At 64.5% G+C, this 110,318-nt stretch carries 119 protein-coding genes, 1 tRNA gene and 3 pseudogenes (2 of these 123 cut by a window edge); 34 read left to right on the top strand and 89 right to left on the bottom strand.

Features of this window, described 5'->3' with window-relative positions; genetic code table 11:
* On the bottom strand, positions 1–240 hold the 5' portion of the coding sequence (locus AC6CR5_RS00855; RefSeq protein WP_498085199.1) for a protein adenylyltransferase SelO. Its footprint begins 1,248 nt before the window's first position; 240 of the gene's 1,488 nt are visible here — the first part of the coding sequence; the start codon lies at positions 238–240; the stop codon falls past the left edge of the window.
* On the bottom strand, positions 237–608 hold the full coding sequence (locus tag AC6CR5_RS00850; protein ID WP_020926996.1) for a DUF2069 domain-containing protein: 372 nt from the start codon (positions 606–608) through the stop codon (positions 237–239). The genes AC6CR5_RS00855 and AC6CR5_RS00850 overlap by 4 nt, the downstream gene beginning before the upstream one ends.
* Before the next feature lie 17 nt (positions 609–625).
* On the opposite strand from AC6CR5_RS00850, the gene AC6CR5_RS00845 reads away from it, so the two are divergent.
* A complete protein-coding gene (locus AC6CR5_RS00845; RefSeq protein ID WP_006387929.1) occupies positions 626–1,939 on the top strand; it encodes a YihY family inner membrane protein in 1,314 nt (437 codons plus the stop codon).
* Positions 1,940–1,971: 32 nt separating this feature from the next.
* On the top strand, positions 1,972–2,430 hold the full coding sequence (locus AC6CR5_RS00840; RefSeq protein ID WP_006387928.1) for a CBS domain-containing protein: 459 nt from the start codon (positions 1,972–1,974) through the stop codon (positions 2,428–2,430).
* 121 nt (positions 2,431–2,551) lie between these two features.
* On the opposite strand, the gene dusA is transcribed toward AC6CR5_RS00840, so the two are convergent.
* On the bottom strand, positions 2,552–3,571 hold the full coding sequence (dusA, locus tag AC6CR5_RS00835) for a tRNA dihydrouridine(20/20a) synthase DusA (protein ID WP_076472353.1): 1,020 nt from the start codon (positions 3,569–3,571) through the stop codon (positions 2,552–2,554).
* Between the two features lie 185 nt (positions 3,572–3,756).
* Between dusA and AC6CR5_RS00830 the strand changes: the two genes are divergently transcribed.
* On the top strand, positions 3,757–4,725 hold the full coding sequence (locus AC6CR5_RS00830) for a homoserine kinase (protein ID WP_026383443.1): 969 nt from the start codon (positions 3,757–3,759) through the stop codon (positions 4,723–4,725).
* A gap of 64 nt (positions 4,726–4,789) precedes the next feature.
* Positions 4,790–5,593 carry a BPSS1780 family membrane protein gene (locus tag AC6CR5_RS00825; RefSeq protein ID WP_020926992.1) on the top strand — a complete coding sequence of 268 codons (804 nt, stop codon included), beginning with the start codon at positions 4,790–4,792 and terminating at the stop codon, positions 5,591–5,593.
* A 6-nt stretch (positions 5,594–5,599) separates the two neighbouring features.
* Here AC6CR5_RS00825 and AC6CR5_RS00820 read toward each other — a convergent pair.
* The 10 genes and pseudogenes from AC6CR5_RS00820 to AC6CR5_RS00775 all read right to left on the bottom strand — a co-directional run.
* Positions 5,600–5,764 (bottom strand): annotated as a pseudogene (locus tag AC6CR5_RS00820) (DUF192 domain-containing protein); the annotation flags it as partial.
* Between the two features lie 65 nt (positions 5,765–5,829).
* A complete protein-coding gene (locus AC6CR5_RS00815; protein WP_223821381.1) occupies positions 5,830–6,525 on the bottom strand; it encodes a type II secretion system F family protein in 696 nt (231 codons plus the stop codon).
* A 286-nt stretch (positions 6,526–6,811) separates the two neighbouring features.
* Complete coding sequence (locus tag AC6CR5_RS00810; protein ID WP_054472398.1) at positions 6,812–7,657, bottom strand: type II secretion system F family protein; 846 nt, start codon at positions 7,655–7,657, stop codon at positions 6,812–6,814.
* Complete coding sequence (locus AC6CR5_RS00805; protein WP_047993411.1) at positions 7,654–9,312, bottom strand: TadA family conjugal transfer-associated ATPase; 1,659 nt, start codon at positions 9,310–9,312, stop codon at positions 7,654–7,656. Before AC6CR5_RS00805 ends, AC6CR5_RS00810 begins: the two co-directional genes overlap by 4 nt.
* A gap of 4 nt (positions 9,313–9,316) precedes the next feature.
* Positions 9,317–10,678, bottom strand: coding sequence for a type II and III secretion system protein family protein (locus tag AC6CR5_RS00800; RefSeq protein ID WP_498085198.1), 1,362 nt, complete (start codon positions 10,676–10,678; stop codon positions 9,317–9,319).
* Positions 10,675–11,574, bottom strand: coding sequence for a Flp pilus assembly protein CpaB (cpaB, locus tag AC6CR5_RS00795; protein WP_498085197.1), 900 nt, complete (start codon positions 11,572–11,574; stop codon positions 10,675–10,677). The genes AC6CR5_RS00800 and cpaB overlap by 4 nt, the downstream gene beginning before the upstream one ends.
* Entirely contained in the window at positions 11,514–12,266 is a 753-nt protein-coding gene (locus tag AC6CR5_RS00790; protein WP_498085196.1) for a hypothetical protein, read from the bottom strand. The genes cpaB and AC6CR5_RS00790 overlap by 61 nt, the downstream gene beginning before the upstream one ends.
* Positions 12,263–12,838 carry a pilus assembly protein gene (locus AC6CR5_RS00785; protein WP_235442408.1) on the bottom strand — a complete coding sequence of 192 codons (576 nt, stop codon included), beginning with the start codon at positions 12,836–12,838 and terminating at the stop codon, positions 12,263–12,265. The genes AC6CR5_RS00790 and AC6CR5_RS00785 overlap by 4 nt, the downstream gene beginning before the upstream one ends.
* 32 nt (positions 12,839–12,870) lie before the next feature.
* Positions 12,871–14,235, bottom strand: coding sequence for a pilus assembly protein TadG-related protein (locus AC6CR5_RS00780; RefSeq protein ID WP_498085195.1), 1,365 nt, complete (start codon positions 14,233–14,235; stop codon positions 12,871–12,873).
* Positions 14,232–14,462: a hypothetical protein gene (locus AC6CR5_RS00775; protein ID WP_150100165.1), complete on the bottom strand. Its 231-nt coding sequence runs from the start codon at positions 14,460–14,462 to the stop codon at positions 14,232–14,234. Before AC6CR5_RS00775 ends, AC6CR5_RS00780 begins: the two co-directional genes overlap by 4 nt.
* Positions 14,463–14,752: 290 nt before the next feature.
* Here AC6CR5_RS00775 and AC6CR5_RS00770 point away from each other — a divergent pair, with 290 nt between their 5' ends.
* Both AC6CR5_RS00770 and AC6CR5_RS00765 read left to right on the top strand, forming a co-directional pair.
* On the top strand, positions 14,753–16,273 hold the full coding sequence (locus tag AC6CR5_RS00770; RefSeq protein WP_175146746.1) for an AAA family ATPase: 1,521 nt from the start codon (positions 14,753–14,755) through the stop codon (positions 16,271–16,273).
* 76 nt (positions 16,274–16,349) lie between these two features.
* Positions 16,350–17,016 (top strand): annotated as a pseudogene (locus AC6CR5_RS00765) (SOS response-associated peptidase).
* Between the two features lie 3 nt (positions 17,017–17,019).
* On the opposite strand, the gene AC6CR5_RS00760 reads toward AC6CR5_RS00765, so the two are convergent.
* Entirely contained in the window at positions 17,020–17,208 is a 189-nt protein-coding gene (locus tag AC6CR5_RS00760) for a hypothetical protein (protein WP_498085194.1), read from the bottom strand.
* Positions 17,209–17,289: 81 nt separating this feature from the next.
* On the opposite strand from AC6CR5_RS00760, the gene AC6CR5_RS00755 reads away from it, so the two are divergent.
* Positions 17,290–17,622 carry a hypothetical protein gene (locus AC6CR5_RS00755; protein ID WP_241083091.1) on the top strand — a complete coding sequence of 111 codons (333 nt, stop codon included), beginning with the start codon at positions 17,290–17,292 and terminating at the stop codon, positions 17,620–17,622.
* 179 nt (positions 17,623–17,801) lie between these two features.
* On the opposite strand, the gene AC6CR5_RS00750 is transcribed toward AC6CR5_RS00755, so the two are convergent.
* Together AC6CR5_RS00750 and AC6CR5_RS00745 are read right to left on the bottom strand one after the other, a co-directional pair.
* Positions 17,802–18,359: a hypothetical protein gene (locus AC6CR5_RS00750; protein WP_241083092.1), complete on the bottom strand. Its 558-nt coding sequence runs from the start codon at positions 18,357–18,359 to the stop codon at positions 17,802–17,804.
* A 10-nt stretch (positions 18,360–18,369) separates the two neighbouring features.
* Positions 18,370–19,395 carry a hypothetical protein gene (locus AC6CR5_RS00745; protein ID WP_498085193.1) on the bottom strand — a complete coding sequence of 342 codons (1,026 nt, stop codon included), beginning with the start codon at positions 19,393–19,395 and terminating at the stop codon, positions 18,370–18,372.
* A gap of 312 nt (positions 19,396–19,707) precedes the next feature.
* Here AC6CR5_RS00745 and AC6CR5_RS00740 point away from each other — a divergent pair, with 312 nt between their 5' ends.
* Positions 19,708–19,884 (top strand): hypothetical protein, encoded by a 177-nt coding sequence (locus tag AC6CR5_RS00740; protein ID WP_241074820.1) that lies wholly within the window; start codon positions 19,708–19,710, stop codon positions 19,882–19,884.
* Positions 19,885–20,381: 497 nt separating this feature from the next.
* On the opposite strand, the gene AC6CR5_RS00735 is transcribed toward AC6CR5_RS00740, so the two are convergent.
* Positions 20,382–21,146, bottom strand: coding sequence for a BRO-N domain-containing protein (locus AC6CR5_RS00735; protein ID WP_498085192.1), 765 nt, complete (start codon positions 21,144–21,146; stop codon positions 20,382–20,384).
* A gap of 144 nt (positions 21,147–21,290) precedes the next feature.
* Between AC6CR5_RS00735 and AC6CR5_RS00730 the strand changes: the two are divergent.
* Positions 21,291–21,488, top strand: a pseudogene (locus tag AC6CR5_RS00730) (helix-turn-helix domain-containing protein); the annotation flags it as partial.
* A 42-nt stretch (positions 21,489–21,530) separates the two neighbouring features.
* Positions 21,531–22,025, top strand: a complete 495-nt coding sequence (locus AC6CR5_RS00725) for a hypothetical protein (RefSeq protein ID WP_498085763.1) — start codon at positions 21,531–21,533, stop codon at positions 22,023–22,025.
* Between the two features lie 787 nt (positions 22,026–22,812).
* On the opposite strand, the gene AC6CR5_RS00720 is transcribed toward AC6CR5_RS00725, so the two are convergent.
* The 29 genes from AC6CR5_RS00720 to AC6CR5_RS00580 all read right to left on the bottom strand — a co-directional run bounded on the left by AC6CR5_RS00720 (position 22,813) and on the right by AC6CR5_RS00580 (position 45,741).
* The gene (locus tag AC6CR5_RS00720) at positions 22,813–23,079 is read right to left on the bottom strand and encodes a hypothetical protein (RefSeq protein WP_498085191.1); all 267 of its coding nucleotides are present in this window, start codon (positions 23,077–23,079) and stop codon (positions 22,813–22,815) included.
* A gap of 2 nt (positions 23,080–23,081) precedes the next feature.
* Positions 23,082–23,573 carry a hypothetical protein gene (locus tag AC6CR5_RS00715; protein WP_498085190.1) on the bottom strand — a complete coding sequence of 164 codons (492 nt, stop codon included), beginning with the start codon at positions 23,571–23,573 and terminating at the stop codon, positions 23,082–23,084.
* A gap of 2 nt (positions 23,574–23,575) precedes the next feature.
* Positions 23,576–24,019, bottom strand: a complete 444-nt coding sequence (locus AC6CR5_RS00710) for a hypothetical protein (protein WP_054446237.1) — start codon at positions 24,017–24,019, stop codon at positions 23,576–23,578.
* Between the two features lie 98 nt (positions 24,020–24,117).
* Positions 24,118–24,564: a phage tail assembly chaperone gene (locus tag AC6CR5_RS00705; protein ID WP_054446236.1), complete on the bottom strand. Its 447-nt coding sequence runs from the start codon at positions 24,562–24,564 to the stop codon at positions 24,118–24,120.
* 2 nt (positions 24,565–24,566) lie between these two features.
* Positions 24,567–25,871 carry a gp53-like domain-containing protein gene (locus AC6CR5_RS00700; protein WP_498085189.1) on the bottom strand — a complete coding sequence of 435 codons (1,305 nt, stop codon included), beginning with the start codon at positions 25,869–25,871 and terminating at the stop codon, positions 24,567–24,569.
* Entirely contained in the window at positions 25,871–26,536 is a 666-nt protein-coding gene (locus AC6CR5_RS00695; RefSeq protein ID WP_498085188.1) for a baseplate wedge 1 family protein, read from the bottom strand. Before AC6CR5_RS00695 ends, AC6CR5_RS00700 begins: the two co-directional genes overlap by 1 nt.
* Positions 26,536–27,987: a hypothetical protein gene (locus AC6CR5_RS00690; RefSeq protein ID WP_498085187.1), complete on the bottom strand. Its 1,452-nt coding sequence runs from the start codon at positions 27,985–27,987 to the stop codon at positions 26,536–26,538. Before AC6CR5_RS00690 ends, AC6CR5_RS00695 begins: the two co-directional genes overlap by 1 nt.
* A 21-nt stretch (positions 27,988–28,008) precedes the next feature.
* Positions 28,009–28,377 carry a contractile injection system sheath initiator gene (locus AC6CR5_RS00685; protein ID WP_498085186.1) on the bottom strand — a complete coding sequence of 123 codons (369 nt, stop codon included), beginning with the start codon at positions 28,375–28,377 and terminating at the stop codon, positions 28,009–28,011.
* On the bottom strand, positions 28,377–29,075 hold the full coding sequence (locus AC6CR5_RS00680) for a Gp138 family membrane-puncturing spike protein (RefSeq protein WP_498085185.1): 699 nt from the start codon (positions 29,073–29,075) through the stop codon (positions 28,377–28,379). Before AC6CR5_RS00680 ends, AC6CR5_RS00685 begins: the two co-directional genes overlap by 1 nt.
* The gene (locus AC6CR5_RS00675; protein ID WP_343718615.1) at positions 29,072–29,989 is read right to left on the bottom strand and encodes a phage protein; all 918 of its coding nucleotides are present in this window, start codon (positions 29,987–29,989) and stop codon (positions 29,072–29,074) included. The genes AC6CR5_RS00680 and AC6CR5_RS00675 overlap by 4 nt, the downstream gene beginning before the upstream one ends.
* On the bottom strand, positions 29,976–30,308 hold the full coding sequence (locus AC6CR5_RS00670; protein WP_498085184.1) for a phage baseplate plug family protein: 333 nt from the start codon (positions 30,306–30,308) through the stop codon (positions 29,976–29,978). Before AC6CR5_RS00670 ends, AC6CR5_RS00675 begins: the two co-directional genes overlap by 14 nt.
* Before the next feature lie 4 nt (positions 30,309–30,312).
* The gene (locus tag AC6CR5_RS00665; RefSeq protein ID WP_063584417.1) at positions 30,313–30,933 is read right to left on the bottom strand and encodes a phage baseplate protein; all 621 of its coding nucleotides are present in this window, start codon (positions 30,931–30,933) and stop codon (positions 30,313–30,315) included.
* A 13-nt stretch (positions 30,934–30,946) separates the two neighbouring features.
* Positions 30,947–33,409: a tape measure protein gene (locus AC6CR5_RS00660; RefSeq protein ID WP_498085183.1), complete on the bottom strand. Its 2,463-nt coding sequence runs from the start codon at positions 33,407–33,409 to the stop codon at positions 30,947–30,949.
* A gap of 142 nt (positions 33,410–33,551) precedes the next feature.
* Complete coding sequence (locus tag AC6CR5_RS00655; protein WP_498085182.1) at positions 33,552–34,061, bottom strand: phage tail assembly chaperone; 510 nt, start codon at positions 34,059–34,061, stop codon at positions 33,552–33,554.
* Complete coding sequence (locus AC6CR5_RS00650; protein ID WP_498085181.1) at positions 34,061–34,489, bottom strand: phage structural protein; 429 nt, start codon at positions 34,487–34,489, stop codon at positions 34,061–34,063. The genes AC6CR5_RS00655 and AC6CR5_RS00650 overlap by 1 nt, the downstream gene beginning before the upstream one ends.
* Before the next feature lie 15 nt (positions 34,490–34,504).
* Entirely contained in the window at positions 34,505–35,863 is a 1,359-nt protein-coding gene (locus AC6CR5_RS00645) for a DUF3383 family protein (protein ID WP_498085180.1), read from the bottom strand.
* 65 nt (positions 35,864–35,928) lie between these two features.
* A complete protein-coding gene (locus AC6CR5_RS00640) occupies positions 35,929–36,387 on the bottom strand; it encodes a phage neck terminator protein (RefSeq protein ID WP_498085179.1) in 459 nt (152 codons plus the stop codon).
* 127 nt (positions 36,388–36,514) lie between these two features.
* Positions 36,515–36,928 (bottom strand): hypothetical protein, encoded by a 414-nt coding sequence (locus tag AC6CR5_RS00635; RefSeq protein ID WP_498085178.1) that lies wholly within the window; start codon positions 36,926–36,928, stop codon positions 36,515–36,517.
* Between the two features lie 4 nt (positions 36,929–36,932).
* Positions 36,933–37,385, bottom strand: coding sequence for a hypothetical protein (locus AC6CR5_RS00630; protein ID WP_498085177.1), 453 nt, complete (start codon positions 37,383–37,385; stop codon positions 36,933–36,935).
* Positions 37,375–37,749 (bottom strand): DUF4054 domain-containing protein, encoded by a 375-nt coding sequence (locus AC6CR5_RS00625; protein ID WP_498085176.1) that lies wholly within the window; start codon positions 37,747–37,749, stop codon positions 37,375–37,377. The genes AC6CR5_RS00630 and AC6CR5_RS00625 overlap by 11 nt, the downstream gene beginning before the upstream one ends.
* Before the next feature lie 2 nt (positions 37,750–37,751).
* Complete coding sequence (locus AC6CR5_RS00620; RefSeq protein WP_498085175.1) at positions 37,752–38,138, bottom strand: hypothetical protein; 387 nt, start codon at positions 38,136–38,138, stop codon at positions 37,752–37,754.
* The gene (locus AC6CR5_RS00615; protein WP_498085174.1) at positions 38,138–39,097 is read right to left on the bottom strand and encodes a DUF2184 domain-containing protein; all 960 of its coding nucleotides are present in this window, start codon (positions 39,095–39,097) and stop codon (positions 38,138–38,140) included. Before AC6CR5_RS00615 ends, AC6CR5_RS00620 begins: the two co-directional genes overlap by 1 nt.
* 67 nt (positions 39,098–39,164) lie before the next feature.
* Positions 39,165–39,617 carry a structural cement protein Gp24 gene (locus AC6CR5_RS00610; protein ID WP_498085173.1) on the bottom strand — a complete coding sequence of 151 codons (453 nt, stop codon included), beginning with the start codon at positions 39,615–39,617 and terminating at the stop codon, positions 39,165–39,167.
* Complete coding sequence (locus AC6CR5_RS00605; protein ID WP_498085172.1) at positions 39,617–40,699, bottom strand: DUF2213 domain-containing protein; 1,083 nt, start codon at positions 40,697–40,699, stop codon at positions 39,617–39,619. The genes AC6CR5_RS00610 and AC6CR5_RS00605 overlap by 1 nt, the downstream gene beginning before the upstream one ends.
* A 10-nt stretch (positions 40,700–40,709) precedes the next feature.
* Positions 40,710–41,396, bottom strand: coding sequence for a phage head morphogenesis protein (locus AC6CR5_RS00600; protein ID WP_427200217.1), 687 nt, complete (start codon positions 41,394–41,396; stop codon positions 40,710–40,712).
* A gap of 94 nt (positions 41,397–41,490) precedes the next feature.
* Positions 41,491–42,774 carry a phage portal protein gene (locus AC6CR5_RS00595; protein ID WP_498085171.1) on the bottom strand — a complete coding sequence of 428 codons (1,284 nt, stop codon included), beginning with the start codon at positions 42,772–42,774 and terminating at the stop codon, positions 41,491–41,493.
* Complete coding sequence (terL, locus tag AC6CR5_RS00590; protein ID WP_498085170.1) at positions 42,771–44,354, bottom strand: phage terminase large subunit; 1,584 nt, start codon at positions 44,352–44,354, stop codon at positions 42,771–42,773. The genes AC6CR5_RS00595 and terL overlap by 4 nt, the downstream gene beginning before the upstream one ends.
* Entirely contained in the window at positions 44,305–44,778 is a 474-nt protein-coding gene (locus tag AC6CR5_RS00585; RefSeq protein ID WP_498085169.1) for a DUF2280 domain-containing protein, read from the bottom strand. Before AC6CR5_RS00585 ends, terL begins: the two co-directional genes overlap by 50 nt.
* A gap of 318 nt (positions 44,779–45,096) precedes the next feature.
* Positions 45,097–45,741, bottom strand: coding sequence for a putative metallopeptidase (locus tag AC6CR5_RS00580; RefSeq protein WP_498085168.1), 645 nt, complete (start codon positions 45,739–45,741; stop codon positions 45,097–45,099).
* 211 nt (positions 45,742–45,952) lie between these two features.
* Between AC6CR5_RS00580 and AC6CR5_RS00575 the strand changes: the two genes are divergently transcribed.
* From AC6CR5_RS00575 to AC6CR5_RS00565, 3 genes are all read left to right on the top strand, one after another.
* Positions 45,953–46,969: a putative phage abortive infection protein gene (locus tag AC6CR5_RS00575; protein ID WP_498085167.1), complete on the top strand. Its 1,017-nt coding sequence runs from the start codon at positions 45,953–45,955 to the stop codon at positions 46,967–46,969.
* A gap of 435 nt (positions 46,970–47,404) precedes the next feature.
* Positions 47,405–47,887, top strand: coding sequence for a hypothetical protein (locus AC6CR5_RS00570; RefSeq protein WP_498085166.1), 483 nt, complete (start codon positions 47,405–47,407; stop codon positions 47,885–47,887).
* Between the two features lie 72 nt (positions 47,888–47,959).
* Positions 47,960–48,634 (top strand): GIY-YIG nuclease family protein, encoded by a 675-nt coding sequence (locus AC6CR5_RS00565; RefSeq protein WP_498085165.1) that lies wholly within the window; start codon positions 47,960–47,962, stop codon positions 48,632–48,634.
* On the opposite strand, the gene AC6CR5_RS00560 is transcribed toward AC6CR5_RS00565, so the two are convergent.
* The 3 genes from AC6CR5_RS00560 to AC6CR5_RS00550 all read right to left on the bottom strand — a co-directional run bounded on the left by AC6CR5_RS00560 (position 48,631) and on the right by AC6CR5_RS00550 (position 50,918).
* Positions 48,631–49,191 carry a hypothetical protein gene (locus tag AC6CR5_RS00560; RefSeq protein ID WP_498085164.1) on the bottom strand — a complete coding sequence of 187 codons (561 nt, stop codon included), beginning with the start codon at positions 49,189–49,191 and terminating at the stop codon, positions 48,631–48,633. The two genes, AC6CR5_RS00565 and AC6CR5_RS00560, sit on opposite strands and share 4 nt — an antisense overlap.
* A gap of 141 nt (positions 49,192–49,332) precedes the next feature.
* Positions 49,333–49,812, bottom strand: a complete 480-nt coding sequence (locus AC6CR5_RS00555) for a hypothetical protein (protein ID WP_054446212.1) — start codon at positions 49,810–49,812, stop codon at positions 49,333–49,335.
* A complete protein-coding gene (locus tag AC6CR5_RS00550) occupies positions 49,809–50,918 on the bottom strand; it encodes a DUF1376 domain-containing protein (RefSeq protein WP_054446211.1) in 1,110 nt (369 codons plus the stop codon). The genes AC6CR5_RS00555 and AC6CR5_RS00550 overlap by 4 nt, the downstream gene beginning before the upstream one ends.
* A gap of 142 nt (positions 50,919–51,060) precedes the next feature.
* On the opposite strand from AC6CR5_RS00550, the gene AC6CR5_RS00545 reads away from it, so the two are divergent.
* From AC6CR5_RS00545 to AC6CR5_RS00535, 3 genes are all read left to right on the top strand, one after another.
* Complete coding sequence (locus tag AC6CR5_RS00545) at positions 51,061–52,044, top strand: HNH endonuclease (protein ID WP_498085163.1); 984 nt, start codon at positions 51,061–51,063, stop codon at positions 52,042–52,044.
* Positions 52,045–52,191: 147 nt separating this feature from the next.
* Positions 52,192–52,440 carry a hypothetical protein gene (locus tag AC6CR5_RS00540; protein ID WP_498085162.1) on the top strand — a complete coding sequence of 83 codons (249 nt, stop codon included), beginning with the start codon at positions 52,192–52,194 and terminating at the stop codon, positions 52,438–52,440.
* A 223-nt stretch (positions 52,441–52,663) separates the two neighbouring features.
* Positions 52,664–52,933 carry a hypothetical protein gene (locus AC6CR5_RS00535; RefSeq protein WP_498085161.1) on the top strand — a complete coding sequence of 90 codons (270 nt, stop codon included), beginning with the start codon at positions 52,664–52,666 and terminating at the stop codon, positions 52,931–52,933.
* On the opposite strand, the gene AC6CR5_RS00530 is transcribed toward AC6CR5_RS00535, so the two are convergent.
* Entirely contained in the window at positions 52,899–53,240 is a 342-nt protein-coding gene (locus AC6CR5_RS00530) for a hypothetical protein (RefSeq protein ID WP_498085160.1), read from the bottom strand. The genes AC6CR5_RS00535 and AC6CR5_RS00530 overlap by 35 nt on opposite strands.
* Positions 53,241–53,329: 89 nt before the next feature.
* Here AC6CR5_RS00530 and AC6CR5_RS00525 point away from each other — a divergent pair, with 89 nt between their 5' ends.
* The 15 genes from AC6CR5_RS00525 to AC6CR5_RS00455 all read left to right on the top strand — a co-directional run bounded on the left by AC6CR5_RS00525 (position 53,330) and on the right by AC6CR5_RS00455 (position 64,458).
* On the top strand, positions 53,330–53,671 hold the full coding sequence (locus tag AC6CR5_RS00525) for a hypothetical protein (protein WP_498085159.1): 342 nt from the start codon (positions 53,330–53,332) through the stop codon (positions 53,669–53,671).
* Between the two features lie 403 nt (positions 53,672–54,074).
* A complete protein-coding gene (locus tag AC6CR5_RS00520; protein ID WP_175189114.1) occupies positions 54,075–54,446 on the top strand; it encodes a helix-turn-helix domain-containing protein in 372 nt (123 codons plus the stop codon).
* Positions 54,447–54,601: 155 nt separating this feature from the next.
* Complete coding sequence (locus AC6CR5_RS00515; protein ID WP_238866446.1) at positions 54,602–54,808, top strand: hypothetical protein; 207 nt, start codon at positions 54,602–54,604, stop codon at positions 54,806–54,808.
* 35 nt (positions 54,809–54,843) lie between these two features.
* On the top strand, positions 54,844–55,191 hold the full coding sequence (locus AC6CR5_RS00510) for a hypothetical protein (protein ID WP_498085158.1): 348 nt from the start codon (positions 54,844–54,846) through the stop codon (positions 55,189–55,191).
* 1 nt (position 55,192) lies between these two features.
* A complete protein-coding gene (locus AC6CR5_RS00505; RefSeq protein WP_498085157.1) occupies positions 55,193–55,570 on the top strand; it encodes a hypothetical protein in 378 nt (125 codons plus the stop codon).
* A gap of 94 nt (positions 55,571–55,664) precedes the next feature.
* Positions 55,665–55,862 (top strand): hypothetical protein, encoded by a 198-nt coding sequence (locus AC6CR5_RS00500; RefSeq protein ID WP_498085156.1) that lies wholly within the window; start codon positions 55,665–55,667, stop codon positions 55,860–55,862.
* Positions 55,863–55,864: 2 nt separating this feature from the next.
* Positions 55,865–56,842 carry a YqaJ viral recombinase family nuclease gene (locus AC6CR5_RS00495; RefSeq protein WP_498085155.1) on the top strand — a complete coding sequence of 326 codons (978 nt, stop codon included), beginning with the start codon at positions 55,865–55,867 and terminating at the stop codon, positions 56,840–56,842.
* Positions 56,839–57,861: a recombinase RecT gene (locus AC6CR5_RS00490; RefSeq protein ID WP_498085154.1), complete on the top strand. Its 1,023-nt coding sequence runs from the start codon at positions 56,839–56,841 to the stop codon at positions 57,859–57,861. The genes AC6CR5_RS00495 and AC6CR5_RS00490 overlap by 4 nt, the downstream gene beginning before the upstream one ends.
* A gap of 117 nt (positions 57,862–57,978) precedes the next feature.
* The gene (locus AC6CR5_RS00485) at positions 57,979–58,320 is read left to right on the top strand and encodes a hypothetical protein (RefSeq protein ID WP_498085153.1); all 342 of its coding nucleotides are present in this window, start codon (positions 57,979–57,981) and stop codon (positions 58,318–58,320) included.
* 37 nt (positions 58,321–58,357) lie between these two features.
* Positions 58,358–59,152 carry a ParB/RepB/Spo0J family partition protein gene (locus tag AC6CR5_RS00480; RefSeq protein WP_498085152.1) on the top strand — a complete coding sequence of 265 codons (795 nt, stop codon included), beginning with the start codon at positions 58,358–58,360 and terminating at the stop codon, positions 59,150–59,152.
* Between the two features lie 1,002 nt (positions 59,153–60,154).
* Positions 60,155–60,583: a hypothetical protein gene (locus AC6CR5_RS00475; RefSeq protein ID WP_498085151.1), complete on the top strand. Its 429-nt coding sequence runs from the start codon at positions 60,155–60,157 to the stop codon at positions 60,581–60,583.
* Positions 60,556–60,786 (top strand): DUF4224 domain-containing protein, encoded by a 231-nt coding sequence (locus AC6CR5_RS00470; RefSeq protein WP_498085150.1) that lies wholly within the window; start codon positions 60,556–60,558, stop codon positions 60,784–60,786. Before AC6CR5_RS00475 ends, AC6CR5_RS00470 begins: the two co-directional genes overlap by 28 nt.
* A complete protein-coding gene (locus AC6CR5_RS00465; protein WP_498085149.1) occupies positions 60,752–61,681 on the top strand; it encodes a tyrosine-type recombinase/integrase in 930 nt (309 codons plus the stop codon). The genes AC6CR5_RS00470 and AC6CR5_RS00465 overlap by 35 nt, the downstream gene beginning before the upstream one ends.
* Positions 61,682–62,231: 550 nt before the next feature.
* Entirely contained in the window at positions 62,232–63,410 is a 1,179-nt protein-coding gene (locus AC6CR5_RS00460) for an acyltransferase family protein (RefSeq protein WP_498085148.1), read from the top strand.
* Positions 63,411–63,537: 127 nt separating this feature from the next.
* Positions 63,538–64,458: a glycosyltransferase family 9 protein gene (locus tag AC6CR5_RS00455; protein ID WP_006387914.1), complete on the top strand. Its 921-nt coding sequence runs from the start codon at positions 63,538–63,540 to the stop codon at positions 64,456–64,458.
* Positions 64,459–64,559: 101 nt separating this feature from the next.
* On the opposite strand, the gene AC6CR5_RS00450 is transcribed toward AC6CR5_RS00455, so the two are convergent.
* The 21 genes from AC6CR5_RS00450 to ndk form a co-directional block, all read right to left on the bottom strand.
* Complete coding sequence (locus AC6CR5_RS00450; protein WP_006387913.1) at positions 64,560–65,702, bottom strand: glycosyltransferase family 4 protein; 1,143 nt, start codon at positions 65,700–65,702, stop codon at positions 64,560–64,562.
* 765 nt (positions 65,703–66,467) lie between these two features.
* Positions 66,468–66,546: transfer RNA gene (locus AC6CR5_RS00445), tRNA-Ile, on the bottom strand.
* Positions 66,547–66,553: 7 nt separating this feature from the next.
* Positions 66,554–68,821: an RNA polymerase sigma factor RpoD gene (gene rpoD / locus AC6CR5_RS00440; protein WP_020926935.1), complete on the bottom strand. Its 2,268-nt coding sequence runs from the start codon at positions 68,819–68,821 to the stop codon at positions 66,554–66,556.
* A 756-nt stretch (positions 68,822–69,577) separates the two neighbouring features.
* A complete protein-coding gene (dnaG, locus tag AC6CR5_RS00435) occupies positions 69,578–71,641 on the bottom strand; it encodes a DNA primase (protein WP_053499128.1) in 2,064 nt (687 codons plus the stop codon).
* A 19-nt stretch (positions 71,642–71,660) separates the two neighbouring features.
* Positions 71,661–71,873 (bottom strand): 30S ribosomal protein S21, encoded by a 213-nt coding sequence (gene rpsU, locus AC6CR5_RS00430; RefSeq protein WP_006218592.1) that lies wholly within the window; start codon positions 71,871–71,873, stop codon positions 71,661–71,663.
* A gap of 484 nt (positions 71,874–72,357) precedes the next feature.
* Entirely contained in the window at positions 72,358–72,900 is a 543-nt protein-coding gene (locus tag AC6CR5_RS00425) for a phosphoribosyltransferase (protein WP_006387865.1), read from the bottom strand.
* Positions 72,901–72,983: 83 nt separating this feature from the next.
* A complete protein-coding gene (locus AC6CR5_RS00420) occupies positions 72,984–74,279 on the bottom strand; it encodes an adenylosuccinate synthase (protein WP_006387864.1) in 1,296 nt (431 codons plus the stop codon).
* Positions 74,280–74,355: 76 nt separating this feature from the next.
* Positions 74,356–75,513, bottom strand: coding sequence for an ATP phosphoribosyltransferase regulatory subunit (locus tag AC6CR5_RS00415; RefSeq protein ID WP_024068354.1), 1,158 nt, complete (start codon positions 75,511–75,513; stop codon positions 74,356–74,358).
* 257 nt (positions 75,514–75,770) lie between these two features.
* Positions 75,771–76,673, bottom strand: a complete 903-nt coding sequence (gene hflC, locus AC6CR5_RS00410; RefSeq protein ID WP_024068353.1) for a protease modulator HflC — start codon at positions 76,671–76,673, stop codon at positions 75,771–75,773.
* Between the two features lie 18 nt (positions 76,674–76,691).
* Positions 76,692–77,996 (bottom strand): FtsH protease activity modulator HflK, encoded by a 1,305-nt coding sequence (hflK, locus tag AC6CR5_RS00405; protein ID WP_024068352.1) that lies wholly within the window; start codon positions 77,994–77,996, stop codon positions 76,692–76,694.
* A complete protein-coding gene (hflX, locus tag AC6CR5_RS00400; RefSeq protein ID WP_006387860.1) occupies positions 77,962–79,068 on the bottom strand; it encodes a GTPase HflX in 1,107 nt (368 codons plus the stop codon). The genes hflK and hflX overlap by 35 nt, the downstream gene beginning before the upstream one ends.
* A gap of 84 nt (positions 79,069–79,152) precedes the next feature.
* On the bottom strand, positions 79,153–79,389 hold the full coding sequence (gene hfq / locus AC6CR5_RS00395) for an RNA chaperone Hfq (RefSeq protein ID WP_006218585.1): 237 nt from the start codon (positions 79,387–79,389) through the stop codon (positions 79,153–79,155).
* 161 nt (positions 79,390–79,550) lie between these two features.
* Positions 79,551–80,618: a histidinol-phosphate transaminase gene (gene hisC / locus AC6CR5_RS00390; protein WP_200221024.1), complete on the bottom strand. Its 1,068-nt coding sequence runs from the start codon at positions 80,616–80,618 to the stop codon at positions 79,551–79,553.
* 3 nt (positions 80,619–80,621) lie between these two features.
* Entirely contained in the window at positions 80,622–81,977 is a 1,356-nt protein-coding gene (der, locus tag AC6CR5_RS00385; protein WP_498085147.1) for a ribosome biogenesis GTPase Der, read from the bottom strand.
* 25 nt (positions 81,978–82,002) lie between these two features.
* Positions 82,003–83,163, bottom strand: coding sequence for an outer membrane protein assembly factor BamB (bamB, locus tag AC6CR5_RS00380; RefSeq protein WP_020926930.1), 1,161 nt, complete (start codon positions 83,161–83,163; stop codon positions 82,003–82,005).
* Positions 83,164–83,168: 5 nt separating this feature from the next.
* The gene (locus AC6CR5_RS00375) at positions 83,169–83,807 is read right to left on the bottom strand and encodes a YfgM family protein (protein WP_020926929.1); all 639 of its coding nucleotides are present in this window, start codon (positions 83,805–83,807) and stop codon (positions 83,169–83,171) included.
* Between the two features lies 1 nt (position 83,808).
* Positions 83,809–85,095, bottom strand: coding sequence for a histidine--tRNA ligase (gene hisS, locus AC6CR5_RS00370; RefSeq protein ID WP_026383459.1), 1,287 nt, complete (start codon positions 85,093–85,095; stop codon positions 83,809–83,811).
* Between the two features lie 56 nt (positions 85,096–85,151).
* Positions 85,152–86,438, bottom strand: coding sequence for a flavodoxin-dependent (E)-4-hydroxy-3-methylbut-2-enyl-diphosphate synthase (gene ispG / locus AC6CR5_RS00365; RefSeq protein WP_026383460.1), 1,287 nt, complete (start codon positions 86,436–86,438; stop codon positions 85,152–85,154).
* Between the two features lie 15 nt (positions 86,439–86,453).
* Entirely contained in the window at positions 86,454–86,954 is a 501-nt protein-coding gene (locus tag AC6CR5_RS00360; protein ID WP_006387853.1) for a helix-turn-helix domain-containing protein, read from the bottom strand.
* Positions 86,951–88,105 (bottom strand): dual-specificity RNA methyltransferase RlmN, encoded by a 1,155-nt coding sequence (rlmN, locus tag AC6CR5_RS00355; protein WP_006387852.1) that lies wholly within the window; start codon positions 88,103–88,105, stop codon positions 86,951–86,953. Before rlmN ends, AC6CR5_RS00360 begins: the two co-directional genes overlap by 4 nt.
* A 40-nt stretch (positions 88,106–88,145) precedes the next feature.
* Complete coding sequence (gene ndk, locus AC6CR5_RS00350; protein WP_006387851.1) at positions 88,146–88,571, bottom strand: nucleoside-diphosphate kinase; 426 nt, start codon at positions 88,569–88,571, stop codon at positions 88,146–88,148.
* Between the two features lie 412 nt (positions 88,572–88,983).
* Between ndk and AC6CR5_RS00345 the strand changes: the two genes are divergently transcribed.
* Positions 88,984–91,878, top strand: coding sequence for a valine--tRNA ligase (locus tag AC6CR5_RS00345; RefSeq protein ID WP_020926925.1), 2,895 nt, complete (start codon positions 88,984–88,986; stop codon positions 91,876–91,878).
* Positions 91,879–91,951: 73 nt separating this feature from the next.
* On the opposite strand, the gene AC6CR5_RS00340 is transcribed toward AC6CR5_RS00345, so the two are convergent.
* From AC6CR5_RS00340 to rpsP, 8 genes are all read right to left on the bottom strand, one after another.
* Positions 91,952–93,241, bottom strand: coding sequence for an NAD(P)/FAD-dependent oxidoreductase (locus AC6CR5_RS00340; protein ID WP_020926924.1), 1,290 nt, complete (start codon positions 93,239–93,241; stop codon positions 91,952–91,954).
* A 9-nt stretch (positions 93,242–93,250) separates the two neighbouring features.
* Positions 93,251–93,982, bottom strand: coding sequence for an amino acid ABC transporter ATP-binding protein (locus AC6CR5_RS00335; protein ID WP_006387847.1), 732 nt, complete (start codon positions 93,980–93,982; stop codon positions 93,251–93,253).
* On the bottom strand, positions 93,979–94,632 hold the full coding sequence (locus AC6CR5_RS00330) for an amino acid ABC transporter permease (protein ID WP_006387846.1): 654 nt from the start codon (positions 94,630–94,632) through the stop codon (positions 93,979–93,981). Before AC6CR5_RS00330 ends, AC6CR5_RS00335 begins: the two co-directional genes overlap by 4 nt.
* A 190-nt stretch (positions 94,633–94,822) precedes the next feature.
* The gene (locus AC6CR5_RS00325; RefSeq protein WP_006387845.1) at positions 94,823–95,575 is read right to left on the bottom strand and encodes an ABC transporter substrate-binding protein; all 753 of its coding nucleotides are present in this window, start codon (positions 95,573–95,575) and stop codon (positions 94,823–94,825) included.
* A gap of 90 nt (positions 95,576–95,665) precedes the next feature.
* Positions 95,666–96,343: a helix-turn-helix domain-containing protein gene (locus AC6CR5_RS00320; protein ID WP_006387844.1), complete on the bottom strand. Its 678-nt coding sequence runs from the start codon at positions 96,341–96,343 to the stop codon at positions 95,666–95,668.
* A 205-nt stretch (positions 96,344–96,548) separates the two neighbouring features.
* A complete protein-coding gene (gene trmD, locus AC6CR5_RS00315) occupies positions 96,549–97,367 on the bottom strand; it encodes a tRNA (guanosine(37)-N1)-methyltransferase TrmD (RefSeq protein ID WP_200221023.1) in 819 nt (272 codons plus the stop codon).
* Positions 97,367–97,987, bottom strand: coding sequence for a ribosome maturation factor RimM (rimM, locus tag AC6CR5_RS00310; RefSeq protein ID WP_200221022.1), 621 nt, complete (start codon positions 97,985–97,987; stop codon positions 97,367–97,369). Before rimM ends, trmD begins: the two co-directional genes overlap by 1 nt.
* Positions 97,988–98,054: 67 nt before the next feature.
* The gene (rpsP, locus tag AC6CR5_RS00305; protein WP_006387841.1) at positions 98,055–98,315 is read right to left on the bottom strand and encodes a 30S ribosomal protein S16; all 261 of its coding nucleotides are present in this window, start codon (positions 98,313–98,315) and stop codon (positions 98,055–98,057) included.
* A gap of 498 nt (positions 98,316–98,813) precedes the next feature.
* Here rpsP and AC6CR5_RS00300 point away from each other — a divergent pair, with 498 nt between their 5' ends.
* On the top strand, positions 98,814–99,395 hold the full coding sequence (locus AC6CR5_RS00300; RefSeq protein WP_020926920.1) for a hypothetical protein: 582 nt from the start codon (positions 98,814–98,816) through the stop codon (positions 99,393–99,395).
* A gap of 77 nt (positions 99,396–99,472) precedes the next feature.
* On the opposite strand, the gene AC6CR5_RS00295 is transcribed toward AC6CR5_RS00300, so the two are convergent.
* The 7 genes from AC6CR5_RS00295 to panD all read right to left on the bottom strand — a co-directional run bounded on the left by AC6CR5_RS00295 (position 99,473) and on the right by panD (position 107,346).
* Positions 99,473–99,742, bottom strand: coding sequence for a sulfurtransferase TusA family protein (locus AC6CR5_RS00295; protein WP_026383462.1), 270 nt, complete (start codon positions 99,740–99,742; stop codon positions 99,473–99,475).
* Positions 99,729–102,353: an alanine--tRNA ligase gene (gene alaS / locus AC6CR5_RS00290; protein WP_054514808.1), complete on the bottom strand. Its 2,625-nt coding sequence runs from the start codon at positions 102,351–102,353 to the stop codon at positions 99,729–99,731. The genes AC6CR5_RS00295 and alaS overlap by 14 nt, the downstream gene beginning before the upstream one ends.
* A gap of 33 nt (positions 102,354–102,386) precedes the next feature.
* Positions 102,387–102,839: a TrbG/VirB9 family P-type conjugative transfer protein gene (locus AC6CR5_RS00285; protein WP_006387837.1), complete on the bottom strand. Its 453-nt coding sequence runs from the start codon at positions 102,837–102,839 to the stop codon at positions 102,387–102,389.
* Positions 102,840–103,059: 220 nt separating this feature from the next.
* On the bottom strand, positions 103,060–104,400 hold the full coding sequence (locus tag AC6CR5_RS00280; protein ID WP_047993425.1) for an extracellular solute-binding protein: 1,341 nt from the start codon (positions 104,398–104,400) through the stop codon (positions 103,060–103,062).
* A gap of 4 nt (positions 104,401–104,404) precedes the next feature.
* A complete protein-coding gene (locus tag AC6CR5_RS00275; protein ID WP_047993426.1) occupies positions 104,405–105,661 on the bottom strand; it encodes a D-amino acid dehydrogenase in 1,257 nt (418 codons plus the stop codon).
* Between the two features lie 194 nt (positions 105,662–105,855).
* Positions 105,856–106,902, bottom strand: coding sequence for a CDP-6-deoxy-delta-3,4-glucoseen reductase (locus AC6CR5_RS00270; protein WP_498085146.1), 1,047 nt, complete (start codon positions 106,900–106,902; stop codon positions 105,856–105,858).
* Positions 106,903–106,977: 75 nt separating this feature from the next.
* On the bottom strand, positions 106,978–107,346 hold the full coding sequence (panD, locus tag AC6CR5_RS00265) for an aspartate 1-decarboxylase (RefSeq protein ID WP_006393954.1): 369 nt from the start codon (positions 107,344–107,346) through the stop codon (positions 106,978–106,980).
* A 267-nt stretch (positions 107,347–107,613) separates the two neighbouring features.
* Between panD and sugE the strand changes: the two genes are divergently transcribed.
* Complete coding sequence (gene sugE, locus AC6CR5_RS00260) at positions 107,614–107,931, top strand: quaternary ammonium compound efflux SMR transporter SugE (protein WP_006387832.1); 318 nt, start codon at positions 107,614–107,616, stop codon at positions 107,929–107,931.
* A 48-nt stretch (positions 107,932–107,979) separates the two neighbouring features.
* On the opposite strand, the gene AC6CR5_RS00255 is transcribed toward sugE, so the two are convergent.
* The 3 genes from AC6CR5_RS00255 to AC6CR5_RS00245 form a co-directional block, all read right to left on the bottom strand.
* A complete protein-coding gene (locus AC6CR5_RS00255; RefSeq protein ID WP_498085145.1) occupies positions 107,980–108,852 on the bottom strand; it encodes an MOSC domain-containing protein in 873 nt (290 codons plus the stop codon).
* A 218-nt stretch (positions 108,853–109,070) separates the two neighbouring features.
* A complete protein-coding gene (gene thpD / locus AC6CR5_RS00250; RefSeq protein ID WP_020926915.1) occupies positions 109,071–109,997 on the bottom strand; it encodes an ectoine hydroxylase in 927 nt (308 codons plus the stop codon).
* 15 nt (positions 109,998–110,012) lie between these two features.
* Positions 110,013–110,318 carry the 3' portion of an ectoine synthase gene (locus AC6CR5_RS00245; RefSeq protein WP_006387829.1) on the bottom strand. It continues 99 nt past the right edge of the window, so 306 of the gene's 405 nt are visible here — the last part of the coding sequence; the start codon falls outside the window, past its right edge — the gene reads right to left on this strand; it ends in the stop codon at positions 110,013–110,015.

Raw genomic sequence — 110,318 nt, 5'->3', positions numbered from 1 at the left:
GCTGTAGACCGCGGCCAGCGTATCGCCGCCGGGCAACGGCTCGGCGCCTGAAAACACCCGCAGGAATTCCGGCGTCCGCAGCGCCGACGGGTCCAGCCCGATCAATGCCGCCGCATCCGCATTGGCATGCAGCAGGCGCGGCTGGTTCAGCGGCTGAGGCGCCAGGCGGGTGTAGAACGCGGCGGGCAATGCGGCAAACGAGTTGACGGCCCGCAGGTCGGACAGGGAATGGACATTCACGCGCGTTGCCTCCTGGCGGCCCGCTTGGCCGGCCGCACATAGAAAATGGCGCTGAAGAAGAAAATCGTCGACAGCGCGATCTCGCCCCACGCCATCAGCACCGACAGCGGCGCCGGGTCCGACATGGCGCGCACCGCCCCCTCCATCAGGTACAGCAGCGACAACATCGCGGCCCACTGGTAGGTGTAGAGATTGCCGCGCACGATGCCGCGCAGCGGCAGCACCAGCGGTAAGGCCTTGAGCAGCATCCAGGAGCCCCCCGGGCGCAGCGGCGCCACCAGCGTCTCCCAGGTGACGCACAGCACGATCAGGGCGAACAGCGACACCGAGGCCGCCAGGCGCAAGCGAGGGTTGAGTTCAGGGTTCATGCTGCTATTATCGCCTGATGAACCGCCCCGCCGAGCCTGCCGCCGCCGCGCCGGCGGCCACCCAGCCCCTGCCCCCGCGCGCATCGTGGGCCGCGCGGGTCGGACGCGCTTTTGTCTTCACCGCGCAGCGCGCCGACGAGGAAAAGCTGCTGCAGGTCGCGTCCAGCCTCACCTTCACCACGGTGCTGGCAATCGTGCCGATGCTGGCCGTGGTGCTGTCGCTGTTCACCGCGTTCCCCGTATTCCAGGAATTCCGGGTCGCGCTCGAGGACTTCCTGACCAATAGCCTGATGCCACCGTCCGTCTCGGACAACATCATGGACTACCTGAACCAGTTCGCCCGCCAGGCCTCGCGCCTGACCGCGATCGGCGGCGGCTTCCTGCTGGTCACGTCGCTGCTGCTGATCATGACCATCGACAAGGCCTTCAACGACATCTGGCATGTCACGCGGCAGCGCCCGCTGCCGCAGCGCGCCCTGGTCTACTGGGCGGTCATCACCCTGGGCCCGGTGGTGGCCGGCGCCAGCCTGTGGGCCACGTCGTTCGTGGCCCGCGAATCGCTGGGGTTGGTGCGCGACGTGCCCGAAGTGGTCAGCGTCGCCATCTCGTTCATTCCGCTGGTATTGACCGGCCTGGGCTTTGCCGCCCTGTTCGTGGTGGTGCCGAACCGGCAGGTGCTGTGGCGCGACGCGCTCATCGGCGGCTGCGTCACCGCGGTCGCGCTGGAGGTCATGAAATCGGCGTTCGCCTACTATCTGACGCGCTTCCCCACCTATACCGTCATCTACGGCGCCTTCGCCACGCTGCCGATCTTCCTTTTGTGGATCTACCTGTCCTGGCTGGCGGTGCTGCTGGGCGCCACCCTGGCAGCCAGCGCGCCGCTCATCCGCCTGGGCCGCTGGGAGTTCAACCGCTACCCCGGCGCCCCGTTCGTCGACGCGCTCGATGTCCTGCGCGCGCTGCGCCGGGCGCAGTCCCTCACCCCGCCCGGCCTGCCCGCCAATGTGCTCGCCTCCCGCCTGAAACTGCACCAGGACGAGCTGAACGACGTCCTTGAAACGCTCGGCGACATGGGCCTGGCCACCCGCAGCCCAGACCATCTCTGGGTGCTGACCTGCGATGCCCGCGAGACGTCGCTGGCGCCGGTGGTCGACCGTTTCCTGCTGGATCGCGGTCAACCCCGGGTGCGCAACGACGCCGAAATCCTGCGGGTCGCCGCGGCGGTGATTTCCCGGGAAAATGCGCCCGTGCTGGAAGAACTCTGCAGAGAAGCGCAAAATACCGGAAATGACGTCGCCCCGGTATTGCAGCTGGAAGCGAACAAGAAATAGCAATCAGGGCGTCATGCGCCCAGGAGAAACCGATGTTGAAGGTCAGCGAAATTCTGCGCGTCAAGGGAGACACGCTTTACACCGCATCGCCGGACATGCCCGTGTCCCAGGCCGTGCAAACCATGAGCGAACAGGATATCGGCTCGCTCGTCATCATGGAATTCGGCACGCTGGTAGGCATGCTGACGTTCCGCGAGATCATCCGCCACATGCATGCGCACGGCGGCGCGGGCGAAACCACCATCCGTTCCATCATGGACGACGCGCCGGTCAGCGTATCGCCCAATACCAGCGCCGACGAAGTGCAGCGCCTGATGCTCGAAAAGCATGCGCGCTACATCCCCGTCATGGACGGCCCGACGCTGATGGGCGTGATTTCGTTCTACGACATGGCCCAGGCCATCGTGGCCGCACAGCAGTTCGAAAACAACATGCTCAAGGCCTATATCCGCGACTGGCCCGCGGAAAGCGCGGAATCGACCCAATCCTGAGCCATTGGCGGTTGCCTGGCGGCGGCCTGGTCCGCCGGCCTGCAGGGGATATCCGTAAAAACGCCCGGGCGGCCTCGCGGCCGTCCGGGCGTTTTTGCGTTCAGGCCGTTCCGATGGATGCTCAGGCGCTCGCGGGAGCGGCCGTCAACGAAGCGCCGTCGCGTTCGGGCGGCACATGCCGCTGGCTGCGCCAGGCGTCATAGATCAGCGCGGGGTCATTGGCGGCCAGCAGCGCCGGATCCGACAACATGCGGCGCCAGCGCCGCGCGCCCGACTGGCCGTTCACCAGTCCCAGCATCGGCCGGGTCATCACCCGCAGCGGCACGCCCTGCGCCACCTGGCGCGCGGCGTATTCCATCATCGCATCGACCACCTGGGCATCGCCGGGCAGGCGCACCGACGGCCACAATTGCAGCGACACTTCCGACAGCACCCGCGGCGTGTGCCAGGCCGCGCGGCCCAGCATGACGCCATCGAAGTCGGCCGCCGCGCGCACCGATTGCGCGGCATCGGCCAATCCGCCATTCAGCACGAACACGCAGTCCGGGAAATCCCGCTTGAGCTGGCTGACCACCTCATAGCGCAGCGGCGGGATCTCGCGGTTGTCCTTGGGCGACAGGCCCTTGAGGACCGCATTGCGCGCGTGGGCGATGAACACCCGGCAGCCGGTGTCGTAGATCTTGCCGACGAAGTCACGCACGAAGGCGTACGACTCGTCATAGTCCAGCCCCAGGCGATGCTTGACCGTCACCGGGATGTCGACCGCGTCCTGCATCGCCTTGATGCAATCGGCCACCAGGTCCGGCTCCGCCATCAGGCAGGCCCCGAATGCGCCCTTCTGCACCCGTTCCGACGGGCAGCCGCAGTTCAGGTTGATTTCGTCGTAACCCCATTGCTGTCCCAGCCTGGCCGACTGCGCCAGCGCGTCCGGTTCGCTGCCACCCAGCTGCAACGCGACAGGGTGCTCGGCTTCGTCGAAATCGAGATGGCGCGCCACGTTGCCATACAGCAGCGCGCCGGTGGTGATCATTTCTGTATACAGACGCGCGCGCGGCGCCAGCAGCCGGTGGAAATAGCGGCAATGCCGGTCGGTCACGTCGATCATCGGGGCGACGCACAGTCGCCAGTCGGGGGAGTCCAAGAATCACTCAGCAAAACAAGGGGATGCGGTATTTTACGGTGCTTGGCGCGATTCTGCCGGGCGGGTCCCGCGGGCGGGCCGCCAGACCCTGCCGGCCATGTGGTCTAAAATTGCGCCGCCGCCGCGTGCACGCATGTCCAGGCGTCCGTCACCCGCGTTCGTTAACCCCTATTTTCCTGACATCAATGGCCGTTTTCACCCCCGTATCCGACGACGACGCGCGCGCCCTGCTGGCGCATTTCGACCTGGGCGAGTTCGTCTCGCTACGAGGGATCACGGCGGGCATCGAAAACACCAATTACTTCCTGCACACCAGCCGTGGCGAGTACGTGCTGACGCTGTTCGAAGTGCTGACGCACGCGCAATTGCCGTTCTACATCGAGCTGATGTACCACCTGGCCAGCCGCGGCATTCCGGTGCCACAGCCGCAGACCCTGCGCGACGGCACCCGCCTGACCACACTGCACGGCAAGCCTTGCGCCATTGTCTCGCGCCTGCCCGGCGGCTACGAGCCTGCACCGGGCGCGGCCCATTGCGCCCTGGCCGGCGCCACGCTGGCCCGCGCCCATGTGGCGGCGCGCGACTTCCCGATCCAGCAACCCAACCTGCGCGGTCTTTCCTGGTGGATCGAGACGGCGCCCAAGGTCCTGCCCTTCCTGGATCCCGGCCAGGCGCAGTTGCTGCAATCGGAACTGGCCGCCCAGCAGGCCGCCGCGGCCGCCCCGTCCTGGCGGACGTTGCCCGCCGGCCCCGCCCATTGCGACCTGTTCCGCGACAACGTGCTGTTCGCCGGCACCTTCGAAAACCCGCTCATGGGCGGCATCATCGATTTCTATTTCGCGGGTTGCGACACCTGGCTGTTCGACGTTGCCGTCAGCGTCAACGACTGGTGCATCGAACGCGATACCGGTGAATTCATCCCCGAGCTGGTCGAATCCTGGCTGGACGCCTACGCCCGCGTGCGGCCATTCACCGACGCGGAACGTGAAGCCTGGCCGCTGATGCTGCGCGCCGCCGCCCTGCGCTTCTGGCTGTCGCGCCTGTACGACTTTTTCCTGCCGCGCCCGGCCCAGACGCTCAAGCCACACGACCCCCGACATTTCGAAAGAGTGTTGCAGGCGCGCCACCGCCCCGGCCTGCCGGTATTGCCGTAATCGTTACGCCCCCCATAATTGGGGGTAGCACGTCCCTTATTGAGAGATCACCCCCAAGAGAGCCATGCAAGCAGCATTCCTACCCGCGTCTTCCGGCTGGCAATGGGTTCGAGACGGCTTCCGTCTGTTCCGCAAGCAACCCCTGGCCATGTACACCTGGGCGCTGGTCAACAGCCTTCTGGTGATTTTCGCCTTCGCCGCGCAGATCGTCGGCCCGATCCTGTTCATTGCGCTGATGCCGTCGGTCACCCTGATGAGCCTGGCTGCCTGCAAGCACGTCGAGGCGGACCGCGTCATGCTGCCTTCGATGTGGGCCAAGCCCTTGAAGCAGCCCGGGGTGCTCCGCAAATTGTTCCTGATGGGCCTGCTGTATGCCGCCGTGAGCCTGACGGCCGGACTTGCCACGTTCCTGCCGTTCTCGTCGGCGTTCGCCGAAGGCATGCGCATCGCCTCCATCGAGAACAGCATGGAACCCATCCTGATGGCAATGCGCGCGCCGCTCATCATTTTCACGATCGTCTATATCGTGATCGCGGCGCTGTTCTGGTATGCGCCGGTCCTGGTGGCCTGGCACGGCCTGCGACTGACCCAGGCGCTGTTTTTCTCGGGCATCGCTTGCTGGCGTAACAAATGGGCCTTCCTGGTCTACGCGGCCACGTGGGTCCTGATCGCGCTGTTCCTGGACCTGTGCTCGGGGCTGCTGATCGCCATCGGGCTTTCGCCGCAACTGGCCAGCACCCTGCAGATCCCATTCACGATCGCCGCGGCAGGCGTGTTCTATTGCAGCTTCTATCCGTCGTACACCTCCGTGTTCGGCATCAATAGTCCCAGCCCGAATCTCGACAACGGCCACGGCGCCCAGGCATGACGCGATCCGGCGGGGCGGCAACGCCCTGCACACCTTCACCACGCGCCCGCCACGCGATACGAACGCCACGTCAATGGCGTGCCGCATGCCGAAGGTGTGCACCGCCCGGCAAGGGCGCAGCAGAATCCCCGATCTCGACCCTGGCGCTCGACGGCACAGCAACCCCCGCATCCGTCCCATCCAACCATTGACCCGCAGCAGCCTGAGCCGTGCCTGCGGCAAGCGTCGCCGGTCGTTCATCCCAGCCCCCTGGACAGCTGGACCGCGATGGGAAACGCCAGCACCAGGAACGTGCAGGGAAAAATGCAGCCGATCAACGGCAAAAGCATCTTGACCGGAGCCTGCATCGCGAGCCGCTCGGCTCGCATGTGACGCTCGCTGCGGCAATGGGCTGCCTGCGCCCGCAGCAAAGGCCCCAGGCTGATCCCCAGCGCGTCCGCGTGCGCCAGGGCCGTGGCCCAACGATGAACCAGCGGGCTGCCGCAACGATCCGCCATGGCCTGGATGGCCGCCCCCCGGGGGACTCCGGCACGGACCTGCGCCAGCGCGCCGGCCAACGCGTCACGCAACGGTCCGGATGGACCATTCGCGGCGGCCGCCTGCAACGCTGCATGTGCGCCGAGCCCCGCCTCGACGCACAGGGTCATCATGTCGAGCATGAACGGCAGGCCGCGTTCGATCCCACGGCGCCGTGCCACGCCCTGCGCCCGCAGCCATGCGAACGGCAGCAGCGCCGCCGTGAAAGCGACGGCCCCGCCCGCAATCGCCCAGGCCGGTCCGCTCGCCGCGAGCTGCATCGGCGTCCATGGCGTCTGTATCCCCTGCGGCTGCACCCCTATATCAGCCACCATGCCCGCCACCGGCTGCCGCAACAGGTAAGCCACCCCCAATAACCCGACACCGCCGATCGATGCGGCGACGCTCAGGGCCAAGACATGCCCCTCCCTGACTTGCGGCGGCAATCCCGCCCGCATCAGCGCCCCGCTCAGCCAAGCGCGCCAGCGCCTCGGGCAGAACCGGTCCAACGCCGGCGCGACACCCGTGAGCCAGGGCCAGGCCAGACGCCACCACCACGGCACGGCGCCGGGAATGGGAGCGAGGTCGGGATTCGGGCGGGGGCCGCCCCGCATGGCAGGACGCAGGACACGCCATGTCCCCCAGCCCGCTCCCAGCCCCGCCGTGATCATTCCAAAATACAGCCACATGGCGCCTCCCGCTTCAAATATCGATCCGGACGATGCGCCGGATCAGCAGCACCCCCGCGGTCTCGAGTCCGCCCAGCACGGCCAGCACCGTCCACCCGGCAGGCGTGTGCCAGAGCGGCATCATGATGTCCGGCTCGAGCCGATCCAGCACGATCAGCAGCAGCACCGGCAACGCGCCCACGATCCAGGCCTGCATGCGCCCCTGCGCGGTCAAGGTCCGCAGCCTGGCCTGCAACTGCAGCCTGGCAGACAATGTCTGCGCGATGCTGTCGAGCGCTTCGGCCAGGTTGCCACCGGTCTGCGCGGCGGTGCGCATGGCCGCCACCATGAGGGTTGTGGATTCGGCCGTCATTCTCGTGTTCAGGCGCGCCAGGGCCTCGTCCCACGGCACGCCCAGCCGCTGTTCCCGCAGCATCAAGCCAAACTCCTGTGCCAGCGGCGCCTCGCCCTGCGCCACCACTTGCCGCAAAGCGGGCATCAAGGCGACACCCGCCCGCAGGGCCGACGCCAGCATCAGCAAGGCCATGGGCAATTGCTGTTCGAAGCGCCGCACCCGCCGACGTCGCAACAGGCCCGCCAGCATGGCCGGCGCCCGCAATGCCGCCACGCCCGTTCCAACGGCGGCCATGCCGCTCGCCGTGAGCGCGAAGGCCGACATTGCCGCCAGCAGCGCCAACGTCACCGCGCAGGCCCAGAGCCGGGCGGGTTCGACGAACAGGAACAGTTCCGTGAACCGCAGGTCCGCATCCCGCGTGTAGCGCTCGCGGTAGCGCCGCAAGGCTGGCGCCAGCCGGCGCGCCGCCCACCACGCCAATGTCGTGACGCAGATCATCGCTCCCGCCGCCGCCAGCCACATCATGGCGAGGCCGCCAGGCCATCCGAGGCCGTGCCGGCCTGTCCGGCCGCAAACCAGGCCATATCCAAGCCCGCCCCCGCCTGCTGCCATTCCGGCGCAAAACTGGGTATCGTGCCGCAGCCGCTGAATCCGCCGGCGCGCTCGTGCCGGAATAGATCCTGCAGCTGAATCCGGCCGCTCTCCATGCCGGTGACTTCCGCGATCGAAAGCACCACCCGGCGTCCGTCGGGCTGGCGTGCCAGTTGCACGATGATGTCGATGCTCGCCGCGATCTGCTCACGCACCGCCGTCAATGGCAGATCCAGTCCCGCCATCAGGATCATCGATTCCAGGCGCGCCAGCGCGTCGCGCGACGAATTGGCGTGCAATGTGGTCAGGGAACCTTCGTGTCCGCTGTTCATGGCGGTCAGCATGTCGAACGCCTCTGCCCCGCGGCACTCACCCACCACGATCCGGTCCGGCCGCATCCGCAGGGCATTGCGAACCAATTCGCGGATATCGACGCGCCCCCGGCCCTCCTGATTGGGAGGACGGGCTTCCAGGGCCACCAGATGCGCGTGATTCAAACGCAGCTCGGCGGCGTCCTCGATGGTGACGACGCGCTCACCCTCGGGGATCTCGTTGGACAGGACGTTCAACAGCGTGGTCTTGCCAGAACCCGTGCCTCCCGAGACCAGCAGGTTCTTGCGCAGCCGCACGCAACGGGCCAGGAACCGCGCCATGGCATCGCTGAGCGCTCCCGCGGCAAGCAGCGCCGGCATGTCCGGCCGGCTGCGCGGAAACTTGCGAATGGTCAGGCTGGCACCCTTGAGCGCGACCGGAGGGATGACGGCATGCACCCGCGCCCCGTCGGGCAGCCGGGCATCCACCAGCGGCGAGCTTTCGTCTATGCGACGCCCCAGCGGCGTCACGATGCGCTCGATGACACGGCGCACGGACTGCTCGCCGGTAAACGCGGCCGCGTGACGCCAGAGCCGGCCCTCGCGCTCGACGTAGATCTCATCGTGCCGGTTGACCATGATCTCGGTGATGTCCGGCGCCGCCAGCAGAGGCTCCAGCGGCCCCAGCCCGACCGCCTCGTCCAGCACCTCGCGGCACAAGGCTGCCCGGTCCACCCCTGGCGCCGACACATCCTCATCGGCCACGATCTGTGCCAGCAGGCGCGCGGCTTCGGCGCGCAGCGTGGCGTCGCTCATGCCCGACACATCGCGACGGCGCAGGTCCAGCGCTCCCAGCAAGGCGGCATGCAGCCGGCGACGCAGGTCGAGCGACGGCAAGGAGGATCGTGTCGAATCCGGGATCCGGGCCGGCATCGACGGCAAGGGTGCAGGCGGATGAATCCGGGCGAGCGCGTGGCCGCGCGCGTCCGCCTTCACGAATTGCACCCGCAGGCGGCACGGCCCGATCAGGATTTCATCCTGCGGCAGTACCGGCGCATGGTGCGCCACGCGCAAGCCATTGACGAATACACCGCCCAGGGCGCCAAGGTCCTCGAGCACAACGGCCGAGGCCTCTTGCCGCAGCCGCGCGTGCTGCCGGCCCACTCGCCAGTTGGCGATGCGCACGCCGCAATGGGCGCCGCGGCCGATCAGCGCCGGAGCCGCGGCCCTGATCTTGCGCGTGGCACCGTCGTCAAAGGTCATGTCGATTTCAAGCATGGTGCTACTCCTGATTGGCCGGGGCCGGTTCGCGGGCGGTGCCGGCCCATTGCGAGCCCTCCCCCCCATGGATATTCCACCCCGCCATCACGGGAACCTCCGTGCCCAATCGTGACGGTTCGGGAAAGGCAGCGCGGATCACGTCGCGTCCACGCCGTACGCGATCCGTCATGGCTGGCTCGTTGCGCGATACGATCCGGGGCGTAACGAAAATGGCCAGCTCGGTCTCGCGCAACTGATAGCGTCGCGAGGCAAACAGGGCGCCAAGGATCGGAATGTCTTTCAAGCCGGGCAGGCCGCTGCTGTCGTCGGCGCGTTCGCGAGACAGGAATCCGCCGATGACCAATGTGTCGCCGGAGCGGACATTGAACTCGGTCGAGGCGCGGCGGGTCCGCAGCGCCGGTCCGCTCGCGCCGGTCAACGCCATGTCCACCGAGCTGGCTTCGACCTCGATCAGCGAACGGATGACGCCATTGCGATCGATGCGGGGAGTGATCCGCAGGGACACGCCATAGGGCTTGAACAAGGTGGTGGGATTGCCGCGCGAATCGGTGGAGACGTAAGGCACTTCGCCTCCCGCCAGGAACGTCGCGCTGGCGCCGCTGCGCGCCAGCAGTTGCGGCTGTGCCAGCATGACGGCCTCGCCGCTTTGCGCCAACGCGGCGATACGTGCCGACAACAGCGCATTCACGCCGAAATAGCCCGCGACCGACGACACCGGCGCGGGCGTGTCGATCACCGCCTCACCCGGTCGCGCCATCCGGCCCAGGGAACCGGCATCCCACGCCAATCCGGCGTTGACACCGCCTTGCGTCAGGCCGTCCCAACGCACGCCGATCTCGCGCAATCTGGAGCGCGGCATTTCCACCACCTGCACGTCCAGCTGCACCATGCTGTCCCACCCCACCCTGCCGGTGAAGTCCATGACCTCGGGGTAGTGTTCCGCCAGCGCCGCGATACGGGCGTGGTCGTCATCGGAAAGGTCATCCCCCTCGACGACGACACGGCCACCGATCAGGGAGCTGCGGGCCCCCGGGATGCGTGCCAGCAAGGCATCGACCTCGGCGCGCAGGCGCGTGACACCGGCCGCCGCGACATGCACGTCGTAGGCCTGCACGCCGCCATCGGCCCAGACCTGTATCGACGACACGCCCTCGGTGCGCGCAAAGACCACGACCTCGCGGCTGTCGGTGGCGATGGCACTGAGCACCTGGCTGTCGCCGATGGCCACGCGTGTCACTCCGGACTCCGCCAGCACGCGGCTTTCCCCCACCTGCATTTCGAGTGTCTGGCCTGCCGGCCAGGCCGATCTGGCGGCCAACCCAAGGCATAACGTGGCCAGGACCGCAAAGGATCTGATGTTCATGGATGCTCCGACTCAAAATCCGCCAAGACCGTGCCAGGCGCGCTTGCCGACAGACCTGGCCGGTCGCCATACAGAATGACCACGACCGGTTCGCGGGACGATTCGGGAGCCAGTCCGATCAACGACGCCAGGTCGCGGGGCGGGTCCTCCGGAATCCTGGCCGTATCGGCGCGATTGCGCACCAAGCCGGTCAGCGTACCGGCCCGCCGCGCTGCGAGATATCGCATTGCCTGGTTCGGCGTGGCGGCCAGCGTGACCTGCGCCGGACCGGTGCCGCCGCTGGCATCGGGCACGGCCAGGACGCGCACGCCCTGCAATAGCGGCGCGGTCACCTCGCGGCCCCGATGCGGGAACGAGACATAGATGTCGACGAGGTCCCCCGCCCGCAACAGATCCGCCACGGTTCCCAGATCGGAGACCGGAACCTGCAAGGCCCGCTGGCCGGGATCGAGCCGTGCCGCCAGTGCCGGCGGCGAAGCGCTGTCGGCGCGAGCCAGGCACCCGCTCAGCACCGGATCTCCCTGGGCCAGCGCCACCCCCAAGCGGGCCCCCAGGACGCTGTCGCCATCGCGTGGCTCGATGCTGGCGGCCGGGGCCCACTGCGCCGGGATGTCGCGTATCGCCAGATGCGCTGGCGTCAGCTCGGTGCCGGCCGGCAAATCGCGCGCCGCCACCAATCGACTGACCATGGCCTCGCGGTGCTCGCCCGCCAAGATATCGACCCGCTGCCGCACGTGTTCGCGAACCGCCCAGACCGCCACCAACCCGGCGGCGAGGGCCAACAAGGGAACCGCCATCTTGCGCAAGGCGCGCAACCCCCATCCGAGCAAGCGCATCATGGTGTCGATCTCCGGATCCAGATGCCACTTCCCGATTCGAGCGGCACCAATAGCCATTGCAGCCGTTCCTGTCGGCGCTGCCATGACTGCCAGCCGCCGTCTCCCGGCCCCGCTTCGATATCGCGCCAGCCGTCGCGCGCCAGGCCACGCCGCAGCAACGGCGCCAGGCGCGACGGCGACAGCTGGTACTGCCAGATGGATTCGGACAACACGCGATCCGCTTGGGCAACGGCGAAATCCAGCCGGAGCCGCGCCCCGGATGGCAGCCATGCGGGCGGCGGGGATGCCGACGTGGCAAAGGCCGACAGCGACGACATGCTGCCAACGCTGCGACCCGCGGTGGGACTGGTGAGCCGCAGCACCCAATAGGCCTCGCCAACGCGGCCCGACAGGATGGCGAACCCGGGCATGATCCGGAGATCTTCCAGCGCCGGCTGTTGCCGCGACAGGGCCTGGATCAGCGTCGCAACGTCGACCGGGGCGTCAAATACCCACACCTGTACCGGCATGCCGTGCAACCACATGCGCTCGGCCACGGATTCGACCCGCGAGCCAGGAGGAAAACGCAGGTCCGCCAAGGACACAGGCCCTGATGCCGACGGCAACGCGTTGGCCGGCGTCGTCGCCAGGGCCGCCGTCCCCAGCGCCAGGGCCAATGCAGCAAGGGCCGCCAACCCCGCCATGACGACCGTACGCGCGCGCCCACGGCGGACGCCGCGCCAAACGACGAAGTGGGCATGCGTGATCATTGGCCGGCCCTCGCGACGGGCAGCAGCCTGTCGGCCGGCACCACGTCCGCCCATGCGGACAGCCAGTCCAGCGCAAGCGGCGCCCGGCGCCATGGTGCATCGGTAGCGGCGGCCACCGGCCCGGCCGCGCGCGCGACAGCCTGTGAGCGATCAGCAAACTGTCTCCATGTCGTCGTCGCCGCCGCGATGCGACGGCCCGCGTCCGCGTCATTGGACGCATGCCCGGCCCCCAAGGCAACGCTTGTGCGGCGCTGCAGTGTCATGACGCTCCAGGGACCTGCACCGGTCACAGCGCCGCGGGCCGTCGCAGAAACCAGCCGCACCTCTCCGCCCAGCCACTCCGCTTGCGGCAGGGTGTGGTTGAAGCCATCCGCACCGGAATGCAATGGAACATGTTCCAGCTGCACCCGGAATCCGGATTGACCGGGATTCGGCGCGCCTGCCGCACTCGCCATCGCGGTCATGCGACTGGCCTGGAGCAGCATTTGCGCGGAAAACTGCAGCCGCCCCAACCAGCCGATTGCCAGGAGAACCAGGGCCAGCCCGGGCAGGACAAGCAGCGCTTCAGCCATGGCCTGGCCTTGCTGCCGGTGACGAGCGCTCATCATGGCGTAGCCCTGGCCAGCAGCGCTTCCGCGGTTGTCACCGGTGACAACCGCGCCTGCCAATACGGACGAAACAACGTGGCCAGCTCGGTGTACCCATCAGCACGAGCCTGTGGCCGCGCGAAGAACGTCTCGGCGGCGCTCGTGACCGTCAATGCCGCATCGGCGCCAGGCAGGAACAGACCGCCCATGATCGCCGTCTTTGGCGCCGTGTTGCGGTCCAGCTTGACCGCCACCGCAAACCGCAGCGGCGCCGTCTGGCAGCAGTGGGCCAGCTCGTAGTAATCCGGCAAACCCTGGCCAGGCCAGCGCTGGCCCTGCGCCACCGCGTAGGAATTGGCCAGCGGCGTGCCCGTGCCGTCATGCAGGTCCCATGTGGTGGACTGCCGTACCCAACGCCAGAAGTCCTGTGCAATGAAATCCGCCGGGGGATTCTCGACGTGCTCCAGGTCGGACGGAGCCCTGGAACCGTCGCCCAGCACCGCGCCCCAGCCCATCGCGTACTCACGCAGATAGCATCCCGCCCAACGGTTGAACCGCAGCGAATGGAACGACTGCGTATCCACCGCGCCCCAGCGTCCGTCCGCTCCCAACCAGGTCGCGCCCCGGCGGCGCAAGGTGTGGTGTCCTTGTGGACAATGCGCGACAGCCGGCACGGCGTTGCGGCGCGTACCCTCGCGGCGCCCGGCAAAGTCATAGCGCTGCACAGCCTGCTCGACAGCGGAACGCAAGCCAGCGTGGCCCATGGCATCGCGCCGCTCGAGGTAGCCCGGCCAGCCATCGCTGAGCATGCGAATGGATGGCACGGGCGCCGTGGGATGGTTGTCTTGCAGCACCAGCCGCATGAGGCGAGCGCGCGTGGCCGGAAGATCGGCCACGGCCGAGGCCATGCCGACCGCAAGCACCTGGTGCACGACACGATCGTGTTCGGCATAGGCTTGCGCCAACCCCGCGGCGGTGCCAGGCTCGGCGCGCGCCACGCGATAGGCCGCCGCCACGTCGCGACCGAACAGCGTGGCGAGCAGCCGCACCGGCGGGTTGTTGCGACGGCGCTGCCCGGCAAGCGTGCGCGTGAAGGCCATCGATGCCTCCAGGGTCACCAGGTGTGCCATCGCGACCTGGTGGGCGACCAGCGTGCGGTTTGCGTAGGCCAGCAGATTCAATCGGCGGGCTTGCGCGAGCGCGCCGCTATACGCGGCCGCGTCCGCCGCGTGCGTCAGGCGCATCCGCGCCTCGACCACGCGTCCCACGCCACGCAGCATTGCCAGCGACGCAACGGCCACGGCAAGCAGCAACAGACCCAGTACCAAAGCCTGGCCGCGCTGTGCCTCGGACTTCAGGCGGCCTTTTGACCGAGCATTCATTTGTCGCCCACGGCATTGCCGGTGAAGGACTTGAGCGTGCGCGTTGAGACCTGGCCCGCCGCCTTTTTGACCGCCGCGGCCGCCGCACGGGTTTGCACGCTGCCGTCTTCGCCCGCGAGTTCGCGCGCCATGGCCGCGGTCTGCGCCCGCACGACCTGACCAAAATGCTGATAGACCGCGATGGCGGCAATCGCCACCAGCGCCACGATCACGATGTATTCCGTCAGACTACATCGAACCGGAGATATGCCTTTGAAATTGAAAGGAAATTACCATCGACTTGTCTAAAACATGACGACCAACCTTCTTCTCTAATGCCCTGATTTATAGGGCCTTTGAGATTAGTTTTAGACACATAGGTACCGAAGCGGACGCCCTATGTTACGTAGGTACTCGTTTCACGAGCGCTAGGGCATTGATAAGAAGCCTGTACCAAGCTAGCACCGTGATCGTGTAAGGTACCATCGCACTGATTTTTGACATATATTGCTGCATCTAGCTACAACAGGATGCGCAAATGGCAGCCACGATTGTCATCAAGAATCTAAAGCACATAAGACAACTGGAGTTCTCGATTCCCGGTCCGGGCGTTCATTTGTTAACGGGTGCCAATGGATCGGGGAAGACTTCCCTCCTAGCGTGCTTACTCCGCATCGGCAAGCCAAATGCATTTCCGCTGCATTTCCGTCCATCGTCAATCTCCCCCCGTATCGATAACTTCGACGGAGCCGCCGTCACATACGCATGCGACGGTCGCCAGGTGACCTACACATATGGTGGTACCAGGTGGGTCCCCCGGCCCAAATCGGGTGGCGATGTACTCGACGCAATCGGGTTTTCCGGCGTGAACTATGTAGGCGCGACCGCCGAGCGGATAACACCTAGGCCTGAAGAGGTTCGTCCCAATAATGTTCAAGCGGCTCCACCAGAGATTATTGCCGCCGCCAACCGAATTTTCGGCACAAGTAAGTTTACGGAACTGCGCACAATAAACGTGACGCGCGGGGTACAAACACCAGTCTATTTACTTCAAAAAACAACGCCTCCCGGCGAGCGCACGCAATACTACACCGAACGTAATTTTAGTCTTGGGGAGCTGTGCGTAATAAAGCTGATCAAGAACCTGATGACATGGCCGGCCAACTCGCTGGTGCTGATTGACGAACTTGAAATTGCACTACACCCGCGAGCCCAAATTGAGCTACATGATTATCTTCAAGAAGTTGCTGAAGCGAGAAATCTGACTATCATTTTCTCAACTCATTCGGTCAGCCTAATAAAGAGCGCCCCGCGCAGCAACCTGATATTCCTTGAAGCCCGGGGGGATGAGATCATCAGGGGTTACAAGGGGTGCTTTCCCACGTACATCCTGGGAAGCCTTGCCCATACTGAGGAGAGGGTGCCAGATAAGATCATCTACGTTGAAGACGAGGCCGCCGAAGCGTTCACGAGCGTGTTGGTCGATCACTGCCTCGCACTCATCTATCCGCCGGATCGTCCCATTCCTCGCCCTAGTTTTAGGATTGTTCCTCTGGGGACATACGATTCTGTCCTACGCTTTGTGGCTCGACAAGGCGAAATACTGCCGCAAGCGACTCAAGCATATGCCCTGTTAGATCAAGATGTCCAAACAGAGGTCGTCCCTGACTGGCAAACCAGGCAAAACTATCCCCGCTTAGAAGCACTCGCGCAGTTGGGAAATCAAGTCAAGTATCTGCCGACCACACCCGAAGTCGGACTCATAGACTACCTGGTGAACGACCAGGCAAACGCGGAACGGGCCTTACGCATTGCCTTTAACGACCCTCAACTCACATTCCGCCGGCAAGAGCTAGGCCCTCAGTTAAATCCCGAAGAAGGCAAGATCCGCAGACAGGCCAAGGTGGCGGTCAGGGTTGTCGTCGATACGCTGGCCGCCCGCTATCCTGCGCTTGGCAAACCCATGATTCGACAACGTTTGTACAGCACGCTCGCGAAGCATTATTTCAATACCCGCACTGACGATATGATTGAGCTAGTTGCCTCGATGCTGAGCTGACGCAGTCCGTACGGCGCATAACAGACTAACCATATACTGGCTCATCCAATGGAAGGGTGTGATGTGGGAGGGTGCGATGTGCAGCCACTACCAGAGCCTGAAAGACGCCGAGCTGCTGCTCAAGAAGTTCGGCGCGCCCAACAAGCCGGCCAGCGGCAAGTACGACATGTGGCCACGCTACCCGGGCGTTTTCATCCGGCGGCCGGTCGAGCATGAGGCCGGAGATGGGGCAGTGCCGGACCGCGAGGCGGTTGTGGGGCGCTGGGAGGCTGATCAGCGCGATGACGAAGGCCGACGGCCTGGACAAGGCCGGCAAGCTGTCGACCATCAACGCCCGCAGCGAGACCGCAGCGAAGTCATTCACCTTCGGCAACGCCTGGCGCCGGGCCCAGCACTGCATCATCCCGGCCGACGCCATCTTCGAACCTGACTGGCGGTCGGGCGCCGCGTTGGCGACCCGCTTCACCCGGGCCGACGGCGCGCCGCTGGGCATCGCCGGCCTGTGGGACCGCTGGCGCGACGCCGCCGGCCAGCTGCAGGAGAGCTACACCATGCTCACCATCAACGCCGACCAGGATCCACTGTTCCGCGACTACCACTAGGCCGGCAAGGAGAAGCGGATGGTCGTCATCTTGCCCGAGGGCGCCTACGGCGACTGGCTCACCGCACCAGCGGATGCGACACGAGACTTCCTGGTGCCCTTTCCTGTGGACCGCCTCGTGGCCACGCCCATGGAGAAATAGGCGTCAGCCTTTCACCTTGTCGTAGAGCGTGATCGCGGCAGCCAGGGACGGCTCCATACCGTGGCGCGTGCTGTTTGCCGCCCAGACCTCGTACTGCCACCGGTTCTGCGCGAACACCCGGCAGATGGTCCAACCGCCAGGCCCTGCCCAGTAGTATTCGTCCCGCTGCTGCCAGTCCGTCACGTCCGCCATGTTCCGTCCCCTCACGGCCGAAATCGGGGCCTAATTGCGCCAATCTCAGACCAAATTATACTGTACAAACATACAGTATTTTTGAGCAAGACCGTGCAATTTCAGTGCAGCGTGCTACGCACACACCACCTCGGCGAACGCCGCCGCGACAACGATCCAGGCCAACCCGTCGTGGGCACGGTCCGGATGTACTCCATGCTTCACAAGGGCCTGAATCGGCACGTTCCGCGCATGACCATGGACGCGCTGGCAAAGTTCGGCGCCACTGTGCCCAGCGCCATCCCCGATCTCCTGGAACCCCAACTCCTTACCTTCGCCTCAGACCGAGGCATGATGGTGGTGGGGTTCGAGGAGATTGCCGGCGTGCGCTACTACCAGGGGTGGTGGATGCAATGGATCACCGAGCGACCCTGACGTCACCACGAGCCCAAGCGTCGTGATAGATTTATCACGCTCGCGACGCCCATGCCGGCCGCCGCAGAGCATTCGCCCCAATTCCCTCACGGGTTGGGGCGTTTTCGTCGGTGATGGCGATCAACGACCAATGGACTTGTGTCATTCACCGCACAATGTAACGGCCCAGCCTTTACGGCTTATGAACCTTTCCCATTGCTATCCGTCTTTTGCGCCAGTCCATCATACTGGTCGTGAACCGCTCTCACCGCCCGCCTTTCCGCCTCGTCGGTCAGAAGAAAGTCCACGGGCAGAATCGCTAGAACGACAATGGCGATCTGCCAAAGAGTTAGCACCATCAGCACGAGAAAAGTGCCGCGCCTCAACAACGCTGTGTATTCAATTGCGAAGGGAACCTGCTTAGCCAAAGGAGCAAGGACACCAACCGCGAGTATCACTATTAAGATAACCGCTGAACTAACAGCGGGCGTTAAGATCAGCCGCATATCCGGCGTTCCCGACGAAGAATCACTGGCCTGCTTTTTTCGTCGAAAAGTTAGCTTGAGCTGCTCAGGGTAGATAATTGCAAGCCAGGCCCCAACGACCGCAAAAATTATGGCAGACGTGTTCCGCAACGCCTCAAATAGCGGCCATTGAATGGAAAACGCGATTCTATCCCCCAAGTAGGCGGCAAGGAAGCAGAGCACCACAGCCGCTACGAGAAAGAACGCAAAGACTATACGTCTCCATACGCGCATTTGAAATCTCTCAACTCAATATGCTCAGTAAGTGGTGTCTGCGGGCTTCAATCTCGCGCTGCATGCTGCTCAACGAAATGACCCCAGCCGGCGAGATATCGAGGTTCATCTCAAAAGTCTCCCTAGCTTTGGCTTTGCTAACCCAATAGACCTTACCGGCTTCTCCTTTTAGGACGAATCCAAGATCCTCCCATCCCGCCACGTGCGCAACGGAAAGTTCCTCCTTGATCATGCTGTCAAGTTCCTGGACAGAAGGAGTGATCTCCAGTTCCACCTTTAACTTCTTTTCAGTGGTCACTTTGCGAGAAGAGCTTGCGCCTCTCAGGAATTTCAGCACCCCCTGATACGCTGCTTGATCCATTTGGCTGTTGACCATCAGGCGTCCTGTACGAATCACCCGTCCGATACTGGCGCAGTTTTTTTTAATGTGATCTATTGGGCCCTTTTTCACAAATTCGCTAGTACGAAATCTGGGGCGCAGGGCCAAAGCCTTTGAAGTCGGCTTCCCCGGGTCACGATAGCCCACCACCTCTCCGCTCGCCCCCAACACTGCAAACCGGCTCATCATTTCTAGGAACATCTCAACGTAGCCCCGCATTGCCGTCAGGCCCGTCAACGTCCCCTCCAGCTTGAGTGTGGCCAGCACGTTCAGAGAAGGCACAATCCAAAAGAAGGTCGCATACCCGGGAATACTATTGGGCGTCACACCATTGACGAAGACGGTGGGTTCATTGCCGACCACAGAGGCATCTGCCACCGATGCGATGCCCCCTTCACCTGCGGGCACCTCATTCCACGTCGCTACCATCACGCTATCCGTACCGCGGGAGATACCAAGTAAATACACGGCAAGAACATCCGAGTCCGGTAGCTGAGGCACCAACTTAGTCAAGGAAATCGGCTTACCTACGGACCATCTTTCGAGGTCTTCGAAAGTGGTGTCGAACCCTCCCAACGCAGATTTGTCCTTTCCCCACACATAATGCCCGCAGCGAACAATCGAATGGAACGTAACAACAACATTGTGCTTTGCCATATTCAACTCAGTTTGTGGTTTGTAACCTTATACAACAAACCACTCCAAGATGAATAGAGCCGAGCACTGACGGCAACCCCCCCGTTTCCTAAGAAGTCCCCGGTCAGCCCCTTTGGCAGTAGCGCTAGCGCAAGAGCAGTTGAATACTACAATGCCGTAATCAGGACTAGGCTTGGCGCGAGTCGCACACTAGATCTCACGCCGTCTAGATGCAAACGTCACCTCGAATTGCGCACTACAAAGAAGGCCGCTTGGTCCTAGATTGAGTGACGCCAAACGGAGGGGCGAGACACGAAGAGTAGTCTTAGTCGCATGCACCCCTGGCCCTTCGACACCATCACGCCCGAGCGCTGGGCGACCCTTCAGGACGAGGACAAGGCAATGATCGAGGCATTGACCGCCACATTCATTGCCGCGGTGGCGCGCCAGCGCCAAGTTGATACTCGCGCGCCTGCCTCCGATGACCGCCCCTACCCTGCCCGCCGGTGAGCTTTCTCGTACTCCGCGATCACGGCCACCGCGAAATTCAGCGATGCCTGCATCGAAGCCAACATCTGCCGCACGGCTTCAATAGGATCAGTCATTGATTGCGCAACCCGCTCTGCTGGTGCCGCGGCAGCAGGTTTACGGATCGAAGCTACCCCGCGGGGCAACCGTCCTCGCCGCGCCGAGTTCTTCACGGGCTGCAGGCCGGCGGTAGGTAGATAGGCAACCTCCGGCGCCTGGGACGCTTGAGCGAATTTTGAGTCGGTGCTAACTTCCATTTGTGATTCTTCCTTCCTACAGGGCTTGTCACAGACCTAACGCCTCGCTGGTTGCCGCCAGCGGGGCGTTTCCTATTGGGCCTGTCAGACCAGTATGCCTAACTGGTCGGCGGAGCCAAATTCTTTGTGCGACTTTTTGGTCTCTAACGAGACTGTTCTCATGAGCATCACCACCTTGGATGATGTAGATGTGCGGTGTGCTCACCACGGCCTGGCCGCGCCTCATGCGACATCCTCTTTCCTCAGCAGCGGCAGCACGGCCGACGACCACTTCACCTGCTGGATCGGCACGCCGGAACCATGCTTCTTGCCGGTGTCATAGATGCGTGCGAAAGATCGTCCGGCGTGCAGCGCCTCCCATTCGTCGCCGCGCTTGGCCTGCATCCCAGCCTCGGCCAGCAGCAGGTTCACCTTTCGGCCCGACAGGCCGCCCAGCATCTGGCCCAACTCCGTCGGCGTGAAAAAGAGCGCGTCCTGGTTTTCGGCTTCCAGATGGGTGTGCCCCAACTGTTGCAACAGGTTCACCTGAGTGGCGGACATGACCGCCTGGTTGGCTGCGATCGCGGCAGCGTTCTTGTCGCACCCCAACAACCGCGCCGCACGAAACAGCGGCGGGAAAGCTCGGGCGGCTTCGGTGACCAACCGAACGGGCGAAGCGGCGCGATAGCCTCCGGTCTTCCGGATCGAAGGCAAGACTTCGGACGTCACCCATTTCTTGAAACGTTTGGCCTCGGGCTTGGCGCTACTGAGGATTAGCGCGTACAGCCCAGATTCGTTGATGTGGTTCGATTGCTGCCGCCGCCCAAGTGCATCGATGACCTCGCGTTTTGCGAGGTCATCCTCTTCAACATGCTTGGCTAGCGCATCCCATGGGTTGGCATAGCCCAGGACGTCGCACACGTCCCCTGCATTGAACCACGGCTCATGGCCCTCCATCTGCACACGGATCTGGCGCGACTCGAAGTCGAATGGGATGACCTTGCTCATCGCTCAGCCTCCTGAGCATTTACCTGCATAGCTTGCCGCTCCTCGCCCATACGGTTAACCTCCGTCAATAGTGGTACATAACGCTCAAGTACCAGTACATATTCGTTCACAAAATTATCGCTGTCAACACAAACATGTACTTTTATGTACTCATCTAGCGACATAGGCCGCCGCATCCAGCATGCTCGCGCAGCCCTGGGATGGACGCAGACCCAGCTAGCAAAAGTCTGCGAAATCGCCCCGACTCAGTTCTCACGCTATGAGTCTGGTAGGGCCACGCCTCGCCCAGAGACGCTCTCCAAGATCGCCGCAGCACTCAACGTCACGATCGAATGGTTGGCTACGGGCGAGGGGCCGGTGCAGGGAGACAACCAACTCCCTCCTATGCCTGAAGGATTCGAATCGGTAAGTCTGACTCTTCCAGCAGACCTCGTTGCCCGTATGGAGGACAGCGCGCGGCAAAACGGCCTGACACTTGAGATGGAGTTGTTACGCCGGCTCGATGAGAAGAATGCGGCGGCAGCCTCTTTGGACAGCTTGGTGGAGCAAGTCCTTTTGAAACTTGTCGAACGGGCTGAGGCAGCCGAACGCGAACCCCCGGAACAACAGAGCGGTAGAGACAACAGCTTTCAGCTTGTACAAACCACTCGAGACGCCCTCCTCAAGCCGCTGCAAACCGTAGCTCATATAGCCGCCGAAGGCAGGCTGAGATCGAGAACTCCACAGATTCCTGGAGTGAACGCTCCTAAGGAGGGACTCGGCGGAGCACCGAAGACCGAAAAGCCTGAAAAGGCAAGGCCGGCTATTTCGAAGAAAAAAGTGGCGCAGAAGAAAGCCGCGCAGACCAGTCCAGAAGCCAGCAAAGATCAGGAGAACTGAACTCCCCTCGCCGAGACCTAGTCTCCATCGACACCAAAAGCAAAGCCGGCAAATTGCCGGCTTTTGTTATGCGCGCCACCTTCGCGGCGGCCTGCTCGGTGCCGCGCTACCAAAATCAGATACGTCTGCCCGGCGGTGTGGTGGGCAGCCCACGAAAACGTGATGGATGGCTTGGTCGTCGAGCCCCGTGCGATCGAGCGCGACCAGATGACGGCCGAGCTGCTGGAAGCGCCGCGGGAGTTACGTAGGTCCCCCAAACAAAAAACCCAAGGGGGGAACCCCTTGGGCTACACACCGCCTCGCGCAATGGTTGTTGCTACCTAAGCCCTAAACCCTTCCCTCGGCTAGCAACTCTCGTTGCGGTCAATGACGCGACTTACTGGGGGTGGGCGCATTCACCTTTACAAAGCTCCTCGACCTGACAGACGAATCTGACACGTGATTAAGCGACAGGATTCCAGTGAAAACGGACTCCCTGGGGATGCTAGATGGGACTGTCACAGCGAACATCGCTCGTGAATATCTCGGGCAGCGATCCCCACCCCAAATTCAAAGTGAGTTGCAAGTTTCTCTCCTTACATCCAAATTGAACGGGGGATACGAAAATTATCATCGCTTGCCTCGCCAATCAAGACCTGCAGCTAACATTCAAGGCTGCCGATGCCGGCGTAAGCATAGACGCTCGAAAGTCCCATTTGCCTGCAAAACTTGACGGCGTACGGATTCCGGTGTCTGTCCGACCTGCGCTCTCGAATCGAAATAAATCGGCCGTGCATGGTCACAATACTCAACGCCCACCCGGGCCGGGGCCGCGCACCCAGTCAGACTTGAGCCGATCAGAAACAGCATCATCGTCCATACGGGCAACTTCATCCTCCACATTCCGGACCTCCTGGCGAGCCTTCGCCGCCTGTTCGTTGACCTGTTCGTTGCGCTCCTGACGCTCATCTGCGCGGCCCGCGCTGCGCCCGCGCAGGTAGACCAGCGCCGCTGCGGCTACCGCCGCCAGCGCGGCGACCACATAGCCCCATATCCGTTGTACGAATGAAGGCATGGTCAGGCCTCCAGGGCAGCCATGGCCTGCGCATACAGTGCCGGCCAGGTCTTCGGATGCGGCTTTCCGGGGCGCCAGGTGCGCAGGTACAGCCCCCAGGCGGCCAGATCGTCGCCCACGGCTGGCAGCGCCTTCGCGTCCGTCCAAAGCAACAGCCGCGCCACACCGGCGGCCAGCACGTCGTCATATTCCAACGCCGCATAGATCGCATCAGGGTCGCACGCCACGCTACGGGCCTTGCACAGAGCCGCCAGGTGGCCCTTGCACGCTGGATGTAGGCATACGCCCCACACCCCGCCACGACTCGCACGCGAGCCCTTCTCGAATTGCCAGAAGCCCCTCGCCGGCCCGCCGATCTGGCGCCGATGCACGAAGCGGCTTTCCTGCAGGCCGATAGCCAGCAACATGACGCGCGCCGCCGGCGTGTCCATTCGAGCCGGTAGCAACGCCAGCGCCGGATTGATCGACCGTTCCACAACCTCTTTCAAGTCCATGCTCACCCCTCCCCGCCAGTCCGGCGCCAGGGCAGCAGCGCCAGCACCTCTTTCACCCACGCGACAACCCCGATCTCGCGAATGCGCGACATCCACTGCATATAGGCACCCAGCACCCACCAGGCCGGCAAGCCCGCGAGCAACATGCTCGGCCCGAGGACATAGAACCTGGCCAGCGCCAGGTCGTCACCGTCGGCACCGTGCCGGGCAAGCCAGGTCATGGCTTCCATCAGGCTGGGCTTCCAGGTGAGGACGGCAACGGCCAGCGCCGGCCCGAAAATGAACGAGCACGCCACCGTGCAGATCGAGCGCACGGTGAACTCCCTTGAGGTCTTGGGCGGCATGATCAGCAGCCCGAGGATGGCGGCCAGCGCGGCAGGCGCGCCGTAGGCCAGCGCCACTTTCACCGCGGCGCCGCCGCCGAAGCCAGCAGATGTGGGTTCCATGCAGAAATTCCTTTGATGGGGTCGCATTGCTGCCTCCCGGATGGACGAAAAAAAGACCGCCGAGGCGGTCTATGAGCGATGTGGATGCGGGCGCCTAGTTAGCGCTGGGACAACCAGGCCGGAGCCACAGGACGCAGATCTGTCGACGGGAAGCCTTCCGCCTCCGGCCACTCTCGCAGGGCGTGGCGATACACCTGCAGCTCCTGGTACTGCTCAGCGCTCAATGTGGTGCTAATCCCGTCCTCGAGCTCGTCTCGATGGCGCTGGACCAAGGCGTCGGTCGCATCCAACCGCGATCCACGCCAGGCGCGCTCAGTGGCGGCCAACTGTTCGGGTGGCGGCGGATCAGGCTCCTTCGTCATTGGACCGCCGTCGGGTCCAGCGCAGAAAACACGACCCTGTGTTTGCTCAGCAAACAGCTTTTCGTACTCTTCGACGCTGACAGGGATGCCGTCGTCGGGCCAGCCTTGCGGACTGGCCTCATACACGTCCCGCAAGGTATCCGGGTAGAACGCCAGGCGGCCGGGTGAAAAGTAGTAAGTCATCGTCATTTTCCCCAAACCTCCCAATACAGCATCACCGAGTTCCACGCGCCATTGCGAAGGTACGCGCCAGTCGTACTTGGATCGATCAAACCAACGCCGGCGTCGTCCAGCACATTAAATCGTCCGGCATGCGTAACAACCCCGCCAAGGCAGACACTCGGAAAAGGGATAGGAAATGTGACCCATGCTTCGCCGTCACCGACTCCGCGCGAGAGTCCCCACTGCCGGATGAATCCCGTATCGCCGCAGCGCCACCAGCCCGTCGCACCGAATTGGGCCGATGAACGCCCCCTGGTGGCGGCATATGCGTCTAGCGCAGCGCGCACGGAACCCGCAACATGAGCGGTAGTGGCGAGCCGGGTGCTGCTGTCCATCAGCGCCGGCGTCGGGGCGGTAGGCGTACCAGTGAATGCCGGGCTGTTCAGGTTGGCCAGCTTGAAGGGCTGTTTCCATACACCCCGGTCGCGCTCACGGATTTGCAGGATTCCGCTGCCAAGCGCGCAACCCATCTGAAAACCATTGGAGTCGTACAGCCTGTGGAGCAGGAAGCCAGACCCGAGCCAGTTTCTCGGACTCGGAACGCCCCTAGCTACATAGAATCCGGACTTGATATCTAGATCATCCAGGTCGGTCAGGCGATTGCTCACTTCGACAGCATTGTCCGTAGCCAGGCCATGTCGCGCCAAGGCCTCGATCGCGCGCTCGGGAATAAAAAGGTCTTCGCTCACCTGGTCCGGCGTCTTGGACATCATGGCACCCTTGCCATTCCCGACCAAGTAGTTGCCCGCGGGAATTTCATCCAAGCCAGTCCCGCCGTGCGTTGGAGGCAATACGCCCGTGGCCGCGCTCATGCTCAACCCGGTCACTTCCAGGGTGACGTCCGTGGACCCATCGAACAATTTGGCCCGAGCCGTCGCCCCGCCGCTGATGGAGATATTGCGCGGCGTTTCCCATTTGGCGGCCGCGCCCACCGTCATAGATGGGGCCCTTTCCGGCAGGCGCTCAACCGGCACGGTGCCAGCGGTCAGCCTCGAGGCATTCAAGTTCTGGAATGCGTACGAGATCGCGTCGCTGCCCGCCGCCGTGAGCTCCCGGCCGGTCAAGGTGGCCACGGCCTCCAGATGCCGGTAAACCCAGGTCAGCTTCTGATCCGTGAACTGCTGCACAGCATTGAATTGCTCCACCGTCGGCGGCAATGACCCGATGTAGGCCCACCCCGTGCTGTACTGGGTTGCCGAGATCCGGTCCGTGGTGCCGTTCTGCGCCCACGTTGCCTTGAAGAGCTGGAAGAAGTTGGTTTCAGCCATCAGTGAATTTCCCGCGCCAGCACGCCGGCGCCAAAACCGTAGAAGCCCTGCTCACGAAAGCCAAACGGCTTTTCCGTTGAGCCGGAGATAATTTGCACGCCCACGCCAGCGGCCGCCGGCACCCACTTGTAGGGATTGACCATCAGCGGGTCGTTCGGCCCCGGAATCCGACTGACCCAGATGCGGATCTTGGCGTTGCCCGCGTCCTGCACCACCACCCTGCTGACATCGAAGATCGGTTTGAGCGAGGCCATGATTTCGGGCGTCGTGCCGTGGCCGTTGTTCAAGGCGATCTTCCAATACAGCAGCTTTTGGTACTCAGCATCGAGCAGCCGGGTAGAGCCGGCCACCGGCCGCTCGTTGGCCCGGCGCAGTCGCACCTCACCAAAGCCGCCGACGTTTGGTTGCCCGGCAAAGCCGAAGAACCGCACATAGATCGCGTCATCGATAACGCGCGGCAGCCCGACGATTTCGCCAATGCCGTCGAGCTGCCGCCCCTCGGCCGTATCCAGCCAGCGCTGCTCGTACATGGAGAGCAAGGCGCCCTGCAGGCCGTCGGCCGGCTTCAGCAACGCCTTGACCAAGGCTTCAAGCCTCGGCTTGCCTTGAAACTGGCCCAGCCAGTGGGACCAGGCGATGCCTGGATGGTCTTGCTGCAGGTCCATCAGGTCACCTTGATGCGAGATTGGTCAAACACGGCCACCTGGGAATCCAGGATGTCGATGTTGGATGTGGTGTAGTCGGCCTGGCGGGGGACGAACGTGGGATCCGTGGAATAGGCCAGCCGCAGATCCACCGTGGCGATGCCCGGCGTGCGGTAGATCGCGCCGAAGAGCCGCTGGCGGATCACGTCGTCCCCGATCGAGAAACCATCCCCCGCCGCGGCGAGACTTGCCGTGATCGCGTCGAATCCATCCGGCGGGAACGCCTGTTCAGAGGGCGGCAGCAGCGTCACCGCGCACCACACCCAGACAAAGACCCGTTGCGGCCGGTCGAACTGGATGGGATGCCGAGCACCTTGCTTGTCGGTCACAACGACGCGTGTCGCCCCATGGGTATCAATGCCGCCCCCTTTGGTCCAGAAGATCGCCTGTGCGACTTCGTCGTCCAGACCGCCGTCCACGACCACATGGATGCAATGCGGCGGCCGGCCAGCCGCGTCAACGTCATCGCTGGTGTTCTGGAACACACGCAGCGCCCGCACGCCAGGCACTTGGTCTCGGATGTTTGGCGCGAGGCTTGGCAGGGTCGCCGCCCCCAGGCGGAACAAGCCGGTGGGATATCGCGCTCGCAGCGCGGCGTCATTCTCGGCCAAGCGACCCGGCGCGCCGGCCTGCAGGTTCTCTACCGCATCCCAACCATCCACGGCCGTCACGATGCCATTCAAGTCGCCCGGCGCGGCCGCTTCTTCCGACGGGTCGGCCGAGACGGCCAGCGCCGGCGAACCCAGGCGCACCAGGTCCAAGGTCGGTGACCAGGTGAAAGCGCGCGCAACCCGGCCATCGGTTCGCAGTCGAATAGCCGCGCCGTCGCTGGAAACTGCCAAGCCCGTGGACGCCAGTGCGGCCACCAGGCCGGCCAGGATCGCCGGCAGGTTGGTGGTGGCGCCGGAAGTGTAGGAATAGGCTTGGCCGTCGACGACGACCTCGTACAGCGACGCGGGCGTCACCACGGGTCGCAGCCACACGTCGGCAGCGGCAGCTTTGCGGATCTGCGCATCCCCGGCGAGCGCCCAGAGGTTCTGGCTGACCCGGTGGCGCACTAAGGCGCCGGCGGGAACGGCCGTCCCCTCGTTCCCATACAGGACGACATAGGCTCTCGCCTGCTGGTCAGGTTGGCGCGTCACCCCGGTGAAGGCGACCGCCCGATCCAGCGACACGCCGACGGCCGAGCCGGGATACATCGACAGGTAAACGCCCTCCATCTGCTCCCAGAGGGCCGCCGCTCGCTCGGCGAAGCTGTCGATCAGCAGGCCGATGACACTGTCTGGCCGCGTTTCGATGGCGTCGTTTACGCCTGCCGCCCTCAACCGGACGCGCAGGTCTTCGATGATTTCCTGCCGGATTTCAGGCAGGCGCATGCGGACGAACCCGTCCGGCGTGAGACCGTAGGCCATGGACTACTCAAGAAAATGGGTTCAGGGGCGATGCAGGTCGACTACCTGCGCAAGCAGGCCCGCCGATGTGTCGGCCTCGTAGGAGACGCGCAGAAGCCGCCGGCCGTGATCGATCTCCAGCCCCAGGCGCCGGACGCGGGACACACCAGGCACCTCACCGATCCGGGCGCGAAACGCAGCCTCGACCGCGGCTCGATTGGGAGCCTTCACCAGGACTTCCTCGAAGTACGGCACGCCGAAGCTGGTATCGAGGAACCACTCGCCCAGGAAAGCCAGCAGCGTCACCTTGATCTGTTGCGCCACCTTGGCGGCGCCGTCGATCAACGAAGCGCGGCCGACAAGGTCCAGCGCCAGGTCGTGGTTGTCGGACAGTGCAAGATCGATCGTCATCAAACAGGTTCCTCCGTCATTCCGCCCATGCCGTTGGGGTGCGCGTGCGTGGCGCCCACGTCCTTGCCGTCATGGGTAAGCCGGCCTCCCTCGAACGCCACACCGCCGCGGACGGTCATCGATGCACCACCCTCGCCTCCTTCACCGGACAGGCCCTGCGTGTACCGTAGCGGCCCGTTCACGGTCAGGGGCGTGTTGAAGGTCGTCTGTTCGGCCTGCACTATCCAGGACGCCACCACGAAGCTCAGTGCGCCGGCTGGCGACAGCTTCACCGAGGCCGGGCCGTACTGAATGCTCAGATTCTCGGTATCGGCCCTGGCGATTCCCGGCCGCACCACGGGGCTGGCGAACGCGTCCGACAGGTCGAACTGGCGGGGATCGTCGGGCGGCCCGTCGTCGCCGGCCAGCCAGTTTTCGATAGAACGGGCCGAAAACGACAGCGTGATTGGGTCGCCCGGCTTGAGCGGGACCGATATGAGCGCCTGCGCGCCGTTCACGTCCCCGGTGAACCACCTGACCGGCACCCGGACGATCTGAGGCGGTTTCAGGACTTCGCCGTTTGCCAGGCGCTTGGCCAGGGCCGGGCGCGCCGTCACCGTGACGCCGTCATAGGACACGACTTCCCCCGGCAGCGTCGTGTACACGTCCGCCAGCTCGGCGTCGATCAGGGCCCGCAGCCCTGCAATCGGGTTTTTCATGTCTTTCTCTTCTCACGATGCGGCAGATGCGGGTCGACCAACTGCAGCTCGGATTGCCAGTCGCCACTGGCGCTGTCGCCGTAGTGACGCACCGCCTCCACCCGCTGGAATGCCTGCACCGTGCGGCTCTCCAGTTTGACCAGGTCGCCAGGATTGATCGTAGGCAGCAACAACGAGGTCACGCGCCAGCCGTCGAGCTGCTGGCGGGCGCTGACCAGGCGCACGTCGTCGTTTGTCTGGCTGTCACGCACACGGGCTTTTTCCCTTGCCGCTTCGCGCGTGCGCTCCGGATAGCCGATGAGGCCGGTGTCGGCCGCCAGTACCACCGCCTTGCGACGGGTCGTCCCGCGCCGGCCCACAACCTGCAACTGCTGGTTCTGGATCGACCATTCCAGGCCGGTTCCCTGCGTCACTTTGTGCAGCGCGGTGCGGGCGGCTCCGTAGAACGAAAATCCCTGCTGCCACCGGCGGTCGGGCAGGTCGTCGGCCATCACCAGGGGCAATCCCATCTGGCGCGCCACATCCCGAATGATGGCGCTGGCCTGTGCGCCCGCCCCCAGGCCAATCGAGACGGCGGTGTCCCGCACCTCGGTGTAGCCGTCCTTCACGGCAAGTTCGGTCACCACATCCGGCAGTTCGTACCAGGTGTATGCGTAAACCACGCTGCCCGACGCCATCAACAGCGGCCCGCCCTCTTCCGCATAGCCGGCGTACAGCACGCAGCGCAAACCCGGCTCTTCCAGCGCCCGGCGAGTGTCCGCGGCGAGGTTGTAGATCCTGATCTTGTGGTCGTTGGGCTCTTCCTGGGCGTCCTTGCTGACTTCGAAGGTCACCCGAATGGGCTGCCGGATCTCCAGCCCCTTCTGGTTCGGCTTGCCCACCAGAAGCCGGTACACGCGATCAAACCGCGCCATGGGCCACCTCAGCCGCCTCGACGTACACCAGCGCCACCTTGCCGGTGGGCAAGGCCTCCCGGTCGATCGCATCGCGCCGGTCAGGCGCCAGCGCCACCAGCTCGCCGGCCGGCACCGCCAAGTGCCGATACATCGCCAGCAACGGCGTATCGGGCACAACGGCGATGCCGGCGACGATCACCTCGTTGTAGGCGTTCTCGATGGACAGCGTCCACCGCTCGGCCTCGCTGTTCCAGGACAGGCCCAGAAAGAACGTGGCGCCGTCCAGCTCCACCTCAGTGAGGCTGTCATTGGCGTCCAGGATCGGTATCTGCAGCATCGCGTCATTTCCCGAAGATGACCTGTTTGATTTTCCCGATGATCTGGCCGGTATCGCTCTTGAGCACCGACACTTCCTTGGGGGTCGCCTTGCCGGCGTTGGTCTTGGTGGCGCCCGCCTTGCCCTTCACGCCGCCCTTGACCTTTTCGGGCGGGATCACGGCCTGGCGCATCGCGACCTTGCGGATCTTGCGGAAGTCCGCGCTGATGCTGAACCGCTCGCCGTCCTCGTTGTTGCGGTCGATATCGCACCGCTCCATGACGAACCCGACATAGACATCCAAGCCGGTCACGACGGTCACTGGCAGCCGGTCTGCGTGGATCTTGCGCAACGCCTCTTTGGCCCCGATCAGCTTGGAGCGACCGCCTCCGCCATGGCCGCCAATGCGCGAAGCGATTGTCTTCATCCCGCCCAGCAACGAGGCTTCCGCCGCCGTCACCCAGCCTTCCAGGGTCAGCAGCTCCGATTCCTGCACGACGTGGTCGGTCACCGGCGGGCCGTCCTCGACCGGGTACTCGGTCGCCCGACTGTTGAGCGAGGTTCTCTCGCTGATCAGGGCATCCAGGGGCAGCACGCCGATGCTGCTGCCCCCGCCCCACCCGAACACCATCGACACGAAGCTCATCGCGGCTCTACCCCTACCTTGCGGCTTCTACGCCCGTATGAAAGTCCAGAAACTCTGCCAGGCGGTCAATGCTGCGCCGCTGGGTGTTGGCCAGGCCGCGCGCGGTCGCGCCAGCAACCGCGCCCGGATCAGCGCCAGGCGCATTGACCGTGGTTTCGTTGTGGATCTCTACGGTCATAGGGCCTCGCCCACCAGGCGCGCCGGCGCGCACGGCAGCACCGGCCGACACGAGCGGAACGCCCGTGCCGTTTGCAAACGCCTGCCAGACAGCCTTGTGGCCCAGCAGCTCCTTTGGGGCGGCCATGGCAGCCTTGTGGTCGTCGGTCAGCATGTCCCCCGGCAGCAGCCGCTCCAACCACTTCGCGGCCGCCTCGACCTTGTCGGTAATCCACTTGGTGATGGCGGCCCCGATCTCCTGGATCTTGGCGATCATGCGGCCGCCGATATCCTCGAAGAACTTCCACAAGCCGCTGAAGGCGTTGCGCCAATGCGCGATCGCGCCGTCCCAGTCGCCGATGAACAGGGCAACAACGCCCTTCACCAGCTCCACCCAGAACGTCCACAATGCGTCGATGTACTCGAGGACCGGCTCGAAGAAGGTCCCTTTGGCTTTGCTTCGCAGCCAGGTCCAGGCGTCACCCAGGGCCTTGTTGATCTGATCCCAGTACTTCCAGATCAGCCACAGGCTGCCGATGACGAGCGTCGCGATGCGGCCCCACGGCGTCATCACGAAGGCACGCCAGAGCATCGGCACCACCCGCGTCGCCAAGAACACGAACACATTGCGGACCACGCCCAGGACCCACAACAGCCCTCGGAAGATCTTCCATAGCCCATAGGCCATGATCAGGATCGTGCCAAGCCCCTTAAGCCAGGGCTTGAGGTCCTGACCAGCTCCTCCGAGCATGTCCTTGATCTGAATGAGGAAAGTCTTGACCGTCTCGATCTCGTCCTTCCACTCCTCCACCGGGCCGATCAGGTCGCCCAGCATCGAGTCACCGCCCCGATACCAAACGCCGATGTCGTCCATCAACAGGTAGATCGTGTACAGCAGCGCGGCCATGCGGAGCATCGGCACGAGCGCGCGGTTCCAGAGGGCGAGCATCCGTCGGGCGCCGGCGGGGCCGCGGCGTAGCGCCATGGCCGTATCCAGCCCGATCGCCGCGCGCGTGGCGGAGACCAGCGAACGGATGAGCCCGCCCGATTGCACCGTGGCCAGGCGAAGCCAAGCCCGCAGCTTCACCAAGCCCCAGGCGCCGCCGGTCAGGGCCAGCAGCCCAACCACCGTCTGAATGTGATCGGCCAGGAACTCAATGGCGCGGGTGACAGCCAGCACCGCCTGGCGCCCGAGCCAGGCCTGCCCCCAGAACCGCTGAAAGGCGTTGTTCCAGACCGTCATGGCGTCCGCCATAGTCACCGGCATGTCCTGCGCGTCGATGCGCATCTTCACCAGTTGCGACTGGAGCGCCGGCAGGAACCTGTCGCTGGTGAGGCGGCCGGCCTTTACCTGCTCGAGTAACTTGTCCGTGGTCAGGCCCAACCCATCCGCCAGCGCCACCTGCAGGCGAGGTGCCGCCCGCATCAGCGTGCTGTACTGGTGCATGGCCAGCTTGCCCTGCATGATGGCGGTGGTCAGCGAGGCGATGACCGATTCCTGGTCCTGCGCCTTGGTGCTGGACAGCGCCATCCCCAGCGCCAGGCCTTCCGTCACGTCCACCGTGTCCTGGGTGCTTTTGCCCAGGTCGGCCATGGTGCGGCGCGTGCGGACGAACAGCTCGGCGCTGGACTCGTACGATTTGTAGGTCAGGCGGGCCACGCGGGCCAGTTGTTGATCAACCTCCGTGTACTCCTGCGCCGAAGCGGTCGCCTGGCGCATGCGGGCCTCCATCTGGCCCCACGCATCGATGTCGCTGAAGATCCGCCGGACAACAGCCACGCCAAACACCGTGCCGACGATCTTGCGCAGGCCCGAGAAGGCGCCGGCCTGCTCCTTGAGTACGCGCACGCCCCGCCATTGCGCGCGGGTCGTTCTGTCCTGAGCCTGGCGCGCGTCCTGGATGCCCAGGCGAATGCCCTCCCAGGTGCCGATTCCGATTTCCCGAACCGTGTGCAGGCCGCTGCGCGCCTTGGCCATGAGGGTGCCGTAGGCGGCCTGAACCTGCCCAATCCGAGCTCGCGTATCCGCTACGTTGACCGGAAAGGCCGATGCCGCCCCAACGCCGGCCACAGCCACGGCCGCGCCACGAGGTGCGGACGGCAGACCTACGGACGTAGGCGTGCTGATGGCCGGCGTGGGTACGGCTGCGGGCCGCAGCGTAGCAGCCTGCCGCAAGCTCTCGCGCATGCGTTGCACGGCGGATTCTGTGACCCGTGCAATGGCGTTCTGGACATCCGCGTAGGCCTGCTGGTACCGCTGCAGACCCGAATCGTCCACCTCGTACCGCAGGAGGGTAACCAGCTCGCGAACTACATTCATCGGTCTTTCCTATTGGCGTGGGCCTGCTGGGCTTCCTGCGCGTCCATCAGGGCATTCAGCTTCAGGATGTCCAGCAGGTCCACATGCCCCTGGCGCACCGCGTCGAGGCTGACGTGGCCGGCCAGGATCGGCCGCCAGATGATCAGCTCTCGCTCAAAGTCGGGGCGGAAGACGCCGACAGATTCCCCAGCTTCCCGCGGGCCAGACCAAAGCGGCTGGCCCAGCGCGCCAAAGGGCCGGCGAAGTTGTGCATCAGGACGTGGTACATGAGTTCCAGGATTTCGGAGAAGTCCTGGAAGGCCAGCCCGCGGTGGGCATCGGTGAGCTTTTGCGGCTCGCGGCCCTCGAGCTCGAAGCTGACGTTGTCGGGGCCGACCAGCAGCCCATACCACTTCTGCAGCTCGTCGCCGCCCAGGCGGCTGGACAGGTGTCGCAGGGCTTGCATGACGGCCAGCTCGTCCCGCTGTATGGCCTCGCCAGCGCCAGCGGAGCCGTCGCCCGCCTGGCCACCCACGTCGGCGCCAAACAGCGAGCCAGCAGCCGGCAAGATTTCCTTCTGCAAATCGCCCAACAGCTTGAGCTGGGTGGATGCGTCGAACTTGAGGATATGAAAGGTGGTGGTCCCAATGGGAACCGACAGCGTACGGCTCATCAGCTATTGCCTCCGATGACGTTGATGGAAGGACCCGTTTCGATCACCCATTCACGGGTGCCGACCTTGGCGCCGTAGCCGGCTTCGGGGTTCTTGACGATCCAAGCGGAATCCGCGGCGTGCAACGACTTGCCCCGCAGGTCGGTCACGGCCACAGGCACGGCGCCGTCGCCGTCGGTGGCCTTGTCGGCCTGGTGCAAGGCCGACAGATGCGCGTTGCTGGCGCTGGTTTGCAACAGCGTCACGGTGATGCGCAGGCGTGTGTCGCGCGACATGGCGCGGGCCACCTCGCCATCGACGCCCGAAACGGAGGTAATTCCCTCGCCGATCTCGGCGACGGTGACAAAGGTGTCTTCGGCCAGGCCGCTGAGCGAGATCGCGCCCATTACGATCTTCACCCGGCTCGGGGCATAGCTTTTTACGGACATACTCAGGTGCTCCGCTTAGATTTGTTGATAGGTCAGGTTGCCCTTGATGTCGCCGACATGGATGGCGCCGGCCAGTCGAGCGCTGAACTTGAGGTCGCGCAGGACGCGATTGGCCTTGTCATTGGTGGGAATGTTCATCGACAGCGGCGCCGAGATCACAAAGCCCGGGATGATCTTGCCGGCGGCGTCGACCTCGTCGGGCGCCACCAGGCCGCGAGCCTGGGCAAGCATCAGAGCCTTGCGCACGCCGGCCACCAGAACCTGGATACCGTCGTCGGTGAACGGCACCTTGCCGGGTGCGTTGACGAGCTGGGTGGCCACCTCGATCTTGACCTGCTCGGCCAACCAGTCGCGGCCGCGGATGACGTCGATCCACTCGCCCGCGGCCACCTTGCCGTTCTGGGTCACGGCGAAGCTGCGCATCTGCTCGAAGGTGTTGGCGTTCTTGGCGTGCGCCGCCAGCGCCTGGCCCTCGGCCAGCCCGTCGTAGGTGATACCGGCCAGGCGCGCGTTGGCCCAGGTTTCCCCGCCCGGGTAGAACGTGAAGCGGTTGGCCGCCACCGCCGCATCCAGCGCCTCGCTGTCAGCCTTACCGTGAAACCAGACATGCGTGCGGAAATACTGCTTCTGCTGGCATTTCGAGGCCAGGTCGTCGTTGGCGGCCGCGTCGAGGATGCCGGCCTGGGCGCTGGAAACGCCAAACAGCCGTCCGTTCGATTCGACCCATTCGGCCGCGTCGAGGATATCCTCCTCATAGCGGCTGGCCAGGGCAACGCCATACCAATCGGCGTTCTCCTTGCTGCATGCCGTCAGCGCAGCCGTAGGCGTTTCCAGGCTGCGGGCAACATTCAAGAACAAATCGCCTTTAACCGAGACCGCCACGGCAAGGCCGGCTTGCTTGGCGGTGATGTAGATATCTGAGCCCACCGAGGTCGGCGACACCGGTGCGCCACTGTCGACGATGGCCTGGACCAGGCCGGCGGCTATGTCCGCCGGCGTGCTATCGGCCCGCCCCGTGAATCGGCACGCCACCAGCGGCAAGGGGCCACTCGAAACTGGCCAGGACAGCCTGATCACATAATCGCTGGCGCTTGCACGCGTAACCGCGACATGCGAGGTCTCGACGTGGCGCCGGCCGACGAAGACTCGCGGCACTGTCGGGATCTGCTTGAAGGCGTCGCGCACAGCGATGTACAACGGGTCGGCCTGGCTCAGGCCCAGTTCCAGCAGCTCGGCCGCCTCCGAGACGACCAGGATGCGGCCGACCGCCAGCGCGTGCGCGCCCAGCACCAGGATGTCCGAGAAATTCTGCTGCTTGATCGCGGTGGTGTTCAGGGAGATCGCCACATTGACGATCCGTTCAAGGTTTGCCATGCGTGGCTCCAGTAAAAAGGCCGCCAGCAAGGCGGCCAGGTGGCAAAGGGGAAGCGGCCGCGCGCCTACGTGGCGGGCGCGACCGATTCGATAACAGGCACGGCCGCCAGGCTCGCGACGACATAGCGCACGCCCAGCTCCAGGAGGGCGCGCTGCTCATACCGCGCACCCTCGCGCAAGACGGGAATGTTCTGCAGGCGGCCTCGATCAAAGACCGCCAGGCCAAGGGCTTCGGCGCGCTCCTCGAATTCGGGGTGCTGCAGGCGTAGCTGAAGCGTGTCCAGGCCGTCATAGGCGCCGGCGCCGAACCCTTGCAGCTCCACCGTGGCGTCATTGTGTTGAGATATCAACGCGTTGCCGTCCTCATCCACCTCGCCCTGCTCGGCCCGGCTGGCCTGCGCCCAGCGCACCGCCATGGCGATGTACGGCGGCGCCGGCCGTGTGCCGTTCTCGTTGGCAAAGATCACGGGGATGCCGGCGGCGGCCGCCTCGATCAGCTCGAAAATCGCGTCTTCCGGTGTCATGGTTGTCCTGCGGATGTATGCGCCGATGGGACTATCGCGCCCGTGCTTGCACGGCCTGCGACTCGGCGCCGCCCTCTCCGGTGACCTGGATTGCCCGGCCGGACCCGGGGAGAGACCCTGCGGACGCTTAGCCCCGTCCGCCCCCGGCCCAGGTTGCCGGGGTGTGCTGGGAATTCTGTTGTTCCTGGTCGGCCAACAGCACAGCCAGGTAGCGGTAATGGGGAATGACGCCCGACTGCCAGGGCGCCACGCCCACCAGCAGGTATTCACCCGCTAGCGGCCCCGCGCCCCAGACCAGCCGATCGCCGCCGGTCCAGTCCTGGCCGGCCACGCTCAACAGCTCGGACGTGTAGATCCGGACGGCCGCCCGTATGCGGCGCCCTTCGGGGGTCGCCTGCAATTGCTCGTAGTCGCCCACCTTGGCCGGCTGCACCGAGGCGGAAATGGTTCTATCGGGAATGGGCTCGCCCTCGATCCAGCGCCCGCGCTCCCGGCGGCCGGGCAACTGGCCAAGGATGACATGTGGCTTTCGGAAACTCATGCCACTACACCTTCTGGTATCGGACAGCGTTCACCAGCAGCCCGTGATCGATCAGGGGCACATCGCTGCCCTTCTTGGCCACGGTCGATTTCGCGTTGGGCTTGGCCCATTCCTTGGAATGCTGGATGTGCGCCTTCTGGTGCTTTTCAGCAAACGTACCCAACTGATCCAGGGCCTGCTCCACGGTCAGACTGCCGTCTTGGACGGCGCCCGCCATCCGCTCCATGGCCATGCCCAGCACTTCGCCGTTTTTCTCGGCAAAGTCGCGGATCGCAGGCCGGGCCGGGATGTGCTCGGTGCCCAGCTCGTTCCAGATCGCGATGTCGATCAGCTCGATCCCCGTCTCCGGGTCTCTGCCGGCATCCCGCTGGATGCCAAACTCGACGCCGCGCCCGTTGATGGCCTTGGCAAGACGCGCGTGCGCCTCCAGCCCCTTGTCGATCGCCTTAACCGCCACGGGGAATGCTCCTTATGGTGGCCGCGCCAACCTTGCAGATGCGCGCCAGCCGTTCGTATCTGCCGTAGAAGCCCGCTGGATCCTCCGCGCCTGCCACTCGGCCATAGACGCGCTGCAAGTCGCCTTCCTTCTCGCTGACCAGGCCAGGCCTGGCCACCACGCCGTCGGCGTCCGCCGCGAGCTGCGCCTTGATGCCGTACAACAGCCAGGCGGCGTACCAAAGCTGTGCCTCGTCCTGCAACTTGGGGGGCAGGCATGCCGGCCGATAGTCGGCGGCCATGGCCAGCGCCCGTTCCTTGTCCGGCGCCGGCAAGCTGGCCACCGCCGGCGCCAGGAAATCCAGATCGTCGATGGTGGCCGCCATGCTTACGACTCCTGCGAGCCGCCGCCGGCCGGCGTATTCCCGCCACCTTCGCCCGGGGCGGCAGCCTTCAAGGCCTCATACAGGCCCTGCAGCTCAGGCTTGGAGGCCGATGGCGAGTACTGAGCGCCCTGCTCATCGAGCCAGGCTTTCAGCTCCTTGACCGTGGACGGCTCCTTGTCCGCCTTCGCCGCAGGGGTCGGCTTGTCACCGCGGCCCGGCGGCACGGCCGCATCCTCGCCAGGCGGGTCCGTCTCGACCAGCAGCTCGCGGTCGATCAGGTCCTGCACGCCTCGGTCCTCGGGGTTGACCCACGCGGCGCGCGTCGGCGCGATCACAGTATGGCCACCGATGTTGATTACCGCCTTGGTTCGGTTTTCGCAATACAGCATCAGATATCTCCCTTCGCCATCGACAGCGGGTAAAACACGACCACCCCGCCGGCACGCGCCAGGCACGGCACGACGAGTTCAAGGCCACGGGCCTGCGCTGCCAACTGGTTGAACGGCATCGGCAGCTCCATGGCGAGGTTTTCCTCGCTGTACTCGTAAGCCAGGATCAGATCCTTGCCGCCGGCGCCCGCCCCCTTGAACTCGGCGGCGCCGATGATCTGCAGGCCGGGATGCTTGTCCAGGAAGAACTGACCCACGGTCTTGCCGTTGGAATCCGGAACGCGGCGCGAAAAGATGCGGCTGCGCTGTTCGGTCGGCATGACGATGCGGGTGGGCGTGTGCACGTCCTTGGACTGGTTGGTCACCGCGTCGTAGATCATGTCCAGGTCGGCCAGGATCTGGTCGGGGGTCGTGGCCGGATTCAGCCAGTCACCGTGCAGCCCCACCACCAGCGGCACGTTCGGGTGGTTCACCAGGCCGTACAGGCCAAACTTGCGATCGCCGATCAGCGCCATCTGGTTCAGCTTGATCTCGATCGCCTTGCGGGCTGCCATCGACTTGCGCGTGGGCAGGTCGCTGCGGTTGGCGGCGGCCGCCCGCAGCTCCATCACGCTGTAGCCGTAGGAGTCGCCGATGTTCTTGATCTGGGCGACCTTCTCTTCGCCTTTCACGTCCGCGCGCGGCAGGTCGTCGGCGTAGTTGGCGACAATCTTGGCCATGCCGACCTCGTCGTACATGAAGTACGTGAAGGTCTCGGCCCACTCGGGCACCTCGGTGGAGATCGGCACCAGCGTCAGGCCCACCATGGGCGGCAGCTTCTTGTCGTAGGTCCGCGTCTTGACGTAGTCCAACTGGCGGGCGCTGTAGAGACCTTCGTCCTCGCGCATGCCGGCCAGCGCCACGACGATCTTTTTGACGGCCGGCAGGTCGGCCTCGTCGTAATGCTCGTGTTTTTCCATGCTGATTCCCAATAAAAAAGGCCCCTATGCGGGGCCTTGGGGGTGATTGCGGATGATGGCGGCGGGATCAGGGCGTCGCCGAGGCGGCAAAGGGCGCCAGCAGCTCAATCAGGGCGACCTTGCCGCCGGACACCTCCACCGCCCCCGACCGGAAGACGGCGTTGGGCACACCGGTAGCGCCGCTGTCCGATACGGTGCCGTCAGCCGCGCAGCGGACCAGGCCGTCCTTGGTCACGGCGCCACCGGCCGACACCTTGGCCCAGCCGCGGCGAACGCGCAGCACGCTCACGGCGTCAAACTCGCGGTAACCGCCATCGCGGGGGATGGTGTGGGTGTGCAGCGCCAGGCCGCGGATGCGCGAGCCCGGGCCCGCGACGATGCGGTCGTCGGTGGTGTCGCCCACGATGACGCCGGGGGCAATATCCCCTGCGGCGGCGTAGGTCTCGACATCGTCATAGCCCAGGTCGGCCTTCATGCCGGCGTAGGCCGGCTCCATGCGGTCATCGTAGATGGCGGGCATTATTCGCCTCCTTTCTTCAGGTTCGCCAGGTAGGCCGAACGGGCCGCGCTGGCCGATTTGGGCGGCGGCGCGCTATCGGAGCGCTGCTGCCGGGCCGCCGACGGGTCGCCACCGGCCAACTCGCGGCGCTGCGTCTCGACGGCATCCTGCCGGCTCTTGGCTTCGCTCACGGCCAGGTCGAACGCCGCCTCGATGTAGCCGTCGGACTTGTCGGCCAGATCGGCCGAGTCGCCACGGACCGCCTTGATGACGCCCTCGCGCAGCGCGCGGTCGGTGCTGTCAGCCTTGAACGCCACCTTGTGCTGGGTGGCCACCGCCTCCAGCTTCACGCGGGCCAGGGCCGCGCCCTTGGCGTCCTGGCGGGCCCGCTCGATGCCCTGCTCCGCCTGGTCCGCCCGCGCCTTCTCGGCATCGGCGCGGGCCGCCTCGGCGTCCGCCTTGGTGGTGGCCGTTTTCAGGTCGGCTCGCAGGCGGTTGATCTCCTGTTCGACTTCGGGCGCGGCGTCATAGGACAGGCCGTTGTCGAGTCGGATCTTGACCGTGCTCATGTCATGTTCCTCATCGGTTTTGGTTACGGCGTCTGCCGCGTCTAGGTTCAAGCGCGCATTGCCTGCGCGCCCGCGTTTCACCACGGCGAGGTGGTTGTATCGGATGTGCCGCTGGACGATGTCGTACGGCTCGCCCTGCGGCGATACCCCGGGGGTTTCGTCCAGCTCGAGCTCGTAGCCCAGCGACAACTCCTTGTTGCCAGCGTCCACGGGCCCGGTATCGAATATCTGGATGTCGCCGACCATGTTCTGGCCGTCCTGGCGCCCTGCGGACAGGGCCGTGCCGATCATGTGCTGGCGCACGTTCTGGGCGTTGACCTTGCCCGGGTGGCCGTCGGTGATCGGCTTTCCCCGCAGGCTGGCCAGGGAGTCGGCGTTGAACACCTCCTCGGGCGGCCGGTATTCCCGGCGCACGCGGCCCGCGCCGTCCCGGTATTGGAAGACGCCGGTACGCGTCAGCACGGGCGTATCGACCAGGTAGCCCTCGTCCGTGCGGGTCGCCTTGAGCGGCGCCCGGTCATATCGCATCACCATGGGATTTCCTTCAATGAACAATGAGGGCGTCCAGATCCTCGAGGGCCGGCAGGATGGCCTCGGCCCAGCAGCGGCAGCGGATGGGCTTGCCGGGGTGGCCGTCCGGCGGCGGATCGTCCCAGTTGAATTCCTGGCCCTCGCGGTCGACGTGCTCATCGCGTTCGCGGTCATCCAGGACGCCCCGCCACCGGTACTTCTTGACGCCGATATTGGTCTGCCGGTACTCGGTCAGGTTGCCGTTCAGCTTGCCGATCTGGTCACGGGCGATCAGTTCGGCGCGCCTGCGCGGCAGGTCATAGGTTTCCCGGATCTCGCGGGTCATGTCCCGCAGGGACGTGCCCCTGTGGACGGCGGCAACCACCCGGCCGTGCAGCGAATCCAGGTATTGCTCCGGGATGGACTTGATCAGGCCAATGTTCTCGGCCTCCCAGGGGCGCAGGATGCGGGCCAGGGCTGGCTCGGCCTTGAACACGTCCACCCCGTAGGCACGCCGCAGCATGCGGTGGTACTGCTCCTTGTTGTATCGCTCGACCCGCTGGGACACCAGCGACGCCAGGCTCTGCGCTTTGCCGTCAGGCAAGGCTGCCGCCTGCAGCGCCGCCATGAAGGCTCGGCGCAGCGACTCGAACCAGCCCCCGTCGCCGGCCGGCGTGTTGCGCAGGTCATCCTCGCGCAGCACCCGCGGCAGTTCGGGCATCACATACCGCTCGACGGCCAGAACGGCGGCCTGCGCAGTGGTCCGCAGCGCCCGCGCGTAGTCCTGCTCGTCACCGAGTGGGTAGCGCCATTGCTTAGGTGGCCGCAGCGTACGACGTGGCCGTTTGACTATTTGTGTCGGGAACGAGGCCATAGAGCCCTTCCTGTTTCATGTAGCGCAGCGCCTGGTCCTGGCTGAGCCCGTTGTCGACGGCGGCGCTCAGGGCGTCCATTTCGCGGGCCGAGGCCTCGGCGTTGGCCTTGCGAACGTCGGCTTCCTCTTTGGCCGTGGCCGGCTTGAGCGGCGGCCAGGTGATAGACCAGGCCTCGCCCTGCGCGGTACCGGTGCCGGCCAATGAGCGTTGCGCCCGGATCAACGACACCAGGCGCTCCAGCGCGGGGTTCAGCTTCACCCCACGGCCCATGGCCACCGCGTTGTAGAACCCCTCGAGGTCTCCGTCGCCGGTGGCGTTCAGGCCGGCCGCTGACCGCCCGAACAACACGCTCACCGGGTAGCCGGCCTCGGCCGACACCGCGATCTGGAATTCGGCCAGGGTGTCCTTGATGCCGCCCATGTCCGAGCTGAGCACCTGGTAGTCGTCTTCCGCGTCGACGGCCACGCCGTTCAGGGCGTTGCGGGCGGCGTCGACCATCTCCACGCGCTTTCGGACGACCGCCTCCATCTGAGTCTGGATAGCTTCGGCGAGGCCTCTCATCTTGTGCACGGCTTGCTGCTTCTTCTCCATCAGCCGAAGCGCCCAGGTCAACCCCTCGCCGTAGCGCCGGATCGCCCGAAACGCCCGCGCCGCCGCCGGTCGCCCCGCCCAGGGTATGCCCTTGCGATTGAGCTGCGCAGGGAGCGGATCTCCCGGCACCTCGATCAAGCGGCTTTCGTGTACCAGAAACTCGGCCGAAGGCACGCCCGCCGCCTGCACGCGCACGCGGTAGATCTCGGGCATGCCGTAGTTGGCCTCCTTCGGGTTGGAATAGCGCCTCTCGGTGGCCGATATGTCGCTTAGCGTGAAGACCTTGAGCTCCAGAAGCGTGTCCAGGGCGTCAAGGTTCAACGGATCGCGCAAGGCACGCCCATCCTTGGCAACGATCACGATCGCTCCGCCCCCCGTCAGCCGCGCCCAGCGCCAGGCATCAGCCAGCGCCGGCAACGCCTTCAGCCGATCCAGCTCGTCCCGCACCCGGTCGTCGCCGGCGATGGTCACGCCGCGTGACACAGCGGTGTCCGGAATCATGTCCACGACGCGGGCCGGCAGACCGCCCTCGGCGTACATCGCCAGGTCATCCAGCGCACCCAGCCCGCCGGGCAATGCGTCCAGCATGCCCGGCCCCAGCAGCGCCGACAGGTAGCCGTCTTGGTTCATCATGTACTTGCCAGCGCCATGAAGCGCCCTATGTCGCTGCCCGCCGTGGCGAGCATGTCGTTGATGGCATCGACCATGGGGTCGACCTGGTCGTCGTAGGGGTGGGTATCGTCAGCGGTGAAGGCCTCGCATTCCGCGATGAAGTCGTTCACCCACGGCGCCTCCTCGGGAATACACACCAGCCCCGCCTCGAGGTAGCTCTGGACGTCCATGACCCGCGTCAGCTTGTCTTTGTCGCGGGGAACGCCCTTGACAGGGATATGCCCGCCGGCGGCGATCTCCTGGACCAGCCCGGTACCACTCGACTTGTCCTCGATGAGGAACTGCCGCAGCGGCGCCGACAGCTTCGGATTGAACGGCTTGTGCTTGGCCCAGAAGTCCAGCGCCCGGCGCTTGAGCTCCGGCGCCTGCCATTTGCCGCGCAACAGGTCCAGCAGGTAAAGCTTGCCGTCGTCGCCCAGGCCCCAGCATTCGAAGACGCTGTAGTCGTTGCGCTCGGCCGTCTTCTGGGCGGTGTCGGCGAACACCTTGCGCGCCAAGATCCGGGGCGGCACCGCGTACCGGCCGAACCAGGCGCCCTTGATCAGGTCGCCACCCAGCGGCGCCGGGCGTTGCTGGTACTGCGCCGAAAACACGTACCGGCTGACACGTGCGCCCTCCTGGTCCGTGCCGGCACCGGCCTCCATGGCCAGCAGATCCGCCAGCGGCTCCTTGTAGGGCCAGTAGCTGAAGCGCCCCTTCTCGTCCCGGACGCTGCTGTCGACCTTGGGCTGCAGCTCGGCCGGCAGGCCTGCCACATAGGCGTCGTCGATCAGCGCCGGGATGACGATCTGTTCCCAGTCCGAGCCCAGGTTGCCGGCCTCGATGAAGCCGGTCACGTCCTCCTGCGCCAGGCGCTGCATGATCACGATGATCGGCGTGTCGGGGTTGGCCCGACGGCTTTTCACCGTGGCGATCAGGTCGCGGTTCGCCTTGGCACGCCGCGGCTTGCTGTAGGCGTCGCCGACCTTGAGCGGGTCGTCGATGACGATGGCACCCTGCCACCCTTGCGCCATATGACCGGCACGAAAGCCGGTGATCTGGCCGCCGAGCGACACCGCGTAGACGCCGCCAGCCTTGCGGCCATCGACCTCGATGTTCCAGCGCTTCTTACTCTTCGCGTCCGCGGCGACCTTAAGCGGCCACAGTTCCTGGAACTCGTCAGACTGGACCAGCTCCTTGGCCGTCTGCGAATTCAGCAGCGCCAGGTCATCGGAATAGCTGATGTGCAGGAACCGGGCGCGCGGGTTCAGCGCCAGGCCGCGCGCCATCAGGTTGATGGCGACCAGCTCGGTCTTCGACGAGCCCGGCGGCACGTTGATGACCAGGTTCTTGATGCGGCCGTCGATGACGTCCTGCACCTTCCGCGCGATCAGCTCGTGGTGCCAGTTGACCCGAAACTTGATGGCCTGGCGGTGCTTGAAGAAGTACCGGCTGAAGAACAGGTGGTCCTGTTCGCATAGCGCCTTGGCCGTGGCGCGCAGGACGGCGGGATCAGTACTCGCCTTGCAGCTTGGCGACGGCGGCGGCGACTTCTCTTTCATCCACCACCACCGTCTTCTGTTCTATCGGGCCGCCGCCGGCGCCCGTGTGCTCCCGCTTGTTCGTGAATGCACCGCCCACCTCCTTGGCGGCCTGCTCCAGCACGCCGGCCGCGCCGACGACGTTGCCCCGGCTGATGTGCTTGTCGTAGATCCTGCCGAGCTGCCGCAGGCGAAATGCCTGGTCGGCGATGGGGATCTCGGCGATTTCCTCGCGGAAGCGCTGCCGGGTGTCGTGGAATAGCTGGACCCACTTCTTGGCCAGGTCTTTGCCGGCGACTTTGGTCGGATCGTACTGGGCCACCTGCATGCGCGGCACGTCTATGCCGAATTCTTCCTTGACTGCCTCCGATACCTGGCTGGGGGAGTCCCAGCAGGCTAGGGACTGGACGATGAAGCGCTTATGCGCGTCGGTCAACTTCGGCACATCCAGACTCGCAATCGAAATATTGCCGGCCTACCTTGTGGCCCGTATGCTGGGTGATCAAGCTCAAACTTCGGGAGAAAAACAACAAATGAGCCTCCAACACTTTCACCGGCGCGGGGAATCGGCCCTACGTCGACGCGCCGAGCGGACCATCAACCGCATCGACGCCATAGAGCGACAGATCTCTACGAATCCTGATTGCCGGCGCAGGCGGCGCCAGCTGCGGGATCTTCGCGCCTATCTCGTTCGCTTGGCCGAGCGAGCCGAACGCGAGGGCTACGACGAGTACGCCCTCCTTTGGTACGTTCAAGCCCGGCCCTAAGCCGCCTTCAGGCAGCAACCACACGCCCTGGCGATGTCGAGCCGAGGCACGGCCGGCTTCGCGCCTGCCACGGCCACCAGCCGCCGAACATCCGCCGTCGGCCCATACCGCGCCACCACGCCCACGAATTCCTCGACGTCGTGCCCCACGATGCGCAGCTTCGGCCGGCCCTGCTTGTCGAACGCCGGCGCGCCGTAGGGGTCCGGCGCGTGCCCAATGTGGTAGAGCTCATGCTCCACCAGCGCGCAGAATTCCGCGTCGCTGCAGGTGGCGCAGTAGTCCGCCGCCAAAGTGATCAGGAAGGCCGGCACACGGCCGAACCACTCGATCATCTGCTGCTCCTGGCGTGCCTTCTGCCAGCCGCCAGCGCGGAACATGACCTGTTCGGCCTGGCCGAGCACCGTGCGCCCTGTCTTCTGGAAGCCGGACGACGCCCAGAGGAAAGCCAGATCGGCATCCACCAAGTGAGCGTGGTCAGGATTATGAAGCGGCCCGTCCGCGGCGAGTATCACCCGTTCAACCCATTCCAGCGTTTCAGGCGCCGGCGCCAACAAGCCGCCGGCTACCTCCGCTCGCGCCAGCCACACGGCGGGCGGTTGCGGCCGCAGCGGTATTGCCGATTTCCCCCGCCTTACCTTCATGCTGAATTACGCCAAATTTTGCGGCCGGTGGTGCTCTGCTCGATGGAGCGCTGCGGCTCTTTTCGCTGACCGGCCGCCGCGAGTGCCGCCGCCGGCGCAGGGTTGAAAGCAACACGGTAGTTCTTTCAAGGAACTGTACCGATTGTCGGGCAGCGGAGTTTTCACTATATTGATGAGTTACAAAAACTTACGACAGCAGATTTTATAACGTATGACTCCGCAAACTCACGAACCGCCTGAAGCCCCCAGCGCGTCTAAATTGGTATGGGTACCGGTGATCGTTGGCCTTCTATTACTGTCCGCGTACTTTGCCTATTTTGGGATCTACCGCTCTGCCCCCCCAGGGCAGCCAGAAAGCTGGGGGCAGTTCGGCGACTTCCTCGGAGGCCTGCTCAATCCGGTAGTTGGCACGATCACCATCGTCCTACTCGTTAGAACGTTGCTAGCACAGGAGCAGGCAATCCGCCTCCAAACTACGGAACTGGCGCTGGCGCGCCGGGACTTTGAACTGCAATTAGAAGAAACCCGCGCGTCAACCAGAGCACTGTCAGATCAACACGACGCGATAGTCAGGCAGAGCTTTGAACAAACTTTCTTTGCATGGCTGCAAAGCTACCGCCAAATGATTATGGGGCTACAAGATGCCAGTGAGCGATCTGGAATACTAGTACTCCATCGGTTGACCCTTTCCCTCAAAGGCGATAGAGCCACAATGATTGAAGACCCTAGCGGGCAACGCGTTGGCGACTCTCCGGGGCCACGAACCTACGATGACGCCGCGAACTCATATTTAAACGGAGCCGACACTCTAGTGGTTGACCGCTTTAATCGGGCCCGGGCCTCCTATCACGCTATATATGAGAGAAACCACTCTATTCTAGGTCCCATTCTGCGCACACTATATAGGCTAATGGACTGGGTCGATAAGAGCCCCCTGTCAGCACGAGAAAAGTGGCACTATTGTGCAATTATTCGCTCCCAGCTTTCGTGGCCCGAAATGATGATACTTCTCTACAGTGGCTGTGCTGAGCAAGGCAAGAACTTTGTCCCGCTCATCGAAAAATACGCGCTATTCGACAACCTAGAAAGCCGAACCGACGGCCTTGTATCTGCAATGCGGCAGACACTAACTTTGAAACCGTGCCCCGACTTTCCATATACGAAACGCGCGTTTAACTCCGGTGTGGCCAAGCTGGAGCTTGGCATCATCGAGGCAAAAGATCTTTAGCGGCCGGCAGACGCAAGCACCCAGGCCTAAAGGCTAGATAGTGGCTTCTCCTTAGCGTACCGGCCTGAAAAACTACAGCAGTCGGCGTGACGCTTCCCACAAAAGCAAATGCCATTTGCTCGCCACCTGGAATTCAAAGCAAACGATCTGCAAGCGTCGGCAATAATTTCCAGGTCGCCGTGTAATTTTGTGTTACTGTAGCTCGCCTGTGCAGGCAGGACGGCCTCGGGACGCTCAAGGCCTTTATCCGTGAGTCGGCTGTCAGTCGTGCAGTTACAGTTGCGCGGCCGTCGCCGGCTTCTCACTAACAAAAACCATGAATCGCGACAAGTGAATCCGGCCCAAACTTTCATCGTAGTTGCTATCGCCGCGTTGGCCACAGGCTGCGCAGCTCCAATGCCGTCTCCACAGTCGACGGCAGCCATTCGAGTGCATTTGCTTGATCCCTGGCCTGGGCCAGCCCTGCGAGCAACTCTGTCGATTGACAGGCTCGCCAGCGACTCCCAAGGCCGAACGCTCAGCACGATCTATCAAGTCCAACGGTGCGATGAAACCGCAAGATGTTCCGGCGGCGTTGCGAAGCCGCAGATCCAGATTCGGATAACCGCCAGCTCGCCGACTACTGTCTCTTTCGAAGCCAACGTGGATTACTCCGTTGCGGCGGAACAGACCAGCGGCAACACCACTGGCGCGAGTTATGCCAAGACCAGTATTTCGGTGCCGAAAGCCGACCCGATGCACCGGGTCTACGTGGAGCGCGCCACGTTGAAATACGGAGAGGAGCGACGCCTGGACCTTCCCCACGGTGAATCGCTGATTTTCTGCGCACGCCAAATCCAAGGCCAATTGGGGGACAGCGATCACGCTTGCGAGCCTCCGTCGACTGCGGACCAAGTTAAGGCCATTCCGAAGTTCTAAATCCGCGACCAGAAATGCAAAACGCCCCGGGTTTTGCCCGGGGCGTTTCTTCAGGTCGTACTTGCTACGAGTGTGGCGGAATTTTCGCTTTCTTGTCCGGCCAAGTCAAGTCATCAGGCTATTCACTTCGCCGCCGGCGCTCTCAAGCAACCCGATTGGACATTCGCTTCATCGCTTAAAACCATCATGCTCACCCCGGACTTCTTTTCGCAATGTGCTACCTCGTTACGCTCACTAGCGGACGACGTTCAAAAAACTACGCCACCGCCAAAAAAGGAAGTCACTCTCGCGTATTCCGATTTTTGCGAGTCATTTCCCGAAGCTCAGACGGGGGAATTAGTCAGATGGGCTGGCAAAGGAACCGTGATTTACCGATTCGCCATTCGACATGGCCGCGAGCAATCCTCCGTTTTGGAGCGATTCAACGGCTGTAAGACGCAGGAGAAAGATCTGGCGACGCAGGCAGGAATCAAACCAAGGGCATACTGTAGAGCAAATCAAGCGTCCTCGACGCTCTATGTCGGCAGCTCCCGGAATCTGGAAAGCCGGTTGCGGCAACACTTCGGCTACAAAGATAGAACCACATATTCGATGCAACTAACGCATTGGCTGCAACCAGGAGATATTGAACAGATCCATCTGTCAGTCTGGCACTGTGAAGGAATTCATGCAGTAGCGGTTCAGGCAATGGAGGATCATTTGTGGGATGTCGAGAGACCTATGCTTGGCAAAAGAGGGGGACGCTAGCCGCGCACCTCGCGAGCTGATTGCTGGACGATCGCGGCACCCACCATCGCCGGTGCCAAAGCATCTAGAGCTCCCGCCCTTTCCTGCATGGCCAGCCGTCGATAGGCCTGCAACACGTCGTGCAGCGTCGATTTCGGGACATCGAATCGATCCGACAGGTCACGAATCCGCGGTCGACCTCGCAGCATCCGGCAAACGAGCATATCGGTCACCAAACGCTCCCGCCCCTTGGCGGAGGGGTTCAGCCACTCGGAGACGGCGCGGGCGCTCTCGGCCCCCTCCAAGCCCGTCCCATACTGCGTCCGCAAGATGTGAAAGCCCACGCTGTCGCCCAGCGTCCGCTCCATCAGCTTCACGATGAACACGGCCTGCGCATGCCACTCATGCGGCGTCAGCCCTGAAAGAGCCTTGCGCTCATACTCCACGTCGAACCGCTCGCGCAGGGCCTCGCAGACCAACTGCGTCGGGTTCTTCGGCTCGATGGGCATGGCCAGCATCAGGTAGGCAACGGCAATCGCGTGCTCGGGGCACGAAAACGTTCCGGCTTCACGCGGCATTCTTTACTCCTTTCAAATTCTCCAACTCACAGCCTGGCTGTATCGGGTGGGTATAGACAGCCAAGCCCCACATGCCCGGCTCGTAACCCGACAAACCCTCTTGCCGTGCAAGGTCGTCCAGTAGCGCTTTTGCCAGTGCGTTCATGCCAGGTCACTCACCAGGTCCACGGCCCTAAACCAACTGCCAAGGCCCGCACCGGCCGAGGCCCCTGCCGTATCTCCGCGCGGCTGCGGTGACGCGCATTCGTCGCCAAGCACCCGCAGCATCAACGCCCCCAATGCCTGCGCCGTCACGTTCCCGCTGGCCGCTTCCGCGAAGTCCTTGCGGTTGTGCCGGCGCAGCCAAGGAATCACGCTGTCCGGCACAGGCTGGCCAGGCAACGCCGCCTTCAAGCGCCCAGCCAGGATGAACAGGCTTCGACGGTTGTGCATGCGAGCGGTGATGCCTGCCTGCTCCGCGTAGGCCGTGCCGTGGTGCAGATGGCAGTACCAGTCGGACACGCCGGTCGTGGTGTCAGCGATAGACCCGGGCAGCATGCAGCCCCTGACGCAGCACATGCCGTAGCCCTGGACCGGATGCTGATGGCGGGTCACCGCCGCGGATGCTTCGGCGTAGCTCATGCCCCTCGCTCCTGCTCATCGCGCCGGCGACGCAGCTCGGCGAAGATGCGGTCCTTGAAGGCCGGGTAGGACTCGCCGCCGCGGGCGAACATGCCCAGTTCACGGCCTTTGCGGTCGATGCCGCCGTCCGACATCCACCACCGGTCCGCGTCCTGCGCGGGCTTGTCGGCGACCTTATCCGGCTTGGCGGGCACGGCCTGTGCAGCTTGGCGCGCCCTGGTCAGCACCTTGGCCAGGTACGTCCAGGGGATCGGCTCCGGGACAGGCTTAGACTGTCGCGCAGCCTCGACAGCCGCCAACGCTTCGTCCTCGGTGAGACCGCTTTCGACCCATTCGCGGAAGTCGGGCCGGCCCGGCGCGACGTCAACGCCCTCGACGCGAAGTCGCTTGGCCAGGACGCCGCAGAGCGTCGGATCGGACAAGTAGCCGGGCGAGTTATCCACAGTCGGAGGCTCGCGCGCGCTACCCCCCCCTTCTTTTATATATGTCCCTGTCCCTGTCCCTGTCTTAGCCGTGACACCCCCGTGACTTTCCGTGTGACTTCCATGAGGTGTCACAGTGACAACCTTGTGTCCCTCCGTGACGACGATGGATATTCCGCGTGACGCCGCAACCTCGCGCAGGTGTGACGTACTCGTTCCCTTGGCCGGCAGAATCAAACCAACGTCACGCAGCGCCGCAAAGAGCAGCTTGCGGTCTTCCCGCTCCTCACGCTTGCGTTCGTTATCGCCATCCTTCGCGGCCTGGTGCTCCTCCCGCTTCGCCATGGCCTTGATGGCCTCCTCCGCGATCACCGGGTGATAGAGCCGCCCGTCGGAGCACTTCACGAAGCCGCGCAGGGCCATGCCCCTCACCTTGCGCCAGGCGGACAACTCCTTGCCGGCCAGGTGGGCCAAAATCCTGTCATCGTCAGGTAGCGATGCCGCGGGCTCCTGGTTCCAACTCTTGCACCACAGCCGCAAGGCCGTCTTGAACTCTTCGCCCGAGGAAAGCGCCATCATGTCGCTGTCCAGTAGGCGCTCGGTGTGCAGAGGCATGAACGGCAGGCCGCGCAGGTTGCAGTCTAGCGGCGTCAGGGGCGCAGGTAGCAGCTCAAAGTCTGTCATAGGTCACTCGCACACGTGTCGGGGGACACCGACCGAAAGGTGCCGTAGCCCTGCCGCTCCAACGCCATGAGCGCGGTGACAGTGCTATCCTTCCCGTCGAAGCGAGATACATCTCGCAACACCCGCTAAACCAGACCGCCCTATGTTGACGAAGACTGCGAAAAAAATTGCCAATTCGACGGACTTGCGTCGCTCGCAACGTCTGACGAGTTCGGATATATCGCCCAACTACTGGTGGGTGAGCCACAATCAAATGCATCGCCGAGAGCTCAGCGGCGGCTACATCTGGTGTCCCCAAACCAAGAAAGGCGGCGGGGCGAGAGAAACCTGGACCAACGTGTCCCGCGTGCGACGGGGAGACATCGTCTTTTCCTACGCAAAAACGAAGCTCCAAGCCGTTGGCGTTGCGCTTGGCGATGCACAGGAGGCAAGTGCTCCCAGCGAGGCGTATCACTCGTGGAACGATGCTGGATGGCGCGTGGCAATCCAGTGGGAATCCCTTGGATCCCCGTTGTCTCCCAAAGAGCATTGGGACGAAATCGGCGACCTTTTCCCTGCTGTCCATTCGCCACTGCGCGAGGATGGCGGCGGAAACATGACATACCTGGCGGCGTTGAGCGTGCCTCTGGGTTTGAAGCTGCTGGACCTGATCGGCATGACGGACGACGACGCCCTCGCGAACGTTGATCGAGAGATGGTCAAGGTGTCTGGCGTCGATAAGACCGAGGTTGAGCGGGTCTACCAGGCGCGTATAGGCCAAGGCACGTATAGAAAGAACGTCATGTCCGTCGAACGCTACTGCCGCGTAACGGGTGTCAGCAATGTGGATCTGCTCATCGCGAGCCACATCAGGCCGTGGCGTCAAAGCTCGAACCAACAACGCCTCGACGGCAACAATGGCTTGCTTCTCTCGCCTCACGTCGATAAGTTGTTCGACTCGGCCTGGATATCGTTTTCCGATCAGGGAGAGATCCTGGTTGCCAGCGGAGAGGTCAGAGAGGTGCTCATCGCCTGGGGCATTGACCCAGACATGAACGTAGGGCAATTCAATGAGGACCAAGAAAAATACTTGGCCTACCATCGAGACGTCCTTTTCTCGGAAAAGGCTAAGCAACCAGAAGAATGAGCGATCGGCCTCAATCGCAATCAGAAGAATCCACAAAGCACCTTGGATTGAACCTGGCTGAGTTCGTACGTAATCCCACCAACCTTCACTAGACTCCCTGCAGGGAGCTTCCACATACGCAGCGATTAATCGGGAGATTTGGTCAGAATGGCCCTCTACTTTTTGAGCTACGACTTGCGCAAATCCCGCAACTACCAACCGCTGTACGATGAACTGGCAAAGCTCCATGCCACTCGGGTCCTGGAATCTCTTTGGGCGTTCAAACTCGCCGACACCAATTGCACATACGTTCGGGACTATTTCCGTCAATTTATCGATGCAGACGATGGGTTGATCGTGACCCAAGCTGTCGACTGGGCAACTTGGAACACGGATAAAGCCCCACCCAACACATAAGTCACGCCGTGCAGGAGGTAGCACCGCGCCCTCCTCCTGCCGGTCTAACGCCCGCGCCGCCTGTTCTAGATCAAGATGCGCATACTCAACTGGCGCCAATTTGACCTGGTCGGACACGTCGGGACGAATCCGCAACCTAGAATTGCCAACCAATTTGGCGGCCAGTTCCAGCCATATATGATCGGGATTCCCCAACCCCAACCATATGTGGAAGGAACTGACCATGACGACACAAACAGGACTCCAACGCAGAATCCTCGACACGCTCGCGCGCGTGAAAGTGGGCACACCGAGCGCTCCAGCCGATACCGAGACGGCATGGGAAGAAATACAAGCGTTCGCAGGTGACGACGAGGTCATTACAGCTCTGCTGGACCTGGAAGATAAAGGCCTGATACGCAGCGGCGTAACGCGAGGAGTGGACGGCGAGTGCGCCATAAGTACGGGCGTGCTGGCCATCACGGATTACGGTCGACAAAGTCTGGCGCGCTGAATTTCTTACCCCAGCCGATCACGAGGTAGCCAAATGGTCGGCTCCACTCCGTCCCACCGGCTGGCGGGATCGCGCCAGGAATAATCTCGGCCAACTCATAAGTGAATCGCCCTGCAGCATCGCCAACGGGGCGAAAGGTGGCATAACCAATGTGATTGCCAGCGCCGTCACGTAGGCGCATGCCCAAGAGTGTCGGAGCTTCAGGGCGCATTTTCGGCCCCTCAAGCACCAATCGAACGCCACCGCGGCCGGCAGGCTCGAGCCAGGCGTTGATATCGAGGTCAGCGTAGGTCCGGAATTCACGCATGGCAGGCTCCTTGCTGCGACTGGGCGCCCTGCCCCTCCCCCTTAAACTGACTGCTCTCACACAAACCATCCTTGGGAAAGGAGCTGGGCATGGAAAAATCGGCGCGGCAGCAGTTCGACGACCTGCTGAAGGAATCGCACTTCTTCAACGATTCGATCAACACGGCAAAGCGAGCCGCTGGATACGCGGCTGGGCAAATCCTCGGCGCCCTCATCGAAGGGGATGCCGCCATGTACGAAAAGCTCAAGCGACTCATGGCCGAAGACTTCCAGCGAGACTCGGACCAAGGCCCGAGCCTGGACAGTGCAGCTCGGCTGGTTCTCCATGGAATTCAGCAGGGACTCGATTCGGTTGCGCGTCCAAGCGCGCGGCTGCAGCAGACGCGGCAGCGTTCGGCCGCGCGGTCGCCGAGGAAACCAGCCGCCGACTGATCGCTACCATCACCAGCGCACGTTGCATGGCGCGCCTGATCTGTGGCGGCCTGAAAGCCTTGGCGCCCTTCTCGCGCCCATATCCGGCCCGATTACGCATGGCTCGGCTCCTGCGGCGCGGCCGTGGCCAGCTCGGCCGGCGGCTCGAAGGCTCCGGGCCGCACAGCCTGCAGGTACATGCGGCGCGCAGGCGGTATTCCTTCCTTGCGCCAATCGGAGACCGATGGCGGCTTCACTCTGCACAGGCGGGCGACGGCTACGGTGCCCCCCAGCGCGTCGATAATTTGGGAGTCGGGGTGTTTAGTGTTCACTCCAAGATTATTAGGCTTGCCTTAAATTTAGTCAAGACATGCCTAATGAAATTAAAAGGCATACCTATTCATTTTCCACTTAGGATTGCCGAATGAGCACACTCGCACAACGTCTCAGAGAAGCAATGGACCAGACCGGCGTAAAGCAGGTGGACATTGCTCGCGCAGCGAACATCAAACCGCCCTCGGTGGCCGACTGGCTCAACGGAAAGACCAAGAACATTCGCGGTGCGAATTTGGTTAGCGTTGCGCAGCTGCTCAATGTGAGTGAGGCTTGGCTGGCAGACGGCAAGCTGCCCAAAGAGCGAATGCTCGATTCAGATTGGCCATTTCCGCGAATCCCCAAAGAGCTGTATTACCAGCTCACCGTATCGCAGCGCGATGGGATTGAAGAATGGGTACTCAAGCAAGTCGAAGCTTACGTTGGAACGCCGTCCACAGCATCGAAGGCACAGAGTGCATGAGCCATGCCTCATTTTTTGACTGGTAAATAGACATAGCCACTTCTGAGTGGCTTTCTTTTCGTCTTAAAATTAGGCATGCCTATTGAATGATTGTTAGGCTTGCCTTAATTTCTCCTCAACACCTCCCCACCCCGGGGAGGAATGGGAGAACAGCAATGCAAGCAAAGATCACGGGTAAAGACGGCAAAGGCCGCTGCGTGCGTTCGTTGCGGTGCGCACTAGCCGCGGCGATGAAGAAAATCCCGAAGCACCTGCGCGCCCAGCATGGCGACGTGCTGCGCCAAATGCGGTCGCTCAACCTAAAAGCCAAGAACGCACCGGCCCGTTACGCGCGCCGTGCGGCCCTGCACGCCTCTGCCTGACCACCCGCCCCGGGTGCCGGGGCTAGGAGACCACCATGGAAGTTACCCAAACCGTCAGCGCATGGCTGACGCCCACCAGCCTGATCTCGCCCGACGAAATCACCGATCCGAACAAGGTCCGCCTCAGCGACCTGTCCTACACCAACCTGGACATGACCGATTGCGGCTACACGCTGATCGGCAAGGCCCGCATCACCCTGGCGCTGCCTGACCGCGAACGACTGATCGATTCCAAGGTGGCGTCGATGCGCGCGGAAGTGAAGAAGATCCGCGCCGAGGCCGAGGCGAAGGCCTGCCACATCGAAAACCAGATCAGCAACTTGCTGGCGATCGAGCTCAGTCCGGCGCCGGCCATTGAACCAGACCGCGCCGAGGGGAACTGACATGTCCAGCATGACGATTCCCACCCCGTGCGGCACGGCCGCGATTCTTCGCCCCTACAACGACGAGGAACGCCGCGCAGAGCTGATGCGAGACCTCGGCGGCGACGTGCATCTGGCGCTCGGCCGCGATCAGTTGATCCACCGCGAATACGACTTCAGCCAGCGCGCCGCCGAAGCGCTCTATGCCGCGACCGAAGGCAATCAGTTGGCCGAGGGTGCATTCGCGCTGGTGGTGCGCTCGGTCGTGGCGCGCGACCCGCTCGCCGTGGTGGGGCTTCTGTTCCGCCAGTGGCTTGACCTGGCGGTCCGACAGTTGACCGCTGATCTTGCTGACCGCTGCGAAGACGGCCAGCGTGTGACCTTCGGGGCTCGCCAATGACCGCCCTGCTCCTCTTCATCCTTGGCGGCCTGTGCGCCGCCTACCCCCTGGGCCTGCTCGGGGACGCCTGGATGGCCTACCGGCGGAGGTCTGCATGATCCGCCGGCTGCGCAATCTCTGGCACCGCGCCCGACTTTCCGGCCGAGACCTGGACTTCGCCGGCGTCGTCGCGATCTTCGCCGGCGCGGTGGTGCTGCTGGCCAGCGGCACGGTCGGCCCAACACGCGACGCCCACTCCCCCACCCCCACCGCCCAAGACGGGCGTCCGACGGCATACGCCGCTAAGGACTGATCGTGAACGCTATTTCTGAACCTATCGCCCTGGATCGCACACGCTTCCTTGGCGGCACCGACATGGCCGCGCTGTACGGCGTCAGCAAGTGGAAGACGCCCCTGCAGGTGTGGGCCGAAAAGACCCGCCGTGACGCCTATCGCGAAGACGACCCGACCAAGACGAAGGTCCTCAACCGCGGCAAGCGCCTTGAGCCGGTCGTGGTGGCCATGCTGCGCGAGGACTACGGCCTGGACGTTGTCGCCGTGAACGAACGCTACACGCACCCCGACCACAGCTTCCTGTCCGTCGAGATCGACTTCGAGTGGCGCGTCACCGAGCAGGCCCTGGCTGCATTCCCCTGGCTCTCGCCGCTCGAGCTGGGCTCGCGCCAGAACGGCGAGGTCAAGACCGTGCATCCCTTCGTCGCCCACGAGTGGGGCGACATGGGAACCGACGACGTGCCGATTCACTATGCGGCGCAGTCCATGACCGGACTGGCCGTCACAGGCCGCGAGGCGTGCCTCTACGCCACGCTGGTAGGCGTGGATGACCTGACCTTCTATGCGGTGCGCCGCGATCAGGAGACGATCGACGCGATGGTCGCCAAGGCCGTGGACTTCTGGACCAACCACGTCCTGACCGACATCCCGCCCGATCCCGAAACGTTCGACGACCTGAAGTTTCTCTACGCCCGCGACAACGGCCAAGCGATCGAGGCAACCGACGAGATCCTGGTCCAGCTTGCCGAGTTTCGCGAGCTCAGCGACCAGGCCAAGCGCATCGAGGAACGCCGCGACGAGCTCAAGTTCGGCATCCAGACGTTTATGGAGCCCAACGCCATTCTGACCGCCAAGGGCGAGCCAGTCGCCACCTGGAAAAGCCAGTCCGCCAGCCGCCTGGATGGCAAGGCCCTGGCGCTGGCCCGCCCCGATATCGCCGCCGCCTACCGCACCACTTCCGAAACCCGAGTCTTCCGCCTGAAAGGAGCGAAGAAATGAGCGCATCCAAATTGAAAGCCGTGGCCACCGGCCAAGCACAGTCCCAGCAACTGGCCAGCATGAAGCCGAAGGACCAGATCGCCCACCTGCTGGAAAAGCGCAAGGGCGAGATCCAGAAGATGCTGCCCAAGCACCTTTCCGCCGATCGCCTGCTCAAGGTCGCGCAGATCGCCGCCACCACCACGCCGGCCCTGGCCGAATGCGACATCCCGTCGCTGGTGGGCGCCATCGGTCAATGCGCGCAGATGGGGTTGGAGCCGAACACCGTATTGGGCCATGCCTACCTCGTGCCCTTCAACACCAAGCGCAAGGACGCGGGCGGCAACGAACGCTGGGTGAAGTCGGTGCAGGTGATCGTTGGCTACAAGGGCCTGATCGACCTGGCCCGCCGCTCCGGCCAGATCGTGAGCATTGCCGCCCACGAGGTCTGCGAGAACGACACATTCGACCTGGTGTACGGCCTGGACGAGAAGCTGGAACACCGGCCGGCCATGGGCGAACGTGGCGCCGTCACCGGCTTCTATGCCGTGGCGAAGCTCGTAGGCGGCGGCCATGCCTTCGAATTCATGAGCCTGTACCAGATTGACCAGATCAAGGCGGCAACGCAAAGCAAGGGCGCCTACGGCCCCTGGAAAGACAACTTCGTGGAGATGGGCCGCAAGACCGTGATTCGCCGGCTGGCCAAGTACCTGCCGCTGTCCATCGAGTTCCAGAAGGCGACGGCTCTCGACGAGATGGCCAGCAGCGGCCGCGACCAGCGTCTGGACGACAACACGCTCGACGGCGATTTCATCTTCGCCCAGCCCGAGCCTGGGGCCGACCAGACCGAGGAAGGTGCCGGCGCGCCGCAACAGCTTGCCTATGACCCGGCCCCCGTGCTGGCGCAGATCACGAGCGCCACAAACATCGACGCCCTGGACCTGGTCGCCGACGGCTTCCGCGACGCGCCGGACGAGCACTACGACGCGCTCAAGAAGGCCTACGACGCTCGCCGAGCGGCGTTGGATCCTGCCGCTTAACCGTTCTCCCTGGGCGGCACCTCACCAGACGGAGGCAACCCCTGGCGCCGCCCGCCCCATTACCCAGCGATATCAAAACCCATAGGTGAACACATGGGAGCATTTTGCGTATACGGAATGACCGAGCAGCTCGCGAAGAAAGCCGCCGAGCGGGCTTGGCAAAAATATAAGGACTCCATGACCGCGGATGTTCGCGCGTGCCTGCGGCCATCCGACCAGGCCGACTGGATCAAGGTCAAAACCGAGTACCACCTGGCCAAGGGCAATCCCGTCCAGCTATCGGCACCGTTCGATGCGCCACAGTTCGCCCGCGAGTTCATCAAACTCGCCGCGGCCACCGGCCGGACCTCACGGCTGTGCATCATGCAGCGCGGCCCGAAGCTCGATAAGCACGGAGCGCCCCGTATCAGCAAGGCCACCAAGCGCCCGATGATCACCTGGGTTCCCTATCCGCGATAGCGCACACGAAGTATCACCTATCCCTATCGGAGCCTACATGGCCAAAAAATCCAAAGACGTGTATGGCGCGGACGGCCAGAGCAATCTGCTCAATTTCGATCCAGCCAAGTTGACCCTCGTCACCGACGAATCGAGCCCGCTCTATGACAAGCGCGTACATCTGCCCGTGAATGAGGCACTAGCGCGAAACATCGACTACCAGGGAGTGCTTGAGCCGGTGGCGGTTTCCAAGAACCCCGAAACGGGCGACACAGAGGTCGTGTTCGGCCGGCAGCGCGTGAAGGCCGCCGTGCTCGCCAACCAGTGGCGCCGAGAACGCGGTGTGCCTGAGCGGCTGATTCCCGGCATCGTCTACACGGGCAAGCGCGAGAACGCCCTGGACGCGATCGTCAGCGAGAACGAGGCCCGCACCGCCGATACGCCGCTGGGGCGCGCCGAGAAGATGCGCCAACACCTTGCCTTGGGCAAGGGTGAAGATCAGATTGCGGTCATCTACAACTGCTCAGTCGCCACGGTCCGCGACACGCTGGCGCTGCTGGATAGCCCCAAGGCCGTGCAGAACGCCGTCGAGGCAGGTCAGATCACCCTCACCCATGCCAAGGCACTTGTGAAGCTCAAACCCGATGAACAGCGCGCCAAGGTGGCCGAGCTGGTCGCGGCCGGTAAGAACGCCACGCCACATCAGCGAAGCCGCAAGCAGGCCGCGGTGATGAATGAGCCCGCTCGCGTGAAATCCCGCAAGCAAATCCAGGCTGCTCTAGAACGGGCTCAGGGCGACTATGCCTCTGCCCTGCGCTGGGTTCTGGGCGAGGAAGGGGGACGCGCTTCATGAGCTCTGAAACTGCTCAAGGCGCAATATCCGAGGATTGAGTGAGTTCCCCAATTGAATCGAAAAGAACGCGTGCTTCGTGATGCATTTTGTTTGCATCCCGCTTTCCGAATAGGACGTAAGAATTGCGTCCGGGACTGTCTCGCCGCTCCAACGTGCGCTCACAACCTTCAGTCAATAGCCCTCGCAGTCGAAGCACTGGACTAACCCAACGTCGATCCTCGAATTCAGCAATGTCGATTCCCTCTAAGATTTTCAGCGCTCCAACGAGCCTCCATCGGATCTCAGCGTAATGAGCGGGCTTTCGTTCATCCAGAGCCTGCTCTAGGTCCTTGAATGCTTCATAGGCGATTCTCGCAACGGACCGCATGGATATTGAAAGCAAATCCACTCGCTGCTTACGCGCCGCAAGGGCAGCCGCCTGATTCAATCGATGCTGAACCTTCACAACATAGATTCCCCCGAGAATCGCACCAATAGATCCAAATGCCTGGACCCACGCAGCCCATTGGCCGGATTCGTTGGGCGCTGGCATTTGCCAAATGAAAACCCCGACAAGCAACGCGATACCAAATATCGAAAAGACTGTGAGACACGAAAGCTCATTCCTTTCCATTTCTCCCTCGTCTATAAACAGCAGCCATTGCGCGAATCGACCGAACTTTCGTCGTGATGCTGCAGACGCGTGGCGAGCACCTCACTCCGTACTTGGGCGCGGCGCGAAAGAACTATGACGCCTTCGGTCCAAGCCTACGAAACTCCTCGCCAAGCTTGGCTGTGAGCACAACAGACTCATTAGGCCAGCATTTTTCGCATGCACCTAAAGGATGCAGATTCGCAATTTTAGAAACTGACTCCCATTTTTCCATGTACGCCCAATGGCCCTTCCTTTCCTTATCTATGGCGCCCCATTGACAAGATTCCGGCTCATTGAACCGATGAACTGTAAACGTACCTAGCTGGCCTTCGTTCGCTAACGTTTCACGAAGATTTACCGCAAATTTTATGCTGATCATGCAGCCACCCTCACTATCGAATAGCCGATTGGACAACAATCGAACACGATCAAGCAACTGCTCAAACTCCATGGGCGGCATGGCACAGGCCTTCAAGGGCGAACACTTCGACGCGATCAAGTCAGGCATCAAGACTGCGGGCTGCCACCTAGTGACGCCTTGGCGCAACCGGCTGGCGAGCCGTTCATGTGCCCAGATCGAACTTGCGAGCGCCTACCCCCATCGCGACGACTCCACGCGCCAGTTGGTGTTGCCTCGGAATGGCTATGCGATCAATCAAATCACGCATCCGTACTTTGAACCGCACCCTGCTATCGCCTACGCCATCGCTGATGCGCCGCTCGCGAAAGAATCCCTAATAGAAAAAACCCTCCATGTTCTGGAGAACTCATGCTCACGCTCACCCAAAAGGAACTGATCGAGGTCACGGGAAAAACTAGGAAAGCGGCTCAGATCGAAGCCCTCAAATTCCTCGCCATCCCTTTCAAGATTCGCCCGGATGGAGCCCCTGTGGTTCTCCGGGCCGCCGTGGAAGCTGCACTAGGCCATGCGACCAAGAACCAAGGACCGACACCTCCCCGCGTGCGTGTACCAGAAGCACGGCGCGTACTGGTACGTTAAAGGCGGGAAGTGGCGCAAGATCGGCGCCGATCTTCACAGCGCGCTGACCGAATATGCTCGTATCGTCTCCGCCCCAAAGGACGGCATGCCGGCATTGATCGATGACGCCCTTCCGATCCTGACAAAAGACGTCGCCGCCTCGACTCGCAAGCAATACGAATACTGCGCAGCTCAGCTCAAAGAGGCTTTCGTCGACTTCTATCCGAACCAAGTGCGCCACGGTGACGTTGTGGAGCTGCTGGACGGCTACTCCGATCGACGAGCCCTGGCCAATCGAATGCTGACCGTCCTGAAACTGGTCTTCCAGTGGGCCTTGGACCGCGGCCGGGTAGAAGCCAATCCATGCGTCAGCGTGAAGCGCTTCGTTCAGAAGCCGCGAGACCGGCTAATCACGCCCAAGGAATACGCAGCCATCTACGAGGGCTGCCCACCTTGGCTCCAATGCGTCATGGATCTTTGCTACTTGACCGGCCAGCGCATCGGCGACGTGCTGAAGATCGAGGATGGCCACCTTCGTGACGAGGGGCTGTACTTCGAACAGCAGAAGACGGGAAAGCGCCTGGTGGTCGCATGGACACCGGAATTGCGCGCAGCGGTGCATCGCGCCCAGGAGCTCCGCGTCGCCCCCACCAGAACGCCGTACGTCCTCGGCGGCCGCGGTGGCAATCTCCGACTCCATTCCAATGTCTGGCGCATCTTCAAGGACGCCGCGGTCAAAGCCAACGTCCCCGACGTAACCCTGCACGATTTGCGGGCAATGGCGGGCACAGATGCTGAATCCCAAGGTATAGACCCGAGCGCCCTGCTCGGCCACTCGGATCCCCGAACGACCCGGATCTACCTGCGGGACAAGCGCCCCAAACTCGTGAAAGGTCCAACCAGAAAGGCTGTATAGACACACAGTCCAGGGCGTCGAGTTTTAGACATCTAATTGACGACCGAGCGCAAAGCCTTTGTTTATGCGGTTCTCCGGTCTATAGATGTATTCCGTCATGCCCTGCCCTGCCTGACGCTGCAAATATCCCGACACTGCCGTTCTCCGCTCGCGATGAATGAGGGTCACAGTGTCGAGGCTGCCGCAGAGCGCCACAATTCGCGGATACCGAGCTGGATCAAAACATCGCACCATCCGGCCGAGTCGACATCGGCCCAGGACAACGCCCAAAAAATGTTGTAACCCGTTAATTTCCATCGGGTTTTCCCTATTGCCCAGGCCCCAGGGCGGCAGTAGATTGAAGTTGCCGGGCTGTCTGACACCCATCGCGTGCGAAGCCGGGCAGGAGCGCCTCAGACTCATCGCGAGCTGGGGCGCTCTTCCATTGCGCGGCCCGCAGACAGGACCCGGCGCGCCGGCGGCATTACAAAATCTATACACAGTCGCCCAATCCCCTCACAGGGCCATGGCTAGCATTGCGTCTTTCGTTGCCCGATTCGATTGACGACCTATGCTTGCCTACGCCCCACAGCCCAGGGCCTCGCGCCCCGTGCAGGGCGCCGCCGTCCGCAATCCCGCCATCGACGCCCTGCGTGGCCTGGCGATCCTGTGCGTCGTGCTGCTGCACGTGCAGATCCACATCCCGCAAGAACAGAGCCTGCTGGGAAAAGTGCTGCCGCCCGCCCTCTTCAACCTCGCCTTTCGCAGCGGCTATTACGGCGTCATCATTTTTTTTGTGATCTCGGGCTTTCTCATCACGCGCGCAGCCCTCGAACGCTGGGGCAGCCTGGAAGCCGTCCCCTGGAAACCGTTCCTGCGACGCCGGATCGCCCGCATCTACCCCTGCCTGGCTTTGCTGGTATTGATACTGGCCGGCCTGCACTGGGCCGAGGTCCCTGGCTTCGTCGTCGACAACACCAGCCTCGCCCGGGCTGCGGCCAGCGCGCTGGCGCTGCATCTGAATTGGCTGGAAGCCCAGGTCGGCTACCTGCCCGCGGCCTGGAACGTGTTGTGGTCGCTGTCCATCGAAGAGGCGTTCTACCTGGCGTTTCCGCTGATCTGCATGCTGGCGCTGGCTGCGGGCCGGCGCGCACTGGTCGTGGCGCTGCTGCTGTTCGTGGTGCTGGGTCCCTTCGCCCGGGTTGCCCTCAGCGCCAACGAAATCTGGGCCGACCACGCCTACCTGTCCGGCATGGACGGCATCGCCATCGGCTGCCTCGCGGCCTTGTACGCCGCCTGCCCCGCCCGCTGCGCGCGGCACGGCCGCAGGCTGCTGCTTGCCGGCACCGCGCTGTTCTCACTGGTGTTCCTGTTGCGCAAGACCACCCACATGCTGGGCCTGACGGGCCTGGGGCTGAACGTCACGCTGCTGGAGATCGGCGTGGCCTGCCTGCTGATAGGCTGGAGCCGTCCGCGGCGTGCGCCACGTCCCAACGCCATCGCCGCCGCGCTGCGCTGGGCCGGGCAAAACAGTTACGAGATCTACCTCACCCACATGTTCCCCGTGCTGCTGCTGGCGGCCGCATCGTGCCGCAATTCCGGCGGCGTCGTGTCGACCTGGTGGCGGGCGGGCGCGCTGACCGCGGCCAGCGTGCTGGCGATCCTGCTGTCGGCCATGCTGGGGGGATTGGTGGCGCGCTATTATTCGACGCCCATGCGCCACTGGCTGACCCGGCCCGCCCCACGATGAAGCGGCAGACGGCTGCTCTGTTCCACGCGGTGCGTCGGGCGCCGCTGGCACCCATCCGGCAAGGCCACCGTGAAAAAGCATACGATCGGTTATCCTCCGCAGCAAAAACCACGAGGATGAATCGAACGTGAGCACCGCTCATTCCTTCCAGACCGGCAAACTGGCGTTGGTCCTGTCCAATCGGCTGGGTGATACGTTATATCAGATGACCCTGGCCAACAATCTGCGCAAGGCCGGCCGCGACCTCACCGTGTATGGCGTGCACGGCCACGCCTTGCGGGAATGGTTTCCCGACTTCGATATCCAGCCCCTACCCGCGGACATCGACGGCCTGGCGGGATACGACACCATCGTGCAAATGGACCCGGACAGCCCATTCGACGGCCTGACCCGAGTCTGCAGGCGTTTTCTCAGCACCAAGGAATGGGGCAAGATCCGGGCGGCGCCGCGCAGGCATGCCTCGCCCAACGGCATCCTGGATGAATTCCGCCGGTTCTCGGTCGACGCCTTCGGCCTGACCGAATGGAGCGACGACAACGGACTGCGCGCGCCCGCGCGCTTCAAGGCCCGCCTGCACGACAAACGCGTAATCCTGCACCCCACCTCGAGCGAAGCGGAACGCTGCTGGACGCCGGGAAAATACGTCCTGGTCGCCCGTCGCCTGCGCGCCATGGGCTATGAACCCACCTTCGTGCTGGCGCCCTCTGAACGCGCGTTCTGGCGCCCGCTGCTGGAGCAGGCCCATGCCGGCCTGGTGGAAGCGCCCTCCATCGATGGTGTCGCCGCGCAAGTCTACGAGTCGGGCTGGTTCATCGGCACCGATTCCGGGATCGGCCACCTGGCCTCCTGTTGCGGCCTGCCGACGGTGACCATCGTCGACCGCCCCCGCAATATGCCGCGCTGGCGGCCGGCCTGGGCCGACAACATCATCGTCAAGCCGTGGTGGCTGCCCCTGCGGACCCTGCGCCGCAAATATTGGCGCGAGGCCACCACGGTGGCCGCGGTGATGCGTTGCTTCGGACGCATGGTGCATCGCCAACGCCGCTGAGCGGGAAAACAAACAAACCGGTTGTCGACATGTCGGCAACCAGCCTGGCTCGGCAAGGCCGATTCCCGCCGCGCACGAGACTCCTGAACGTCGTTCTCGCGTCAGGCTGCCACCGCCCCGCTCCTGACCATCCTCGCCTCGTCCATCGCGGCCTCGTAAGCGCTCAACGTCTCGGCCATCTTCTGGGACAGTACCAGGTGACGGTCGGCGAACGCCCGCGCCTGCTCTGCGATGCGGGCGGCCTGCTCCGGATGCGACCAGATCCACGCCAGTCGTTCGGCAAAACCGGCGATGTCACCCACCGGCGCCAGCCAACCCGTGCTGCCAGGGTGAACGATCTCCGGCAATCCCCCGACCGCGCTGGCGACCACCGGACAACGCGCCGCATAGGCTTCCGGCACGACGCGGGACCAGGCCTCGTTGACGGATGGCACCAGCACCGCGTCGGCGGCATGGATGACACTGGCGATATCCTCGCGATGTCCGGCGAATGTCACGCACCCGCCGATTCCCAGTTCCGCCACCAGCTCTTGCAGTTTCTGGCCATACGCCATGGTGCCGCGTGTCGGCATGCCCACCACCAGGGCGTGCGCCGGCAACCCGCGCTGGCGCAGCAGATGCACCACGCGCAGCAGGTCCTCCTGGCGTTTGTCCGGACGCAGCATGCCGATGGTCGCGACGACGAACGCGGCCGGATCCAGCCCCAACTCGCGCCGGGCCGCCTGGCGCCGCTCCAGCTTGTCCGCGCCCACGAAAAAGCCATGGTCGGCCCACTCCCCAACGACACTGATACGGTCCTGCGCGGCAAAGCCCGCCGTGACAATATCCTGGGCGCCCCCCTGGCTGGTGGTGATGACACGGTGGCAGCCCAGGCGCCATTCCAGTCGTCGCCGCCAGCAGGTGCCCAGAGGGCGGGCGAAGTGCCAGGTCCGTACCAGCGAGCACAGGTCGCGGCATAGCGCGGTCGCCTTGGCGTCCGACGTGCCGTGCGCATCGATGACCTGGATGCGCAGATCCTTGACGAGCCGGCGCAGCTTGAGCATGCCCGACCACGAATACGGCGAACGGAAGTTCATGCCGATGGTCGCCAATCCCCAACTGCGCGCAAGCTTCAGGGTTTCGCTTCCTGGCGGCGCGGCAATCGCCACGGCGTGGCCCTGCTCCCGCAGCCAGCGGGCCTGATCCAGGACGCGGAACTCCAAGCCACCCAGGTTCGAGCCAGAAAGCGTGTGCAGAATTTGCATGAAAATAAAAAGACCGGAAAGCGTGACGCAACTGGCGACGCCCGGTGGCAACTCCGCCCCCGGACCAGCCCGACTCGGTTGGCGCCCAGGCAGGGGCGGCATGAGCGGGATCTCGAATCCGCAGGTCGGCGCTTGGTAAGATGGCCGTCGCGCATCCTTGCGCGGCAGGCTATCGGGTCATCGAAACCAACTGAAACGCCAATTTTGTGAAATTTAGCTATCGGTCAGGAATATAGACAGGCAAAAGGGGACGAATTAGGCGATGCCTTTAACTATTGTTAATTTCTTTGCTGATTTCGTAACATTCTGATTCCACACCTCCCCTCCTGCCCAAGGTGGCGCCGTCGGCATGCACTGGCACGAAAGGTGCAATACCCAGACAACAAGGGTTGGAACCAGAAGCCGAACGGCCTCTTGCGCCGCGCAGGCCCGTCGGCCGCAACAGCGCCGATGGCGGGAAAATTGAGGGGAAAGCCATAGGGGAATGACGACGGGCGCGCTCCGCCCTCGCATTGCGCGAGGCATCGTCATCAGCGCTGTCCTACGTACCGCCCATGCCGGCCCGGTCTGTGCCGACCGGGAATCAGGGATCAGAAAATGCAGGCCTTTTGCGCGCAGGTCTTTTGCGAGCCTTCGACCAGAAAAACCGCCACCCGACGATAAACCGATGCCATGCGGGCGCCTGTCGACATGGCGCGGTGGACTGCCGCTGCATCACGAAAAACAAAGCGGGCCTCGGATTGCTCCGAGACCCGCATCGTTCTTTGGTAGGCCCCCCGAGAGTCGAACTCGGCACCAACGGATTATGAGTCCGCTGCTCTAACCAGGCATGAGCTAGAGGCCCAGGAAACTTACTGCCCTTCCAGGAAGCTCTTCAGCTTGTCGGCCCGGCTCGGGTGACGCAGCTTGCGCAGCGCTTTGGCCTCTATTTGGCGGATGCGCTCACGCGTGACGTCGAACTGCTTGCCCACTTCTTCCAGGGTCTGGTCGGTGCTCATTTCGATACCGAAACGCATGCGCAGCACCTTGGCTTCCCGCGGGGTCAGAGAGTCTAGCACTTCCTTGACCACGTCGCGCATGGAACCATGCAGCGCCGCGTCCGAAGGCGCCAGGGTGGAGGTGTCCTCGATGAAATCGCCCAGGTGCGAATCGTCGTCGTCCCCGATCGGCGTTTCCATGGAGATCGGCTCCTTGGCGATCTTCAGGATTTTGCGGATCTTGTCCTCGGGCATGTCCATCTTCTGCGCCAGGGTCGCGGGATCCGGCTCGGCGCCGGTTTCCTGCAGGATCTGGCGGCTGATCCGGTTCATCTTGTTGATCGTTTCGATCATGTGGACCGGAATACGGATGGTGCGCGCCTGGTCGGCGATGGAACGCGTGATGGCCTGACGGATCCACCACGTCGCGTAGGTCGAGAACTTGTAGCCGCGACGGTACTCGAACTTGTCCACGGCCTTCATCAGGCCGATGTTGCCTTCCTGGATCAGGTCCAGGAACTGCAGGCCGCGGTTCGTGTACTTCTTGGCGATCGAGATCACCAGGCGCAGGTTGGCCTCGGTCATTTCGCGCTTGGCCTTGCGGGCCTTGGCTTCGCCGGTGGCCATGCGCTTGTTGACGTCCTTCAGGTCCTTGAGCGGCAGCACCACGCGGGTCTGCAGGTCGATCAGCTTCTGCTGCAGTTCCTGCACGGCGGGGATCTGGCGCTCCAGCGTTTCGGCGTACGGATGGCCGGCAGCCACTTCGTCGACGACCCACTGCAGGTTGGTTTCGTTGCCCGGGAACACCTTGATGAAATGCGTGCGCGGCATGCCGGCACGGTCCACACACGTGTGCAGGACGGCGCGTTCGAGCTGGCGCACTTCTTCCACCTGGTTGCGCAGCGTGTCGGCCAGCTTCTCGACCATCTTGGCGGTGAAGCGGATGCCCATCAGTTCGTTCTGGATCGCCTCCTGCGCGCGCACGTAGATGTCCGACTTGTAGCCGTCCTTCTCGTACGACAGGCGCATCTTGTCGAACTGCTTGCCAACCTCGTCGAACTTGGCCAGCGCCTTCACGCGCAGGTCTTCCAGCTGCTTGCTGGACATGCCGCCGGCGGGGCCGTCGTCGCTCTCGTCTTCGTCGGCCGAGACACCAGCACCCGCGTATTCCTCGCCGTCTTCCGGATCCACCAGGCCGTCGACCACTTCGTCGATCTGCGCCTGGCCTTCACGCACGCGCAGGACGTGGGCGAGGATCTCGTTGATGGTGGTCGGGCAGGCCGAGATGGCCATGACCATGTGCTTCAGGCCGTCTTCGATGCGCTTGGCGATCTCGATTTCGCCTTCGCGCGTCAGCAGTTCCACCGAGCCCATCTCGCGCATGTACATACGCACGGGGTCGGTGGTGCGGCCGAAATCCGAATCCACGGTGGTCAGCGCGGCTTCGGCTTCGTCTTCGACGTCGTCGTCGTTGGACGCGACCGGCGCGTTTTCGCTCATCAGCAACGTTTCGGCGTCGGGGGCCTGGTCGTAGACCGCGATACCCATGTCGCTGAACGTGCTGATGATGCCGTCGATGGCTTCGGCGTCGACCAGGTCGTCAGGCAGATGGTCGTTGATTTCGCCGTACGTCAGGTAGCCGCGGTCCTTGCCCAGCTTGATGAGCTGCTTGAGGCGGTTGCGGCGCGCTTCATATTCCTCGGCCGAGACGGGGCCGCGGGCGATCAGGTCCTTGGGATCGGCCTTGCCGCGCTTGCCGCCACGCTTGGGCGGCTTCAGGTCCGGCAGGACTTCGCCTTCGCCGTCCATGGTGTCGTCGAAACCGTCGGAATCGTTGTTGGCATTCTTGGCCGGGCGGCCCGGGCGGCGGCCGCTGGGGGCCGGGCGCGCGCTGCCGACCAGGTCGGCGAGCTTGTCCTCGGCCTTCTTGGCGCGGGCCTTGGTCACCTTCTCGGGCTTGTCCGCCGCCGCCGTCTTGGCGGCCGCCTTCTTGGCGGCCGTCTTCGCGGCAGGCTTGGCGACCTTCACCGCCGTCTTGGCGGGCGCTTTTTCCGCCGCCATGCTGACGACGCGCTTGGCCTTGGTGGCCAGCGTGTCGGTCGCATCAATTGCAGAGGAGGATTTGCCGGTGGATTTGGTCATAGTCGCTTCCGTGGTCGTCGCAACCCGTTCGGGCATGTTGCACCGCATGAAACCGCCGCCGGGCAAAGGCCCATCGCGGCATCCATGCGGGTAAAACTGGTGAATCGGCGGAAACCCTGCGGCTGCGTTGTTCGCAGCACCGGCTCTTGCGAGCCCGCCTGGCGTCATTGCGGTCCGTGACCGGCTGGGCGCCTGGCGTGCATGGCTTCATCCCGCGACGGACTTCGGGCATCGAGGGGGGCTGTCTGCCTATAAATAGGCGTTGCTTGCCTGGCGGGCCTTGCCCTTGGCAGCTGGATAGACACAGCACCCAAACCTCAGACGCGACGCGAAGATAACCGTCGCCGGACTGCGTGATTCACCACTCAGCTATAGTAATTAACTATGTAACAAATTTGACGCACTCATCCGCTTTTTTTCACGTATGGGCTGGGATTCCCGGCAATCCGGTACCGCCCCCGCCCATCCGCCAAAACTTCGGCCGATCCGCTCGTCAAACCTTAAAACTATTAGATTCAGGCGGCGCAAATAGATTCCGCGCGCCGCATTTTTCCTGCCGTCACTTCGCTTCCTGCGGCCACGCTGTAGTCGCCTCTCAGCTGACCGTATCAGTTGCCTGACTCAGTTGCCCGACCCAGTTGCCTGCGTCACAGCTACCGCTACCGTCGCCAATTGCTTGCAGCCGCTTGCGCATCTGCTCTTGCCACAACCGCTTTTTCAACCTTTCGCGGCGGAAAACCCTTGATTTTACCGCATTTAGCGTATGCCGGCACCCTTGAGCACCAACATGCGGCTCGACAGTTCCAGGTAGCGCTTGCGCGCCTCTTCCGTCGCCAGGCCAGATGCCGCCAGCTTGGCCATTTCCGCCTTGGCCGAATCGAATTCGATCCGCCGCAGCGCGTCGTCCCACTCGGTCTGCGGGTCGGGCAGGTCCTCCTGGGACAGGATATCGACCCGCAACCCCTTGAGCACCGTCGCCAGATCGGAGTCGGGCTCGGCGGCTTCCAACAGGGCCCCGACATGGCGCGCCCCGCTGGATTGGGCCAGCATGATCAGGTCCCTTACCAATCCTAGATGGGGGCCGTGGTCGATGACTTCAAGCTGCTGGTCCCCCATCGAGTCCACCAGTTCGGGATGGGCCAGCAACAGGCTCAACAGACGCTTGGCCAATGACGGCATGGTGCGGCGCCCTTCGAAACCGCCAACGTCATCGCGCTTGCCCTTCCAGTTGCCCTTGCCGCCCTTCCAGTCACCCTTGCCCTTCCAGTCGCCTTTGCCCTTCCAATCGCCCTTGCCTTTCCAGTCCTGCTTGCCCGCGCCGGCATTCCAGCCGCCGCCCTGCTCCCCGCCTGGCGAGGAAAACTGGCCGTAGTCGACGTATTCGCCATCATCGGCCGGGATGTCGTGGAAGTCATGGCCGCCGAAGTCGTAACCGGCATCCGCGGGCGCGCCATCGTGCAATGCCGCAGCGGCGCCCCCGCCCCCTTCGACAGGCGCCGGCTTGGCCGGCGCGCCGAACGGCTTGGCGGGTTGCTGCGCCAGCACCTGGGCCATTTCCTCGGGCGTCAGTTGCACCAGCTTGGCCATCTCGCGCTCGATCTGCACGCGCAAGGCGCATTCCGGAATCGACGCCAGCAGGGGCTTGGCCTCATGCAGGCAGCTGGCGCGGCCTTCGGCCTCGTCCATGTTGTGACGCGATGCGAGTTCGTCCAGCAGGAAACGCGACAGCGCCACCGCCTCGCCCAGGCAGGCGCGGAAGGCTTCGGCGCCCAGTTCGCGCACATACGAATCCGGGTCATGCTCGCTCGGCAGGAACAGGAAGCGGATGGCGATGTCGTCGCGCAACACCGGCAGGCATGCCTGCAAGGCGCGCCACGCGGCGCGGCGGCCCGCGCCGTCGCCGTCGAAACTGAAAATCACCTTGTCGCTGGTGCGCAGCAGCTTCTTGACGTGATCCGGCGTGGTCGCGGTACCCAGCGTGGCGACGGCGTTGGCGATACCTTGCTGCGCCAATCCGACCACGTCCATGTAGCCTTCGACCACGATGACCTGCCCTTCCTGCCGGATCGCCTGGCGGGCTTCCCACAGGCCGTACAGCTCCTGGCCCTTGGAAAACAGCGGGGTCTCCGGCGAATTCAGGTACTTGGGCTCGCCCTTGCCGATGATGCGGCCGCCAAAGCCGATCAGGCTGCCGCGCGCATTGCGGATCGGGAACATGATCCGTTCGCGGAAGCGGTCGTAGCGGCGGCCATCCTCGGATTCGATGACAAGTCCTGATTCCACCAGCGTGGGATCTTCGTAATTGGGAAAAACCTGCGACAGCCCGTGCCGGTCCGTGCCGGACCAGCCCAAGCCGAAATGCGCCGCGATCTCGCCGGTCAGGCCACGTTGCTTCAGATAACGGATCGCCGCGGGCGATGCGCGCAACTGCTTCAGGTAATGGGCCTGGGCGGCGTCCAGCACTTGCGTATGGCGGGACTCCTCGGCCTTGCGGCGCGCGGTTTCCTGCTGCTGGCGCGGACTGCGATTTTCTTCGGGGACCGTCATTCCCGCCGAAGCCGCGAGCGTGCGCACGGCTTCGGGGAAACTGGCGCCCGTGTGTTCCATCAGGAAGGTGATGGCGCTGCCGTGGGCTCCGCAACCGAAGCAGTGATAGAACTGCTTGGTGGGGCTGACAGTGAACGACGGACTTTTTTCGTTATGAAAGGGGCACAGGCCAAGCAGGTTGGCCCCACCCTTTCGCAACTGCACGTATCGCCCGACTACATCGACGACGTCGACCCGGGCGAGTAATTCCTGGATGAATGATTCTGGAATCAATAGATTCTGGAATCAGAAATCAATACAGGCGCGGGGGCAGTTGCTGGCTACGGATGCGCTTGTAGTGGCGCTTCACAGCGGCGGCGTGCTTGCGCTTGCGCTCGGCCGTGGGCTTCTCATAGAACTCGCGCGAACGCAGTTCGGTGAGCAAACCGGTCTTTTCGATGGTGCGCTTGAAGCGGCGCAGAGCGGCTTCAAACGGTTCGTTTTCCTTCAGTCGAACGATAGGCATAAAGTGATTGGCCTGCTTGTAGGGTAACAAAAGTTGATGACAAACCTGGCTTGCTTACCAGCAACGCCACGTGGTTCCGGACGGCGAACCGCCTGTAAGCTCAGGCCGCAGACTACGCACGCGACAATAGTAATCGCGCATGCTGTCCGGACCAAGAGTTCAAGAGCCCCGCACACAGGATTCCCTGCCCGCTGAACTCCTTGCTTCCAGGCGCCAGCGCCAAGAGCCTTGCAGCGCTAAAGTCCTAAAATCGGCTGGCTCTAGGGCCGGCTGGCTGCTGACTGGCAAGAGTCTCCAGGGCCGGTTGCGTTACCCAAAGACTACCTAAAGAGTAACAAGCCAAGTTCGGTTTAGCGATAACCAGCGATTCTAGCATGGTCATGGCTATTTTGACTACCGGGGGAACAGTCTGGCGCCCTGCCCTCGCACCATCATGCCGCGCATCGACGGCCAGGATTGCCAGACCATCCGTCCCCGTATGACTTCAGCCCTTGGAACCCTTGCGGATCCAGGCTTCCAGCTGGTGCGGACGCAGGCTGTCGTAATCCTCGAACGGCTGGTGGATCCAGGGGTTGGTCGGCAGCTTGTCGACGTAATAGTCGGGCTGCGCCTGGGAATGCCCCTTCCACCACAGCACGGCGCTGCGCAATTCGGTGATGTCGGCGAACTGGCTCTTGAGGTGGTCGTACACCTTCATGAACGTCTTGCCGGTATCCACCATGTCGTCCACCAGCAACACCCGCCCGGACAGCGTGCCGCGCGTGATGGTGATGAACTGCGCGATATCCATATCGCCCTGCTTGGTGCCCGCAGCTTCGCGGTAGCTGCTGGTCGCCAGAATGCCCAACGGCACATCAAAAATGCGGGACATGACGTCGCCCACGCGCATGCCACCACGCGCCAGGCACAGAATCTTGTCGAACTCCCAACCGGACTGGTGCACCTGCAAGGCCAGGCGCTCGATCAAGCGGTTGTAGTCGTCCCACGTCACCCACAGATGGCTATCGTCACTGGTTGGCGCGCTCATAGGCAAGGATCTCCTGCGTGAAAATACGAAAAGGCCGCCGCCGGTAGGAGACCGGCGGCGGCCTTGCGAATGATAACCCGATGTCAGCCCTTCAGGGGATGACGCAGCACAATGGTTTCGTTGCGGTCGGGACCGGTCGACACCAGGTCTATCGGCACGCCGCAGACTTCGGCCACGCGCTCCAGGTAGCGACGGGCGGCCTCGGGCAGCTTGTCGTACTCTGTGATGCCGACGGTGGATTCGCTCCAGCCGGGCAGCTCTTCCAGCACCGGCTGGGCTTGCGCCACGGCATGCGCGCCGTACGGCAGCACGTCGCGGAATTCGCCGTTGACACGGTAGCCCACGCCCAGCTGGATGGTTTCCAGGCCGTCGAGCACGTCCAGCTTGGTGATGCACAGGCCGGTGATGCCGTTCAGGCGGACCGAGCGCTTGAGCGCGGCGCCGTCGAACCAGCCGCAGCGGCGCGGACGGCCGGTGACCGAACCGAATTCCTTGCCGATGGTGGCCAGGCGGGTGCCGATCTCGTCGACCAGTTCCGTGGGGAACGGGCCCGAGCCGACGCGCGTGGTGTAGGCCTTGGTGATGCCCAGGACGTAGTCCAGCGACTGCGGACCGACGCCGGCGCCCGCCGAGGCGGCGCCAGCGACGCAGTTGCTGCTGGTGACGTACGGGTAGGTGCCATGGTCGACGTCCAGCAGCGCGCCCTGCGCGCCTTCGAACAGCAGGCGCTTGCCTTCCTGTTGCATGGTGAACAGCGTGCTGGAGACGTCCGCGACCATCGGGGCGATCGCCGGCGCCAGCGCCATGGCCTGATCACGCACTTCGTTGGCCGAAACGGCTTCGGCGCCCAGGTACTGGGTCAGCACGAAGTTGTGGTAATCCAGCACTTCGGCGAGCTTTTCGTCGAACAGCGCGGGGTTGAACAGGTCCTGCACGCGCAGGGCGCGGCGGGCGACCTTGTCTTCGTAGGCCGGGCCGATGCCGCGACCGGTGGTGCCGATCTTGCCATCGCCCTTGCGCGCCTCACGGGCCTTGTCGACGGCCACGTGGTACGGCAGGATCAGCGGGCAGATCTCGGAGATGCGCAGACGCGAACGCACGTCCAGGCCGGCGGCCTCGAGCTCTTCGATTTCCTTGAGCAAGGCTTCCGGCGACAACACCACGCCGTTGCCGATGAAGCAGGTGACGCCGGGATGCATGATACCCGACGGGATCAGGCGAAGAATCGTCTTCTTGCCATTGATCCACAGCGTGTGGCCGGCATTGTGACCGCCCTGGAAGCGGACCACGCCCTGGACGGATTCCGCCAGCCAATCGACGATCTTGCCCTTGCCCTCGTCACCCCACTGGGTGCCGATTACGACTACGTTCTTGCTCATGTTACGAATCAATATCGAGTTTCTCGGGAAATCCGGAAATCTCCCCGCGGCCCTCTCGTTGCCGAGAGGGAGTTAGTCACAGCGTTCTGACCGTCCAGGCGCCATCCTGCAGCGCCAGCTCGCGATCGCAAACGAATTCGTCCTGATCCTGCTCGTGACCGGGCAATACCTGAACGACGATTTCCCCTGACCGGCGCAGGCGGCGGACCGCCTCGGTCAGGGCGGGGGCTTGCCCCCAGGGCGCGCGAACCGCACGCGCCCGTTCCGCCGGCGGCAAACCCGCCGCCAGCTTGCGTAAATCCAGACTGAAGCCGGTGGCCGGACGCGCGCGTCCGAACGCCAGGCTGACATCGTCATAGCGGCCGCCGCGCACCAGCGCATCGCGCCAGCCTTCGGCGTACAGCGCGAACTTGATGCCGGAGTGGTAGCCGTAGCCATCCACGTCGGCCAGGTCGACGCCCACATCGACATTGGCCATGCCATCCACCAGCACCTGCAGCGCATCCAGCGCCGCGACGACGCCGGGCAGCAGCGGCAAATCGTGACGGGCCCGCTTCAGCACTTCGGGTCCGCCATAGAGCTTGGGCAGCAGTTGCAGCGCCTTGAGCGTTTCGGCCCGCATGCCGGCGGTGCGCGCGGCCAGTTCGGTCAGGCCCGGCACGTCTTTTTCGCGCATCAGCCGGATGACGTCCTGCGACACCGCGGCGGCGGCCGGATCGGATTCGACGATGGCGCGCAGCACGCCCGGATGGCACAACACCAGGCGCGGATTGCGCACACCGGCAATGGCCACGGTTTCCAGCACCAGCTGGACGATTTCGAGGTCGGCCTCGAAGCCCGCATGGCCGTAGATCTCGGCGCCGATCTGCAGCAGCTCGCGGCTGGACAGCAGGTCCGCCGGGCGGGCGTGCAGCACGTTGCCGCAGTAGCACAGGCGGGTCACGCCGGCGCGGTTCAACAAGTGCGCGTCGATGCGCGTGACCTGGGGAGTCATGTCGGCGCGTACGCCCAGCGTGCGGCCCGACAGCTGGTCGACCAGCTTGCAGGTACGCAGATCCAGATCGCTGCCGGTGCCGGACAGCAATGAATCGATGTACTCGACCAGGGGCGGCGCGACCAGCTCGAAGCCGTAAGTACGGTACAGATCGAGAAGTTCGCGGCGCAATTCCTCGATGCGCCGGGCCTCTGCCGGAAGTACGTCGGCAAGGCTCTCGGGCAGCAACCAGTTACCCATGAATGTTTACCTGAATAACGCCTAGAGATGCGTGGGCGTCGCCCAAACGAAAAAGCGGCTGAGGGGGCGTAAGCCCGCTCAGCCGCTGCGGAATGTTTTCTAGCTTACGCGGTATTGTACATGGTTCAGCCAGCAGCGCCAGCCGGACCATCCCCCACCGTGTAACCGTCCCCGATTGCCCTCCCGCCCATCGCGCCGGCGGAAAAAAGCCCCTTGGAAAACCAAGGGGCTTGGGGCTGGCGCGAGCGCCGCTCGCCTTATTTGGCGGGCACCGTCACCGGGGCCAGCGCCTGTCCGGTGGGATCCTTCATGAACTGGAAGAAGCTGGAGCTGGGGTCGACCACCAGCACGTCGCCCGGCTTCGAGAAAGAGGCGCGGTAGGCTTCCAGGCTCTTGTAGTACGTATAGAACTGCGGGTTCTTGCCGTAGGCCTGCGAGTAGATCGCGGCGGCCGCGGCATCGCCCTCGCCCATGATCGTCTGGGCCTTGGCGTAGGCCTGGGCCACGATCACTTCGCGCTGGCGGTCGGCTTCGGCGCGGATCTTCTCGCCCTCGGCGGCGCCGATCGAGCGCAGCTCGTTGGCGACGCGGGTACGTTCGGCTTCCATGCGGCGGTACACCGATTCCGAAATCTCGGGCGCGAATTCGATGCGGCGCAGGCGCACATCGACGATCTGCACGCCCAACGGCTCGGCGCGCTTGGCCACGTTGGTGAGGATCTCGGCCATGATCTTGTCGCGTTCGGTCGAGACCACGTCGCGCACCGTGCGCACGTTGACCGATGCGTTGAGCGCGTCGCGGATCTGCGCTTGCAGGCGTTCCTGCGCGGCGCGTTCGTTGCCGCCGAAGGTCACGTAGTACAGGCGGGGATCCGCGATGCGCCACTTGACGTACGAGTCGATCAGCAGGTTCTTCTTTTCGGAAGTCTGGATGCGCTCGGCTTCGTTGGTTTCGATGGTCAGGATGCGCTTGTCCAGCGTCACCACGTTCTGGAACGGCGGCGGCGCCTTGAAGTACAGGCCGGGCTCGCTGATGACCTTGCGCACTTCACCCAGCGAGAACACCAGGGCGTAGTCGCGCTCGCGCACCACGAACACGCAGGAAGAAAGGGCGGCCAGCACGATGAGCAGGCCGACCAGGATGGGCATAAGACGTTGCATGATCAGAAATCCTCCGGGTTAGCGCGACTGGCGGTCGCGGGGCAGCGCGTTGCTATTGCTGCTGCCGGAGGGTTGCGGAACCGGCGCCACGTTGCCGCGGAGCGGCGGCTGGGCGGGCGGATTGATCAGGGTCGACGAACCGGCGCTGCCGGCCGCGGACTTGCTGGCGTCCTGCGCGGCCAGATGCATGATCTTGTCCAGGGGCAGGTACAACATGTTGTTGTTGCTCTTGGTGTCGACCATGACCTTGCTGGCGCGGGTGAAGATCTCCTGCATGCTTTCGAGGTACATGCGCTGGCGCATGACCTGCGGCGCCTTCTCGTATTCGGCCAGGATGCTGGTGAAGCGCGCGGTATTACCCTGCGCATCGCCCGTCACCTTGGCGCGGTAGCCTTCGGCCTGCTCCATCATGCGCGAAGCCTGGCCGCTGGCCAGCGGCACGACCTGGTTGGCATAGGCCTGGCCTTCGTTGATCTGGCGTTCGCGGTCCTGGCCGGCCTTGACGGCGTCGTCGAACGCGGCCTGCACCTGTTCGGGCGGCTGCACGTTCTGGATGGCGACCGTGCTGACCTGCACGCCGGTCTGGTAGCGGTCGAGGATCTGCTGCATCAGCGCCTGGACCTGGCTGGCGACCGTGGTCCGGCCTTCGTACAGCACGAAGTCCATGGACTGCTTGCCGACCACTTCGCGCATGGCGGTTTCAGACGCCTGGCGCACGGAATCGTCCGGGTCGCGCGTCATGAAGAGGTAGTCGGGCGCGCCATCGGCACGCAGGCGGTACTGCACGACGAACTGCATGTCGACGATGTTCTCGTCCGTCGTGAGCATCAGCGCCTCGGGCAGCACCTTGTTGCGGGCGCCGCCACGGAAACCGACCTCGAACGTGCGCAGTTGCGACACGTTGACCATTTCATGGCTCTGGATGGGGTAAGGCAGTCGCCACTGGAAGCCGGCTTGCGAAGTGCTCTTGTATTTGCCGAACTGCGTGACGACGGCGACCTGGCCTTCCTGCACGATGTAGAAACCGCTGGCCGCCCAGATGCCGACCGCGACCAGGGCGATCACCCCCAGCCCGATGCGCGCACCCCGCGGTGACGGCGGCGTCATGCCGCCGCGATTGCCGCCAGGGCGATTGTTACCGCCCCCGCCCTTGCGGCCGAACAACGATCCGATGCGATTATTGAAATCGCGCCAGACCTCGTCGAGGTCGGGCGGACCGTCTCCGTTGCCTTGGGGCCGCTTGGGCGGCGGCTCGGAGCCATTATTGTTTCCACGACCCCAGCCGGGGTCATTCAGATTGAAGAGTTTGATAATTCGAGGCATTGTTTCCCACAATCTGTCCGGTCTCCGCAATTGCCCCGCGCAACGCGTCCAAACCGGCGCGCTCGGTGGCGCTTACAAATACTCGCGCAATCGTACCATGGGCATCACGCTCCGCCCGGGGTTCCAGGCCAGCGCGGTCGATCTTGTTGTATACCAGAATGGTGGGAATCGCGGCAGCGCCGATTTCGGCCAGGACCTTGTTGACCTCGAAGATCTGTTCATCGCGCTGCGGACTGGCGGCGTCGACCACGTGCAGCAGCAGATCCGCGTGCACGGTCTCTTCGAGGGTGGCGCGGAACGCCGCGATCAGGTCATGCGGCAGGTCGCGGATGAAGCCCACGGTGTCCGATACCACCACGTTGCCCGCCCCTTCGATCCAGATGCGACGGGTGGTCGTGTCCAGCGTGGCGAACAACTGGTCGGCGGCGTAGGTATCGGCCCGGGTCAAGGCATTGAACAATGTCGACTTGCCGGCGTTGGTGTACCCCACCAGCGACACCGACAAGGCGCCGCCGCGGGCCCGCGCGCGCCGCTGCGTGACGCGCTGGCGCTCGACGCGGTCAAGGCGCTCGCGCAGCGTCTTGACCTTGGCGCCGATCATGCGGCGGTCCATTTCAAGCTGGGATTCACCAGGGCCGCGCATGCCGATGCCGCCGCGTTGCCGTTCCAGGTGGCTCCACATGCGGGTCAGGCGCGTGGCCAGGTGCTGCAACTGGGCCAGCTCGACCTGCAGCTTGCCTTCGTGGCTCTTGGCGCGCAGCGCGAAGATATCCAGGATCAACGCCACGCGGTCCACCACGCGCAGGTTGAATACCCGTTCCAGGTTGCGCTGCTGGGCGGGCGACAAGGGCTGGTCGAACAGCACGATGTCGGCCAGCAGCGCCTGGGCCATGCCCACGCCTTCGTCGGCCTTGCCGGAACCGATGAAGAACTTGGCGTCGGGACGGTCGCGGCGGGCCGTGAGCGTGCCGACGATTTCCGCGCCGGCGCCCTTGGCCAGCATGGCGAATTCCTCGGCGTGGGCCGTGAAGTCGGGATCACCCAGATCCACGCTGATGATCAGTGCGCGCATACATGCACCATTTTGGAGCCAAAGCGAAAATGCCCGCCGACGTCGACCGTCCGGCGGGCAATAAAAGGTACTGCGGGAGCGAGATTACTCAGCAGGGACTTCCACCTGGAAATTCACGGCGCGGGCGGGAACGACGGTGGAAATGGCGTGCTTGTAGACCATTTGCGTGACCGTGTTACGCAGCAGCACCACGTATTGGTCGAAAGATTCGATTTGCCCTTGAAGCTTGATACCGTTCACCAGGTAGATCGACACCGGCACATGATCCTTGCGCAGCGTGTTCAGGAACGGATCTTGCAGAGTTTGCCCTTTATTGCTCATTGGCCAGGCTCCATTTGTTTGTTATTGGGTGATGACGCGCTTTTTACAGGTGGGGCACGCCGAAACATGTACTCTACAGGGTTTTCCCGGCCCGTGCTACTTGTGTCGGATGCAAAAGATGACACCAGAGTTTTCCGCCGGAAAGGCCCTTCAGCCGGGGGTCAAACGACCTCGGCGAGCGCCTTCAGCAGCAACTCGCACTGGGCGTCGGTTCCCACTGTAATACGCAGAAACTGGTCTATTCGCGGCAAGCGGAAATGCCGCACGATGATGCTGCGTTCGCGCAGGCCGGCCGCCAACTCGGCGGCGTCGCGCGACGCATGCCGGGCGAACACGAAGTTGGCGCTGGACGGCAGCACCTCGAAGCCCAGCGCCTGCAGGCCCGCCGTCATCCGCCCGCGGGTCTGGATCACCGCCTGGCGGGTCTGCTCGAAATACTCGACATCCTCGAGCGCCGCGACCGCGCCGGCCGAGGCCAGCCGATCCACGGGATAGGAGTTGAAGCTGTTCTTGACCCGCTCCAGGCCATCGATGAGTTCCGGGCTGCCCACCGCGAAACCGACCCGCAGGCCCGCCAGCGAGCGCGACTTGGACAGCGTCTGGATGACCAGCAGATTGTCGTAGCGTTCGGTCAGCGGAATCACCGATTCGGCGCCGAAATCGACATAGGCCTCGTCCACCACCACCACGGTGTCCGGATTGCCGGCCACCACGCGCTCGATCTCGGCCACGCTCAGCGCGCGGCCGGTGGGCGCATTGGGATTGGGGAAGATGATGGCGCCGGCCTGACCGCGGCGGCCCGGCAGGTAGTCTTCGACGTCGATGCGGAAATCGTCGGTCAGCGGCAGGGTCTCGTAGGCGATGCCGTACAGGCCGCAATAGACCGGATAGAAGCTGTAGGTGATGTCCGGAAAGCGCAGCGGGCGTTCATGCTTGAGCAGCGCCAGAAAGGCGTGCGCCAGCACTTCGTCGGAGCCGTTGCCCACGAACACGCGCGCAGGCGCCACGCCCATCGCCTTCGCCACGGCCTGGCGCAGGTGATCGGACGACGGATCGGGATAGAGCTTGAGCGTGTCGTCGCACGCCGCGCGGATCGCCTCGAGCACCTTGGGCGATGGCCCATAGGGGTGCTCGTTGGTGTTCAGCTTGACCAGGTTCTGAAGCTTGGGCTGCTCGCCCGGCACATACGGACTGAGCGTCCCGACCACGGGACTCCAGAAACGGCTCATGGATCAGCTTTCCTGCGCGTAGGGGTTGTGCGAAGACTTGAATTCGATCCGCAGCGGCGTGCCGGCCAGGTCGAACGCGTTGCGGAAACGGGTTTCCAGGTAGCGGCGGTATGAATCCGGCACCGCATCCAGCGCGTTGCCGTGGATGACCACCAGCGGGGGATTCTGGCCGCCCTGGTGCGCATAGCGCATCTTGGGACGGAAGATGCCTTTGCGGGGCGGCGGCTGCTGCTCGACGGCGGCCTGCAGCTCGCGCGTCAGCTTGGGCGTGGACAGTTTGGCGAAGGCGGCGGCGTGGGCGGCATTGACCGACTTGAGCAGCGGCTTGATGCCCTGGCCGCGCAGGGCCGAAATGGTGTGCACGCGAGCGAACGACAGGAAGCGCAGCTTGCGCATGAACTCGCGCTCGATGCGTTCCTTTTCCTCGCCGTCCAGGCCATCCCACTTGTTGACGGCCACGACCACGGCGCGGCCGGTTTCCAACACGAAGCCGGCGATGTGGGCGTCCTGCTCGGAGATCTCGGTCTGCGCGTCCAGCATCAGCAGCACCACGTTGCTGGCCTCGATGGCCTGCAGCGTCTTGATGACCGAGAACTTTTCAACCGCCTCGAACACCTTGCCGCGCTTGCGCAGGCCGGCGGTGTCGATCAGCGTGTAGCGGCGGCCGTCGCGCTCGAAGTCGATCTCGATGGCGTCGCGCGTGGTGCCGGGCATGTCGAACGCGATCACGCGCTCCTCGCCCATCAGCGTGTTGATCAGCGTGGATTTGCCGACATTGGGGCGACCCACGATGGCCAGCTTGATGCGGTGATCGTGCTCGCCCTCTTCGGCGGGTTCTTCTTCCTCGGCCGGCGGCTCGGCCAGGTCCTGCAGGGCCAGTTCGATCAGGTCGACGATGCCGTCGCCGTGCGCCGCCGAGATGGGATAGGGTTGCCCCAGGCCCAACTCGTGGAATTCGGCGATGGCGGCGCCCGCCCCCATGCCCTCGGCCTTGTTCACCGCCAGCAGCACGCGTTGCTGTCCCGACTTGCGCAGCAATGTGGCGATCTCGTGGTCATGCGCGTTCAGGCCGGCGCGGGCGTCCACCAGGAACACCACGACGTCGGCCTCGGCGATGGCCTGCCGGGTCTGGCGCGCCATCTCCAGCAGGATGCCGTCCTTGGCGACCGGCTCGAAACCGCCCGTGTCGATGACGATGAAGGGGATCTCGCCCACCCTGCCCTCGCCGTAGTGGCGATCGCGGGTCAGACCGGAAAAATCGGCCACCAGCGCGGCGTGCGATCGCGTCAGGCGATTGAATAGGGTCGATTTCCCCACATTGGGGCGGCCGACCAGGGCAACGACAGGCTTGAAAGACACGGTGTAAGGCTTTGTTCTTGAGGGTTTAGTTGGTGCCGATCAGGACGAGATTGCCATTGCCCGTCTGGACCAGCACACCTTGGGAAGTCGTCTGCGGCGGCGAGACCACGGCGCCACCGCCCACGGACAGGCGCGCCATCAGGCTGCCATCGCTGCGCGACAGGAAATGCACGTAACCGTCCAGGTCGCCGACCGCGAGCGCGCCGCCCAGCAGGGCCGGAGCGGTGAGCTGGCGGTTCTTCAGCGCGGCCTGCTTCCAGACGTTGCCGCCGTTGTCGAGCGCGAAAGCGTTGACCACGCTGTTCTGGTCGGCCGAATAGGCAAAGCGCTGATCCAGGACCATGCCGCTGACGCTGGAAAAGTCCTTGGCCCAGATCGGACGGCCGCCGGCCGTGACGTCAAAGCACACGATACGCCCTTGATAGGCCACCGCGCAAAGCAGGTTGCCGGCAATCTGGGGCGAGCCGACCACGTCGGTCAGGCGTTCCAGGTCGCTGGCGCCGCGCGGGGTGGCGACGGTGCCTTCCCATTGCACGTTGCCGCTGTCGGAGGCGATGGCCATCAGCTTGCCGCCCGGCAGGCCGGTGATGACGAGGCCTTCGGCCAGCACCATCTGCGCGGCGCTGCGCAGGGCCAGCGCCGGGCCGGGGCGCTGCACGCTCCAGAGGCGTTCGCCGTTGTTGGCATCGAAGGCCTGGATGCGGTAGTCGCCGCTGCGGACCACGACGATGCCATACCCCACCACCGGCGAGATATTGACGTCGCTGGTGGCGCGCACCTTCCACTTGACCTTGCCGCTGTCGTCGAATGCGACCACGTCGCCATCGGGCGAAGCCACGGCGGTGGTGGTGCCGTCGCTGCCGGCGCCCGCCGTCAGCTTCACGCCCGCCTGCGACTTCCAGATGGGACGGCCGCTTTGCAGGTCGAACTTGCCGACCGAGCCGTCGGGGGTGGCGGCGTAGATCGCATTGTTCAGCACGGTGGGCGCGAAGCCCAGGCCGGAGCCACTGCCGATCGAGGTCGACCAGACCTGGCGCACCGACATGCCGGCCTTGTATTCAGTCAGGGGAGCGGGGTCGTAACGGCCATCGTCATGGGAAAACAGGCCGCAGCCGCCCAGCGCCAACAGGCCCGTCAGGCATACCGCGCCACGCCACGTCGTACGACCAAAAGCAAATTTACGCATTACAGTCACGCTCCGCTCAGGGCATCCAGTTTCAGTTGCACGACCTGGGTCAGCGGATTCGCCGTGCCCAGGCCATCGATGGCGCTTTGCCACGCGGCACGCGCTTCATCGCGCTTGCCTTGCGCCGCGAGGATATCGCCGCGGCGGTCGGCGAACAAGGCGGCAAAGGCGGCCGGCGCATTGTTCAGCTGTCCCAGCGCGGCGTCGTACTGCTTCTGGTCGAGCAACAGGCCCGCCAGGCGCAGCCGGGCGACGGCCTGCATCGAGGGGTTCTTGGACTGGCCGGCCAGCCATTCAAGCTGCTGGCGCGCGCCGTCGACGTCCTTCTGGGCCTGCAGCGCCTGGGCCGCCACCAGCGCGCCGCGGGTGGCGTAGCCGGTCGAGCCGTATTGCTCGCGCAGGGTCGCCGCGGCGGCCTTGATGCGCACCGACGAATCGGCGCCGCCCAGGCGGGCCGCGTCTTCGAGCGCCTCGAAATAGCCCATGGCTTGGTTGGCCTTGTGCGATTGGTAGGCCTTGGCGCCCCACCAGCCGCCCCAGGCCAGCGCCACAGCGGCCACCAGCAGCATCACCAGGGTGCCGTAACGGGCCCACCACGCCTTGATCGCGTCGAGTTTTTCCTGTTCTTCCAGATCGTATGCCATGCTAACCCTTGAGATTCAATACGTCGGCCAAGCCCGCCAACGGGACTTGCTGCTGCGCGCCATCGCCTTGGGCGTCGGCGCGCAGGAACTTGATGCTGGCGGTCTGCGAAGCCACTTCATCGGCGCCAAGGATAACCGCAACCCGGGCGCCGCTGGCGTCCGCGCGCTTGAATTGGGACTTGAAGCTGGCGGCGCCGGCATGCACCACTACCGCCAGGCCGGCGTCGCGCAGGTCTTCACCGACGCGGGCGGCCAGGCGCTGCGCGTCTTCGCCCTGGTGCACGACATAGACGTCGCACTCGGCCGGCGCTTCGACCTGCACGCTCTGCTCCCACAGATCCAGCAGGCGTTCCATGCCGATGGCGAAGCCCACGGCCGGCGCGGGCTTGCCGCCCAGCAGTTCGATCAGGCCGTCATAGCGGCCGCCGCCGCACACCGTGCCCTGGGAGCCCAGGCGGTCGGTGACCCATTCGAAGACGGTCAGGTTGTAGTAGTCCAGTCCGCGTACCAGACGCGGATTGAGGCGGTATTCGATGCCGGCGTCGGTCAGGCGCTGGCACACGCCGTCGAAGTGCGCGCGCGATTCCTCGCCCAGGAAGTCGAACAGGCGCGGGGCGCTGTCGGCCATTTCCTGCATGGCGGGATTCTTGGTGTCCAGCACGCGCAGCGGGTTGGTATACAGGCGGCGCTTGCCGTCCTCGTCCAGGATGTCGACGTGCTTTTCCAGGTGCGCGATCAGCGCGGCGCGGTGCGCGGCCCGCTCGGCCGGCTGGCCCAGCGAGTTCAGTTCCAGGCGCACGTCGGTCAGGCCCAGCAGCTTCCACAGGCGGGCCAGCATGACGATCAGTTCGGCGTCCACGTCGGGACCGGCGAAGCCCAGCGCCTCGACGTCGATCTGGTGGAACTGGCGGTAGCGGCCGCGCTGCGGGCGCTCGTGGCGGAACACGGGGCCGATCGAATAGACGCGCTGCGGGCGGTCGTACAGCAGGTTGTGCTCGATCGAGGCGCGCACGATGCCGGCGGTCATCTCGGGCCGCATGGTCAGCGATTCGCCATTGAGCGCATCGGTGAACGTGTACATCTCTTTTTCGACGATGTCGGTCACTTCGCCGATGCCGCGCGTGAACAGGCGCGTATGCTCAAGCACGGGCGTACGCACGTTGCGATAGCCGTAGCCGCGCAGCCAGCCGCGCACGATTTCCTCGAATTGCTCCCAGCGGGCGCTCGGCCCTGGCAGCAGGTCGTTCATGCCGCGGATGGCGGCGACTTTCTGGAAAGCTTGAGTCATCTTGATCATGCCGCCCCGCGCGCCGGCAAGCGCGCCTCGCGGCCACACCCTTTCTTTTAATGAGAGGCGAGCGCGCCGTAGCGGCGCGCGACGTAGTCTTCAACGATGGCCTGGAATTCTTCGGCGATGTGGTCGCCCTTCAGGGTGACCGTGCGCTCGCCGTCGACGAACACCGGCGCGGCCGGCACCTCGCCGGTGCCCGGCAGGCTGATACCGATGTCCGCGTGGCGGCTTTCGCCAGGCCCGTTGACCACACAGCCCATGACCGCGACGTTCATGCTTTCGACGCCGGGGTACTGGGCGCGCCACACCGGCATCTGCCGGCGCAGGTAGGACTGGATGCTGTCGGCCAGTTCCTGGAAGAACGTGCTGCTGGTACGGCCGCAACCGGGGCAGGCCACCACCATGGGCGTGAACGCGCGCAGGCCCATGGTCTGCAGGATTTCCTGCGCCACCACGGCCTCGCGGCCGCGGTCGCCGCCGGGTTCCGGCGTCAGCGAGATACGGATGGTGTCGCCGATGCCCTGCTGCAGCAGCACGGCCAGCGCGGCGGTCGAGGCGACGATGCCCTTGCTGCCCATGCCGGCCTCGGTCAAGCCCAGGTGCAGCGGATAGTCGCAGCGCGCCGACAGGTCGCGATAGACCGCGATCAGGTCCTGCACGTGGCTGACCTTGCACGACAGGATGATGGCGTCGCGGCGCAGGCCGAGTTCCTCGGCGCGCTGGGCGTTGCTGATGGCGGACACCACCAGCGCGTCGCGCATCACCGCCTGCGCTTCCCAGGGCTGGGCGCGGCGACTGTTTTCGTCCATCTTGCGCGCCATCAGCTCGTGATCCAGGCTGCCCCAGTTCACGCCGATGCGCACCGGCTTGTCGTAGCGGCAGGCCACCTCGATCATTTGGGCGAAGTTGTCGTCACGGCGCTTGCCGCCGCCCATGTTGCCGGGGTTGATGCGGTACTTGGACAGCGCCTGGGCGCAGTCCGGGAATTGCGTCAGCAGCTTGTGGCCGTTGTAGTGGAAGTCGCCCACCAGCGGCACATCCACGCCCATGCGGTCGAGCTGCTCGCGGATCGCCATCACTTCCCTGGCGGCTTCGGGCGTATTGACGGTGATGCGCACCATCTCGGAGCCGGCCTGCGCCAGTTCCTTGACCTGGATCGCCGTGGCGATGGCGTCGGCGGTGTCGGTGTTGGTCATGGACTGCACCACCACCGGCGCATCGCCGCCGATCATGACCGTGCGGTCGCCCCACTTCACCGCCACCGAACGCGTGGCGCGGCGGGGAGCCGCGCCCACGGAGGGCGGCGGCGCATCCTGGCAAGGCAGAGAGGAATCTTGCATCGGCGAAACCGGTATTTACTTGGACAGCTTGGGAAGCCAGTCGAACGCCAGCCATTGCTGCGGCAGCCAGCCCTGCCAGAAGGCATAGGCGACGCCGGCGGCAAGCACCAGCACGATGGCGATCAGCCAGCCCCAGGAGGTCGACGACGCGCGATCGTCGTCGGCGCCGGACTGGGGAATGGAATGCGCCGAATGCAGCGCGCCCGGACTCAGCTTGACCGGGCCGGTGACGCGGGCCTTGGGATCGAGCGAGTCGACGATCGCCTGGGAATCGGCGCCCAGCATGCGGGCATAGTTGCGGATCAGGCCGCGCAGCGACACACCGGTGGGCAGTTCGCCCCACTGCTCGTTTTCCAGCGCCTCGATCTGCTTGGCCGAAAACTTGATGCGGCTGGACACTTCATCGAGCGACCAGCCCTTGGATTGGCGCAGCGTGCGCAGCGCCGAGCCCACATTGCCCGAACCGCCCGCGCTCGCGGGCGTCTCTGAAACTGCAGAAGCGATATCCTGCGTCATGCATGCACCTGTCTAATTGGTATGGTCTGGCGCTGCGCGGCGTTCCGCTCGGTGATGCGGGTACGGTCGCGCACTTCTCCAGCCAGTTGACCACAAGCGGCGTCGATATCGTCCCCCCGGGTCTTGCGCACCGTCGTGATGATGCCGGCGTCCATCAGACGCTGGGCGAACACCTTGACGCGGGCCGAAGGCGAACGCTTCAGGCCGGAGGCGGGGAAGGGATTGAACGGGATCAGGTTCAGCTTGCAGCGGATCTGGCGGGCAATGTGTATCAGTTCCCTGGCGTGCTGGTCGGTGTCGTTGATGCCATCCAGCATGCAGTATTCAAACGTGATGAAGTCGCGCGGCGCGAAAGCCAGGTAGCGTTCGCACGCGGCCAGCAACTCCTTCAGCGGGTATTTCTTGTTCAGCGGCACCAGCTCGTCGCGCAGCGCGTCGTTGGGCGCATGCAGCGACACGGCCAGCGCCACCGGACAGTCCTGCGACAGGCGGTCCATCATCGGCACGACGCCGGAGGTCGACACCGTGACGCGGCGGCGCGACAGGCCATAGGCGTTGTCGTCGAGCATCAGGCGCAGGGCCGGCAGCACCTGGTCGTAGTTGAGCAGGGGCTCGCCCATGCCCATCATGACGACGTTGCTGATGACGCGGGTATCGTCGGTGGCGCGGGCGCTTTCCAGGCGCGCGGTGCCGATGTCGGCTTCCAGCACGCGCTTGGCCCACCACAGCTGGCCGATGATCTCGCTGGTCTTGAGGTTGCGGTTGAACCCCTGGTGGCCGGTCGAGCAGAAACGGCAGTTCACCACGCAGCCAGCCTGGCTGGAGATGCACAAGGTGCCGCGGTCGTCTTCAGGAATGAAGACGGTTTCGATGGCGTTGCCCTGGCCCACGTCGAACAGCCACTTGCGGGTGCCGTCGGACGAGCGTTGCTCGGTATTGACGGCCAGCGCCTCGATGACGCAACGCGACGCCAGCTGGCCGCGGAAATCGCGGGCCAGGTCGGTCATGGCGTCGAACGAATCGGCGCCGCGCTGGTGCATCCAGCGCTGCAGCTGGCGGGCGCGAAACGGCTTGCCGCCCCACTGCCCGACGAGTTCGGACAGGGCGGAGCCGTCCAGCCCCAGCAGATTGATTCGTTCGACGGATTCCATGACCTGGTATTGCTATGACGCTAAAACGATTTCCTGGAAATCAACGGCTGTGGATGTTGATTTCGGGGAAGAAGAAAGCCACTTCGACAGCGGCCGTTTCCGGCGCGTCCGAGCCGTGCACGGCGTTGGCGTCGATGCTGTCGGCGAAGTCGGCGCGGATGGTGCCCGGGGCGGCCTTCTTGGGGTCGGTGGCGCCCATCAGGTCGCGGTTCTTCTGGATGGCGTCTTCGCCTTCCAGCACTTGCACGAACACGGGGCCCGAGACCATGAAGTCGACCAGGTCCTTGAAGAAGGGGCGCTCTTTGTGCACGGCGTAGAAACGCTCGGCGTCGGCGCGCGACAGCTGGGCCAGGCGGGCGGCGATGACCTTCAGGCCGGCTTGCTCGAAGCGGGCGACGATCTGGCCGATGACGTTCTTGGCGACGGCGTCGGGCTTGATGATCGAGAGGGTGCGTTGGACGGACATGGGAACTCCAAAAACGGATTGCTGACTGGTTTCTATGATTGCCTGGCGTGGCCTGCGCTTGTCGGTGTCACCCTTCAAGCGGCAGCGCGCCATGGGCGCGCAAGCGACTCGGACCCGCTGTGTCACGACAGCGTGTTCCGGGCCGTCCCGGCCGCCTGTGCCAAGGCGGGGATTCGACACTGCCTACCCTTCGGAGTTATCCCGCATTGAATGTTCGCTCGGTCCATTGTGCTGAAATCCTCAGCGTTTTTTCAATGAACTTTTGGCGAAACCTCAATGAATTCAGGGACTTCTAAAAGGTTTACAGTAACCCGGTATTCTAACACGCCGATACGACCGCATTACATCTTAAAATGAGCGGTTTGCTTGCCCGTTTCCATCGACCGGGCGCCCTGTCTGCCGGAACCCTGTAATGACTCAAGCCGCTCCCCCGAACGCCGCGCCCGCCGCGACCGACTCCCCGGAACTCTCCAAGAGCTTCGAACCCGCCGAACTCGAATCCCGCTGGTACGCCGAGTGGGACAAGCGCGGCTACTTCGCCGCCGGGTCGCACGTAAAAACAGGGACGGAAGCGCAACCCTACGTCATCCAGTTCCCGCCGCCCAATGTGACGGGCACGCTGCACATGGGCCACGCGTTCAACCAGACCATCATGGATGGCCTGATCCGCTACCACCGCATGCTGGGCGACGACACCGTCTTCATTCCGGGGACGGACCACGCCGGTATCGCCACGCAGATCGTGGTTGAAAGACAGCTCGACGCCCAGAAGGTTTCGCGCCACGACCTCGGCCGCGAGAAATTCCTCGAGAAAGTGTGGGAATGGAAGGAAAAATCGGGCAGCACCATCACCGGCCAGGTGCGCCGGCTGGGCGCCTCCGCCGACTGGCCGCGCGAATACTTCACCATGGACGAACGCATGTCGCGCGGCGTGGTGGAAACCTTCGTGCGCCTGCACAAACAGGGCCTGATCTACCGCGGCAAGCGCCTGGTCAACTGGGACCCCAAGCTGCTGACGGCCGTGTCCGACCTGGAAGTCCTGTCGGAAGAGACCGATGGCCACATGTGGCACATCCTCTACCCCTTCGTCGACGGTCCGCAGACCATCGTCGACAAGGACGGCCAGACGGTCACCCTGCGCGGCATGACCATCGCCACCACCCGTCCCGAGACCATGCTGGCCGACGGCGCGCTGTGCGTGCACCCCGAAGACCCGCGCTACAAGCACCTGGTCGGCAAGGAAGTCGAGCTGCCGCTGTGCGACCGCAACATCCCCATCATCGCGGATGACTTCGTCGACCCTGAATTCGGCACCGGTTGCGTCAAGATCACCGGCGCGCACGACTTCAACGACTACGCCTGCGCGATGCGCCACGACCTGCCGCTGATCGTGATCTTCACGCTCGACGCGCACATCAACGAGAACGGTCCCAAGCAGTTCCAGGGCATGGAGCGCTACGAGGCCCGCAAGGCCGTGGTCGCCCAGTTGGAAGCCGAGGGCTACCTGGTCAAGGTCGAGCCGCACAAGATGATGCAGCCCAAGGGCGACCGCACCGGCGTCGTGCTCGAGCCCATGCTGACCGACCAGTGGTTCGTCGCCATGAGCAAGCCGGCCCCCGAGGGCACGCTCAACCCGGGCAAGAGCATCACCGAAGTGGCGCTGGAAGTCGTGGCCGACGGCCGCATCCAGTTCTACCCGGACAACTGGACCACCATCTACAACCAGTGGCTCAACAACATCCAGGATTGGTGCATTTCGCGCCAGCTGTGGTGGGGCCACCAGATTCCCGCCTGGTACGCGGAAGACGGCCAGGTGTTCGTCGCCCACGACGAAGCCGAAGCCATCCAGCAGGCCCGCGCCGCCGGCGTCACCGGCGAGCTCAAGCGCGATCCGGACGTGCTCGACACCTGGTTCTCCTCGGGCCTGGCGCCCTTCACGACCCTCGGCTGGCCCGACCAGACGCCCGACCTGGAACGCTACCTGCCGTCCAGCGTGCTGGTGACCGGCTTCGACATCATCTTCTTCTGGGTCGCGCGCATGGTCATGCTGACCACGCACCTGACCGGCAAGATCCCGTTCAAGCACGTCTACATGCATGGCCTGATCCGCGACGCCGACGGCCAGAAGATGAGCAAGTCCAAGGGCAACACGCTCGATCCGATCGACCTGATCGACGGCATCGACCTGGATGGCCTGGTGGCCAAGCGCACCTACGGCCTGATGAACCCCAAGCAGGCCGGCGCCATCGAGAAGGCCACGCGCCGCCAGTATCCGGACGGCATCCCCGCCTTCGGCGCCGACGCGCTGCGCTTCACCATGGCCGCCTACGCGACCCTGGGCCGCAACATCAACTTCGACCTGAAACGCTGCGAGGGCTACCGCAACTTCTGCAACAAGCTCTGGAACGCCACCCGTTTCGTGCTGATGAACACCGAAGGCCACGACCTGACCGGTGCGGACGCGGGCGAAACCTCCTTCGTCGATCGCTGGATCGTCAGCCAGCTGCAGGCGCTGGAAGCCGACGTGGCGCGCGGCTTCGCCGACTACCGCTTCGACAACGTGGCCAACGCGCTGTACCGCTACGTCTGGGACGAATACTGCGACTGGTATCTGGAACTGGCCAAGGTGCAGATCCAGACCGGCACGCCGGCCCAGCAGCTGGGCACGCGCCGCACGCTGATCCGCGTGCTGGAGGGCGTGCTGCGCCTGGCCCACCCGATCATTCCGTTCATCACGGAAGAACTGTGGCAGAAGGTCTCGGTGGTGGCCGGCAAGCGCAAGCAGGGCGTGGCCGACAGCGTCAGCGTGCAGCCGTACCCGCAGGCCAACCCGGCCGCCGTGGACACCGCTGCCGAAGCCGACGTCGCTGAATTGAAGGCCCAGGTCGAGGCCGTGCGCGCGCTGCGCGGCGAGATGAACCTGTCACCGGCCCAGAAGGTGCCGCTGTGCGCCCAGGGCGATGCGCCCACGCTGACGCGTAACGCCCCCTACCTGGCCGCGCTGGCCAAGCTCAGCCAGGTCGACGTGCTGGACACCCTGCCCGACGCCGGCGCGCCGGTGCAGGTGGTGGGCGCGAGCCGCCTGATGCTGCACGTCGAGATCGACGTGGCGGCCGAGCGCGTGCGCCTGGACAAGGAAATCGCCCGCCTGGAAGGCGAGATCGCCAAGGCCAACGGCAAACTGTCCAACGCCAGCTTCGTCGAGCGCGCCCCGGCCGCCGTGGTCGAGCAGGAAAAAGCCCGCATGGCGCAATTCGGCGAGACGCTGCAAAAGGTGCGTGAGCAGCGCGGCAAGCTGGGCAACTGATCGCCTGGCTGGCGCCCATGCAAAGCCCCGGACGGCGTCCGGGGCTTTTTTTCGCCTGCGCGATCCTGCCTGCCTACACCCCGCCGTCGGTCATGCGATACCATGTGACCACCGCGTTGACGTACAGGCGACGCAAACCATACAGCGGGAACGGCTTCACCGGCGACAGCGGCACCGGCAGCGCCTTGGCGTCGCCGCTGACGAGGTACTGCGCCATGGCGCGGCCCATGCTGGTCTGCAGGCCCACGCCGCGCCCCTGGCAGCCGATATCCACCAACAGACCGGGCTGCGGCTCGTGCAGGTGCGGCAGGTAGTCGCGGGTGATGGCCACGCGGCCGCACCAGCGGTACTCGAACGGCGTGCCCGCCACCTGCGGGAACATCTTCACCATCACCCGCTCCAGGTGGGCCCAGTCCTGCGGCCCCTTGGGCTCGCGGAAGGGACCGCGCCCGCCCATCAGCAGCCGCCCCTGGTGATCGAGACGGAAATACAGCAGCAGGTTGCGGGTATCGGACGTGACGTGGCCTTCCGGAAAGATGCCCGCGCGCAGCCGCTCCGGCAAGGGCGTGGTGGCCACCTGGAAGGTATTGGCGTCGATGATGGAGGGTTTCAGGCCGGGCAGCAGGTCGGCGCCGTAGGCATTGGTGCACATCACCACCCGGTCGGCGGTCACGCTGGGGCCACCAGCGGTGGTGGCGGTCCACTTGCCGCCGTCGCGCTTGAACCCGGTAACGGGCGTGTCGGTATGGATCACGGCGCCGGCGTTCAAGGCGGCGCGCGCCAGCCCGCGCGCATAGCTCAGCGGCTGCACCGCGCCCGCGCGCCGGTCGACCCAGCCGCCCAGGTAGCGATCGGTGCCGATCAGGCGAGCCACCTGCGCCTTGTCCAGCGGTTGCGCGTCGGCGCCATGGCGCGCCCATTGCGCGGCGCGGGCGTGCGCCAGCTCCAGCGCCGCGGAGTTGTGCGCGCCCTGGATCCAGCCATTGCGCACGTGCGGCACGTCCATCGCGTGCCGCTCGATCAGGTTGAAGACCGAATCGGCGGTGGCGCCGGCGAAGCGCACGAGGCGCTCACCGCGCTCGCCGCCGAACATCGCGATCAGCGCGTCAGGATCGTATTTCAGGCCGGGAATGACCTGTCCGCCGTTGCGCCCCGAGCCGCCAAAACCGATCTCGCGCGCCTCCAGCAACACCACGCGCACGCCCTGCTCGGCCAGGTGCAGCGCTGTACTAAGGCCGGCGTAACCACCACCCACCACCAGCACGTCAGCCTGCGCGGACTGCGCCAGCGGCTGTGTGTCCGGCGGCGGCGGCGCGGTGGCGGCCCAGAGCGACGGGGAAAGCGGAAACGGCGTCTGCGACATGATGGTTCCTCACATGGGATGCAGCACGCGGCGCAGGAAATCCTGCGTGCGCGGGTGCTGCGGGTGATTCAGCACTTCACGGGCGGCGCCCTGCTCCACCATCACGCCGCCGTCAAAGAACATGACGCGATCGGCGACCTCGCGCGCGAAGCTCATCTCGTGCGTCACGACGACCATGGTCATGCCGGCCTCGGCCAGCTTGCGCATCACGCCCAGCACGTCGCCGACCAGCTCGGGATCGAGCGCCGAGGTCGGTTCGTCGAACAGGATCGCCTTGGGCTGCATGGCCAGCGCCCGCGCGATCGCCACGCGCTGCTGCTGGCCGCCGGACAGTTGCGGCGGATGGGCGTCGGCCTTGTCGGCCAGGCCGACGCTGGCCAGCAATTCCCGGCCACGCGCCAAAGCCTGCGCGCGCGGCTCGCCCTTTACGTAGATCGGTCCTTCCACCACGTTTTCCAGCGCGGTGCGATGGGGAAACAGGTTGAAGCGCTGGAACACCATCGCCACCTGCGTGCGGATGGAGACGATGGACGGCGCATCGCAATCCACCAGTTCGCCATCCACGGTGATGCGGCCGGCGTTGTAGCGCTCCAGCCCATTGATGCAGCGCAGGATGGTGGACTTGCCCGAACCGGATGGCCCGATCACGCACACCACCTCGCCCTTGCTGACCTCGGCGTCGATGCCCTTGAGCACCTCCAGCGACCCGAAGCTCTTGCGCACACCCTTGAGTTCGATCATTTGGCGGCACTCCTCTTTTCCAGATGCCGCACCAGCAGGATCAGCGGTACGCACATCACCAGGTACATCAGCGCCACCAGCGAGAACACGGTTGCGTTCTTGAAGGTCGACACCGCGATCAGCTTGCCCTGCAGGGCAAGCTCGGCCACCGTGATGGTGGACGCCTGCGACGAGTCCTTGAGCATCATGATCATGATGTTGCCGTAGGGCGGCAGCACGATCTTGACGGCCTGGGGCAGCACCACGCGCCGCATGGTCATGCTCCAGCTCATGCCCATCGCCATGGCCGCCTCGATCTGGCCGCGGTCGATGGCCTCGATGCCGGCGCGGAAGTTCTCGGCCTGGTAGGCCGAGTAGGCGATGCCCAGGCCGATGATGGCGGCCTGCACCGCCGTCAGCGCGATGCCCATGTCCGGCATCACGAAGTAGATGTAGAACAGCAGCACGATGATCGGGATGCCGCGCAGCAGGTTGATCACGCCCGCGCTGAACCTGGACAGGTATTTGTTGCCCGACACCCGCATCAGCGCCCACACCAGCCCCAGCAGGGTGGACAGCACCAGGGAGCCCAGCGTCACCAGGATGGTGAGCTTGGCGCCCTCCAGCAATATCGGCAGGTACTCTGCCGCGTCCTTGAAGAATTCCGTCATGACTCCATCCATCCCGACCAGGACCGGTTGACACGAGAAAAACCCGCGCTCGCCGCGGGCCCGTAGCGGGACGCTGGGCGAGCCGCTGCCGTCCCTGCGCGGACCCGCCGCGATGCGCGCGGGTGTTCCGTCAGGCGCGTTCCCCAAGGCCGATTGGCGGCCTCTCCGGGATGCGCGCCAACCCGCGACATCAGCCGCCCAGCCCCCACTTCTTCAGGATCCGGTCGATGGCGCCATCGGCCTTGAGCTTGGCCAATGCCTTGTTGATACGTTCGAGCAAGGCGGTGTCGTCCTTGCGCGTGGCCAGCCCCAGGCTGCCCATGACGGTGGGCTGGTAGGACTGCGCCATCTTCAGGTTGGGATAGTTGCCCTGGGTCAGGATGTAGGCGGCGATGGGATAGTCCATGAAACCGCCCTGGATGCGGCCAGCGTTGGCGTCGCGCATCATGTCCGGCGGATTGTCGTAGAGCTTCACTTCCTTGAACACGCCGCTCTTCTGGATCGGCTCGACGAAGGCGGTGCCCACCTGCACGCCGACCGTCATGCCCTTCATGTCGGCAAAGGACTTGTATTCCTTGTTATCGCTCTTGGGCACCATCAGGCCCTCGCCGTAGCGATAGACCGGCTCGGAAAAGCTCACCACCTGCTGGCGTTGCGGCGTGATGAACATGGCCGCCGAGACGATGTCGATGCGCTTGGAGGTCAGCGAACCGATCAGGGCGGAAAACGCCATGGGCTCGATCTGGACCTCGAAGCCGGCCTCCTTGCCGACCGCTTTCACGATATCGACCATCACCCCCTCGATGGAGTTGGTCTTGGTGTCGAGAAAGGTGAACGGACTGCCGGTGGGCGTGGACCCCACCTTCAATACCGTCTGGGCCTGCGCGGCCGTGGCCGTGGACAATGCTGCGAATACAGAGACAACCAGAGTCTTGAATTTCATGACATTTCCTCATCTTGGCAAAGAGTTCCGGGCAGCGCCCGGAAGGCGGATGATCCCCAGTGTCATCGCGCCGATTCACTGCCCGCGCGCTCAGGGCGGCGGTTGCGTCCCATCCCCCGCGGCTTGATTGATATTCGAGATGGCCCAGATGACCTCGGTCACCTGCGACCCGGGATTGCGCCAGCGACGCGGCGTGCTGCTGGCATAACAGAAGCTGTCGCCCTCCTTGAGCAGCACGACCCGGTCGCCCACCCACAACTCCAGCGCCCCCTTGAGCACCACGCCGATCTGCTCGCCCTGCCCGGTCACGAACAGCTCGTTGCCGGTCGAGCCGCCCGGCTCGATGGTGGCGCGGCACAGATCCATGCTGCGGCAGGCCGGCGGCGTGTACATCTCCTTGACGATGCCCTTCTCGCGCAAGTCGATGTAGCGGTGCGTGCCGGCGCGGGCCACGCGCCCGCCATCCTCGCCTTCGGTGTGTTCGGCATTGCGCAGCAGCGTATTGACCGAGACGCCGAACTCGCGCGCCAACTGATGCAGGGTCTTGACCGAGGCCGAGCTCAGGCCGCGCTCGATCTGGCTGAGCAGGCCCAGCGACATGCCGCAGGCCTGCGCCACGTCCGCCAGCGAGCGGCCGTGCTGCTTGCGCAGTTGGCGCAGCTGCTGGCCCAGCCACATGTCGACGGCCGATTCGGGCCGCCCCGGCGCCAGCGCCGGCTTGGACAGCGCCGCATCGTCATGCGCAGCGGAAGATGAGGATCGACTCATATGAAAATTTCATTTTTATGTAATTTTCAATACTAAGGAGCGAGGCGGGCCGCTACAACCTAGGAGCATCCCTAGGCCGATCCAGTCTTGGAAAAAGGGAAAAAGCTTGCGGAGGAAACCTGCCGAAGAACGGCAGAGAGATGCGCCCCGCCGGAACCGGCGGAGGGTACGTCCTGCCACGGGCCCCGGAGATGCCTGCGCCGGCTCAGGAAGCCTTGGGCTTGGCGCCGCGGCGGCGCTTGGCGAGAAGCGGCGGCAACGGCTCGCCGGCCAGCTCGGCCAGGAAGCGTTCGTCGGCCAGCGACAGCCATCCCTGGGCGCGGGCCGACTCGATCAGCTCGGGGCGACGCGCAGCGGTCAGCGCCAGCGAGCGCTCCCGGCGCCAGCGCGAGATGTTGGCATGGTGGCCGCTGAGCAGCGGCGCCGGCACGGGCGCGCCCTCGTAGACTTCGGGGCGCGTGTAATGCGGGCTGTCCAGCAGGCCGGACAGCGTGTCGTTGAAGGAGTCCTGCAACGCGGAGTCGCCGTCGTTCAGCACGCCCGGCAACAGGCGCACCGCGGCGTCGATGACGGCGAGCGCGGCGATTTCCCCGCCGGACAACACAAAGTCGCCCAGCGAGATTTCATGCGTGACACAGCGCTCGATGAAACGCTGGTCGACGCCTTCGTAGCGACCACAGATCAGGATCAGGCCGTCGCTGGCGGCCAGCGCCTCGGCGCCGGCCTGGTCGTAGCGCTTGCCCACGGGCGCGAGCAGCGCCACCGGGGCCGGCCCCAGGCCTTGGGCCGCGCGCGCCGCCTGGGCGGCATTGACGGCGGCCTCCAGCGGGGCCGCCATCATCACCATGCCGGGGCCGCCGCCATAGGGGCGGTCGTCCACGGTACGGTGAGGGTCATTGGTGAAATCGCGCGGATTCCACGCATGCAGGGCCCACCGGCCCTGGGCGTGGGCCCGGCCGGTGACGCCCAGGTCACGCACCACCCCGAACATTTCGGGAAAGAGCGTCACGACGTCAATGCGCATCAGAGAAGATCCGCGGGCCAGTCGCTGTCGATGCGGCGCGCGGCCAGATCGACGGCATGGATATGCGCGCGCACGAACGGAACGAGCATTTCGGCGGGCTTTCCCTTGGAGGTCAGGACAGGTTCGGGGCCATTGGCCCCGGCCTGCTGGCGCAAGACTTTCAAGACGGCGTGGGCGCCGTTGTCAAAGACTTCATCGACCACGCCAATGAGCGCAGCCTCGCCATCCGCCGTGGTGTACAGCGAACAACCAATGAGATCGACCCAGTAGTATTCGTCTTCTTCGGGCGCGGGGAAGGAGCCCCGCGGCGCCTGCACGGAAAAACCGCGCAGCGCTTCGGCCTGGTCGCGGTCGGCGATGCCCGCCAGCTGGGCCACCACGGTGGCGCCCTGCGAACGGACTTGCACGACCTTGTATGCGACAGGCGCAGACGCGACAGCGCCCCGCGCCGATTCAGGCACAGGGCGAGTCAACCACCATTGAGAAGCTGAGAGCAGCACTTCGGCATTGGCCGAATGCGGCTGCACCTTGACCCAGCCTTTCACACCGTAGGCCGCACTGATGCGACCCAGCTCGATCAAGTCCGCAGGCGCCGCGTTGGAATGTGCGGCATCAGACATGTATCGGGCTATCGGTTTCGTACAGCGTAGCTGGAAACTAGCAGGGTTCAGGCGTACGACGCGGGCATCAAGCCGCGGCGGAAACCTTGGCCGAGTAGTCCTTGACCAGACGCTCGACGGCCGGCGACAGCTGGGCGCCGTTGCTGGTCCAGTGCTGCACGCGATCCAGCGCGATGCGCAGGTTTTCGGCGCCTTCATTGCCGACGGGGTTGTAGAAACCCACGCGCTCGATGAAACGGCCGTCGCGACGGTTACGCGAATCGGTGGCCACCAGGTTGTAGAACGGACGCTTCTTGGACCCACCGCGGGCCAGGCGAATCACCACCATAGGTAATCCCTTGAATTAGTTGTGAAAAACGGGAAATTCTAGCACTTAAACAAGCCAGCTGGCAAATGCCCGTGCTGAATCTCGGAAGTCGCGGCGCGATTCATACGCGAAAACACCACATATGCACCACATACGGTATTCTACAAAATCAAAATACGGGCCGGAGCCCGCCGCAGACAGAGTGTAGCCCGTCACGGGCCGCTGTGCTGCGTGAGGGCGCACGAAAGTGGCCTGGCGGGGTTTCCACCCGGAATGCCCTGCCGGAACGGCGCCCTTTGCAAGTGCGTGTGAAGCATTTCCCCGATTGGAGAGATCGGAATGTCATCCTGCGCCACATCCGCAAGCCCGCCTCCCCCTGCCGCGCCGCAACGGCGCCGCCCTTCTCCGCCCTCGCGCCCCCTGCGCCCGCGCAAACGTCCGCGGTTTCGCAGCGGCTGATCGCGCCCCATTTCTCCCCAGCGTTTTCCCCAAACTTCCTCTACCGGAGGGTGCAACACCATGAAGAACCGTAAAACTGTCTTCACCCCTGTCGCGCGCCTGGCGGCCACAGGTTTGCTGGCGGGCCTGCTGGCGCTGCCGATGGCGGCCCAGGCCCGGGTGGTCGGCGCGGCGCTCACCACCGTCACCGGCAAGGTCACGGCGGTCGACCCCGCCAGCCGCACCATCACCCTGCAGGGCGCCAATGGCAATGTAGTGGATGTGCAGGCCGGGCCGAACGTGCGCAACTTCAAGCAAATCAAACCGGGCGATTCGCTTACGCTGGACTATTACGAGTCGGTCGCCATCGACGTGCGCCGGGCAGGCTCCGGCGCGCCGGAGGTGGTCACCGAGACCGCCGCCACGCGCAGCGCCAAGGGCGCCAAGCCGGGTGGCGCGATGGGCCGGCAGACCACCATCACCGCGGAAATCTGGCACATCAACAAGAGCGCCAACCTCGTCACACTGAAGGGTCCGCAAGGCGGCCTGCGCACGATCCAGGTGCAGGATCCCGCTCTGCAGGCCCGGCTGGCGCAGCTCAAGGAAGGCGACCTGGTGGACTTCACCATCACGCAAGCGGTGGCGGCGGCGATCCACAAATAAGGCGCGGCGATCGCCAACAAAAAGGCCAGCCCGGGGAGAGGCTGGCCTTTTTTATGAGTCGCGCAGCAGCTGCGTGGCTAGCGGCGGCGCAGGAAATGCACGCCGCGGCCGTCCGCCTCATGCTGCGCGACCAGCACATTGCCGGTCTGGCGCGAGAATGCCTGGAAGTCGCGGATGGCGTTGCGGTCGGTGGTGACGACGCGCAGCACCTGTCCGCTTTCCATCTGCGCGAGGGCTTTCTTGGCGCGCAGGATGGGCAAGGGGCAGGTCAGGCCGCTGGCATCCACTTCCTGGTCGAAGGACGGCGCTGGCGCGCCGGACGCGTTGTCCATGTCAGAGGCGCTCATCGACCCACTTCTGCACGCTGGCGATCGCGGCGGGCAAGGCCGCGATGTCGGTGCCGCCACCCATGGCCATGTCCGGACGGCCGCCGCCCTTGCCGCCCACCTGGCTGGCGACGAAGCCCACCAGGTCGCCGGCCTTGATGCGGTTGGTCAGGTCGGCCGTGACGCCGCCGACGACGCTGATCTTGCCATCGGCCGAGCCGGTGGCCAGCAGCACCACGGCGGGCTTGAGGCGGTCCTTCAGGTTGTCGACCATGCCGCGCAGGGCCTTGGGATCGACATCGCCGATGCTGGCGGCCAGCAGCTTGATGCCCTTGACCTCGACGGCCGCGGAGCTGGCCAGGTCGTTGCCGGCGCTGGCGGCGAGTTTGCTGCGCGATTGTTCCAGGTCTTTTTCAAGCTGCTTGACCTGGTCCTGCACCTGCGAGATGCGGGCGGGCAGGTCGGCGGGCGTGCTGCGCAGCATGCCGGCCACCTGGGCCAGCAAGGCGCTCTGGTTCTGTACCCAGGCCAGGGCGTTGTCGCCCGTGATGGCCTCGATACGGCGCACGCCGGCGGCCACGCCGCCTTCGGAGACGATCTTGAACAGGCCGATGTCGCCGGTGCGGCCGACGTGGGTGCCGCCGCACAGTTCGCGCGAGAAGCCGATGTCGAGCACGCGCACGGTGTCGCCGTACTTTTCGCCGAACAGCGCCATGGCGCCGCCCTTGACGGCGTCATCGTAGGCCATGACCTGGGCCACGGTGGGCTGGTTGGCGAGGATTTCGGCGTTGACGATGGCCTCGACGCGGGCGATCTGCTCGGCCGTCAGGGGCGCGTCCTGGGCGAAGTCGAAACGGGTCTTGTCGGGGTCGACCAGCGAGCCGCGCTGCTGCACGTGCGCGCCCAGCACCTGGCGCAGGGCCTTGTGCATCAGGTGGGTGGCGGAGTGGTTGCGCACGGTGCGGGCGCGGCGCACCGCGTCCACGCGCGCCAGCAGGGTGTCGCCGACCGCCAGCTTGCCCTCTTCCAGCGTGCCGTGATGGCCGAACACGCCGGACTGGATCTTGAGCGTATCGCCCACGGCGAAGCGCACGCCGGCGGCTTCGAGCAGGCCGGTGTCGCCGACCTGGCCGCCGGACTCGGCGTAGAACGGGGTGGCGTCCAGCACCACCACGGCGCTCTGGCCGGCCTGGACCTGTTGCACCTGGGTGCCGTCGACATACAGGGCCGTGACCTTGACGTTGTCGAGTTCGAGCTTTTCGTAGCCCTCGAAGCGCGTTTCCGCGCCTTCGTAGCTCAGGCCCTCGGCCATCTTGAACTTGCCGGCGGCGCGGGCCTGGTCGCGCTGGCGTTCCATGGCGACCTCGAAGCCGGCCATGTCGACGTCGACTTCACGTTCGCGGCAGATGTCGGCGGTCAGGTCCACGGGGAAGCCGTAGGTGTCGTACAGCGTGAACAGCGTGGTGCCGTCCAGCTGGCCGCCCTTGGGCACGTTGGCCAGCGCGCCGTCGAGGATGCGCATGCCGTGTTCCAGCGTTTCGCCGAAGCGTTCTTCTTCCTGCTTGAGCACCTGCGCCACGCGCTCGGCGGTGGCGGCCAGTTCGGGATAGGCTTCGCCCATCTCGGCGACCAGGTCGGGCACCAGGCGGTGGAAAAACGGCTTGGTCTGGCCCAGCTTGTAGCCATGGCGCAGCGCGCGGCGGACGATGCGGCGCAGCACGTAGCCGCGGCCTTCGTTGCTGGGAATGACGCCGTCGACGATCAAGAACGAGCAGGCGCGGATGTGGTCGGCAATGACCTTGAGGGAATTGTTTTCCAGGTCCTTGACGCCGGTTTCGCGCGCGGCGGCGGCGATCAGGTTCTGGAACAGGTCGATTTCGTAATTGGAGTGGACGTGCTGCAGCACGGCCGCGATGCGCTCCAGGCCCATGCCGGTATCGACACAGGGACGCGGCAGGCGCGGCATGTTGCCGGCGGCGTCGCGCTCGAACTGCATGAACACCAGGTTCCAGATCTCGATGTAGCGGTCGCCGTCTTCCTCGGGCGATCCCGGGGGGCCGCCCCAGATCTCGGGGCCGTGGTCGTAGAAGATTTCCGAGCACGGGCCGCAGGGGCCAGTGTCGGCCATCTGCCAGAAGTTGTCCGACGCGTAGCGCGCGCCCTTGTTGTCGCCGATGCGGATGATGCGCTCGGCCGGCACGCCGACTTCCTTGGCCCAGATGTCATAGGCCTCGTCGTCTTCCTGGTAGACGGTGACCCAGAGCTTCTCGGCCGGCAGCTTGTAGACCTGCGTCAGCAGTTCCCAGGCGTACTGGATGGCATCGCGCTTGAAGTAATCGCCGAAGCTGAAATTGCCCAGCATTTCGAAGAACGTATGGTGGCGGGCGGTGTAGCCCACGTTCTCCAGGTCGTTGTGCTTGCCGCCGGCGCGCACGCTGCGCTGCGACGACGTGGCACGCGTGTACGACCGCGATTCCTTGCCCGTGAAGACGTCCTTGAACTGGACCATGCCCGAATTGGTGAAAAGCAGGGTCGGATCGTTGCCTGGCACGAGCGACGACGAAGGAACGATGGTGTGTCCCTTGGACTTGAAGAATTGCAGGAACTGCTGGCGAATCTCGGAGGATTTCATCGTGGATGAAGCAGGATTTAGGCGAATCGTTGATTATAGAGGGTTGTCGGCGCCTTGCACCCTGGGGGACATCCCGGCCGGCGCATCGCCATCCGCCGCGCCTTGATCGAGCCCCCCTGCCGGGGCGCGCCGCGCCCGGGCAAGCAGCCTGCCGCCACGAAACCACAAGCTATCCCAGTTGCCGGCCAGTACCACGTAGGGATCGCGGCGCACGTAGGGAACGACCCGCTCGCCATCGGCGTCCACGCCGAAGATGGCGGGTATCGCCTGGCCCGGCGCGAACTGCAGCCAGGTCTCCCGGCCATCGTCGAACACCTGCATCGGCGCGACTGCGGGATCGCCGGACAACTGCCAATCGAATCGGAACCCCGGCGCGGCGACGCCGGATGCCCGCCAACCAGCCCCTGCCATCGGCGCCGCGCCGGGCGTCCATGCGCAACCGGCCAGGCTCGACAGCGCGCCGGCGAGAAAGAGGATTCGTACCATGTGCCCCACCATCCCAGGAACGGCGACCCGGGATCGGATCGCACCACGCCGGGCATGGTGAACCCCTGCGGGCCGGAAAGGCAGACCGGCATGTACGCATGGATCGAATCGCCCTCCTCCCGACGCGGCAAGGACGCGGGCAAGAAAAAAGCCCGGTTCGAAAACCGGGCTTGCGGGCGCTGCCGGACGGCGCGCGGGCGCCGGGCCGGCTGGCGCGGCCTCAGCGCTGCGTGGCGATGCTGCGCGCCTGGCTGGCGGCGTTGTTCAGGGCCGCCACCGGCGGCGTCTTGCCTTCCAGCGCATCGTTGAGCTGCTGGTTGAATACCGGCTCGATGCGATCGTAGTTGGCCATGCGGAAGCCGCGGCTATTGGCGACCGGGCGGTTGCTCATGGAAGCCACCACCGCCTGGGCGCCGGGAATGCTCTTGTAGAACGACACGTCGGAGGCGCGGAAGGCCGCCTCGGTCAGCGGCAGGTAGCCGGTGCGCTGGTGCCATTCGGCCGCGATGACGGGCTTGGACAGCCAGGCCAGGAATTGCGCCGTGGCCTTTTCCTCGTCCTTGGGACGGCCTTCCAGCGCCCACAGCGCCGAACCGCTCACGAACGGTTGGCCGCCGTTCTGGGTGACCTGGTCGTAGTAAGGCAGCGGGGCCACGCCGAACGCCAGCGACTTGGTGTTCAGGAACTGGCCGAACGAACCCGAGGTGCCGGTCAGCACGGCGCACTCGCCCTTGGCGAACAGCTTGTCGGCGCTGTTGTCGGCGGTGTGCGCCATGAACAGCAGCGAACGCTTCCAGCTGACCATCAGCGAAATGTGGCGCATGTAGAGCGTGTCGAACTGCATCGCCGGCGCCGCGCTCTTTTTGGTGACCGCGTCCAGCCCGTTGTTGTTGCTGGTGTATTGCTGGTTGTTCACCGGCGCCAGGTTTTCCAGGTGGACCGTGACCTGGTCGCTGGAGGCATAGGGACAGTCGAGGTCAGCCACGTCGCGCAGCTTGAGCAGCTCGCCCTGCAGGGCGGTCCAGGTGCGGGCGGGCTTGTTGGGATCGAGGCCGGCCTTCTTGTAGGCGGCGGTGTTGTAGAACATCACCGGCACTTCGGCCATCCAGGGGAACGCCAGCAGGCGGCCCTTGCCGTCGCGCACGAAGCTGCTGGTGGCAGGCACGAACCAGTTCAGGTCCTTGACCGGATACTTGGCCAGCAGGTCGTACATCGGCAGGATGGCCTTGTGCTCGGCCACCACTTCCGGCGAGTGGTTGTCGTTCAGCTGCACCAGGTTGGGGGCCTTCTTGGCCTTGACCGCGGCGGTGGCTTCCTGCTGCAGCTGCGCCTGCGAGGCGAAGGCGCGCAGGGTCACTTTGACCTGGTCCTGTTCCTTGTTGTACTGCTTGGCCAGTTTCTCGAACTCGGCCTTGTTGGCGTCCGGCAGCGTGTGCCAGACCTGGATTTCGACGGGTGCGGCGTGGACCGCGCCAGCGACCGCCATGGCGGCGCCAAAGACCCATGTGCGCCGGCTGGCGAACATCGCGCGGGCAATGCCCGCCAATTGCAATTTCTTCATAGGTTCATAGACCAAGAAAAGGGAATTCCGGTTCTGGACGACGTCCGCTCAGCAGGTCGGCCAGTGCCCGGCCCGAGCCGACGCCCATCGTCCAGCCGAGAGTACCGTGTCCGGTATTGATATACAAATTGGGAATGCGGCTGCGGCCGATGATGGGCACGTTCGAGGGAGTGGACGGGCGCAGGCCCGACCAATAACTGACGCGCTCGAAATCGAGCGCGTCGGGAAAGAGTTCGCGGGCGAGCCGCGTCATGGCTTCGCAGCGGCCGGTGTTCAGGCCGCGCGAATAGCCGGACAGCTCGGCGGTGCCGGCCATGCGCAGGCGGTCGCCCAGGCGCGAGAACACCACCTTGTGGCTGCTGTCGGTCAGGCTGACCGTGGGCGCGCCACCGGGGTTCAGGACCGGGAAGGTCGCCGAATAGCCCTTGGCCGGATAGACATTGCACGGAATGCCGAGCGGGCGCAGCAGCGACGGGCTGAAACTGCCCATGGCCACCACGTAGGCGTCGGCGGCCAGGGTGCCGTAGCGGCCATCGGGTTCGATCAGTTCGACGCCGCTGACCGCGCCGGCTTCGGTGATGAGCCGGGTGACGCGGGTGCTGTAGCGGAATTCGACGCCGGCGCGCGCGCAGCGCTCGGCCAGCGCGACGGTGAACAGGTGCACGTCGCCGCTCTCGTCCTCGGGCGTGTAGTCGCCGCCGACGATGGTGTTGCGATGCGGCGCCAGAGCCGGTTCGATGGCGATGACCTCGTCCGTCGACACGACGCGGCGCTCCACGCCGAAGTCGCGCATCAGGCCGGCGGCGCGCTGCGAGTTCTCGAACTCGTGTTGATCGCGGTAGAAATTCAGGATGCCGCGCTCGAGGTGGTCGTATTCGATGCCCAGCTCGGCGCGCATGCCGCGCAGCGTGGCGCGGCTGTATTCGGCCATGCGCACCATGGCGCGGATGTTCGGCGCCAGCCGACCCGGCAGGCATTCGCGCAGGAAGGCCAGGCCCCACATCCACTGGCGCAAGTCCAGCTGCGGACGGAACAACAGCGGCGCGTCGTCCTGGAACATCCATTTGAGCAGCTTCAGGGGCGCCTGCGGATTGGCCCAGGGCTCCGCATAGGAGACCGAGATCTGCGCGCCGTTGGCAAGGCTGGTCTCCTGGGCGGGTCCGGTGCAGCGGTCGATGACCACGACGTCGTGGCCGGCCTGGTTCAGCCACCAGGCGCTGGAGATTCCGATGATGCCGCTACCCAATACCGCTACTTTCATGCCCGCATTGCTCCCTGCGTACCCGCGGGCCCTGCGGACACGATGTCCGCCCCCCGCGGCAAGCCGCTGCCAAGATGACACCGCAGTTTACCCCGGCGCCCCGCCCTCGCCTACGCCCGCCGCCATCAAAAAAAGGGGAGGAATCCGCCGATGCCGGATCCCTCCCCTTCGCATTGCCCGCGGCCTGATCTCGATCAAGTCGCGGCTTTCGCCAGATCGGCCTCGGACGTGAAGGCGTCCGCATAGAATTCCTCGGGCGGCAGGCCACACTGGGCGCTGAACTCGCGCCGGGCGGAGTCCACCATCGGCGGCGCGCCGCAGGCGTAGACCTGGTGGCCCGACATGTCGGGGATGTCCTGCAGCACGGCCTCGTGGACGAAGCCGTCACGGCCGCTCCAGCCGTCTTCCTCGAGCGCGTTCGACACCACCGGCACGTAACGGAAGTCCGGCAGGTCACGGGCCCACGACTGCGCCAGCGCGTCCATGTACAGATCGCGCGGGCGACGACCGCCCCAGTACAGCGCGACCGGACGGCGGATGTTCTTGTGGATCATGTGCTCGACGATGGCCTTGACGGGCGCAAAGCCCGTGCCGCTGGCCAGCAGGATGATCGGCTTGTCGCTGTCTTCGCGCAGGAAGAACGAACCGAACGGCCCTTCCAGCCGCAGGATCTCGCGTTCCTTCATCTGCGTGTCGCCGGCGCCGAACACGTGGTCGGTGAACACCCCGCCCGGGAGGTGACGGATGTGCAGTTCCAGCGGGCTGCCGGTGTGCGGCGCGCCAGCCATGGAATAGCTGCGGCGGCGGCCGTCCTTGAGGATGATCTCGATGTACTGGCCGGCGTAGTAGCGGAATTGCTCCGAGGCGGGCAATTGCAGCTTGAGCACGGTCACGTCCGGCGCCGCCTTTTCCATCGTCTGCACGCGCGAGGGCAGCTTGCGGATCTGGATGTCGCTGGCCAGGCGCACTTCGGTGGACTCGACCACCATGTCGGAGGCGGGCCGGGCCTGACAGAACAGGGTGTAGCCGTCGGCCAGCTCCTCGGGCGAGAGGATCTGCGCGGGGTACTGGCCGGCGTCGAACTCCCCGGACACCACTTTGCCCTTGCAGGTGGAGCAGGCGCCGTTGCGGCAGCTGTAGGGCAGCACGATGCCCGCGGCCAGGGCGCCGTCGAGCACGGTCTGGCCGGGCTCGACCGGGAATTGATGCTTGCTGGGTTGGATGATGACCTGGAAGCTCATGATGAAACGTATCAGGGGGATCAGGGTTGACGGCGCCCATGGGACACACCCCACGGCACGCCGCCCGGCCCGGCCTCAGGCCGGGAACTTGCGGATTTCCTTGACGCGGTTGGCGTCGTCCACCAGCACGACCTGCGGCTTGTGGGTGGCGGATTGCTCTTCGGACATCGGCCCGTAGGTGCAGATGATCATCAGGTCGCCGACCTGCGCCCGGCGCGCGGCCGCGCCATTGAGCGAAATGATGCCGCTGCCGCGGGCCGCCTTGATGATGTAGGTGTCGAAGCGTTCGCCGTTGTTGATGTTGTAGAGTTCGATGCGTTCGAACTCGCGCATGCCGGCAGCGTCCAGCAGGTCTTCGTCGATGCCGCAAGACCCTTCGTAGTGCAGGTCGGCTTCGGTGACCGTGACGCGGTGCAGCTTTGCCCGCAGCATGATGCGTTGCATGATGGAAATATCCTGGTTTCGCGTGCCGGAACGCGAAGTGATGCGATGAATGTGAAACACCCGCGGATGGCGCGCACCTGCGGGCATGCAGCCGAACGGCACCCGGTTTTGCCGTCGGAAGCCGGTATTCTATAATTTTTGCCGCGACGGGACGGCCCGTTGCTGCGCTGGCCGCGACATGGCGGCATTTGCCATCGGCAACGACGGCATTGGCCATTGCCGCAAGCGCATCAATCCGGGGACGACCCCTCTCAAGTAGGAGTCGTCATGACCTGGATCATCCTTGTACTGGCCGGCCTGTTCGAAATCGTCTGGGCCGTCGGCCTCAAATATACCCATGGGTTCACGCGCCTGATGCCGTCGCTCGTCACCGTCGGCGGCATGCTCATCAGCTTCTGGCTGCTGGCGCTGGCCATGAAGACGCTGCCGCTGGGCACCGCCTACGCGGTGTGGGTCGGCATCGGCACCGTCGGCGCCTTCGTGGCCGGCATCATCCTGTTCGATGAATCCATCAGCTGGCTGCGCATCGCCAGCGTGGCGTTGATCGTCGTGGGCCTGATCGGCCTGAAGCTGTCGTCGGCCTGATCGACGGCCGGATACCGCCGCCCCGGCCGCGCGCCGGGGCGCGGCGGGCTAGAAATCCAGTTCGATGTCGACCGCGTCGCCCACCTTCAGGCGGGCGCCGGCCGGCGCATCGACGATGGCGTTCTGGCCAAACACCACCCCGATCTCCAGGTTGCGGTAGCCCGCCAGCGTGCGGCCCGGCTCGTCGTGCTGCACGGCGGTGCGCTGGTCGATGTCGGGAATCGAGCAGCGCGTGCACGGCTTGACGAACGCCATGCTGACCGCGCCCGTGGTGATCATGGCGGTATGGTCTTCCTCGAAGGCCTGCCACTCGCCCTGCACCACGATATTGGGCCGGAACCGATCCATCGGCACCGGCGCCACGCCCTTGGCCCGCAGGCGCGCGTTCAGGTCATCGAGCGATGCCTGGTTCGCCACCAGCAGGGGGAAGCCGTCGGCAAAGCCGAAGAAGTGATCTCCCCCGAACGTCTGCGCCAGGTCTGGATGGCTTTCGGCCCACTTGTCGACCCATTCCGGCTTGGCGGGCCGCGTCGCGCCGGCGTCGACCTTGTACAGGCGGCAATGCGTCTTGAGGAAATCCGAACACCACTGCGCCGCGACCTCGCTTTCGCGGCGCGCGTCGAGCGTGTCCTTCCAGACGCCCACGCTTTCGACGCCGGGTTGCAGCGCCGAGCCGTCCAGCGGCACGTCCAGGTCGGGCATGCCGGGCGCCGAAAGCCGCAGCGTGTCGGCCGTGAGCGCAGTGCGGATCAAGGCCATGGCCGCCCACTGGCGCTGCGTCATGAAATGGCCGTCCGCCCCCACCAGCATCCAGCGACGGTCGTGGGCCAACCCGGCGCGGTCCACGGGCGACTCGGACAGGTCGATACCGGCACAGGATTTGACGGGGTAGATATGCAGACTGAGGATGCGGGCGGACATGGTGCGGCTTCCGGCAGGGAAAGACGGCAGAGCATAGCGGAACGACGAAAAAAAGCCCAGGCCGAAAGGCCTGGGCTGCGGCGCATGCAAGCGGCGCGGGCGTTCTTTCCCTCACGGGAAAGCGCGCAGCGGGAACGGCATGGGTCGCCCCGCGCGCGGCCGGCCAGGCCACGCCCCGACCAGCGCCGGCAAGCATCCGCCGCGGACAACGTGCCGCGTTAGCTGCCGACCAGCTTCAACGTATCGAGCGGCGTGACCGCCTTGAACGCCTTGCGCGTGGCGATGTGCTCGGGTCGCGGGGTCAGGCCGTACTTGGGCGGCTCCAGCGTGTTTTCCATGCTGTTGTAGACCATGAACACGTTGGCGCGCGGCCACGGCGAAATGTTGCTGTTGGAGCCGTGCATGGTGTTGCAATCGAAGAACACCACCGACCCCGCCTTGGCCGTCATCGTGCGGATACCGCCCTGCTCGACCAGCAACTGCAGGCTGACAGGATCCGGCACGCCGTACTCCTGCTTTTTCAGCGACTGCTTGTAGTGGTCGTTGGGCGTTTCGCCGACGCACGAGATGAACTGCCGGTGCGAACCCGGCACCAGCATCAGCGGGCCGTTGCAATCATTGTTCTCGGTCAGCAGCACCGAGCAGCTGAGCGCGCGCATCGACGGCATGCCATCTTCCACGTGCCAGGTCTCGAAGTCGGAGTGCCAGTAGAACTCCTTGCCCTTGAAGCCGGGCTTCATGTTGGCGCGGGACTGGTGGATGTAGACCTCGGACCCCAGGATCTGGCGCGCCACATTGACCAGCCGCGGGTCGCGCACCAGGCGCGCCAGCACGGGGTTCAGGACGTGCACCATGAAAATGGAGCGCACGGCGTTGCTGCCGGGCTCGGTGATCGACTCCTCGCGGCGCACGATCGACGGGTCGCGCGTCATGCGCTCGACCTCGGCCGACAGCGCCCGCACTTCGGCTTCGGAGAACACGTCCTCCAGCAGCAGGAAACCATCGCGCTCGTAGCTGCCGATCTGCTCGCCGCTCAGGGCGTCGGCGTACTTGCCTTCTCCATAGACCACCGGATCCTGGCGGGAAATGATGGCGGAACTTCGATCCGTACGGGAGGCGTACGGATCCTGCGCAGGTGAGATCATGCGAACCTCCTTGTATCAGGCCGCTTGGGCTTCGGCTTCAGGCAGGGCGTAGACGCCCTCTTTGTCGTGCACTTCCTGGCCGGTCAGCGGCGGGTTGAAGACGCAGATGACGCGCAGCGGCTCCTTGCCGCCGCACAGCCAATGCTCGTCGTGCTCGTTCAGCGCGTAGACCACGCCCGGGCCGAGTTCATACTTCTTGCCGTCGGCAATCGTCTCGATGGAGCCGTCGCCCTCGATGCACCACACCGCCTCCAGGTGATTCTTGTAGTGGATGTGGGTGCGACCGCCCGGGAAGATGGTGGTCTCGTGGAAGGAAAAGCC

Source organism: Achromobacter sp. EG18, assembly GCF_059759395.1.
This window is presented reverse-complemented; position numbering and strand designations above follow the sequence as displayed.

Bases quoted from the DNA above. Each gene is read 5' to 3' on its own strand.
- AC6CR5_RS00850 (WP_020926996.1), bottom strand. From the start codon at position 608: ATGAACCCTGAACTCAACCCTCGCTTGCGCCTGGCGGCCTCGGTGTCG.
- AC6CR5_RS00845 (WP_006387929.1), top strand. From the start codon at position 626: ATGAACCGCCCCGCCGAGCCTGCCGCCGCCGCGCCGGCGGCCACCCAG.
- AC6CR5_RS00840 (WP_006387928.1), top strand. From the start codon at position 1,972: ATGTTGAAGGTCAGCGAAATTCTGCGCGTCAAGGGAGACACGCTTTAC.
- AC6CR5_RS00830 (WP_026383443.1), top strand. From the start codon at position 3,757: ATGGCCGTTTTCACCCCCGTATCCGACGACGACGCGCGCGCCCTGCTG.
- AC6CR5_RS00825 (WP_020926992.1), top strand. From the start codon at position 4,790: ATGCAAGCAGCATTCCTACCCGCGTCTTCCGGCTGGCAATGGGTTCGA.
- AC6CR5_RS00810 (WP_054472398.1), bottom strand. From the start codon at position 7,657: ATGATGTGGCTGGCGGCGGCGGGAGCGATGATCTGCGTCACGACATTG.
- AC6CR5_RS00805 (WP_047993411.1), bottom strand. From the start codon at position 9,312: ATGCTTGAAATCGACATGACCTTTGACGACGGTGCCACGCGCAAGATC.
- AC6CR5_RS00800 (WP_498085198.1), bottom strand. From the start codon at position 10,678: ATGAACATCAGATCCTTTGCGGTCCTGGCCACGTTATGCCTTGGGTTG.
- cpaB (WP_498085197.1), bottom strand. From the start codon at position 11,574: ATGGCTATTGGTGCCGCTCGAATCGGGAAGTGGCATCTGGATCCGGAG.
- AC6CR5_RS00790 (WP_498085196.1), bottom strand. From the start codon at position 12,266: ATGATCACGCATGCCCACTTCGTCGTTTGGCGCGGCGTCCGCCGTGGG.
- AC6CR5_RS00785 (WP_235442408.1), bottom strand. From the start codon at position 12,838: ATGGCTGAAGCGCTGCTTGTCCTGCCCGGGCTGGCCCTGGTTCTCCTG.
- AC6CR5_RS00780 (WP_498085195.1), bottom strand. From the start codon at position 14,235: ATGAATGCTCGGTCAAAAGGCCGCCTGAAGTCCGAGGCACAGCGCGGC.
- AC6CR5_RS00770 (WP_175146746.1), top strand. From the start codon at position 14,753: ATGGCAGCCACGATTGTCATCAAGAATCTAAAGCACATAAGACAACTG.
- AC6CR5_RS00760 (WP_498085194.1), bottom strand. From the start codon at position 17,208: ATGGCGGACGTGACGGACTGGCAGCAGCGGGACGAATACTACTGGGCA.
- AC6CR5_RS00750 (WP_241083092.1), bottom strand. From the start codon at position 18,359: ATGCGCGTATGGAGACGTATAGTCTTTGCGTTCTTTCTCGTAGCGGCT.
- AC6CR5_RS00745 (WP_498085193.1), bottom strand. From the start codon at position 19,395: ATGGCAAAGCACAATGTTGTTGTTACGTTCCATTCGATTGTTCGCTGC.
- AC6CR5_RS00740 (WP_241074820.1), top strand. From the start codon at position 19,708: ATGCACCCCTGGCCCTTCGACACCATCACGCCCGAGCGCTGGGCGACC.
- AC6CR5_RS00735 (WP_498085192.1), bottom strand. From the start codon at position 21,146: ATGAGCAAGGTCATCCCATTCGACTTCGAGTCGCGCCAGATCCGTGTG.
- AC6CR5_RS00725 (WP_498085763.1), top strand. From the start codon at position 21,531: ATGCCTGAAGGATTCGAATCGGTAAGTCTGACTCTTCCAGCAGACCTC.
- AC6CR5_RS00720 (WP_498085191.1), bottom strand. From the start codon at position 23,079: ATGCCTTCATTCGTACAACGGATATGGGGCTATGTGGTCGCCGCGCTG.
- AC6CR5_RS00715 (WP_498085190.1), bottom strand. From the start codon at position 23,573: ATGGACTTGAAAGAGGTTGTGGAACGGTCGATCAATCCGGCGCTGGCG.
- AC6CR5_RS00710 (WP_054446237.1), bottom strand. From the start codon at position 24,019: ATGGAACCCACATCTGCTGGCTTCGGCGGCGGCGCCGCGGTGAAAGTG.
- AC6CR5_RS00705 (WP_054446236.1), bottom strand. From the start codon at position 24,564: ATGACTTACTACTTTTCACCCGGCCGCCTGGCGTTCTACCCGGATACC.
- AC6CR5_RS00700 (WP_498085189.1), bottom strand. From the start codon at position 25,871: ATGGCTGAAACCAACTTCTTCCAGCTCTTCAAGGCAACGTGGGCGCAG.
- AC6CR5_RS00695 (WP_498085188.1), bottom strand. From the start codon at position 26,536: ATGGACCTGCAGCAAGACCATCCAGGCATCGCCTGGTCCCACTGGCTG.
- AC6CR5_RS00690 (WP_498085187.1), bottom strand. From the start codon at position 27,987: ATGGCCTACGGTCTCACGCCGGACGGGTTCGTCCGCATGCGCCTGCCT.
- AC6CR5_RS00685 (WP_498085186.1), bottom strand. From the start codon at position 28,377: ATGACGATCGATCTTGCACTGTCCGACAACCACGACCTGGCGCTGGAC.
- AC6CR5_RS00680 (WP_498085185.1), bottom strand. From the start codon at position 29,075: ATGAAAAACCCGATTGCAGGGCTGCGGGCCCTGATCGACGCCGAGCTG.
- AC6CR5_RS00675 (WP_343718615.1), bottom strand. From the start codon at position 29,989: ATGGCGCGGTTTGATCGCGTGTACCGGCTTCTGGTGGGCAAGCCGAAC.
- AC6CR5_RS00670 (WP_498085184.1), bottom strand. From the start codon at position 30,308: ATGCTGCAGATACCGATCCTGGACGCCAATGACAGCCTCACTGAGGTG.
- AC6CR5_RS00665 (WP_063584417.1), bottom strand. From the start codon at position 30,933: ATGAGCTTCGTGTCGATGGTGTTCGGGTGGGGCGGGGGCAGCAGCATC.
- AC6CR5_RS00660 (WP_498085183.1), bottom strand. From the start codon at position 33,409: ATGAATGTAGTTCGCGAGCTGGTTACCCTCCTGCGGTACGAGGTGGAC.
- AC6CR5_RS00655 (WP_498085182.1), bottom strand. From the start codon at position 34,061: ATGAGCCGTACGCTGTCGGTTCCCATTGGGACCACCACCTTTCATATC.
- AC6CR5_RS00650 (WP_498085181.1), bottom strand. From the start codon at position 34,489: ATGTCCGTAAAAAGCTATGCCCCGAGCCGGGTGAAGATCGTAATGGGC.
- AC6CR5_RS00645 (WP_498085180.1), bottom strand. From the start codon at position 35,863: ATGGCAAACCTTGAACGGATCGTCAATGTGGCGATCTCCCTGAACACC.
- AC6CR5_RS00640 (WP_498085179.1), bottom strand. From the start codon at position 36,387: ATGACACCGGAAGACGCGATTTTCGAGCTGATCGAGGCGGCCGCCGCC.
- AC6CR5_RS00635 (WP_498085178.1), bottom strand. From the start codon at position 36,928: ATGAGTTTCCGAAAGCCACATGTCATCCTTGGCCAGTTGCCCGGCCGC.
- AC6CR5_RS00625 (WP_498085176.1), bottom strand. From the start codon at position 37,749: ATGGCGGCCACCATCGACGATCTGGATTTCCTGGCGCCGGCGGTGGCC.
- AC6CR5_RS00620 (WP_498085175.1), bottom strand. From the start codon at position 38,138: ATGCTGTATTGCGAAAACCGAACCAAGGCGGTAATCAACATCGGTGGC.
- AC6CR5_RS00615 (WP_498085174.1), bottom strand. From the start codon at position 39,097: ATGGAAAAACACGAGCATTACGACGAGGCCGACCTGCCGGCCGTCAAA.
- AC6CR5_RS00610 (WP_498085173.1), bottom strand. From the start codon at position 39,617: ATGCCCGCCATCTACGATGACCGCATGGAGCCGGCCTACGCCGGCATG.
- AC6CR5_RS00605 (WP_498085172.1), bottom strand. From the start codon at position 40,699: ATGGTGATGCGATATGACCGGGCGCCGCTCAAGGCGACCCGCACGGAC.
- AC6CR5_RS00600 (WP_427200217.1), bottom strand. From the start codon at position 41,396: ATGCCCGAACTGCCGCGGGTGCTGCGCGAGGATGACCTGCGCAACACG.
- AC6CR5_RS00595 (WP_498085171.1), bottom strand. From the start codon at position 42,774: ATGATGAACCAAGACGGCTACCTGTCGGCGCTGCTGGGGCCGGGCATG.
- terL (WP_498085170.1), bottom strand. From the start codon at position 44,354: ATGAAAGAGAAGTCGCCGCCGCCGTCGCCAAGCTGCAAGGCGAGTACT.
- AC6CR5_RS00580 (WP_498085168.1), bottom strand. From the start codon at position 45,741: ATGAAGGTAAGGCGGGGGAAATCGGCAATACCGCTGCGGCCGCAACCG.
- AC6CR5_RS00575 (WP_498085167.1), top strand. From the start codon at position 45,953: ATGACTCCGCAAACTCACGAACCGCCTGAAGCCCCCAGCGCGTCTAAA.
- AC6CR5_RS00560 (WP_498085164.1), bottom strand. From the start codon at position 49,191: ATGCCGCGTGAAGCCGGAACGTTTTCGTGCCCCGAGCACGCGATTGCC.
- AC6CR5_RS00555 (WP_054446212.1), bottom strand. From the start codon at position 49,812: ATGAGCTACGCCGAAGCATCCGCGGCGGTGACCCGCCATCAGCATCCG.
- AC6CR5_RS00550 (WP_054446211.1), bottom strand. From the start codon at position 50,918: ATGACAGACTTTGAGCTGCTACCTGCGCCCCTGACGCCGCTAGACTGC.
- AC6CR5_RS00545 (WP_498085163.1), top strand. From the start codon at position 51,061: ATGTTGACGAAGACTGCGAAAAAAATTGCCAATTCGACGGACTTGCGT.
- AC6CR5_RS00540 (WP_498085162.1), top strand. From the start codon at position 52,192: ATGGCCCTCTACTTTTTGAGCTACGACTTGCGCAAATCCCGCAACTAC.
- AC6CR5_RS00535 (WP_498085161.1), top strand. From the start codon at position 52,664: ATGACGACACAAACAGGACTCCAACGCAGAATCCTCGACACGCTCGCG.
- AC6CR5_RS00530 (WP_498085160.1), bottom strand. From the start codon at position 53,240: ATGCGTGAATTCCGGACCTACGCTGACCTCGATATCAACGCCTGGCTC.
- AC6CR5_RS00525 (WP_498085159.1), top strand. From the start codon at position 53,330: ATGGAAAAATCGGCGCGGCAGCAGTTCGACGACCTGCTGAAGGAATCG.
- AC6CR5_RS00520 (WP_175189114.1), top strand. From the start codon at position 54,075: ATGAGCACACTCGCACAACGTCTCAGAGAAGCAATGGACCAGACCGGC.
- AC6CR5_RS00515 (WP_238866446.1), top strand. From the start codon at position 54,602: ATGCAAGCAAAGATCACGGGTAAAGACGGCAAAGGCCGCTGCGTGCGT.
- AC6CR5_RS00510 (WP_498085158.1), top strand. From the start codon at position 54,844: ATGGAAGTTACCCAAACCGTCAGCGCATGGCTGACGCCCACCAGCCTG.
- AC6CR5_RS00505 (WP_498085157.1), top strand. From the start codon at position 55,193: ATGTCCAGCATGACGATTCCCACCCCGTGCGGCACGGCCGCGATTCTT.
- AC6CR5_RS00500 (WP_498085156.1), top strand. From the start codon at position 55,665: ATGATCCGCCGGCTGCGCAATCTCTGGCACCGCGCCCGACTTTCCGGC.
- AC6CR5_RS00490 (WP_498085154.1), top strand. From the start codon at position 56,839: ATGAGCGCATCCAAATTGAAAGCCGTGGCCACCGGCCAAGCACAGTCC.
- AC6CR5_RS00485 (WP_498085153.1), top strand. From the start codon at position 57,979: ATGACCGAGCAGCTCGCGAAGAAAGCCGCCGAGCGGGCTTGGCAAAAA.
- AC6CR5_RS00480 (WP_498085152.1), top strand. From the start codon at position 58,358: ATGGCCAAAAAATCCAAAGACGTGTATGGCGCGGACGGCCAGAGCAAT.
- AC6CR5_RS00475 (WP_498085151.1), top strand. From the start codon at position 60,155: ATGCTGATCATGCAGCCACCCTCACTATCGAATAGCCGATTGGACAAC.
- AC6CR5_RS00470 (WP_498085150.1), top strand. From the start codon at position 60,556: ATGCTCACGCTCACCCAAAAGGAACTGATCGAGGTCACGGGAAAAACT.
- AC6CR5_RS00460 (WP_498085148.1), top strand. From the start codon at position 62,232: ATGCTTGCCTACGCCCCACAGCCCAGGGCCTCGCGCCCCGTGCAGGGC.
- AC6CR5_RS00450 (WP_006387913.1), bottom strand. From the start codon at position 65,702: ATGCAAATTCTGCACACGCTTTCTGGCTCGAACCTGGGTGGCTTGGAG.
- rpoD (WP_020926935.1), bottom strand. From the start codon at position 68,821: ATGACCAAATCCACCGGCAAATCCTCCTCTGCAATTGATGCGACCGAC.
- rpsU (WP_006218592.1), bottom strand. From the start codon at position 71,873: ATGCCTATCGTTCGACTGAAGGAAAACGAACCGTTTGAAGCCGCTCTG.
- AC6CR5_RS00425 (WP_006387865.1), bottom strand. From the start codon at position 72,900: ATGAGCGCGCCAACCAGTGACGATAGCCATCTGTGGGTGACGTGGGAC.
- AC6CR5_RS00420 (WP_006387864.1), bottom strand. From the start codon at position 74,279: ATGAGCAAGAACGTAGTCGTAATCGGCACCCAGTGGGGTGACGAGGGC.
- AC6CR5_RS00415 (WP_024068354.1), bottom strand. From the start codon at position 75,513: ATGGGTAACTGGTTGCTGCCCGAGAGCCTTGCCGACGTACTTCCGGCA.
- hflC (WP_024068353.1), bottom strand. From the start codon at position 76,673: ATGCAACGTCTTATGCCCATCCTGGTCGGCCTGCTCATCGTGCTGGCC.
- hflK (WP_024068352.1), bottom strand. From the start codon at position 77,996: ATGCCTCGAATTATCAAACTCTTCAATCTGAATGACCCCGGCTGGGGT.
- hflX (WP_006387860.1), bottom strand. From the start codon at position 79,068: ATGCGCGCACTGATCATCAGCGTGGATCTGGGTGATCCCGACTTCACG.
- hfq (WP_006218585.1), bottom strand. From the start codon at position 79,389: ATGAGCAATAAAGGGCAAACTCTGCAAGATCCGTTCCTGAACACGCTG.
- hisC (WP_200221024.1), bottom strand. From the start codon at position 80,618: ATGAGCCGTTTCTGGAGTCCCGTGGTCGGGACGCTCAGTCCGTATGTG.
- bamB (WP_020926930.1), bottom strand. From the start codon at position 83,163: ATGCGTAAATTTGCTTTTGGTCGTACGACGTGGCGTGGCGCGGTATGC.
- AC6CR5_RS00375 (WP_020926929.1), bottom strand. From the start codon at position 83,807: ATGGCATACGATCTGGAAGAACAGGAAAAACTCGACGCGATCAAGGCG.
- hisS (WP_026383459.1), bottom strand. From the start codon at position 85,095: ATGACTCAAGCTTTCCAGAAAGTCGCCGCCATCCGCGGCATGAACGAC.
- ispG (WP_026383460.1), bottom strand. From the start codon at position 86,438: ATGCAAGATTCCTCTCTGCCTTGCCAGGATGCGCCGCCGCCCTCCGTG.
- AC6CR5_RS00360 (WP_006387853.1), bottom strand. From the start codon at position 86,954: ATGACGCAGGATATCGCTTCTGCAGTTTCAGAGACGCCCGCGAGCGCG.
- rlmN (WP_006387852.1), bottom strand. From the start codon at position 88,105: ATGGAATCCGTCGAACGAATCAATCTGCTGGGGCTGGACGGCTCCGCC.
- ndk (WP_006387851.1), bottom strand. From the start codon at position 88,571: ATGTCCGTCCAACGCACCCTCTCGATCATCAAGCCCGACGCCGTCGCC.
- AC6CR5_RS00345 (WP_020926925.1), top strand. From the start codon at position 88,984: ATGACTCAAGCCGCTCCCCCGAACGCCGCGCCCGCCGCGACCGACTCC.
- AC6CR5_RS00340 (WP_020926924.1), bottom strand. From the start codon at position 93,241: ATGTCGCAGACGCCGTTTCCGCTTTCCCCGTCGCTCTGGGCCGCCACC.
- AC6CR5_RS00335 (WP_006387847.1), bottom strand. From the start codon at position 93,982: ATGATCGAACTCAAGGGTGTGCGCAAGAGCTTCGGGTCGCTGGAGGTG.
- AC6CR5_RS00330 (WP_006387846.1), bottom strand. From the start codon at position 94,632: ATGACGGAATTCTTCAAGGACGCGGCAGAGTACCTGCCGATATTGCTG.
- AC6CR5_RS00325 (WP_006387845.1), bottom strand. From the start codon at position 95,575: ATGAAATTCAAGACTCTGGTTGTCTCTGTATTCGCAGCATTGTCCACG.
- AC6CR5_RS00320 (WP_006387844.1), bottom strand. From the start codon at position 96,343: ATGAGTCGATCCTCATCTTCCGCTGCGCATGACGATGCGGCGCTGTCC.
- trmD (WP_200221023.1), bottom strand. From the start codon at position 97,367: ATGCGCATTGACGTCGTGACGCTCTTTCCCGAAATGTTCGGGGTGGTG.
- rimM (WP_200221022.1), bottom strand. From the start codon at position 97,987: ATGTCTGATGCCGCACATTCCAACGCGGCGCCTGCGGACTTGATCGAG.
- rpsP (WP_006387841.1), bottom strand. From the start codon at position 98,315: ATGGTGGTGATTCGCCTGGCCCGCGGTGGGTCCAAGAAGCGTCCGTTC.
- AC6CR5_RS00300 (WP_020926920.1), top strand. From the start codon at position 98,814: ATGAAGAACCGTAAAACTGTCTTCACCCCTGTCGCGCGCCTGGCGGCC.
- AC6CR5_RS00295 (WP_026383462.1), bottom strand. From the start codon at position 99,742: ATGAGCGCCTCTGACATGGACAACGCGTCCGGCGCGCCAGCGCCGTCC.
- alaS (WP_054514808.1), bottom strand. From the start codon at position 102,353: ATGAAATCCTCCGAGATTCGCCAGCAGTTCCTGCAATTCTTCAAGTCC.
- AC6CR5_RS00285 (WP_006387837.1), bottom strand. From the start codon at position 102,839: ATGGTACGAATCCTCTTTCTCGCCGGCGCGCTGTCGAGCCTGGCCGGT.
- AC6CR5_RS00280 (WP_047993425.1), bottom strand. From the start codon at position 104,400: ATGAAGAAATTGCAATTGGCGGGCATTGCCCGCGCGATGTTCGCCAGC.
- AC6CR5_RS00275 (WP_047993426.1), bottom strand. From the start codon at position 105,661: ATGAAAGTAGCGGTATTGGGTAGCGGCATCATCGGAATCTCCAGCGCC.
- AC6CR5_RS00270 (WP_498085146.1), bottom strand. From the start codon at position 106,902: ATGAGCTTCCAGGTCATCATCCAACCCAGCAAGCATCAATTCCCGGTC.
- panD (WP_006393954.1), bottom strand. From the start codon at position 107,346: ATGCAACGCATCATGCTGCGGGCAAAGCTGCACCGCGTCACGGTCACC.
- sugE (WP_006387832.1), top strand. From the start codon at position 107,614: ATGACCTGGATCATCCTTGTACTGGCCGGCCTGTTCGAAATCGTCTGG.
- AC6CR5_RS00255 (WP_498085145.1), bottom strand. From the start codon at position 108,852: ATGTCCGCCCGCATCCTCAGTCTGCATATCTACCCCGTCAAATCCTGT.
- thpD (WP_020926915.1), bottom strand. From the start codon at position 109,997: ATGATCTCACCTGCGCAGGATCCGTACGCCTCCCGTACGGATCGAAGT.